The organism is Algoriphagus resistens (assembly GCF_001442615.1).
Taxonomy (GTDB): Bacteria; Bacteroidota; Bacteroidia; order Cytophagales; family Cyclobacteriaceae; genus Algoriphagus; species Algoriphagus resistens.
In genome coordinates, this window is sequence record NZ_LMXN01000006.1 from 230,686 (window position 1) to 346,028 (window position 115,343).

At 42.4% G+C, this 115,343-nt stretch carries 101 protein-coding genes (2 of these 101 only partly in view); 60 read left to right on the top strand and 41 right to left on the bottom strand.

Annotation, left to right across the window (positions count from 1 at the left end; genetic code table 11):
* Window positions 1–484 carry the 5' portion of an ABC transporter permease gene (locus tag AS141_RS13110; RefSeq protein WP_057938110.1) on the bottom strand. 734 nt of this gene lie to the left of the window's left edge, so the window shows 484 of its 1,218 coding nt (coding positions 1–484); its start codon is at window positions 482–484; the stop codon falls past the left edge of the window.
* A gap of 39 nt (window positions 485–523) precedes the next feature.
* Here AS141_RS13110 and AS141_RS13115 point away from each other — a divergent pair, with 39 nt between their 5' ends.
* The 7 genes from AS141_RS13115 (at window position 524) to AS141_RS13145 (ending at window position 8,042) form a co-directional block, all read left to right on the top strand.
* Window positions 524–1,711 carry an exo-beta-N-acetylmuramidase NamZ family protein gene (locus tag AS141_RS13115; RefSeq protein WP_057938111.1) on the top strand — a complete coding sequence of 396 codons (1,188 nt, stop codon included), beginning with the start codon at window positions 524–526 and terminating at the stop codon, window positions 1,709–1,711.
* Window positions 1,712–1,764: 53 nt separating this feature from the next.
* Entirely contained in the window at window positions 1,765–2,691 is a 927-nt protein-coding gene (gene fmt / locus AS141_RS13120; RefSeq protein WP_057938112.1) for a methionyl-tRNA formyltransferase, read from the top strand.
* A 339-nt stretch (window positions 2,692–3,030) separates the two neighbouring features.
* Window positions 3,031–3,960 carry a DUF4412 domain-containing protein gene (locus AS141_RS13125; RefSeq protein WP_057938113.1) on the top strand — a complete coding sequence of 310 codons (930 nt, stop codon included), beginning with the start codon at window positions 3,031–3,033 and terminating at the stop codon, window positions 3,958–3,960.
* 63 nt (window positions 3,961–4,023) lie between these two features.
* Entirely contained in the window at window positions 4,024–4,527 is a 504-nt protein-coding gene (locus tag AS141_RS13130; protein WP_057938114.1) for a dihydrofolate reductase, read from the top strand.
* Window positions 4,524–5,309, top strand: a complete 786-nt coding sequence (locus tag AS141_RS13135) for an SDR family oxidoreductase (RefSeq protein WP_057938115.1) — start codon at window positions 4,524–4,526, stop codon at window positions 5,307–5,309. The genes AS141_RS13130 and AS141_RS13135 overlap by 4 nt, the downstream gene beginning before the upstream one ends.
* Before the next feature lie 94 nt (window positions 5,310–5,403).
* On the top strand, window positions 5,404–6,654 hold the full coding sequence (locus AS141_RS13140) for a competence/damage-inducible protein A (protein ID WP_057938116.1): 1,251 nt from the start codon (window positions 5,404–5,406) through the stop codon (window positions 6,652–6,654).
* Between the two features lie 95 nt (window positions 6,655–6,749).
* Window positions 6,750–8,042: a dihydrolipoamide acetyltransferase family protein gene (locus AS141_RS13145; RefSeq protein ID WP_057938117.1), complete on the top strand. Its 1,293-nt coding sequence runs from the start codon at window positions 6,750–6,752 to the stop codon at window positions 8,040–8,042.
* Window positions 8,043–8,078: 36 nt separating this feature from the next.
* On the opposite strand, the gene AS141_RS13150 is transcribed toward AS141_RS13145, so the two are convergent.
* The 5 genes from AS141_RS13150 to AS141_RS13170 all read right to left on the bottom strand — a co-directional run bounded on the left by AS141_RS13150 (window position 8,079) and on the right by AS141_RS13170 (window position 16,061).
* Window positions 8,079–10,940 (bottom strand): PAS domain-containing hybrid sensor histidine kinase/response regulator, encoded by a 2,862-nt coding sequence (locus AS141_RS13150; RefSeq protein WP_057938118.1) that lies wholly within the window; start codon window positions 10,938–10,940, stop codon window positions 8,079–8,081.
* Window positions 10,940–11,944 carry a PDC sensor domain-containing protein gene (locus AS141_RS13155; RefSeq protein ID WP_057938119.1) on the bottom strand — a complete coding sequence of 335 codons (1,005 nt, stop codon included), beginning with the start codon at window positions 11,942–11,944 and terminating at the stop codon, window positions 10,940–10,942. The genes AS141_RS13150 and AS141_RS13155 overlap by 1 nt, the downstream gene beginning before the upstream one ends.
* Before the next feature lie 22 nt (window positions 11,945–11,966).
* A complete protein-coding gene (locus AS141_RS13160) occupies window positions 11,967–12,206 on the bottom strand; it encodes a hypothetical protein (RefSeq protein ID WP_057938120.1) in 240 nt (79 codons plus the stop codon).
* Window positions 12,203–12,619 (bottom strand): OsmC family protein, encoded by a 417-nt coding sequence (locus tag AS141_RS13165; protein ID WP_057938121.1) that lies wholly within the window; start codon window positions 12,617–12,619, stop codon window positions 12,203–12,205. The genes AS141_RS13160 and AS141_RS13165 overlap by 4 nt, the downstream gene beginning before the upstream one ends.
* A 64-nt stretch (window positions 12,620–12,683) precedes the next feature.
* Window positions 12,684–16,061 carry a methylmalonyl-CoA mutase family protein gene (locus tag AS141_RS13170; protein WP_057938122.1) on the bottom strand — a complete coding sequence of 1,126 codons (3,378 nt, stop codon included), beginning with the start codon at window positions 16,059–16,061 and terminating at the stop codon, window positions 12,684–12,686.
* A 241-nt stretch (window positions 16,062–16,302) separates the two neighbouring features.
* On the opposite strand from AS141_RS13170, the gene AS141_RS13175 reads away from it, so the two are divergent.
* The 5 genes from AS141_RS13175 (at window position 16,303) to AS141_RS13195 (ending at window position 21,570) form a co-directional block, all read left to right on the top strand.
* Window positions 16,303–17,595 carry an acetyl-CoA hydrolase/transferase family protein gene (locus tag AS141_RS13175; RefSeq protein ID WP_057938123.1) on the top strand — a complete coding sequence of 431 codons (1,293 nt, stop codon included), beginning with the start codon at window positions 16,303–16,305 and terminating at the stop codon, window positions 17,593–17,595.
* A gap of 439 nt (window positions 17,596–18,034) precedes the next feature.
* Window positions 18,035–18,205, top strand: a complete 171-nt coding sequence (locus AS141_RS26590; RefSeq protein WP_157243470.1) for a hypothetical protein — start codon at window positions 18,035–18,037, stop codon at window positions 18,203–18,205.
* Window positions 18,206–18,344: 139 nt separating this feature from the next.
* Window positions 18,345–19,067, top strand: a complete 723-nt coding sequence (locus AS141_RS13185; RefSeq protein ID WP_057938125.1) for a DUF6088 family protein — start codon at window positions 18,345–18,347, stop codon at window positions 19,065–19,067.
* Window positions 19,068–19,370: 303 nt separating this feature from the next.
* Window positions 19,371–20,717: a sugar porter family MFS transporter gene (locus AS141_RS13190; protein WP_057938126.1), complete on the top strand. Its 1,347-nt coding sequence runs from the start codon at window positions 19,371–19,373 to the stop codon at window positions 20,715–20,717.
* Window positions 20,707–21,570: a PfkB family carbohydrate kinase gene (locus AS141_RS13195; protein WP_057938127.1), complete on the top strand. Its 864-nt coding sequence runs from the start codon at window positions 20,707–20,709 to the stop codon at window positions 21,568–21,570. The genes AS141_RS13190 and AS141_RS13195 overlap by 11 nt, the downstream gene beginning before the upstream one ends.
* A gap of 79 nt (window positions 21,571–21,649) precedes the next feature.
* Here AS141_RS13195 and AS141_RS13200 read toward each other — a convergent pair whose 3' ends face one another.
* The 7 genes from AS141_RS13200 to rsmA all read right to left on the bottom strand — a co-directional run bounded on the left by AS141_RS13200 (window position 21,650) and on the right by rsmA (window position 27,547).
* The gene (locus AS141_RS13200) at window positions 21,650–22,042 is read right to left on the bottom strand and encodes an HIT family protein (protein ID WP_057938220.1); all 393 of its coding nucleotides are present in this window, start codon (window positions 22,040–22,042) and stop codon (window positions 21,650–21,652) included.
* A gap of 42 nt (window positions 22,043–22,084) precedes the next feature.
* Window positions 22,085–22,558: a transcription elongation factor GreA gene (greA, locus tag AS141_RS13205; RefSeq protein WP_057938128.1), complete on the bottom strand. Its 474-nt coding sequence runs from the start codon at window positions 22,556–22,558 to the stop codon at window positions 22,085–22,087.
* Between the two features lie 230 nt (window positions 22,559–22,788).
* A complete protein-coding gene (locus tag AS141_RS13210) occupies window positions 22,789–23,499 on the bottom strand; it encodes a DUF421 domain-containing protein (protein WP_057938129.1) in 711 nt (236 codons plus the stop codon).
* Between the two features lie 193 nt (window positions 23,500–23,692).
* Entirely contained in the window at window positions 23,693–24,076 is a 384-nt protein-coding gene (locus AS141_RS13215) for a hypothetical protein (protein WP_057938130.1), read from the bottom strand.
* Between the two features lie 384 nt (window positions 24,077–24,460).
* Window positions 24,461–25,396, bottom strand: coding sequence for a 2-hydroxyacid dehydrogenase (locus tag AS141_RS13220; RefSeq protein ID WP_057938131.1), 936 nt, complete (start codon window positions 25,394–25,396; stop codon window positions 24,461–24,463).
* 11 nt (window positions 25,397–25,407) lie between these two features.
* Entirely contained in the window at window positions 25,408–26,775 is a 1,368-nt protein-coding gene (gene mgtE, locus AS141_RS13225; RefSeq protein WP_057938132.1) for a magnesium transporter, read from the bottom strand.
* Entirely contained in the window at window positions 26,762–27,547 is a 786-nt protein-coding gene (rsmA, locus tag AS141_RS13230) for a 16S rRNA (adenine(1518)-N(6)/adenine(1519)-N(6))-dimethyltransferase RsmA (protein ID WP_057938133.1), read from the bottom strand. Before rsmA ends, mgtE begins: the two co-directional genes overlap by 14 nt.
* A gap of 121 nt (window positions 27,548–27,668) precedes the next feature.
* On the opposite strand from rsmA, the gene pdxA reads away from it, so the two are divergent.
* The 10 genes from pdxA (at window position 27,669) to AS141_RS13280 (ending at window position 40,069) form a co-directional block, all read left to right on the top strand.
* A complete protein-coding gene (gene pdxA, locus AS141_RS13235) occupies window positions 27,669–28,691 on the top strand; it encodes a 4-hydroxythreonine-4-phosphate dehydrogenase PdxA (protein ID WP_057938134.1) in 1,023 nt (340 codons plus the stop codon).
* 239 nt (window positions 28,692–28,930) lie between these two features.
* Complete coding sequence (locus tag AS141_RS13240; protein WP_057938135.1) at window positions 28,931–29,503, top strand: YceD family protein; 573 nt, start codon at window positions 28,931–28,933, stop codon at window positions 29,501–29,503.
* Window positions 29,504–29,521: 18 nt separating this feature from the next.
* Window positions 29,522–29,713 carry a 50S ribosomal protein L32 gene (rpmF, locus tag AS141_RS13245; protein ID WP_057938136.1) on the top strand — a complete coding sequence of 64 codons (192 nt, stop codon included), beginning with the start codon at window positions 29,522–29,524 and terminating at the stop codon, window positions 29,711–29,713.
* 231 nt (window positions 29,714–29,944) lie between these two features.
* Window positions 29,945–30,943 carry a beta-ketoacyl-ACP synthase III gene (locus AS141_RS13250; protein WP_057938137.1) on the top strand — a complete coding sequence of 333 codons (999 nt, stop codon included), beginning with the start codon at window positions 29,945–29,947 and terminating at the stop codon, window positions 30,941–30,943.
* A 28-nt stretch (window positions 30,944–30,971) separates the two neighbouring features.
* Window positions 30,972–31,535, top strand: a complete 564-nt coding sequence (gene efp / locus AS141_RS13255) for an elongation factor P (RefSeq protein WP_057938138.1) — start codon at window positions 30,972–30,974, stop codon at window positions 31,533–31,535.
* 98 nt (window positions 31,536–31,633) lie between these two features.
* Window positions 31,634–32,107, top strand: a complete 474-nt coding sequence (gene accB / locus AS141_RS13260; protein WP_057938139.1) for an acetyl-CoA carboxylase biotin carboxyl carrier protein — start codon at window positions 31,634–31,636, stop codon at window positions 32,105–32,107.
* Window positions 32,108–32,131: 24 nt separating this feature from the next.
* Window positions 32,132–33,481, top strand: coding sequence for an acetyl-CoA carboxylase biotin carboxylase subunit (gene accC, locus AS141_RS13265; protein ID WP_057938140.1), 1,350 nt, complete (start codon window positions 32,132–32,134; stop codon window positions 33,479–33,481).
* Between the two features lie 682 nt (window positions 33,482–34,163).
* Window positions 34,164–36,476, top strand: coding sequence for a PSD1 and planctomycete cytochrome C domain-containing protein (locus AS141_RS13270; protein WP_057938141.1), 2,313 nt, complete (start codon window positions 34,164–34,166; stop codon window positions 36,474–36,476).
* Window position 36,477: 1 nt separating this feature from the next.
* Window positions 36,478–37,932 carry a DUF1501 domain-containing protein gene (locus AS141_RS13275; RefSeq protein WP_057938142.1) on the top strand — a complete coding sequence of 485 codons (1,455 nt, stop codon included), beginning with the start codon at window positions 36,478–36,480 and terminating at the stop codon, window positions 37,930–37,932.
* Between the two features lie 7 nt (window positions 37,933–37,939).
* Window positions 37,940–40,069, top strand: coding sequence for a c-type cytochrome domain-containing protein (locus AS141_RS13280; RefSeq protein ID WP_057938143.1), 2,130 nt, complete (start codon window positions 37,940–37,942; stop codon window positions 40,067–40,069).
* Between the two features lie 9 nt (window positions 40,070–40,078).
* Here the strand turns inward: AS141_RS13280 and AS141_RS13285 are convergent, their stop codons facing one another.
* The gene (locus AS141_RS13285; protein WP_057938144.1) at window positions 40,079–40,963 is read right to left on the bottom strand and encodes a PPK2 family polyphosphate kinase; all 885 of its coding nucleotides are present in this window, start codon (window positions 40,961–40,963) and stop codon (window positions 40,079–40,081) included.
* Window positions 40,964–41,082: 119 nt separating this feature from the next.
* Between AS141_RS13285 and AS141_RS13290 the strand changes: the two genes are divergently transcribed.
* From AS141_RS13290 to AS141_RS13305, 4 genes are all read left to right on the top strand, one after another.
* Window positions 41,083–42,204 carry an acyltransferase family protein gene (locus tag AS141_RS13290; protein WP_057938145.1) on the top strand — a complete coding sequence of 374 codons (1,122 nt, stop codon included), beginning with the start codon at window positions 41,083–41,085 and terminating at the stop codon, window positions 42,202–42,204.
* A 78-nt stretch (window positions 42,205–42,282) separates the two neighbouring features.
* On the top strand, window positions 42,283–43,284 hold the full coding sequence (locus tag AS141_RS13295) for an endonuclease/exonuclease/phosphatase family protein (RefSeq protein WP_057938146.1): 1,002 nt from the start codon (window positions 42,283–42,285) through the stop codon (window positions 43,282–43,284).
* Window positions 43,285–43,290: 6 nt separating this feature from the next.
* Window positions 43,291–43,845: a DUF5655 domain-containing protein gene (locus AS141_RS13300; protein WP_057938147.1), complete on the top strand. Its 555-nt coding sequence runs from the start codon at window positions 43,291–43,293 to the stop codon at window positions 43,843–43,845.
* A 101-nt stretch (window positions 43,846–43,946) separates the two neighbouring features.
* Complete coding sequence (locus AS141_RS13305) at window positions 43,947–46,232, top strand: S9 family peptidase (protein WP_057938148.1); 2,286 nt, start codon at window positions 43,947–43,949, stop codon at window positions 46,230–46,232.
* Between the two features lie 363 nt (window positions 46,233–46,595).
* On the opposite strand, the gene AS141_RS13310 is transcribed toward AS141_RS13305, so the two are convergent.
* From AS141_RS13310 to AS141_RS13320, 3 genes are all read right to left on the bottom strand, one after another.
* A complete protein-coding gene (locus AS141_RS13310) occupies window positions 46,596–48,701 on the bottom strand; it encodes a plastocyanin/azurin family copper-binding protein (RefSeq protein WP_082632291.1) in 2,106 nt (701 codons plus the stop codon).
* Window positions 48,702–48,716: 15 nt separating this feature from the next.
* On the bottom strand, window positions 48,717–50,594 hold the full coding sequence (locus AS141_RS13315; RefSeq protein WP_082632292.1) for a 3-keto-disaccharide hydrolase: 1,878 nt from the start codon (window positions 50,592–50,594) through the stop codon (window positions 48,717–48,719).
* Between the two features lie 229 nt (window positions 50,595–50,823).
* On the bottom strand, window positions 50,824–51,723 hold the full coding sequence (locus AS141_RS13320; RefSeq protein WP_057938150.1) for a DUF3078 domain-containing protein: 900 nt from the start codon (window positions 51,721–51,723) through the stop codon (window positions 50,824–50,826).
* Window positions 51,724–51,771: 48 nt separating this feature from the next.
* On the opposite strand from AS141_RS13320, the gene AS141_RS13325 reads away from it, so the two are divergent.
* The 4 genes from AS141_RS13325 to AS141_RS13340 all read left to right on the top strand — a co-directional run bounded on the left by AS141_RS13325 (window position 51,772) and on the right by AS141_RS13340 (window position 55,064).
* Window positions 51,772–52,047, top strand: a complete 276-nt coding sequence (locus tag AS141_RS13325; RefSeq protein WP_057938222.1) for a YidH family protein — start codon at window positions 51,772–51,774, stop codon at window positions 52,045–52,047.
* A 3-nt stretch (window positions 52,048–52,050) separates the two neighbouring features.
* Window positions 52,051–53,832: an SLC13 family permease gene (locus AS141_RS13330; RefSeq protein WP_057938151.1), complete on the top strand. Its 1,782-nt coding sequence runs from the start codon at window positions 52,051–52,053 to the stop codon at window positions 53,830–53,832.
* An 88-nt stretch (window positions 53,833–53,920) separates the two neighbouring features.
* Window positions 53,921–54,133, top strand: coding sequence for a hypothetical protein (locus AS141_RS13335; protein ID WP_057938152.1), 213 nt, complete (start codon window positions 53,921–53,923; stop codon window positions 54,131–54,133).
* Between the two features lie 40 nt (window positions 54,134–54,173).
* Window positions 54,174–55,064, top strand: a complete 891-nt coding sequence (locus AS141_RS13340; RefSeq protein ID WP_057938223.1) for a Ppx/GppA phosphatase family protein — start codon at window positions 54,174–54,176, stop codon at window positions 55,062–55,064.
* A 16-nt stretch (window positions 55,065–55,080) separates the two neighbouring features.
* Here AS141_RS13340 and ppk1 read toward each other — a convergent pair whose 3' ends face one another.
* The 5 genes from ppk1 to AS141_RS13365 form a co-directional block, all read right to left on the bottom strand.
* On the bottom strand, window positions 55,081–57,204 hold the full coding sequence (gene ppk1 / locus AS141_RS13345) for a polyphosphate kinase 1 (RefSeq protein WP_057938153.1): 2,124 nt from the start codon (window positions 57,202–57,204) through the stop codon (window positions 55,081–55,083).
* Between the two features lie 108 nt (window positions 57,205–57,312).
* Window positions 57,313–59,271, bottom strand: a complete 1,959-nt coding sequence (gene gyrB, locus AS141_RS13350) for a DNA topoisomerase (ATP-hydrolyzing) subunit B (RefSeq protein WP_057938154.1) — start codon at window positions 59,269–59,271, stop codon at window positions 57,313–57,315.
* A 168-nt stretch (window positions 59,272–59,439) separates the two neighbouring features.
* Window positions 59,440–59,826 carry a CoA-binding protein gene (locus AS141_RS13355; RefSeq protein WP_232424908.1) on the bottom strand — a complete coding sequence of 129 codons (387 nt, stop codon included), beginning with the start codon at window positions 59,824–59,826 and terminating at the stop codon, window positions 59,440–59,442.
* Entirely contained in the window at window positions 59,804–60,772 is a 969-nt protein-coding gene (locus tag AS141_RS13360) for a GNAT family N-acetyltransferase (RefSeq protein ID WP_057938155.1), read from the bottom strand. Before AS141_RS13360 ends, AS141_RS13355 begins: the two co-directional genes overlap by 23 nt.
* On the bottom strand, window positions 60,769–61,587 hold the full coding sequence (locus AS141_RS13365; RefSeq protein WP_057938156.1) for a 1-acyl-sn-glycerol-3-phosphate acyltransferase: 819 nt from the start codon (window positions 61,585–61,587) through the stop codon (window positions 60,769–60,771). Before AS141_RS13365 ends, AS141_RS13360 begins: the two co-directional genes overlap by 4 nt.
* Before the next feature lie 599 nt (window positions 61,588–62,186).
* On the opposite strand from AS141_RS13365, the gene AS141_RS13370 reads away from it, so the two are divergent.
* The 3 genes from AS141_RS13370 (at window position 62,187) to msrB (ending at window position 64,777) form a co-directional block, all read left to right on the top strand.
* Window positions 62,187–63,083 carry a class I SAM-dependent methyltransferase gene (locus tag AS141_RS13370; protein ID WP_057938157.1) on the top strand — a complete coding sequence of 299 codons (897 nt, stop codon included), beginning with the start codon at window positions 62,187–62,189 and terminating at the stop codon, window positions 63,081–63,083.
* A 14-nt stretch (window positions 63,084–63,097) separates the two neighbouring features.
* Entirely contained in the window at window positions 63,098–64,288 is a 1,191-nt protein-coding gene (locus AS141_RS13375) for an aspartate aminotransferase family protein (RefSeq protein ID WP_057938158.1), read from the top strand.
* 69 nt (window positions 64,289–64,357) lie between these two features.
* Window positions 64,358–64,777: a peptide-methionine (R)-S-oxide reductase MsrB gene (msrB, locus tag AS141_RS13380; protein ID WP_057938159.1), complete on the top strand. Its 420-nt coding sequence runs from the start codon at window positions 64,358–64,360 to the stop codon at window positions 64,775–64,777.
* A 145-nt stretch (window positions 64,778–64,922) separates the two neighbouring features.
* Here the strand turns inward: msrB and AS141_RS13385 are convergent, their stop codons facing one another.
* The 4 genes from AS141_RS13385 to AS141_RS13400 all read right to left on the bottom strand — a co-directional run bounded on the left by AS141_RS13385 (window position 64,923) and on the right by AS141_RS13400 (window position 68,890).
* The gene (locus AS141_RS13385; RefSeq protein WP_057938160.1) at window positions 64,923–65,690 is read right to left on the bottom strand and encodes a 3-keto-disaccharide hydrolase; all 768 of its coding nucleotides are present in this window, start codon (window positions 65,688–65,690) and stop codon (window positions 64,923–64,925) included.
* Between the two features lie 224 nt (window positions 65,691–65,914).
* A complete protein-coding gene (locus AS141_RS13390; protein WP_157243471.1) occupies window positions 65,915–66,340 on the bottom strand; it encodes a hypothetical protein in 426 nt (141 codons plus the stop codon).
* A 789-nt stretch (window positions 66,341–67,129) separates the two neighbouring features.
* Window positions 67,130–67,750, bottom strand: coding sequence for a sugar transferase (locus tag AS141_RS13395; protein WP_317043040.1), 621 nt, complete (start codon window positions 67,748–67,750; stop codon window positions 67,130–67,132).
* A complete protein-coding gene (locus tag AS141_RS13400) occupies window positions 67,751–68,890 on the bottom strand; it encodes an aminotransferase class I/II-fold pyridoxal phosphate-dependent enzyme (protein WP_057938162.1) in 1,140 nt (379 codons plus the stop codon).
* Window positions 68,891–69,500: 610 nt separating this feature from the next.
* Here AS141_RS13400 and AS141_RS13405 point away from each other — a divergent pair.
* The 11 genes from AS141_RS13405 (at window position 69,501) to AS141_RS13455 (ending at window position 78,378) form a co-directional block, all read left to right on the top strand.
* Complete coding sequence (locus tag AS141_RS13405) at window positions 69,501–70,541, top strand: S66 peptidase family protein (RefSeq protein ID WP_057938163.1); 1,041 nt, start codon at window positions 69,501–69,503, stop codon at window positions 70,539–70,541.
* 13 nt (window positions 70,542–70,554) lie between these two features.
* On the top strand, window positions 70,555–71,283 hold the full coding sequence (locus AS141_RS13410; RefSeq protein WP_082632293.1) for an SGNH/GDSL hydrolase family protein: 729 nt from the start codon (window positions 70,555–70,557) through the stop codon (window positions 71,281–71,283).
* Window positions 71,284–71,369: 86 nt separating this feature from the next.
* Window positions 71,370–71,672: a nucleotidyltransferase domain-containing protein gene (locus tag AS141_RS13415; RefSeq protein WP_057938164.1), complete on the top strand. Its 303-nt coding sequence runs from the start codon at window positions 71,370–71,372 to the stop codon at window positions 71,670–71,672.
* Window positions 71,673–71,825: 153 nt separating this feature from the next.
* Complete coding sequence (locus AS141_RS27085; protein ID WP_232424917.1) at window positions 71,826–71,909, top strand: hypothetical protein; 84 nt, start codon at window positions 71,826–71,828, stop codon at window positions 71,907–71,909.
* 207 nt (window positions 71,910–72,116) lie between these two features.
* Window positions 72,117–72,800, top strand: a complete 684-nt coding sequence (locus AS141_RS13425) for a DUF4377 domain-containing protein (RefSeq protein WP_057938165.1) — start codon at window positions 72,117–72,119, stop codon at window positions 72,798–72,800.
* 8 nt (window positions 72,801–72,808) lie between these two features.
* Complete coding sequence (locus tag AS141_RS13430) at window positions 72,809–73,420, top strand: fumarylacetoacetate hydrolase family protein (protein ID WP_057938166.1); 612 nt, start codon at window positions 72,809–72,811, stop codon at window positions 73,418–73,420.
* A gap of 37 nt (window positions 73,421–73,457) precedes the next feature.
* Window positions 73,458–75,281, top strand: coding sequence for a M23 family metallopeptidase (locus AS141_RS13435; protein ID WP_057938167.1), 1,824 nt, complete (start codon window positions 73,458–73,460; stop codon window positions 75,279–75,281).
* A 25-nt stretch (window positions 75,282–75,306) separates the two neighbouring features.
* Window positions 75,307–75,756, top strand: a complete 450-nt coding sequence (gene bcp / locus AS141_RS13440) for a thioredoxin-dependent thiol peroxidase (RefSeq protein ID WP_057938168.1) — start codon at window positions 75,307–75,309, stop codon at window positions 75,754–75,756.
* Between the two features lie 11 nt (window positions 75,757–75,767).
* Window positions 75,768–76,619, top strand: coding sequence for a transketolase (locus tag AS141_RS13445; protein WP_057938169.1), 852 nt, complete (start codon window positions 75,768–75,770; stop codon window positions 76,617–76,619).
* 36 nt (window positions 76,620–76,655) lie between these two features.
* A complete protein-coding gene (locus AS141_RS13450; protein ID WP_057938170.1) occupies window positions 76,656–77,624 on the top strand; it encodes a transketolase family protein in 969 nt (322 codons plus the stop codon).
* Between the two features lie 214 nt (window positions 77,625–77,838).
* On the top strand, window positions 77,839–78,378 hold the full coding sequence (locus AS141_RS13455) for a GNAT family N-acetyltransferase (RefSeq protein ID WP_057938171.1): 540 nt from the start codon (window positions 77,839–77,841) through the stop codon (window positions 78,376–78,378).
* Between the two features lie 291 nt (window positions 78,379–78,669).
* Here the strand turns inward: AS141_RS13455 and AS141_RS13460 are convergent, their stop codons facing one another.
* Both AS141_RS13460 and AS141_RS13465 read right to left on the bottom strand, forming a co-directional pair.
* Entirely contained in the window at window positions 78,670–84,039 is a 5,370-nt protein-coding gene (locus tag AS141_RS13460; protein ID WP_057938172.1) for a CHAT domain-containing protein, read from the bottom strand.
* Window positions 84,040–84,470: 431 nt separating this feature from the next.
* Window positions 84,471–87,737: a S41 family peptidase gene (locus AS141_RS13465; protein ID WP_057938173.1), complete on the bottom strand. Its 3,267-nt coding sequence runs from the start codon at window positions 87,735–87,737 to the stop codon at window positions 84,471–84,473.
* A 344-nt stretch (window positions 87,738–88,081) separates the two neighbouring features.
* Here AS141_RS13465 and AS141_RS13470 point away from each other — a divergent pair, with 344 nt between their 5' ends.
* Window positions 88,082–88,768, top strand: coding sequence for a CAP domain-containing protein (locus AS141_RS13470; protein WP_157243472.1), 687 nt, complete (start codon window positions 88,082–88,084; stop codon window positions 88,766–88,768).
* Between the two features lie 452 nt (window positions 88,769–89,220).
* Here the strand turns inward: AS141_RS13470 and AS141_RS13480 are convergent, their stop codons facing one another.
* Window positions 89,221–89,658 carry a hypothetical protein gene (locus tag AS141_RS13480; protein ID WP_157243473.1) on the bottom strand — a complete coding sequence of 146 codons (438 nt, stop codon included), beginning with the start codon at window positions 89,656–89,658 and terminating at the stop codon, window positions 89,221–89,223.
* 901 nt (window positions 89,659–90,559) lie between these two features.
* On the opposite strand from AS141_RS13480, the gene AS141_RS13490 reads away from it, so the two are divergent.
* Both AS141_RS13490 and AS141_RS13495 read left to right on the top strand, forming a co-directional pair.
* On the top strand, window positions 90,560–91,057 hold the full coding sequence (locus tag AS141_RS13490) for a DUF937 domain-containing protein (RefSeq protein ID WP_057938178.1): 498 nt from the start codon (window positions 90,560–90,562) through the stop codon (window positions 91,055–91,057).
* A gap of 61 nt (window positions 91,058–91,118) precedes the next feature.
* On the top strand, window positions 91,119–91,523 hold the full coding sequence (locus AS141_RS13495) for a hypothetical protein (protein ID WP_057938179.1): 405 nt from the start codon (window positions 91,119–91,121) through the stop codon (window positions 91,521–91,523).
* An 82-nt stretch (window positions 91,524–91,605) separates the two neighbouring features.
* Here AS141_RS13495 and AS141_RS13500 read toward each other — a convergent pair whose 3' ends face one another.
* Window positions 91,606–92,397 carry a M48 family metallopeptidase gene (locus AS141_RS13500; RefSeq protein WP_057938227.1) on the bottom strand — a complete coding sequence of 264 codons (792 nt, stop codon included), beginning with the start codon at window positions 92,395–92,397 and terminating at the stop codon, window positions 91,606–91,608.
* 263 nt (window positions 92,398–92,660) lie between these two features.
* On the opposite strand from AS141_RS13500, the gene AS141_RS13505 reads away from it, so the two are divergent.
* The gene (locus AS141_RS13505; protein ID WP_232424909.1) at window positions 92,661–93,077 is read left to right on the top strand and encodes a DUF4442 domain-containing protein; all 417 of its coding nucleotides are present in this window, start codon (window positions 92,661–92,663) and stop codon (window positions 93,075–93,077) included.
* On the opposite strand, the gene AS141_RS13510 is transcribed toward AS141_RS13505, so the two are convergent.
* Window positions 93,074–93,805, bottom strand: a complete 732-nt coding sequence (locus tag AS141_RS13510; protein ID WP_057938181.1) for a carboxypeptidase-like regulatory domain-containing protein — start codon at window positions 93,803–93,805, stop codon at window positions 93,074–93,076. The genes AS141_RS13505 and AS141_RS13510 overlap by 4 nt on opposite strands.
* A 141-nt stretch (window positions 93,806–93,946) precedes the next feature.
* Between AS141_RS13510 and AS141_RS13515 the strand changes: the two genes are divergently transcribed.
* The 3 genes from AS141_RS13515 to AS141_RS13525 all read left to right on the top strand — a co-directional run bounded on the left by AS141_RS13515 (window position 93,947) and on the right by AS141_RS13525 (window position 96,430).
* A complete protein-coding gene (locus AS141_RS13515; protein ID WP_057938182.1) occupies window positions 93,947–94,825 on the top strand; it encodes a glutamate--tRNA ligase family protein in 879 nt (292 codons plus the stop codon).
* Between the two features lie 717 nt (window positions 94,826–95,542).
* Window positions 95,543–95,749 carry a hypothetical protein gene (locus AS141_RS26595; RefSeq protein ID WP_157243474.1) on the top strand — a complete coding sequence of 69 codons (207 nt, stop codon included), beginning with the start codon at window positions 95,543–95,545 and terminating at the stop codon, window positions 95,747–95,749.
* Window positions 95,750–96,061: 312 nt separating this feature from the next.
* The gene (locus AS141_RS13525; protein ID WP_232424912.1) at window positions 96,062–96,430 is read left to right on the top strand and encodes a type II toxin-antitoxin system death-on-curing family toxin; all 369 of its coding nucleotides are present in this window, start codon (window positions 96,062–96,064) and stop codon (window positions 96,428–96,430) included.
* A gap of 356 nt (window positions 96,431–96,786) precedes the next feature.
* Here the strand turns inward: AS141_RS13525 and AS141_RS13530 are convergent, their stop codons facing one another.
* The 4 genes from AS141_RS13530 to AS141_RS13545 all read right to left on the bottom strand — a co-directional run bounded on the left by AS141_RS13530 (window position 96,787) and on the right by AS141_RS13545 (window position 100,385).
* Window positions 96,787–98,283 (bottom strand): S10 family peptidase, encoded by a 1,497-nt coding sequence (locus AS141_RS13530; protein ID WP_057938185.1) that lies wholly within the window; start codon window positions 98,281–98,283, stop codon window positions 96,787–96,789.
* An 88-nt stretch (window positions 98,284–98,371) separates the two neighbouring features.
* Entirely contained in the window at window positions 98,372–99,073 is a 702-nt protein-coding gene (locus AS141_RS13535; RefSeq protein ID WP_082632294.1) for a potassium channel family protein, read from the bottom strand.
* Window positions 99,073–99,867: a PhzF family phenazine biosynthesis protein gene (locus tag AS141_RS13540; RefSeq protein WP_057938186.1), complete on the bottom strand. Its 795-nt coding sequence runs from the start codon at window positions 99,865–99,867 to the stop codon at window positions 99,073–99,075. Before AS141_RS13540 ends, AS141_RS13535 begins: the two co-directional genes overlap by 1 nt.
* Before the next feature lie 2 nt (window positions 99,868–99,869).
* A complete protein-coding gene (locus AS141_RS13545) occupies window positions 99,870–100,385 on the bottom strand; it encodes a DinB family protein (protein WP_057938187.1) in 516 nt (171 codons plus the stop codon).
* Window positions 100,386–100,453: 68 nt separating this feature from the next.
* Between AS141_RS13545 and AS141_RS13550 the strand changes: the two genes are divergently transcribed.
* The 4 genes from AS141_RS13550 (at window position 100,454) to AS141_RS13565 (ending at window position 104,969) form a co-directional block, all read left to right on the top strand.
* Window positions 100,454–101,800, top strand: a complete 1,347-nt coding sequence (locus tag AS141_RS13550) for a M28 family metallopeptidase (RefSeq protein WP_057938188.1) — start codon at window positions 100,454–100,456, stop codon at window positions 101,798–101,800.
* Window positions 101,801–101,899: 99 nt separating this feature from the next.
* Window positions 101,900–102,442, top strand: a complete 543-nt coding sequence (locus tag AS141_RS13555; RefSeq protein WP_057938189.1) for a ferritin — start codon at window positions 101,900–101,902, stop codon at window positions 102,440–102,442.
* A gap of 345 nt (window positions 102,443–102,787) precedes the next feature.
* Entirely contained in the window at window positions 102,788–103,798 is a 1,011-nt protein-coding gene (locus AS141_RS13560) for a hypothetical protein (protein ID WP_057938190.1), read from the top strand.
* 73 nt (window positions 103,799–103,871) lie between these two features.
* The gene (locus AS141_RS13565) at window positions 103,872–104,969 is read left to right on the top strand and encodes a formylglycine-generating enzyme family protein (protein ID WP_057938191.1); all 1,098 of its coding nucleotides are present in this window, start codon (window positions 103,872–103,874) and stop codon (window positions 104,967–104,969) included.
* A 221-nt stretch (window positions 104,970–105,190) separates the two neighbouring features.
* Here AS141_RS13565 and AS141_RS13570 read toward each other — a convergent pair whose 3' ends face one another.
* Complete coding sequence (locus AS141_RS13570; protein ID WP_057938192.1) at window positions 105,191–105,787, bottom strand: riboflavin synthase; 597 nt, start codon at window positions 105,785–105,787, stop codon at window positions 105,191–105,193.
* A 111-nt stretch (window positions 105,788–105,898) separates the two neighbouring features.
* Between AS141_RS13570 and AS141_RS13575 the strand changes: the two genes are divergently transcribed.
* The 5 genes from AS141_RS13575 to AS141_RS13595 all read left to right on the top strand — a co-directional run bounded on the left by AS141_RS13575 (window position 105,899) and on the right by AS141_RS13595 (window position 109,220).
* A complete protein-coding gene (locus AS141_RS13575; protein ID WP_057938193.1) occupies window positions 105,899–106,561 on the top strand; it encodes a protein-L-isoaspartate(D-aspartate) O-methyltransferase in 663 nt (220 codons plus the stop codon).
* A 132-nt stretch (window positions 106,562–106,693) separates the two neighbouring features.
* Window positions 106,694–107,212 carry an acyl-CoA thioesterase gene (locus AS141_RS13580; RefSeq protein ID WP_057938194.1) on the top strand — a complete coding sequence of 173 codons (519 nt, stop codon included), beginning with the start codon at window positions 106,694–106,696 and terminating at the stop codon, window positions 107,210–107,212.
* Between the two features lie 89 nt (window positions 107,213–107,301).
* A complete protein-coding gene (locus tag AS141_RS13585) occupies window positions 107,302–107,877 on the top strand; it encodes a hypothetical protein (protein WP_057938195.1) in 576 nt (191 codons plus the stop codon).
* Entirely contained in the window at window positions 107,877–108,194 is a 318-nt protein-coding gene (locus AS141_RS13590; protein WP_057938196.1) for a DUF3817 domain-containing protein, read from the top strand. Before AS141_RS13585 ends, AS141_RS13590 begins: the two co-directional genes overlap by 1 nt.
* A 3-nt stretch (window positions 108,195–108,197) precedes the next feature.
* A complete protein-coding gene (locus AS141_RS13595) occupies window positions 108,198–109,220 on the top strand; it encodes a hypothetical protein (RefSeq protein ID WP_057938197.1) in 1,023 nt (340 codons plus the stop codon).
* 537 nt (window positions 109,221–109,757) lie between these two features.
* Here AS141_RS13595 and AS141_RS27090 read toward each other — a convergent pair.
* The 5 genes from AS141_RS27090 to AS141_RS13615 form a co-directional block, all read right to left on the bottom strand.
* Window positions 109,758–110,309, bottom strand: coding sequence for a PDDEXK nuclease domain-containing protein (locus AS141_RS27090; protein ID WP_232424913.1), 552 nt, complete (start codon window positions 110,307–110,309; stop codon window positions 109,758–109,760).
* Between the two features lie 6 nt (window positions 110,310–110,315).
* Complete coding sequence (locus AS141_RS27095; protein WP_232424914.1) at window positions 110,316–110,741, bottom strand: DUF1016 N-terminal domain-containing protein; 426 nt, start codon at window positions 110,739–110,741, stop codon at window positions 110,316–110,318.
* A 386-nt stretch (window positions 110,742–111,127) separates the two neighbouring features.
* Window positions 111,128–111,988, bottom strand: a complete 861-nt coding sequence (gene rfbA / locus AS141_RS13605; protein WP_057938198.1) for a glucose-1-phosphate thymidylyltransferase RfbA — start codon at window positions 111,986–111,988, stop codon at window positions 111,128–111,130.
* Window positions 111,989–112,619: 631 nt separating this feature from the next.
* A complete protein-coding gene (locus AS141_RS13610) occupies window positions 112,620–113,582 on the bottom strand; it encodes a PorP/SprF family type IX secretion system membrane protein (protein ID WP_057938199.1) in 963 nt (320 codons plus the stop codon).
* A 72-nt stretch (window positions 113,583–113,654) separates the two neighbouring features.
* The coding region annotated (locus tag AS141_RS13615) for an MBG domain-containing protein (protein WP_157243476.1) crosses the window boundary (this coding region is incomplete at its 5' end): on the bottom strand, window positions 113,655–115,343 show 1,689 of its 2,553 nt. The annotated region continues 864 nt past the right edge of the window.

Consider the following 115,343-nt stretch of genomic DNA (forward strand, 5'->3'; position numbering starts at 1 on the left):
GCCTGTTCGCAATATGCTGGCTCAGTAGGATTTCATTGCTGGTTCCTTCCTCAGGAATTGTGATCATTCTGCCCTCAATCACGTACTTAGCAAATGCCAGGGAATCAAAATCCGGCCCTATTCCCTTCATTATCACTCCTTCCACTTCCTGCTCACCTTTGATCAACGCTGCTTTGTGAGCAAAGGACTGGACTTTCCTGATAAATGGAAGCTGCTTGTAGGTTTGGCTGAATTCAGAATTCTGGGAAAAAGGCGCCTCTTCAAAGGCATTGCTCATCGTAAAGCGCTGCACCTGATAGTGTCCAGTGAATCCGTAGACTTTCTCTGAGACAGTACGCTGAAATCCCCCCAACACCATGAAGGAGATTAATGATACAGCCAAACCCAAAGCGAGGCTTCCTACTGCGATTTTATGTATGGTGGCCGAAAATCCACCAGCTTTTTTAAAACTGATTCTTTTGGCGATGAAATAGGAAAGGTTCAAAGGACTGCTTTAATTTGTTCGATCAGAATGCAAAATAGCATGAAGCAAACGAAACTTTCGCCCTTTATTTACTTTTTGAGTTTAGCACTGCTAATTATCATCAATTCCTCTCACTCATGGGCACGGCAAAGCACACCCCTGCCCGGTGCTGAGCGTCCCGAACTTTACCTTGATCAGCTACAGGGAAAGAATGTAGGCATTGTCGCAAACCAAACAAGTATATTGCCCCATAGTGCCAATAAACATGTGGTCGATTTCCTTCTGGAGAAAGGTGTTAAAGTCAAAAGGGTATTTGTGCCGGAGCACGGATTCCGTGGCAGGGCTGATGCTGGTGAAAAAGTGGATAATACTGTTGATTCCAAAACAGGTCTGCCTATTATCTCCCTTTATGGAAACAACAAAAAACCAAAGCCTGATCAAATTGCAGATTTAGACATTTTAATTTTTGATTTGCAGGATGTGGGGGTGAGATTTTACACCTACATCAGCACCATGCATTACCTGATGGAAGCTGCTGCTGAAAACGGTAAAAAAGTGATCATTTTCGACCGGCCAAATCCAAATGGGAATTACATTGCAGGCCCGGTGTTGCAAAAAGGCTTTGAAAGTTTTGTGGGAATGCACCCAATTCCTGTCGTGCATGGATTGACCGTAGGAGAGCTGGCACAAATGATCAATGGGGAAAAATGGCTGAAAGGTGAATTAAGAGCGGATCTGGAAATAATTCCCGTCGCCAATTGGGATCACACTACCCCGTACAACCTGCCCGTAAAACCTTCACCAAATCTTCCGAATGATCTTTCTATCAAACTTTATCCCAGCACTTGCTTTTTCGAAGGGACTATTGTTTCACTTGGCCGTGGCACACATTTCCCTTTTCAGGTATATGGCTATCCTGACCCGAAATTCGGGAACTTCACCTTTACTCCAGTAAGCATAGACGGAATGTCAAAGAATCCTCCCCACCAGAACAAAAAATGCTTTGGAGTAGATTTGAGAGAGGAATCAATGAACCATGAGTTTACGCTAAAATATCTGCTGGATGCCTACCGAAAATCCGAAAAAGGCCAGGATTTCTTCACTGACTATTTCAATTTACTTGCCGGGACAGATCAGCTGAAAAAAATGATCATGGAAGGGAAATCAGAATCTGAAATCTCGGCGAGCTGGGAAGCTGACCTGGAAAAATATAGCTCGCTCCGAAAGAAATACCTCATCTATAATTAAGGGCAAAATCGGGTTTTGAAATTTCCGATTTTAAATCTCAAATGAGTTTGACAATGAACAAGAACCTTAGAATCATCTATATGGGCACACCGGAGTTTGCGGTGCCTGCGTTGGAAATATTAGTTGAAAATAATTGGAATATAGTGGGAGTCATCACTGCACCGGACAAGCCAAAAGGCCGTGGACAGAAACTCATCCCTTCTCCTGTGAAGCAAGCTGCTCTTAGATTGGGCCTTACTGTTCTTCAACCTACAAATCTTAAATCTGCTGAATTCCTGCAAGAGCTTCACGCCCTGAAGGCAGATTTGCAAATCGTGGTAGCTTTCCGGATGCTTCCAGAATCAGTGTGGGATATGCCACCACTGGGCACTTTCAATCTCCATGCATCGCTTTTGCCTAATTACCGTGGTGCTGCCCCGATTAACTGGGCAATCATCAATGGGGAAAAGGAAACTGGTGTAACTACCTTCTTCCTAAAACATGAAATAGATACAGGCAGCATTATCTATCAGGAAAAAGTCCCTATCCTAGAAGAAGATGATCTGGGCATTGTCTATGAAAAGTTGATGAAGGTCGGTTCGCAGCTCGTCCTCAAAACGGTTGAAGATATTGCTACAAGTAACATTCATGCGCTTCCCCAAGATGAATCCAAAGCGATTCATCATGCTCCAAAAATATTCAAGGAAACTTGCGAGATCGACTGGAACAAATCTGCAGAATCCATCCACAACCTAGTTCGGGGACTCTCTCCATACCCTGCTGCCTGGACAAGATTCGAAGAGAAAATCTGTAAAATTTACAAAACAGCTTACTTCCCTAACCAAAAAACCAAAAAACCTATCGGTGAGCTGGAAACAGATAACAAGACTTTTCTAAAAGTTCAGACAGGATATGGAGTCTTGGAAATTTTAGAGCTTCAGCTTGAGGGGAAAAAGCGAATGAAGGTAGATGAGCTGCTTAGGGGAACTAAATTTTCGTGATACCCCCGTCCGTGGCCAGATGAGGCTGTCTCAAAACTGATAAATACCACATCGAGTATCGTTCCTCCCACGTGTCGTCTATGACAGGCCTGGCTTCATGCTCACTCGATTTCATATGATTATATCTTGTCTTTTAAAGGTCATATGGAATCTCGCATGCATTATAATCATCCCCCTGTGTACCTTTTTCGACATGCTCGATTTCATCTGATTCTTATATTTCCCCAGAACAAAACGGAATCTAATTATTCTGTGCAAAATTAAATTAAATGGAAATTTCCTGTTTCGGTTGATTTTTAGGAACTTGTAAACTCATTATTAATTTTTAAATGTACAATTATGAAAAATATCACTACAAATTCGTTCTTCCTGCTTCTTTTCACTTTTATATCATTTTCTGTGGAAGCTCAATTCATCAAGAAAATCCAAAACGCAGCAAATCGAGGAATTGAGAATGCAATAGAAAAAAAGGTAGAGGCGGAAGCCTCGAAAATGACCGAGAAGCAGCTAGAGAAAATATTCTCTGACATGTATGGTGATAGCGAAGACGGTACCCCTAGCGGAATAGACATGGGCCAACTCATGAAAGGGATTGGTGAACCGGTTGATACCGAATCGGCGTATGAATTTTTTGGACACATTGAACTTGAGATGATAAGTACAGATGAGAAAGGAAAAACCAGTGACCCTGTTCTAATGAGATCTTACTTGGCAAAATCTTCCGATTACACGGGTATGGAGCTGGTAGATCCCAAAAATCCCCAAGCTTCAACGGCAATGGTCTTTGATGTAAAAAACCAGGCTTCTATAATCTTTCTTGACAATAAAGGTGAGAAGTCTAGTTTCGCCTATAAAATGGACTTGGATGCAATAGACGAGGCAGTTGAAGAGCAAATAGAGAATGACAGTGAGGAATTTGAGGTTACAATGGAAAAGACCGGTAAAACCAAAGATATCCTCGGATATGCATGTGAAGAATACCATGTAAAAAGTGAGGACGGGGAAGGGTATTATTGGATAACGGAAGAACCCATTGGAGGCTATTCCTCTTTCTGGAGCAGCAACAGTCCGATGATGACCTCAAAAGCCCAGCAAAGATATGCCAAGCATTTTAAAAATATGCCAAAGGGCAATTTTATGGAACTGACCTACAGTACAGAGGAGTCAGGGGTCATTGAAATGAAAGTGAAAGAAATAGATGAGTCCGCTCCCAAATCGCTTACGATGGCAGAATATCCTAACATTATGAATTCGAAGGAAGAGAATTAATTCTGTTCTTTTTTATTTTTTCCGGTGCCCAGGCCTGTTATCTTCAAGGCAAGAAGCATTTTCATGAAGATATCACTAATAGCAGCTCTGGCTAACAACAATGTAATCGGTCAGGATAATGACCTGGTTTGGAGATTACCTGATGATTTCAAACGATTTAAACGAATCACTTCCGGCCATTTTATCTTAATGGGAAGGAAAACTTTTGAATCATTGGGCACACCACTTCCCAACCGTACCCACATAGTAATCACCAGAAATAAGAACTACCAAGTACCTGAAGGCCATTACGTCTTTGAAAGCGTGGAAAAGGCATTTATCTTTTGTCAAAAGATGGAAGTAAGCCAGCTCTATATAATCGGCGGCGGGGAAATTTACAAACAAACGCTTCCGCTGGCAGACGAATTGCTCCTTACCCAAGTAGATGCCGCACCCGAAGGGGATACTTTTTTTCCGGAATTCAACAAGGAAAATTGGAAAGTCAATTTCTCTGAATTCCACCCCGCTGATGAGCATCATCAGTACTCCTTCACTTACCTCAACTACGAAAGAATCAACAGATCATGACTAAAAGGGTAATATGGATCACCGGTGCATCTTCAGGTATCGGCGAAGCTTCGGTTTACAAATTTGTGAAGGAAGGGTTTCAAGTCATACTTTCAGCCAGAAATCAAATCGCACTGGAAAAAGTTAAATCCTGCTGTGCATATCCAGAAAATTGTAAGGTGCTTCCTCTTGATCTAATAGATCAGGCTTCTTTTGAAGAAAAAACCATGGAAGCAATTGCAGCTTTTGGGCATGTGGATATGATCCTGCACAATGGAGGAATCAGTCAACGCTCCCTGATCCGGGAGACTCCCCTAGAAATAGACCGCAAATTAATGGAAGTAAATTTCTTTGGTACTGTGGCACTTACCAAGGCACTTCTCCCCCATTTCATAGCAAGGAAGACCGGTCATTTCGGGGTGATTTCTTCGCTGGTGGGAAAGTTCGGGTCGCCCTATCGATCGAGCTACGCAGCTGCCAAGCATGCGCTACACGGATTCTTTGAGTCGCTGAGATTGGAGCATTTCCAGGACCATATCGCAGTCACAATGATTTGCCCTGGATTCATCAAAACGGATGTATCCAAAAACGCATTGACAGCGGACGGAACTCGGCTCAATGAGATGGACAAAGCCCAGGCAAATGGAATGAGTGCAGAAGCTTGTGCAAAGGAAATCTTCAATGCACTCACTAAGAAGAAAGAAGAAGTGTATATAGGAGGAAAGGAAATTATGGGGATTTACTTAAAACGCTTTGTCCCTACAATTTTCACTAAAATACTGCGTAAATCAGAAGTACGATAAGCCTTTAGACGCACAGATGACGAAGAAGCCATCCAAGTCATCATTACCAACCTTGAGAGATTCCAAATTGCCTTAAAAAATCAATTATACACAGATGAAAGTAGTAAGAGCCGAGGTAATCGCCATTGGAGATGAATTACTCTATGGACAAATAGTAGATACAAATAGCCATTGGATCAGTCAGCAGCTGGATTTGATAGGTGTGAAAGTAGTACGTAAGACGACCATAGGTGATGATAGAAAGGACATTTTAGCCGCTTTTACATCTGCTGAGGCCAGGGCGGATATAATTTTGATTACAGGAGGACTTGGTCCCACCCAGGATGATTTGACTAAAGCGCTGATGGCGGAATACTTCGACTGTCCTGTAGTCGAAAATCCAACTGCAGTAGAAGCTGTCACTGAGTTCTTCAGGCAACGGGGAAGAGAAATCACCCCATTGAATATATTACAGGGGCATCTTCCTGCTTGCTGCACTTACGTTCCAAATGAAGTGGGGACCGCCCCGGGAATGTGGTTTGAGCGAAACGGAACCTACTGGATGTCTATGCCCGGTGTGCCGCATGAGATGAAAAAATTGATGAGGGACTTCGTCTTACCCAAGCTTCCGACACTCTTCCCTCTCCCAATTATAGTCCACCGCACAATAAAAACTGTAGGAATAGGGGAAAGCTGGTTGGCAGACCTGATTAGAGATTGGGAAAATGCGCTGCCTTCAAGTATTCGACTGGCCTATTTACCATCCTTGGGCCATGTCAAACTTCGGCTTACCGGCTTTGGAACCGACAGGACTGAAATTGAAAACGGGATAAAACAGCAGATTGATCTGGTGCTGCCAAGTATTCAAAATTACGTCTATGGTTATGATTCTGAATCATTAGAAACCGCTATAGGCAAACTTTTGGTTGCCAATAAGAAAACAGTAGCTTTAGCTGAAAGCTGTTCCGGTGGGTATATTTCCCACCTGATTACCAGTATTTCGGGTAGTAGTTCGTATTTTCAGGGAGCTGTAATTCCCTATCATAATCAATTTAAGAACGAAATTCTTCAAGTGAAGAATACTACGTTAAATTCATTTGGGGCGGTTAGCGAAGAGACAGTAAAAGAAATGGCAATTGGTGTCAGGGAATTATTCAAGGCTGATTTCGGGTTGTCAAGTAGTGGTATAGCCGGACCAACTGGGGGAAGTGAAGAAAAACCTGTGGGGACAGTCTGGATTGCTTGTGCCGGAAAAACATTCGTAGAGACGCGGAAACTTCAGTTGACACAGGACAGAATGGTCAATATTCAATTGACGGCTGTTGCAGTTTTGAACATGCTTCGAATTTGTATTTTAGAAAAATAACAAATAAAATTTCTATTAAAAGGTTTGGGATAGAGTTTTATAAAATTTAATTTTAAAACTTGTATATAAACCCAATAAATCATTAAATCATAACCATGGCGATTGTAGAAATGCTGATGCCCAAAATGGGTGAGAGTATCATAGAGGGCACGGTCCTAACCTGGCTAAAGAAAGAAGGGGATCTCATCGAACAGGATGAATCTGTATTAGAGGTAGCTACCGACAAAGTAGATACTGAGGTTCCTTCCACACATGCCGGGGTTCTAAAGCAGATTCTTGCCAAGGAAGGTGATGTAATTGCTGTCGGAGCGCCGATAGCCATTATTGAAACAGCTGCCGGTGAAAAAAATGCGGTAGTACAGACAACAGAAACTTCTAAGAAGGAAGAACTGGTGGCATCTGTTCCGGAAAATACAGCCTCAAAATTGCCTAACGCCGAAACCACTCCCGAAGCTGATAATTCGGGAGATGATAGATTCTACTCTCCTCTGGTGCAAAGTATCGCTAAAGAAGAGGGTATCTCCAAAACAGAGCTTGCGAAAGTGCCGGGAACAGGAAAAGACGCAAGGGTGACGAAGCAGGATATGTTGAATTACTTAGAATCCAGATCAACAGCTGAAAAACCAGCTAGTTCTATTCCTCCTATTTCCGCTCCCAAAGCGCAGATTAGTGTCTCCGGAGAAGATGAGATCATCGAAATGGATCGCATGCGTAAGATGATCGCACATCGCATGATCGAGTCCAAGCAGATTTCCGCCCATGTTACTTCCTTTGTTGAGGCTGACATGACAAACATTGTATTATGGCGAGAGCGAAACAAGCTTGATTACAAAGCCAAATTTGGAGAATCCATCACATACACCCCGTTCTTTATAGAGGCAGTCGCAAAAGCAATCCGTGATTTCCCAATGATCAATATCTCCGTAGACGGAGATAGAATTATCAGAAAAAAAGACATCAATGTTGGTATGGCGGTTGCCTTGCCCAGTGGGAATTTGATAGTTCCTATCATCAGGAAGGCTGATCAGCTCAATTTGGTCGGGATCTCTAAAAAAGTGAACGAGCTAGCCAATCTTGCGCGAAACAATAAATTGAATGCGGATCATTTAGCGGGTGGCACCTATACCGTTTCCAACGTAGGTTCATTTGGAAATGTGATGGGAACTCCTATCATTCCCCAGCCACAGGTGGCAATCATGGCCGTGGGGGCAATTGTGAAAAAACCTGCGGTAGTAGAAACCCCTACAGGTGATGTCATCGCAATAAGACATAAAATGTTTCTCTCACACTCCTATGACCACAGGGTAGTAGATGGCTCGTTGGGCGGAAAATTTGTCAAGCGGGTGGCTGACTATCTGGAAGCATTTGACATCAACACTCCTTTATAATCAAAAAAGCCGGTTTTGAAAACCGGCTTTTTCGGTTCAAGCGCCAGAGTTCTGTTTCAGGGAATATTCCTTTAATTTTTCAGCAAGAGCAACCAGGCGAATTGGCTTGGTGAGGTAATCATCCATCCCTGCCTCTGCTGCCTTTTTCTGATCTTCATCAAAGACATTGGCAGATAGCCCGATAATAAAAAGTCTTCCTTTCTCTCCCAACAGTCTGATCTTCTTAGCAGCTTCCAGTCCATTGAGCACCGGCATCTGGACATCCATCAGTATAATATCATACTCCTTTTTCCTAACCAAATCCAACGCTTCTTGCCCATTTCTGGCTACAGCAAAATCATAATACCCTAGTTGCTCTAGCATCAAAGTCATCAGCTCGAGATTGAGATCATTGTCTTCTGCCAATAAAATCCGGGCAGGATACTCCTGGGCCATATCATTCCAGTTTGATCGCTTAGGCAATTCGTCAGAAGAATGTTTAGACACAACCTCAGGTGCGTTCTTTAGAATAACCGAAAAGGAAAACTCCGCTCCTTTTCCGAGCTCACTTGAAATAAGCAGTTCCCCTCCCATTAATTCTACGATTTTCTTGGCAATCGCCAAGCCCAACCCAGTACCTTGATAACTCCGGCTGCTTGAACTTTCCACCTGATAAAACGGGTCGGTCAATTTAGGAATTTCTGCTGCAGGAATTCCAATTCCGCTATCCTTGACACTGCACCGCAAGAAGTTAATCTCTCCGGAAATATTTTCCATTTCAAGCTTCACCAAGACGGTCCCTCCCTTGGGCGTAAACTTCACCGCATTGCCTACAAGATTGAGAATAATCTGATTGATCTTTTCCGCATCCCCCTCCATCAACTCTTTCGTCTCCGGTGAATACAAGGTAGTAAGGTTCACACCCTTCTTCTGCGCCAGTCCATAAAAAATCTGAACCTGTTTTTCCAACTCTTCTGCCGGAGAGAAGACCACAGAATATAGGTCTATTTTCCCTGCTTCAATTTTCGAATAATCAAGGATGTCCTTGATTATATTCAATAAAGAATTGCCTGAGTTTTTGATAATTTCCAGGTACTGAAGCTGTTCAGCATCCAGTTCAGTTTGATCCAGCAAGTCAATGATTCCCAGAAGCCCATTCATAGGAGTTCTGATTTCATGGCTCATATTGGCCAAAAATTCAGACTTGGCCTTACTTGCCTGATCAGCTGCATTCATCGCTTCCACCAACCCCTTTTCCCAAATGCGCTGACTGGTGATGTCTTTGGCAATTGACATCATCCGTTTGGAATCCAACGGAAAAAAACGGACCTCAAAGTATTGACTGTCCTGGCCAATTCTAATCTTCAGATCAATGGTCTGGATCTGCCCCGTTTTTCTTGCCAGATTAAAGGCAAACTGTGTTTGCTCGCGCTGTTTTCGAGGAACCAAATCAAACACTAATTCACCGATCAAAGGCCGGTCCAATGAGTTAAGAACTTTCTGGTCCCTCGCATGGGATTCCAATACTATACCATCGTTGTCATAGGCAAAAATGATATCGGGAATATTATCTATAAGATTTTGCAGGCGTTTTCCGCTTTCGATCAACTCCTTTTTACTTTGATATTGATCAGTGATATCTGTGCATATGCCAAGTCCGCCATTGAACCTGCCCTTCTCATCAAAGAGTAACTTCTCAAAAACCCGAAGCCGAATCTGTTTGCCGTCCGGTTTTCTGAAATCATACTCCAGATCGACAAAAGATTTATTCTGACCCAATGCACTTTTCACGAGCTCTTTGATATTCAAGGCATCTTCATATTTCCCCTCACTTCTAAACGCCTCCAAAAATTCGGATTTGGGATACCCCAAGATCTCATCCACTTCATCACTTACACGGGTAATTTCTCCCTTATAATTATGAAAAAAGACAAAACCCCGAAGTTCCTTTAACAGGAGGTTTTGCTGGTCAAACAGTTCTGAAATTTCCTCGGCACTCTCCTGTAATAACTTCTGCGCTGCTAACCTGCTTTGTAAGGAAAGAGCAAAGAAAACCACAGTTCCTATAAGCAAAAGTACTAACGCTATGAATAAGAAAAGATAAGTACTATATATTCCTCCGATGATCGAATCTGACTCAATCATGAATAAGAGCGCAGCTCCTTCATAAATCTCTCCAAAGTCAAAAGGATATTGTACCAACACCCCAGACCCAGAAGCAGCCCCTTGCTCCCAATCAACATCATAGAGACCTATAACCCCAATTGAAGCATCATTTCGGATTTTCTTTAAGGATAAATTGTCAATTGACAGTTCATCTTCATTTTGCTCAAGATCCAGATTTTCCAGCTTCTCACCCAACATCAGAAATTTGCTCCCCCCTCTGTTCAGGTAATAGTGGGTTACAAAATTCTTTGTAAACTGAATAGGGTCCAAAGCAAAAGAAAGTTCGAAACCAATTTCATTCCCTTTGGTTAAGAAAAGGAAATCACGATTTCCTTTTCCAGGTACCTTTCCATAAAATTTACTTCTAATAAAGTCATTTCTTTCGGTCTTTGTCAGGTAGATAACCGAATCCTGAAGGGTCACCCAGACCGTATCTATCAAGCCAGGATAATTATTATAAACCTTTCTAACCACCTTGGTCAAATCATCCCCAAAATCATCCGCGTCTAACCCGTCATCTTCCAGATAGTCTAGCAGCCCCTTGGCGTTTTCTTCAAACCGATCAATTGCTATCTCTATTTCCGTAGCTGCAAGCTCTGATTGCTTTCTCAGAAACTCCCTTCTGGATTTGATTTCAGCATCTTTAATAGCCTTAAAAAAGCTTACGCCAAGAATAATTACAAGCACCACTAAAACACTTCCGCTGACAATCGTCAACCAATAATCCCTACGATATCCACTATCCTTTATCATCAGGATTTGAGTTTAACCTCTATTAAATACCAGTCAAGAAGTGTAAATGGAACGGCATAGGCAGCTATCGGGCTAAACTCATCTTTGAAAAAGAAATGAGATTTTCTATTTAAAAGAATGGCTTTGGCCATTTCCCGAACTTCATTATTCTTACTGTTAAACAGGTTAAAGTCCGAGATCCGAAAGTTATCCGCAAGAATTGTTTCTTTATACACATGGTTCAACAAAGGAGGGAAACTCAATGCCTCAATCGCCTTACCATTCCCTCCTACAATATCCCCTTTACTGTTTACGATTAAAAAATCCCCTTCCTTATTCTTTAAAAAACGGGTAATCAGCTCATCTACGGTAATATCAATCCCAAGGACTGCATATAATTCTCCCTGCTCAACCACCGGATGAACCAAGGAAAGAATCCATCCCCTACCTGCCGGGTCGACATAAACCTCAGGTATCCAAACCGGCCCCCGTTCAGGATTATGCTTAAAATCTCCCTCATAAAAAAAATTGAAACGCGTAAGATCAATACCGGGATCCAAAAGTGTTTTAGAGTCATACGCAGGAAAAACGCGGGACACTTGATCAACCGAATTGTAATAAACCTGTGCCAGCATACTGTGTTTTTCAAAAGTCTGATAAAACAACGAATCCATGCCATTGGTGATCAGCACATGCTGCATTGCTGAGTCATAGTCAGGTGTGGTGTTGAGTATAACCACAGAACTTAGTTTCCTGGAATCCTGGGGTGAATTCGTTGAATACCCCCCAACAAAATCATATTTATCTACCTCAACATACCTCTGCAAGCTATCCCTGTTTTCTAAAAGGAATTCAAAATGATCTTTTAGCAGAATAATTTCCCCATTAAGATTAGTAAGCTCAGATTCTATTTCCTGAACAATAGACCGGTCAAAAACCAGCTCGCTGTTTCTGCTGTTATTTGCAGCAGGTTCGCATGAAAATAAGACGATCAGTAACGGAAAAATCCAAAAGATTGATTTCATGAGGCTTAAGCTGATCGGGAAATTATAAATTTTCCACTTCAGCACGAAATGATTGTCCCATTTCCTTAAACCTTAATTTCACCTTCTCAAAAAAATCACCCGTCCAAAACCCCTTCAAATCCTCCTCATCCAAAACATCCGTTTCAGGGATTTTGAACGTCTGCTCCATGGGTCCCGACTCAAATTTGAGGATGTATTTGTTATTCCAGGAGAATACACTGATGCGTATATCCTCCTGGATAAATTCTTGTACTACTCTCATTTTCCAGTTATTACCACTGATGAAAATGTAATGTTTGACTTCAAAGACGATGCTACAGAGCAGTATTTCTCCACAGCAAGCGCGACAACTTTAGCAAACTCCTCTTCTTTGGCATCAGGAGAAGTCAGGATGAATTTCAGGTGTATATCCGTGTAAAAAGCCGGAACACCTTCATTTCTCTCCCCTTCCACTTCCACAATGAAATCTATAACGGTTTTTCGTTTCTTTTTCATCATCAAAACCGCATCCACCGAGGCACAGGATCCCAATGCCGACAACAGCATATCCATCGGAGATTGCGCTTTTTTGTCCTCTGGGTCGTACATATCAATCTGTACCACATTCCCTTGCGTGTTAACCGCTTCATACTCATGATCCGCTTTCATGCGAACCGTTACATTTCTTTTTGCCATTTTTCTTTTGATTATAATCCTCGATCGGATGATTTATTCACGCTACAAATCTCCCCATTCCAACTTACATATTTCTGCGATACTGCCCTCCCACTTCATAAAGTGCATGGGTTATCTGCCCAAGTGAACAATACTTTACAGCTTCCATTAGTTCCTCAAAAATATTCCCATTTTCAACAGACACTTTTCTAAGTGCTTGCAGATGCGTTTCAACCAAATCCGGATGCGAAGCCTTCAGCGTTTCCAACGTTTTAATCTGAGCTTCTTTTTCATCTTTCTCTGCCCTGATCACTTCCCCGGGAGTTACCGTAGGTGATCCATCCGAAGAAAGGAAAGTATTCACCCCAATAATCGGGAACTCCCCCGTATGTTTGAGCATTTCATAATGCATACTTTCCTCCTGTATTTTACCACGCTGATACATCGTCTCCATTGCTCCCAGGACGCCTCCACGCTCGGTAATCCTATCAAATTCTACATACACTGCTTCCTCTACCAAGTCTGTCAACTCCTCTATAATAAAAGAACCCTGAATAGGATTTTCATTCTTGGCAAGTCCCAATTCTTTATTGATAATCAATTGGATAGCCATAGCTCTACGAACTGATGCTTCAGTAGGTGTGGTGATTGCTTCATCGTAAGCATTGGTGTGCAGGGAATTGCAATTATCATAAATCGCATAGAGTGCTTGTAGCGTAGTTCTGATATCATTGAAATCAATCTCCTGGGCGTGGAGCGAACGGCCTGAAGTCTGTATATGATATTTTAGCATCTGCGAGCGCTCGTTTGCGCCGTATTTTAGCTTCATTGCTTTAGCCCAGATTCTTCTGGCCACTCTGCCGATTACCGCATATTCGGGATCAATCCCATTGGAAAAAAAGAAGGAAAGGTTTGGCGCAAATTGATTGATATCCATTCCTCTACTGACATAGTATTCCACATAGGTAAAGCCATTGGAAAGGGTCAAAGCCAATTGCGTAATAGGATTGGCTCCAGCTTCCGCAATATGATAACCGGAAATAGAAACAGAATAGAAATTTCGTATGTGCTGTTCGATGAAATATTGCTGCACATCTCCCATCAGTCTAAGCGAAAATTCGGTAGAGAAAATACAGGTATTCTGCGCCTGATCCTCTTTCAGGATATCCGCCTGTACGGTTCCCCTCACCCGGGCGATTGTATCGGATTTGATTTTCTGATATACCTCAGCTGGCAAAACCTGATCTCCGGTCACACCCAACAGCATCAGCCCCAGCCCATTATTCCCTTCAGGGACTTTGGCATTATAGGTTGGTCTGGCAAGGTTTTTACTTTTATAAATTTGGGCTATTTGCTTATCTATCTCCGCTTCCAGTCCATTCTCTTTAATATAAACCTCACATTGCTGATCTATCGCTGCATTTAAGAAGAATGCGGTCATTGTAGCTGCCGGACCATTAATAGTCATTGACACTGAGGTCATTGGATCCACTAGATTAAAGCCGGAGTAAAGCTTTTTGGCATCATCCAGGCAGCAAACATTCACACCGGAGTTACCGATTTTACCATAGATATCCGGCCGGTAATCGGGATCTTCGCCGTACAAAGTAACGGAGTCAAATGCTGTGGAAAGCCGTTTTGCAGCCATATCCCTGGACACATAATGAAAGCGCTTGTTTGTTCGCTCCGGACTGCCTTCTCCCGCAAACATACGGGTAGGATCCTCCCCCTCTCTTTTAAATGGAAAAACACCCGCAGTATAAGGGAATTTTCCGGGAACATTCTCCCTCAAGCCCCATTTCAAAATATCTCCCCAAGCCTCGTACTTAGGTAAGGAAACCTTCGGAATACGCGTCTCTGAAAGTGAGGTGGAGTAAGTTTTAATCCTGATCTCCTTTTCGCGTACTTTGAACACATAAAAGTCCTCAGCAAATTTGGCTGATTCGGAAGCCCATTCTTCCAGCCATTTTTTGTTTTTGGGGTCGAATTCAAGTTCTACCTGGGCATAGACTTCCTGAAGTTCCTTGACCAATCTATCCTTGTCGGCTACGCTCGTAGTTTGTATCGCTTCAATGGATTTGGTAATGCTATAGAGCTGTTGGGCGATTTCTCTTTGCTCCTCTACCCAGACATCATAATTTCGGTTGATTTCAGAGATTTCCGACAGATAGCGGGTTCTGGCCGGGGGAATAATATAAATTTTCTCTGAATTCCCCGCCGTTAACCCAAAATTGCTGTGCAGTGCTGAATGCTCCTCGGAGATCTTGGAAATCAGGGTACGGTAAAGCTGGTTCATACCCGGGTCATTAAACTGAGAGGCAATGGTGCCAAAGACAGGAAGATCCTCATCCTTGGTTTCCCATAGCTTGTGGTTACGCTTATACTGCTTTTTCACATCCCGAATGGCATCCAATGCGCCTCTTTTATCAAACTTATTCAGGGCTATCACATCAGCAAAATCCAACATATCAATCTTCTCTAATTGAGAGGCGGCCCCGTATTCAGGTGTCATCACATAAAGTGAAAGATCTGAATGCTCAATGATCTCGGTGTCAGATTGGCCAATTCCAGAAGTCTCCAAAATCACCAGATCGTAACCGGCGGCTTTCACAGTATCCACTGCGTCTTGAACATAGCGTGAAAGTGCAAGATTTGACTGGCGGGTGGCAAGAGAGCGCATATATACCCGTGGATGATGAATTGCATTCATCCGTATCCTATCTCCCAACAGTGCTCCACCTGTTTTTCGTTTAGATGGGTCAACTGATATAATAGCCAGAGTTTTATCATCAAAATCCATGATAAATCTCCGTACCAATTCATCCACCAGGGAAGACTTACCTGCTCCACCGGTTCCGGTAATACCCAGCACAGGGATCTTAGAATTCTTACTTTGTTTTCTTACTTTTTCAAGAAGCGCAGAAGAATTTTCAGGGAAATTTTCAAATGCGGAAATGGCCCTGGCGACATGCTCCTTTTTATCCACGCCTAATACAAACCCCTCAGGCAGCTCATCACCTATTGCAAAATCACATTGGCTCACCAGATCGTTTATCATTCCCTGTAAACCCATAGCGCGTCCATCATCCGGAGCGTAAATCCTGGTAATTCCGTAGTCATGAAGTTCGCGGATCTCCTCAGGAAGGATAGTCCCGCCACCTCCGCCAAAAATCTTTACATGTGCAGCACCTTTTTCGCGAAGCAAATCATACATGTATTTGAAAAACTCCACATGCCCACCCTGGTAGGAAGTGATCGCAATTGCCTGCACATCCTCTTGTATGGCACAGGCTACGATCTCCTGAACAGATCTATTATGACCTAGATGGATTACTTCACAGCCAGTAGACTGGATGATCCGGCGCATAATATTTATCGCTGCATCATGCCCGTCAAAAAGCGAAGCAGCAGTTACTATTCGAATGTGGTTTTTGGGTTTATAGCTCTCAGGAATTGTGGTCATGGAGTTGGATTGGCTTGATGTTGTATTCAAATTATTTGGCGATGGCATGCTTGGCACCTTTTTGCACAGTTCACAAATATAACATTTTAAAGGCGCTCCACTTTCGCTATTGCATGAAAAACAAAATATAATTTGGCCGGAAGATCGCTAGAATTACGACTGAACTAAACCTTTTTTCAGGGAATATTTCCGATCTTGGATGCTTTAACGTGTGTATTTTCAACTCCTTAATCTTTCCTTTATGATTACCTATGTCACCCCTGAAGTTGCCGTTTCTTCCATACAAAGCCATCAGCGGGTTTTTATACACGGAAGTGCAGCCACTCCTACTATCCTCTTATATGCGCTGGCAGCAAGAAAAGATGAGTTAAAGGAGGTAGAAATAGTCGCCATTACCACCCTTGGTGACATGCCCTTAGTATCTGATGAATGCAAAGGGAGTTTTTATATGAATTCCCTATTTGTTTCTCAAAACGTACGTGAAGCCGTCAATTCAGAGCACGGAGGTTATGTCCCTATCTTTTTAAGTGAAATAGGCAGTCTATTCAGGCAGGGTATTTTAAAAATAGATGTTGCTATTGTTCAGGTTTCTGAGCCGGATGCCCATGGATTTTGCTCGCTAGGCACTTCTGTGGACGTAGCCAAACCAGCTGTAGAAACGGCAAGGATAGTGATAGCGCAGGTCAATAGGCAAATGCCCAGAACACACGGTGACGGTCAAATCCACACCTCCAGGTTTCATGCAGCCATATATGTAGATGAGCCGCTACCAGAGGTGAATTATGCAGAAAAGATCACAGACACAGAACGGAAAATAGGAAATCATTGCGCTGCCCTGATAGAGGACAGATCTACCTTACAAATGGGGATTGGTGCCATTCCAGATGCGGTACTGGACTCGTTAAAGCAACATAAAGACCTTGGCATTCATACCGAGATGTTTTCCAATGGTATATTGGGATTGCTGAGATCTGGTGCTATTACCAACAAATACAAGAAAAAACATCCGGGGAAAATCGTTTCCGCTTTTGTCACAGGTTCCAAGGAGCTTTACGATGCTATAGATGATAATCCGGAGTTTTCCTTCCATGAGGCTGCTTATGTCAATGACACTGCTGTAATCCGCAAGAATCCAAAAGTCATCTCAATCAATAGCTGCCTGGAAATGGACCTTACCGGGCAGGTGTGTGCTGATTCTATTGCGAGCTACCAATACTCAGGCGTGGGCGGTCAAATGGACTTTATGCGCGGTGCGTCTCTTTCTGAAGGTGGCAAACCAATCATGGCCATGACCTCTACTACCCGGAAAGGCACTTCAAAAATAGTCCCGTTCTTAAAAGAAGGTGCCGGAGTGGTCACCACCCGGGCTCATATGCAATACGTGGTCACAGAATACGGTATGGTCAACCTCTATGGAAAAAACTTGCGTCAACGCGCATATGAACTGATGCGGATCGCCCATCCAGATCACAGGGAAAATCTGGAAAAAGCCATTGTAACGCGATTTGGAAGTTTCATATATCCATTCAGGTGAACTTGCCACCTAGGCTAAAGCGATTGATGGGCTTCGAGCTTCACTGGGCAACCGAAGTAGTCTTATTTGAATCCTCCGCCTTCCTAATGGAAAATCCCTGACCCAAACCTTCGTTTAAGGTATGGATACTTGCTTTTTAACCACGGGCTAATTTGTATCCTTTTTGCAAGTCCATTCCCTAATTGAATTGCATGTACAGCGTGTTCACAATGAAAAGTTGCTCATGCTTTTGGCTCAAGTCGATCTCCTTGATAGGGATAAATTAGGCATCCGAATTCAAAAAAACGGTGTAGAGCCTTTGATAGTCCAGTCGATCCATTATCTCAAGGATGGAGTAAACCATTCCCATTTAGCTGACTATTAAACGCTAAGTGCCCTATCCTTTCAACATGGGACGCTATCGCCACCAGAGCATAAAATCATCCTTGCAGGGGCATACTTGGAAGTATTTTCGAAACGCATCAAAGAAGATGATACCGAAGAGCAAATAAATGACCTTCGAAACCAGCTTGCTCCGATCAAAGTGCAGGTGAAGGGCAAAGACATTTACAATAATGCTGTTGTCGCAGAAAGAAACCTTGGCTGGTTTTTACGGCATGAGGTTGTTTAATATCAGACATCTAGTAAAAACAAACGTCAAGTTTTTTAATCAAAAAACTTGACAAACAGACCCAATCAGGTTTAATATTTGTCCAGTTTATTATTGAAAAAACTGGACAAATGCTTATCTTTGTGATAGATTTATCAGCATGAAAGTCACCGATTTAGTCGAAACCAAAATTGAACGACTGCCCAAAGGGCATGTGTTTACCTTCTCCGATGTCAGTTCGGGACAGGAAGGGAAAGAAGCTGTCATAAAAGCCCTAAACCGCATGGTGCGTGTTGGAAAGCTTGAAAAACTGGCAAAAGGCAAATTCTATAAGCCCGAAGCAACAGTTTTCGGCAAGTTACAGCCCGAGCTTAGACAAGTCGTGAAAGACCTCTTGGAAAGAGAGGGAAAGGTAATTGGCTATCTGACAGGTTTGAGTATTTACAGCCAGCTTGGCCTGACCACACAAATCAGCAACGTCATACAAATTGGAAAAAATGATATACGTCCTAAAGTAAATCGGGGACGCTATACTATTTCCTTTATCCAACAAAAGAACCCAATCACACAGGACAACATCCCATTGCTTCAAATTTTGGATGCAATCCGCTATATCAAAAAAATTCCCGATACGTCGGTAACAAGCGCATTTAAGCGCATCAGTTCAATTATCGACAGCCTTTCATTTGCCGACAAGCAAAAGGCGATGAAGCTGGCTTTAAAATACCCCCCCTCCACAAGAGCAGCCTTGGGAGCCATTTTGGATACTACTCAAAACCGCATCGATACGAGTTCTTTGCGCAAAACACTTAACCCAATCACATCCTACACCTTGGGAATTGCCGAGGAATGGCCAGTTGCCAAAAAATGGAATATCACATGAAATTGCACGAAAACAAACAACTCTTCCGACAGGCAGTCCAGTTTACTTCTCAACAAATGGGCATTCCTGAAATCTATGTGTAGAAGGACTATTGGGTAACCTTCATTCTGCATGCGATATTTTCAAGCCCTATTGATACTGAAACAGTTCTTAAAGGCGGGACATCCTGGGGAAAGCCATAGTGGACAAATTAGGAAGTTACATATACCCATTCAGATAAAAAGTATGTAAAATCCAGAAGCCCGTTTTTATTTATTCTGCTTCTCTTTAGATTAGCGAATTAATACTAACCCAAAACAGCTAATGTCTTCTAAAAAATATGCTTTTTTCCTCTCAATCACAGCCGCTCTGGGCGGCTTTTTATTTGGATTTGACACTGCTGTAATCTCAGGGGCCGAGCGGGCAATTCAGGATGTCTGGAAATTAAGTGACCTTACCCACGGGCTTGCTATTGCTATGGCACTATATGGCACTGTCATCGGTGCCTTATTCGGAGGAATCCCTTCAGATAAATTTGGACGCAAGAAAAGTCTTCTCTGGATCGGGGCACTGTATCTGATTTCTGCCGTAGGTTCGGCAATTGCTCCAGATCCCTACTCCTTTATGTTTTTTAGATTTATCGGAGGATTGGGCGTTGGTGCTTCTTCAGTAGTGGCCCCCATGTATATTTCTGAAATTGCCCCAGCCAAAAACAGAGGACTGCTTGTTGCGCTTTATCAGTTCAATATAGTCTTCGGAATCCTAATGGCCTATCTGTCCAACTACCTGATAGGCACAGCCGGAATAGCCAATGACTGGAGATGGATGCTTGGAATGGAGGCAGTTCCAGCGTTGATTTACACCCTGATGATTTTTAGGATTCCCGAGAGCCCACGCTGGCTTATTGCAAAGTTCAATGACCAGGTGAAGGCGAGAGAGATTCTCACCCGAACAGACCCTGAGGGAGTCGATGAGGCTATTCGGTTGGCGATCATTGAAGAGCAAAGCATCAAACAAAAGGGAAGCTTCTCAGCCCTATTCAGTAAAGCATTTTTATCCACCACCATGCTAGCTGTATTTATTGCCTTTTTCAACCAGGTTTCAGGTATCAATGCAATAATCTATTTTGCCCCACGCGTCTTCGAGATGGCAGGAATATCTACAGAATCTGCGCTTTTCTCTACCATTGGTATAGGTGTGGTAAATTTGTTTGCCACCTTTGTAGGCTTGTATTTAATCGATAGAATCGGCAGGAAAAAACTGATGTACATCGGCTCGCTTGGCTATATCATCTCCCTTTCGCTCATGGCATACAATTTCCTTGTAGGAGGAATTGATAATTTCTGGTTACCCCTATTTGTCTTTGCATTCATTACTTCACATGCAGTGGGACAAGGGTCTGTTATTTGGGTATTTATATCCGAAGTATTCCCCAATGAACTTCGTGCCTATGGCCAATCCATCGGCTGTTTTACCCATTGGATATTAGCCGCATTGATCGCAAATGTGTTTCCTTATTTTGCTACCCAATTTGGCCCGGGATATATTTTTGCATTCTTCGCTCTAATGATGGTTTGGCAATTGCTCTGGGTAAAATTTAAAATGCCGGAAACCAAAGGAAGATCCTTGGAAGAGATACAACAAGACTTACATAATACCAATGCAGCATAAAGTAGTCATATTCGGAGAAATGTTATGGGATTGCTTACCCTCAGGTGCTGTTCCGGGAGGGGCTCCCATGAATGTTGCCTTAAATCTTCATCAGCTAGGCTTAGAGTCAAGACTCATTTCTGCTATTGGAAATGACCAGGCTGGGCAAAAGCTCTTGGAGTTCTTAACAACATTCCAACTTCCTGTGGATCTGATTCAGGTGGATCAAGATCATGAGACTTCCAGCGTTTTGGTAAACGATACGGATCCAGAGAACATAAAGTACACAATAGTTTCTCCGGTGGCATGGGATTACATACACTGGAATGCCAGAATGGATGCCGCTGCAGCTGCTTCGGACGCATTGGTGTTTGGTACACTAGGGGTGCGGAATGCAGAGAGCCTAACCACTCTTCTCAAATTACTTCATCATAAAACCCTCCGGATATTTGATGCAAACTTTCGGCCACCATTTTATGATTTTGAGATCATAGTGACCTTATTAGGTTTTACCGACATTCTAAAAATCAATGAGGATGAGCTGGAGATTTTTGCTGACTATTTTGCTATAGACTCAAGCATAATCAGTGTATGTAATCATCTGGATACGCATTTCCCGATGGATCTTATCTGTGTCACGCAGGGCTCAAAGGGTGCCATACTTTACAAAGCAGGGAAAATAATCAGCCATGAAGGCTATAAAGTAACAGTGGCTGACAGTATCGGGGCTGGAGACGCTTTTCTCAGCGGGTTCATCAAAACCTATTTAGCGAATCAGCCACTTGACCAAGTTCTTGACTTCGCATGTAAACTAGGCGCCTTCGTAGCAGGCAAAAAAGGAGGAACACCGAGGTATGAGATCTCTGATCTATAACAAGGTAGGCACAGGTGCTGTCAGTCTCTGTTAACAAACTGACCACTGTGACTGAAGAGCTGATCACTTAGACTGAATACTAAAACCCTCCCTTAATCTTCTCAGCAATCTCTGCCAGTTCCCCGTTACCCAATTTTAGCTTTGGGCGGGTAAAATTGATGTCATCCATGGTATTCAAAGGCACGAGATGCACATGGACATGGGGGACTTCTAAACCAATCACAGCAACACCTATTCTTGTGCATTTGATTGTCCTGTCCATAGCTTTGGCTACCCGCTGGGCAAAAAGATGCAGGCCAGAAAGTGCTTCGGGCTCCAGATTAAAAATATAATCAACTTCTTGCTTAGGAACAACCAGCACATGGCCTTTTACCAAAGGCATGATGTCCAGAAAAGCAATGTAGTTTTCATCCTCAGCTACAATGTGGCCTGGAATTTCTCTATTGATGATTTTGGTGAAAATTGATGCCATAATCTGTAAAAATAAAAATCCCGGCATATACCGGGATTGAGTTTAGAATGAAATGTCCAATATTTCGAATTGAAGTGTTCCTGCAGGAGCTTTTACTTCGGCGATTTCACCTACTTTCTTTCCTACCAGGCCCTTACCAAAGGGAGAGGCAAGGGAAATCTTTCCGGCTTTCAAATCAGCCTCTTCCTCAGACACTAAGGTATAGCTCACGGTCATGCCGTTTTTCACGTTTTTGATCTTCACCGTAGTCAGGATTCCAACTTTGGAAGTATCCAGCTGTGAGCTGTCCAGAATCCGGGCATTCCCCACCACTGCTTCCAATTTTGCAATCTTAAGCTCCAAATGGCCCTGCGCATCCTTGGCTGCATCATATTCTGCATTTTCGCTTAGATCACCTTTGTCTCTAGCCTCGGCAATTTGGTTGGAAATATCAGTTCTTCCTTTCGTCTTAAGCATTTGAAGTTCGTCCTTCAACCGCTTCAAACCTTCTTCAGTATAGTATTGTATTGTTCCCATAATCTACTCTTAGTAAAAGCCACAAAAAGAAAATAACGGTCGCAAGACGGGACCGTTACCTTGTTTTTGGCTTGTATTTGAGCTACAAAGATAACAAAGCTTTGAAACAAAGCAAAACCGGATTTTTTTTCTTCTACCCTGTGGCCGATGTACCAGGGCATTCCAGAACGTGTCGCCTGCGGCGTGCCTACCTCAAGAAAGGGCCAGTTTACCCGAATTGACAACACAAGCTACCTTAATCTTGGCTCGTCGCTCGCTAGCAACCATTCATTCCCCTCACAGGTTTTGCAGGATCCCATTTCTTGAATCCCCGGCCTCAACGCTCCACAGTGCGTACAACTGTAGGTTTTTTTCATCACAAATTCCTTACAAGGAAAATTATAAATGGAAGGCAAAATAGGCAATCCCGGAATGACTTTATCGTCAGGAAAATAAAAAACACTTAGATCGCCGGAAGTCTCCAAATAAGCGAATTTCACTTGACCAAGATGAGAGACGGACTGCTGCCGGAGTTGGGAAAACAACTCATCATAAGCCAGGGATTCGTTAAGGAAATTTTTATAGATGATTTTACCATTTTCTATCAATTTCACCGGTTTCCCCTCTACAAATTCTTCCACTTTCTCAAAATGGCCTGTCAGGTAAGTGATCAATTTGTATAGACTTATAACAACAATAAAGACTAAAATAGCTGGTAGTAAAGCCACGTCTTCATAAAACATTGGATCTCCTGCCGCAGAGCCAAGTGAGATAATTATTGCCAATTCGAATACTGAAAGCTGTTTAATACCCCGCTTCCCGGATAGCCTGAGCACAATAAGTACAATAAAAAACATTACTGCAGTGCGGAGAATTACTTCTGCCAAAAATGCGTAAGGGATATCCTCGCCGATCAATAAACGTCTAACGTCAAAAAGATCCAGTGATTCTCCAGATTCCATAGTATTCTCCGAAAGTAAAACGATGGCGCCTCCTCGCGACAGTGACTTTTATATAGCCTACAGACATTTAAGTTGTAGTATCTATTTTGGGCTTACTCTGAACTTTCACTTGACCAGTTTGGTCTTTTAAATCTGAGTAAACTTTTCACAGCCATGGCCGGTCAATGGAGGCATCATCGCTTTGTTATAATTTCTAATCCGTTAATTTTATTTTCCCATTTTCATCATAAATAATAGTCTTTGACTGTTCTCCCGCACCTACAAAAGTGACTTCATAGTAGGTGATGCTCTCCTCTTCAAAAATTCGTTTTCCCGTGATTTTATCTATGGAAAGAGAATTGTCCCTTGCTATTGCGTCGAGCACAGGTGAAGGAAGTTGAACAGTATCTACCTGATCCAACGTTCCGGGAAGTATGGTACCGTCCCGCTTCACGATATTCGTATCTGCTTCATGAAGCTCTCCCCCCATTTCATTCTGTGCTTCAACACTTTCTTCATAAGCCTTCTCTGATCGCTCTTTACAGGAAACAGTAAGAATTGTCAAGGCGACTAGGCTAACTAACAAATATTTTCTCATAGGTGATTTTGTTATATGATCTCTCAATAGGGCGCGTGAGATCAGTGTCTTGAACTAGTGCATCCCAAAAATCCGCCCAATTTAAATTCACCTGACCTAGCAGGCATTTAATTTCATCATCCCCAAGATCCTGATTACAAAATAAAAATCTGGAGTAAGACTACTGGATTGTCGTATACAGAATAATTCCCTCAAAAATGTAAAGCATACATTCATAAAAATACCTACTTAAAAAAATGAATACACGGGAGCCCAACAGCGCAACGACACAATGGCACGACTACCTTCTCACTTACAATACACTCATTTTGAGCTTTTTATTTCCCAAAATGTGGTTTTCAAAAATTCGATTTTACAAATTTGACTGGTAAAAATTGAAGGGCATTAAAGATCTTTAAATTCCTTCTTGATCCTTTTCACCAAAACTTTATTAATCTTTTCATACGATTCATAAGTCCATCCAGCCACATGGGGACTAAATAAAACATTCTCACGGGCAGCGAGTTTTTCAAATTCAGCTTTTTGCTCCGGGGTAAATTTTTGGAATTTTTCATTTTCCAGCACATCCAGTAAGGCTCCCCGTAAAATACCTTCATCCAACCCTTCATTCAATGTCCTGAAATTTATGACCTCCCCCCTGGCTGTATTAATCAGCCAGAAAGGTTTAGCGAAACTTTTCAGCTCTTTCAGTGTGAAAAAATCTCTTGTCTCAGGAGTAAGCGGTACGTGTATGCTCAAAATATCTGCTTCCGCTTTCACTTTTTCCCACATCACTTCCCGCACGAAATCATCTCCAAAATCCATCTTATATTTATCGAAGGCGAGAATATCCACTTTAAAACCCCGGAGTCGCTGTGCAAAGGACTTGCCCATATTGCCATACCCCATGATGCCGACGGTTTTTCCCATCAGTTCATGGCCACGGTTTCCTTCTCTGTCCCAAATTCCCTTTCTGACTTCCTGGTCTGCTTTTCCCACCTTATTAAATAATGCCAAAAGCATCCCGATGGCATGCTCAGCCACTGCATCCCGGTTTCCTTTAGCAGCATGAAAAAGCTTAATGTCCTTTTCGGCCATGTACTCCAAATCAATCTTGTCCAGCCCAGCTCCGGCTCTACCTATAAATTTGAGGTTGGTGGCACGCCTTAGCAGATCCCGGTCCATCGGCGTTTTTGATCGGATAATGAGGCCATCAAATTCGGAGACTGTATCCAAGATTTCATCTCGGGTGATTAGCGGTGAGTATATGACCTCATGTCCTCCCTTCTGCAACATGGGTATAATACTTTCATGCATTTCGTCAATTATGAGAATCTTCATTTTTGAAGGAATTAAATATGTAATAAAGAAATGGCAACCAAAAAATAAACGGCAAGTCCAATAAGATCATTTGCAGTGGTGATAAAAGGCCCCGAGGCCAAGGCAGGGTTCACTCCAAATTTATCCAGAACAATAGGTGTGATCGTTCCCATAAATGAGGAAAGCAATACCACTGAGAATAAGGCTATAGAAACAACCAATGCGAAAGAAACCTCATTATGGTAAATCAGCACGACTACCGCAAACACAAAAGTCGCCAGGATTAGACCATTTAACAAAGCCACTAACAATACTTTGAGAAAACGCTTTGCCAATGAATCATCAAAGATTGACTTATTGGCCAAAGACTGGACTACCAGGGAAGACGACTGAATCCCCACATTACCTCCAGTGGCAGTAATCAGCGGAATAAAGAATGCCAATGCTGTCACCTTGCTTAGCCCCTCCTCAAAAAAACCGATAAACCCTGCTCCCAGCAAACCTCCACAAATCCCAATCAACAGCCAGGGAAGCCTTGCCTTGGTAAGTTTGATAACGCTATCGTATTCATCCACCGCATCAGAGATACCTGTCATCGCCTGCATATCTTCCTCAGCTTCTTCTCTGATCACATCCAGAATATCATCGACGGTGATCCTTCCCACCAGCTTGTTTTTTGCATTGACTACCGGTACAGATTCCAGATCGTACTTACGCATGATCTCAGCAACCTCCTCCTGATCCATGTGGGTAGGAACTGAGATTACTTCTTCCTCGTAGATATCTTCAATCTTCGTGTCTTCAGATGCAAGGATAATACGTTTCAGAGAGACCAGTCCCAATAATTGCTGCCGGTTGTTCACCACAAAAATGGAGAATATCTTATTTACATTTTCTGCCTGACGGCGGATCTCATTGATGGTTTGTACTACATTCCAGTTTTTATTTGCGCGGATGTATTCCTTGGCCATAATTCCTCCGGCGGTGTCTTCATCGTAGCGTAGGAGTTCGAGGATCTGGTCAGACTTGACCTTATCCTGGAAATGGCTAATGATATCTTCCCGCTCTCTTTCCAAAAAAAGATTGAGTATATCCGCGCCGTCATCGGAGTCCATCAATTCAATCAAGTTGGCCATTTCCTGGATTTCCAGTTCCTTGAGCACTCTGTGTTGATTGGTGGCTTCCAGTTCAATGATAATATCCGCAGCCAGCTGCGCATCTAATACCCGCAAAACATAGATCGCATCCTCCATCGAAAGCTCATCAAGCAGCGCAGCAATATCTGCCACATTCACTCCATCCAGAGACTCCTGAATGAAGTTCAAATCCTGTGATTCAATCGCCTGACGGAGACTTTCCAGGTATTCTTTCGAAAGTTCAAACTGCTTAATGATTTCCACGGGAAGCTTCGATTGTTTGGGTGAGAAATATGAAATCGGCGACATCCAGCTGCTCTGCCCGTAAATCCAAAATCGGATTTGAATTAAAGTCAACTGGCAGATTAAAAGGTTTAAGGCAGTTTCGCAATGTTTTGCGACGATTGCCAAATCCTGCCTTTACTACCTGTTTAAAGAGTTTTTCATTGCAATCCAGTTGTTCTGTCGCATTCCGGGTCAATCTGATTACTCCGGAATTTACTTTGGGAGGAGGGTCAAATACGTGCGGAGGAACTGTAAACAGGTATTCTATATCGTAAAAAGCCTGCAGGAGCACTGATAATATCCCATAGTCTTTGTTCCCCTTTGGCGAGGCAATCCGTTCAGCCACCTCCTTTTGAAGCATGCAAACCACTTCAGTCACCTGATTTTTTACCTCAAGCACCTTGAAGAAAATCTGCGAGGATATGTTGTAAGGGAAATTCCCTGCAATGGCAAACTTATCCTGAAGTACTTCCTCTAGGTTCATTTTCAAAAAGTCGCCTTCTATGATCTTCTCCCCTAGTTCAGGATATTTTTTATTCAAATAGGCAATAGATTCTTTATCGATATCAATCAAGAACAAATCCAGCTCCTGCTTCAAAAGAAAATCAGTAAGCACCCCCATGCCAGGACCTATCTCCAGAACTTTAGATACCTTGTCATGCCCTTTGACCGCTTGGGCGATTTGCTCAGCAATGCTCAAATCGGTCAAAAAATGCTGTCCCAAGTGTTTCTTGGCTTTGACCTTTTCCATCGGTTAGCTCAGATAAATTTTTATAAATTGCGAAACCAAAATTAAGAGAATAATTCTAAAGGACTAGCTAATACAGGCAGGCTTGACCAAACCTTAACAGCTAGACCATATTATATATTATATGCATCAACGAAAGATCAAACCCGTAATCGGAATAAGCATAGGCGACATCAATGGTATAGGCGTAGAAGTCACCATGAAAGCCTTGATGGACAATAGAACGTATAAATCATTTACCCCGCTGATCTATGCGCATGGTAAGGCGCTGACTTTCTACAGGAAACAATTGGGGTTGGAAGACTTCAATTTTGCCCAGATCAAAAGTGTAGACGAGATTCAGCATAAGCGCATCAATGTAATCAACGTGGCCGAAGAATGTCCAGAGGTGATTCCAGGAGTGGAAACTCAGGAAGCCGGGAAATTTGCGCTGGAAACCCTGAAAATGGCAGTTAATGATCTCAAAGAAGGAAAAATCCAAGCGCTGGTCACAGCTCCATTAAATAAGAATAACGTGAATTCAGAGATTCTACCCTTTGTGGGACATACGGAGTTTATTACTCAGGCCGTAGGTTCTACAGAAAGTCTGATGCTGATGGTGTCAGAGAAGCTGCGGGTGGGTTTGGTCACAGGCCATGTACCTTTGGCAAAAGTGGCTGAGAATGTCACACAGGAGCGAATTATCCAAAAAGCAAACATTCTTTTAAAAAGTCTCGAAAATGACTTTGGCATTAACAAGCCAAAAATCGCAATCTTGGGATTGAACCCACACGCAGGTGAAGATGGACTGCTGGGAGTGGAAGAAGAGGAAATTATCAAGCCGGCAATTCATGCCTTAAAGGATCAGAATAAAATGGTCTTCGGCCCCTATCCTGCCGACGGCTTTTTTGGCATGGCTCATCAGACCAAATTTGACGGTGTTCTGGCGATGTATCATGACCAAGGTTTGGTACCATTCAAATCCATGGCTTTCAGTACTGGGGTTAACTTTACTGCCGGATTACCCGTAGTAAGAACTTCGCCGGATCATGGCACTGCCTATAACATTGCAGGAAAAAATGTGGCAGACGAAGGCTCTATGAGAGCCGCTATTTTTCTGGCAGCAGACATTATTATACAACATAACCCGCAGGAATCAGAGGATTAAGAAGTAAATGAGAGGTTTATTGAAAGAAATCGGGTCTGTTAGTCAGCAGACAGTACCCAATCGGCACACCGAGGTATGATTATTTCCATTGTGGGATCTTCCCGAAATAAGTTCGGGACAGGCTATCTGGCTAATCAAAAACAAAAATAACCAGGTGAAACCAAAGATTATTTCAACATCTCTTTCTTCCTTTTATAATAATTCACTATTTTTGCGGTCTTAAATCGAGAGGAGGTATCGTGAAATTCTGGAGAACATTTGATATTGAGGTCATTAAGTTCCTCGAAGGCATCCACGAAATTGACTTTGAAATTGGAGATTCATTTTTCCAGCACTTCGAAGACAATGAACTTGTCGAAAAAGGCAATTTGACCGCACGGGTCATCATGAAAGTCGGAGCAAACGTAATTGAAATGGATTTTCATATCGCAGGCAAAGTCACGTTGACCTGCGACAGGAGTCTGGAGTCTTTTGAACATCCTCTGGATTTTCATGAAAAGATGCTTTACAAGTATGGCTCTGAAGAAAAGGAGATCGACGAAAATGTCTATATGATCACTCGGGATACACCGAAAGTGAATGTAGCCCAGTTGATTTACGAATTTATTTTATTGGCTTTGCCACTAAAGAAAATTCATCCCGATTACAGAAACGAAATGGATGATGATGAGTACGAAGGAGAAGGAATCTATGCTTATATAGATGGACAAGATTCTGATGGCTCAGGTAGCGAATCTGATTCCGACGAAGATAAAAATGAACCGGTTGATCCTAGATGGGATCTTTTAAAAAAGTTAAAAAACAAGGAATAATCATAAACCACGCATAAAATGGCACATCCTAAACGAAAAATTTCGAAAACCAGAAGAGATAAAAGAAGAACTCATTACAAGTTGGAGGCACCGGGTTTGGCAAAATGCCCTACTACAGGAGAAATGCACCTTCCACACAGAGCTTTCTGGTTGGATGGTAAGCTGTACTACAAAGGACAGGTTATCATCGAGAAAGAAATTTTGGCATAACAAGTCATCTGAACTTATTAAAAATCCATCCGCTAATTGGGGATGGATTTTTTTTGTTTTCAGCCCCAATCCGGTCAGCTTACTACCAAACCTATTACTTCCCATTAACGGATTTCTTTTGGTAGAGAATGACAATTGTAATATTTTTGCCTTCCTTACAGGATAGAACACATCCATAACATACAGTTTGGGATGATTTTGATTTGATCATCTCAGCTTAACCCCAGCATAATGGACAAACTTAGAGCCATGATCACCGGAATACAAGGTTACGTTCCGGAATACAGGTTAACTAACAAAGAACTTGAGAAGCTTGTAGAAACCAATGACGAGTGGATCGTCTCAAGAACTGGAATAAAAGAAAGAAGAATACTAAAGGGAGAAAACCAAGGTACATCTATAATGGGGGCCGAAGCTGTAAAAGGTCTTTTGGAAAAAACCGGTATTGATCCTCTGGAGGTGGATTTGATTATTTGTGCCACAGTCACTCCCGATATGCCTTTTCCAGCAACCGGAAATATCATTGCAGATATGGTAGGTGCAAAAAACAGCTACAGCTTTGATGTGGGCGCCGCATGTTCAGGTTTTTTATTTGCATTGCAGATGGGAAGCCAATTTATCCAGACAGGAACCCATAAGAAAGTAATTGTGGTCGGTGCTGATAAAATGTCTGCAATAGTCGATTATACCGATAGAGCTACGTGCATCTTATTCGGTGATGGTGCAGGAGCAGTAATGCTTGAGCCGACTACTGAAGATCTGGGTATAGTGGACGCCATTCTTAAATCTGACGGATCCGGGGCACCATACCTACATATGAAAGCCGGCGGAAGCCGCAGACCGGCCACTCATGAAACGGTAGATGCGAATGAGCATTTTGCGTATCAGGAAGGTTCTACTGTATTCAAGTTTGCGGTAACCAATATGGCCGATGTAAGTGCGGAAATTATGGAAAAAAACGGCTTGACCGGTGATGATGTCGCCTGGCTGGTTCCCCATCAGGCGAACCTGCGCATCATCAACGCTACTGCCAACCGCATGGGAATCGGATCGGATAAAGTGATGATGAATATTGAAAAGTATGGCAACACAACAGCAGCCACTATACCTCTTTGCCTTTGGGACTACGAAAGCCAATTGAAAAAGGGAGACAACTTGGTGCTCGCTGCATTTGGGGGCGGATTTACCTGGGGTTCCATTTATCTTAAATGGGGCTACGATCCAAAATAAATTTCAAGAAAATATACATTAATACTATATGGCGAGTACTGCAGATTTTAAAAACGGACTATGTTTGGTCATGAATAATGACATCTACACTATTGTAGAGTTCCAGCATGTAAAACCAGGAAAAGGTCCTGCCTTTGTCCGAACAAAAATGAAAGGAATCACTTCAGGAAAAACGCTGGATAAAACCTTCAGTGCAGGCGAGAGAGTAGAAACTGCCCGCGTAGAAAAAAGGCCACATCAGTTTCTTTATGCTGATGATATGGGTTACAACTTCATGGACACCACTTCATTTGAGCAGATTACTATTGAGGAAAAGCTGATTGAAAGAGCAAATCTTTTGAAAGACGGTCAGTTAGTGGATATTTTGATCCATGACGAAACTGAAACTCCTCTTGCAGTTGAACTTCCTCCATTTGTGGAATTGATGATTACCTACACAGAACCGGGCATCAAAGGTGATACGGCCACAAATGCTTTGAAACCTGCTACCGTAGAAACCGGTGCAACCGTGATGGTACCTTTATTCGTGGAGCAAGACATCCTGATCAAAGTAGACACCCGTGATGGTTCCTACTCCGAAAGAGTAAAATAACTTAGTTAAGCTGTGTGATTTCATTAAATTACACAGCTTAGTTCTTTTATAACCCATTTTAAAAAAACTGCCTTAGGGCACCTCTAACTAATAGACCTATGAAAGCAAAAGAGATTCAGGAGTTGATCGATTACATCTCCAATTCTGGTTTGGCGGAAGTTAAAATCAAGACTGACGAGTTTGAACTTTCTATAAAGAAATATGCAGAATCCTCTGCTCCCAGAATGGTAGAAGTTGCAGCGCCTGCCCCTCAGGCAGTCCCAGCCCCAGCGCCTTCTCCGTCAGTGCCCACAGCGGCTGCACCAGTCGCAGAAACCACCGCTTCTAATCTGGTAGAGATCAAATCACCGATGATTGGTACCTTTTACCTTACCTCAAGTCCAGATGCTGATCCGTTTGTAGCGGTAGGCGATTCTGTAAAAGCCGGTGAGACAGTTTGCATCATTGAAGCCATGAAGCTTTTCAATGAAATCGAATCCGAAATCTCCGGTAAAATCGTCAAAATCCTAGTAAGCAATTCTACACCTGTAGAATATGACCAACCTTTATTCCTGGTGGATCCAGCTGGATAATTTTTTCACTTAAAGTAAAAAGCTGTGTTTAAAAAAATACTAATCGCCAACAGAGGTGAGATTGCCCTTAGGATCATCCGTACCTGTAAGGAAATGGGGATAGAAACTGTGGCGGTATATTCCACTGCGGATAAGGATAGTTTACATGTAAGATTTGCAGATGAAGCCGTCTGTATCGGGCCCGCTCCCAGCCGCGAATCTTACCTGAACATTCCACGGATAATCGCCGCTGCAGAAATCACAAATGCCGATGCTATACACCCGGGCTACGGATTCCTTTCTGAAAATGCGGAATTTTCAAAAATCTGTGAAGAATACGGAATCAAGTTCATCGGTGCCAGCGCTGAGATGATCAATCAAATGGGTGACAAAGCCACCGCCAAAGCAACCATGAAAGCAGCTGGGGTCCCTACTATTCCAGGTTCAGAAGGGATCTTGGAATCCATGGAACAGGGAATCAAGCTGTCCAATGAAATGGGTTATCCGGTCATTCTAAAAGCAACTGCCGGAGGCGGTGGACGTGGAATGAGAATTGTGAAAGAGGAAGCTGGATTCAAAAAGGCATGGGATGATGCCAGAATGGAATCAGGAGCGGCATTTGGAAATGACGGGTTGTATCTAGAAAAATATGTAGAAGAGCCACGTCACATCGAAATTCAAATAATCGGGGATAAAACCGGAAAAGCCTGCCACCTGTCTGAGCGCGATTGTTCTATCCAGAGAAGACACCAGAAACTAGTCGAAGAAACACCTTCACCTTTCATAACAGACGAACTTCGTGAGGCAATGGGTGAAGCCGCCATCAAAGGTGCTGAAGCAATTGGCTACGAAGGCGCAGGTACAGTGGAATTCCTGGTGGATAAGCACCGCAACTTCTTCTTCATGGAAATGAACACCCGTATCCAGGTGGAGCATCCGATCACTGAAGAAGTAACCGATTTTGATCTGATCAAAGAGCAGATCAAAGTGGCGGCTGGCGAGACTATTTCCGGCAGAAACTACTACCCTAAGCTATTTGCGATGGAATGTAGAATCAATGCAGAAGATCCTGCCCATGGTTTCAGACCAAGTCCGGGTAAAATCCAGAACCTCCATATACCCGGTGGACGTGGAGTCAGAATTGATTCCCATGTATATGCCGGATACGTGATTCCTCCAAACTACGATTCTATGATTGCCAAGCTAATTGTCAGTGGCCAATCCAGAGAGGAAGTGATCGTGAGAATGAAGAGAGCCTTAGAGGAATTTGTAATCGACGGGGTGAAAACCACCATTCCTTTCCACATCGCACTTTTAGAAAACGAGCAATTCAAAGAAGGAAACTTCACTACCAAGTTCTTGGAAGATTTTGATTTCTCCGTGATAAAAGGGTAAATCTCGCATTGAGAAATTATAAAAGCCATTCCTTCTGGAATGGCTTTTTTGGTTTAAAGATCATCTGGTCCAATTTCACTGTATACATCTGTCAAAATAGCCCTCACAGCTACTATAATCACTAACCCTACCCGGGAATCCATTCCAAACTAGCTCCAACACTTTTCCGCTTGATCTTTAAAATGAATTTCATTCCGTGGATCTGGAATTTATTGGCTCTTCTGGTTTTGCCGCGCTCCCTTATAAAGCTTTCCTAGTAGAAAGCCAGGCACGAAGCCTTTATATTTTCTATATCCCATCTTATCTGTCAGTTCTGGGAGGTTATAGTGTATTCAGGCCTCAACTTGTTTGGATTTTAAAATGCTTTGCACATGAGAAACATACAAAAGAACCCCAAGGACGGAACCAACTTTTTCATTGCATGGGTAGAATAGTAGGAGTAATTACTAACCATTTATCCTGCCTTATAAAGCTACAAAAAGAATTACGTAAGCATCATTAGTTTGATACAGACAACATCTGTTATTTATAAAGTTTATAAAAGAATATTCTGTTATTATATTTTTTAAGATAAGTTTTACTCCTTTTATAAAGAAAAATAAATAAAATTGTTGCTTTCAGGATAGCTTTTGATCAAATTATCACTAGTTTATAAGTGATTTAAATGACCGTGTAACCCAAAATGATCCATTTACCTCTTAAAAGATTCCTTGCGTACTTTTGCCTGGGCTTGGCAATTTTCAGTTGCAACCCGAAGCAAAGTGGTGAAATCCAGCTTTCGGATATCGAGCAGGTGAGCTATAACTTTCATATCCGCCCTATCCTATCAGACAAATGCTTTGCGTGCCATGGCCCGGATGCCAACAAACGTGAATCCGACTTGCGCCTGGATACTGAAACCGGCGCATATGCTGCTCTGAAAGAAGATTCGAGCAAATTTGTGATCAAGCCAGGAAGCATAGAAGAATCTACCGTTTACCATAGAATAACCTCGGAAGATCCGGGAGAGCTTATGCCTCCTCCCGAATCCAACCTTGCCTTATCTGAATCAGAAATCCAACTGATCAAAAAATGGATTGAGCAAGGTGCTAAATATGAACCCCACTGGGCTTTTGTAAAAGCAGAAAAACCGAAATTACCTGAGCAAACGGATTGGACGATCAATGAAATTGACCGGTTTACACTCAAAAAAATGCAGGAGAAAGGGCTCTCTCCCAACCCGGAAGCCAAGGCACATGAATTGATCAAGCGCGCAAGCTTAGATCTTACCGGATTACCACCTAGTCCTGAGGTTTTGGATAAGTTCGGGGATTTTTCAGGCGCGTTTTCTTACGGGGATTTACTTGACGGCCTATTGGATGATCCCGGTTTTGGGGAGAAAATGGCGATTCTCTGGATGGACATTTCCCGCTACTCTGACAGCTATGGTTACCAGGATGATAATATCCGTACTCAGTGGCCGTACCGCGATTGGGTAATCCATGCTTTCAATGAAAATATGCGGTACGACCAATTTGTGACCTGGCAGCTTGCGGGAGATCTTTTGCCAGATGCCAATAAAGAACAGATTTTGGCAACCGCTTTCAACAGAAATCACAAATACACGGAAGAAGGTGGGGTAATCGATGAAGAGTATAGAATCGAATACGTCCTTGATAAGACAAATACAGTGAGCAAAGGACTTTTGGGAATCACCATGGAATGTGCTCAATGCCATGACCATAAGTATGACCCGTTCTCCCAGAAAGAGTATTATGAAATGTTCGCCTTTTTCAACAATACCCCAGAAAAGGGATATCAGGGAGATGTGTCCCAATCCAAACCGGCCAAAGCCCCCATCCTATGGGTAGATCAAGAGGATCTGTCCGGCATTATGAGTTTTATCAACTATTCAGACACCTCCAAATTGAGTATCTCAGTGATGGGGGAACTGGAGGAGCAGCGGCCGACCTATATCCTGGATCGGGGTGTTTACGATGCTCCCACAGTGGAAGTAGAGCCATCCACGCCTGCTTCTATAATGGAATTTCCGCAGCGACTGGAAAAGAACCGACTAGGCCTTGCAAAATGGATTACAGCGCGGGAAAACCCACTGACGGCAAGAGTATTTGTAAATCTGATGTGGCAAGAGATTTTCGGTCAGGGTATAGTCAAATCCGCGGGTGATTTTGGGATGCAGGGCGATCTTCCTACTCATCCTGAACTGTTGGATTGGCTGGCTGTAGACTTTATGGAGAACGGCTGGGATATCAAGCGGTTGATGAAGCAGATTCTAAGCTCTGCCACCTATAAGCAGTCGGCTGTAATTTCTGACAAACACCTTAAGACCGATCCGGACAACTTGTATTTGGCAAGGGCTCCCCGACTGCGCCTTCCTGCAGAAAACATCCAGGATCTGGTCTTAGCCAGCAGTGGGCTGCTCGTTAGAAAGCTTGGTGGGCCGAGTGTAAAACCCTACATGCCAGAAGGACTCTGGGAGGCGGCTACTTCAGGAAGGGGGGTATTGGCAACCTATATTCAGGATAAAGGTGACAAGCTTTACCGGCGGGGACTATACAATTTCATTAAACTAACAGTCCCTCCTCCCAAGGCTATCATTTTCGATTCCAGCAACCGGGATCGCTGTGAAATAGGGAGAAGCCGTACCAATACCCCACTTCAGGCATTGGTGATGATGAACGATCCCATGATCTTGGAAGCTTCACGTGTTTTGGCCAGCAAAATGTGGGATGAAAACAAGGATGAAGAGAAAGCAATCGCTACTTCCTTTAAGCGTATTGTATGCAGAGCTATGAGCGATGAAGAAAAGTCTATCCTACTCTCCTATTACGAAGATCAATTAGAAAGATTTAGCAAAAATCCGGCTCAGGTTCTCCCTACCTTACGTGTGGGTGAATTTCCACTGGAAGAAAAAAACATCAATCCGGAAACTGCAGCGCTCATGCAAGTAATCGTGAGTATTTATAATCTGGAAGAAACCATTACCAAAAGCTGATATGGAAAAGGAAATTTTAGAAGAAGGACTGAATCACAATCGCAGGAAATTTCTCTCCAGGCTTAGCCTTGGTGTGGGCAGTCTAGCACTGGGATCACTTTTGGTGCCTGATTTATTTTCTGGAAAATCAGAAGCGGAGGAAGCCATGATGAATGCACTTCCACATTTTGCCCCCAAGGCAAAAAGAGTCATTTATCTTTTTCAGAATGGAGCTCCTAGTCAGTTGGAATCATTTGATTATAAACCCCTTCTGAACAAACGAATGGGAGAAGAACTTCCTGAATCTATCCGGGGCACACAGAGACTGACAGGAATGACCGCTGGCCAATCTTCATTTCCTCTGGTAGGTTCCAATTACAAATTTGATCAGTATGGAGAATCAAGAGCCTGGATATCTGAGGTGTTTCCACATACAGCTGGAATCGTAGATGATATCTGTATTGTCAAATCCATGCATACCGATGCCATCAACCATGACCCTGCGCTGACTTTCTTCCAGACAGGGGCCCAGGTAGGAAACCGTCCCAGCATGGGCTCCTGGCTCAGCTATGGATTGGGAAGTGAAAACAGTAATCTTCCGGCATTTTCGGTTTTACTGAGCCGGGGACGTGGAAATGGGCAGGGAGTTTACTCGAAACTATGGAGCAACGGTTTCCTGGATGCCACTCATCAAGGTGTTCAGTTTTCTAATTCAGAAGATCCCGTTCTATATCTAAAAGATCCAGAATCTATGAGCCGCCCGGAAAGACGCAAGATGATAGATCAGATTGCTGCGATGAATGAGTTGAGCATGAAGCAGTTCAACGATCCGGAGATCACCGCCAAAGTAAAACAATATGAAATGGCCTATCGCATGCAAACCGCTGTACCGGAGATGACCGATGTTTCCAAAGAGCCTGAGAGTATCATCAAACTATATGGGCCAGATTGTCTGGTTCCAGGTACCTATGCTGCCAACTGCCTATTGGCAAGAAAACTCTCAGAAAGTGGTGTTCGCTTTGTCCAACTTTACCATCAAGGCTGGGATCAACATGGCAACTTACCAAATGAAATGCGGCTTCAGGCAGAAGATGTGGATCAGGCCTCGGCAGCATTGATTACGGACCTGAAGCAACGAGGCTTGCTGGACGAGACTTTGGTCATCTGGGGAGGAGAATTTGGAAGAACAAATTACTGTCAAGGGAAAATCTTAGTGGACAACTATGGGCGGGATCATCATCCACGTGCATTCTCAATCTGGATGGCAGGTGGCGGAGTAAAGTCGGGAATGGTATACGGTGAGACTGATGAATTTGGATATAACATCACCGAAAACCCTGTACATGTGCACGATTTTCAAGCCACAGTCCTGCACCTGATGGGAATTGACCATGAACGGATGACCTACAAGCACTTGGGCAGGAGATATCGCTTAACAGATGTCTCTGGTAAAGTAGTTAAAGATTTAATTGCTTAACATCCCTATGCTTAAGATTTCCTCGATTAGATCCTTTCTGGAAAGCACACTGTTTTTCTGGGTAGGTCTTACACTCATTATCACACTTGCAGGAGATTCCCTGGTCTTGCCAGATTGGTTGCAAGTAATAGGCAGAAGCCATCCCATACTTTTGCACTTTCCTATCGTATTGCTCTTGATGGGTTTGCTGTTCTTCTGGATTCCAGGGATTGACAAAAAATCTGAGATCAGAGAAATAGGAGAAATCAGTTTTCTGGCAGGTTGCAATTTTGCAGGAATAACCGTCCTGGCAGGGCTGATTCTTGCTCAGGAAGAGTATGCCGGTGAAATTCTGACCTGGCATAAATGGGGAGGTTTAGTGGTTTTCGCAGGCTGTATTCTCCTTTATTTTTTTAGGTCCCTTAACCCAAATTTCATTCGTTTATGCAGTGTGGCACTAGCACTGGCTATTATAGCCACTGGGCATTGGGGAGCTGGCTTGACGCATGGAGAAGATTTCCTCCTGGCTCCTATTCAATCAGATAACATGGAAATAATCCCATTAGCCGAAGCCGAGATTTTTGACGACGTGGTCCAACCTATTTTGCAGGCCAAATGCATCAGCTGTCATAAGGAAGGGAAAATAAAGGGGGAACTGAGAATGGATTACCTCGAAGGCTTGCAGAAAGGAGGGAAATCGGGGCCCTTTGTCGTTGCCGGGGATTTCGAGAAGTCACTCCTCACCCAGCGAATCAATCTTCCTGAGGATGACAAGAAACATATGCCTCCAAAAAACAAGGCCCAATTGACGGACGAGGAACTTTTGATCCTAAATGAATGGGTTGCCTCGGGAGCGAGTTTTGATCAAAAACTGGTAACTCTTCCTGCAAAAAATGAATTATACCAATTGGCATCGGTGAAGTTTGAAGGGAACAAAATCTATTCCTTTAAGTCGGCCGACGCAGAGGCTATTGCAAAATTAAACACGTCATTTCGATCTGTTCAGGCACTTTTCCCGGAGTCTCCCGCTTTGGATGTCTCTTACTTTGGTATCTCAGCCTTCCAGCCAAATTCACTAGCTGACCTGCAAACTATAAAAAATCAAATTGTCCGTTTTAGTATGGATAAAATGCCATTGGCAGGTATTGACCTTAGTTTCTTACGGGATTTTGCTCATCTGGAAGAACTCCATTTGAATTTTGCTGATTTGGATTCAGATCAGTTAAAAGTCATTTCTGGATTGGACAAACTTGAAATTCTTTCCCTATCGGGAAACCCTCTCAATGAAGCCTCCTTAGAAAATCTCGCTAAAATGAATTCATTGAAAAAACTTTATTTATGGCAAACGGGATTAAGCCAACAAGATCAGATGCGTATTATCAACGCGCTTCCTACCACTGAAATAGAATTTGGTTTTGACGGGAAAGGAATAATCTACGAACTGAACAGTCCGGTCATCACCCAGAAAACTTCCATTTACCAAGATAGCCTGGAGCTTAAAGTTACCCACCCAATAAAGACCGCTGAAATCCGCTATACCTTAGACGGTACAGAGCCGGACAGCATCTCAAGCCCTGTTTTTACAGCGCCGATTTTCGTGAAGAATACTGGCAAATTAATTGCAAAAGCATATGCTAAAGACTGGATAGGTTCAAAAACAACCGAAGCAATTTTTATACATTCGGGGATTAGTCCATCTGGATTCTCTCTTCTCTCTGAGCCTAATTCGAAATACAGGGCTTCTGGAGCAGCGACACTTTTTGATCTGCAAAAAGCTGAAGCTTCCAATCATGGTCAAAAATGGCTCGGGTTTCAGGATGCCCCAATGGAACTGGAGGTAAGCTTTGATGGAGAATCCAATCCAAAGGAAATATCTCTCAGTCTCCTTTATAATGAAGCCGCACATATTTTCCCTCCTGCTAAAGTTGTTATCCAGGGGTTGGAGAATGGAAAATGGAAAGTACTTGCAAGCCAAACACCTACAGTAACTGCAAAGCCATTGCCTGCCAGGTCTGAATTGCTAAACCTTGAGCTGGAAAGCACTGGCTATGAGAAGCTGAAAGTTACACTTACACCCTTGCCACATTTACCAAAATGGCATCCCAATGCAGGAAGTAAAGGTTGGGCCTTCGTGGATGAAGTGATCTTTAATGAGTAAAACGAACACTCAGCTCCCCTCCTTGCTGAGTATCTCCTTATACTTCTCAATGTGCTGTTTTACATGCTCATCAAGTTGCGGTTCATGGATATCTTTGATCTGATGCATTTTTTCTAAAATTGCTTTGGCCACCAAAACACGGGCTGCTTCCTTGTTGTCTGAAGGAATAATGTACCAAGGTGCGTGCGGTTTGGAAGTTTTGTTGATAGCTTCTTCATAGTACTTCTGGTAATCATCCCACAGCTCACGTTCTTTAAGGTCACCGGGAGAAAACTTCCAGTTATGCTTCGCTTTATTCAATCGTCTCAACAAGCGCTGACGTTGCTCTTCTTTACCCAGGTGGAGAAAAAACTTCAAAATCACCGTACCGTTTTCACTGATTTGCTTCTCAAAGTTATTGATCTGCTCAAAACGTTTTTCCCAAAATTCTTCTGTGATATCCTCTTCTGAATTTATTCCAGGGATATTTTCACCCAAAATATAGGAGGGATGTACCCGTGTGACAAGAACATTTTCATAGTGTGTGCGATTGAATACCCCATATTTTCCACGCTGGGGAAGTGCAATGATATGCCTCCAGAGGAAATCGTGCTGAAGCTCAAGTGTAGAAGGCGTTTTGAAGCTATGCACCACTACCCCACGTGGGTTAAATTCTTTGAAAACCTCCCTGATCAAACTATCCTTTCCTGCCGTATCCATTCCCTGAAGACAGATTAGCACTGAATATTTATTGTGCGCATACATAATATCCTGATGTTCACTCAGTTTCTCCCTCAACTTATTCAATTCTTTCTCTTTCTTTTTTTCTGAAGCTTCCAGGTCTATCGCTGTAGGAATAGCTTTGAGAGAAATAGAATTGGTCACTTTGAAATCATCTATAGAAATATTTTTCACGCGGTTTGGGATTTTTTGTGTGGATAAAAAGTATGTTTTTAAGTATCTAACAAGATAATATTTTATCTTAACCCAATAGAAAAACCCAATCTTTTATTACTCTTTCCCCAACTTTAAAAATGACTCAAAATTCTATTTCTCCAGGTATAAGCAATAGATACCTGGCCCTTGACGTATTGCGTGGCTTGACAGTTGCATTTATGGTTGTAGTCAATACCGCCGGAGATTGGAGTAACTTGTTTGCTCCTTTAGCACATGCTAAATGGCATGGCTTCACTCCTACAGATCTTGTTTTTCCCACGTTCCTTTTTGTAGTCGGTAATGCCATGAGTTTCTCTATGAAAAAACTTCAGCAAATGAATGCAGGAGAGTTTTTCAAAAAAGTAGGAAAAAGAACAGTTTTGATCTTTCTGATCGGCTGGCTCCTAAGTGCATTTCCATTCTATGATGTGGCAAGCATTACCGAAGTAAGACTCTTCGGGGTATTACAGCGAATCGCACTTTGCTACTTTTTCGCCTCTATTGTTCTTTATTATGGCGGGATAAAATTAGGGTGGATAGTTAGCGCTCTGTTACTCTTAGGCTATTGGGCCATCATGTATTTCTTTGGAGATGCCGGGGACCCCTACGGCCTCACTGGAAATGCTGCTATCAAACTTGATCTTGCGCTCATTGGACCGGAAAGAATGTACGGAGGCGAAGGGATTCCATTTGACCCTGAAGGGATTTTAAGCACCTTACCAGCCATCGTCAATGTAATAGCTGGTTATCTGGCAGGAAAAATGATCCAGAAAGTAGGCAATAATATGAGTGCAGTGAAAAAATTAGTGGCAGTTGGGTTGGTATTGATCATTGTGAGTTATGCCTGGGATACCTTATTCCCCATAAACAAAAAAATATGGACGAGTTCGTATGTTTTGCTTACTACCGGTATTGATCTGTTGTTACTCGCCCTACTTGTAGGAGTAATTGAAATCAAAAACTGGAAAGGATGGACGTATTTCTTCGAAGTTTTCGGAAGAAACCCGCTCATTCTTTATGTGTTAGCTGGTTTGCTGGTAACTGTATTATCACTTATACCAGTGGGCGAGACTACGCTCAAAGGCTTTATTTATACCAATTTCTTTACCAGCTGGCTGGCACCCAAAACAGCCTCATTCTTATTTGCATTTAGCTATATGCTCGTCATCTGGCTGATTGGTCTCTGGATGGATAAAAGAAAAATATACATCAAAGTGTAAATACAATGATTTGTTAACCAGATATATAGCCATAAAAATGTAACTTAAGGCTGATTTTTAACCTTAAGTTACATTTTTATGAAACTAAGAATCGGAGTTTACAATGTAGAGTGGATGCGTGATCTTTTTGATACAGAAGGAAATCCCAAAACCACTGGTAAAGAACTCACTAGAAGCCAGCAGCTCGCCGAGGTGATAAAGGAGATGAATCCGGACTTTCTAGGAATTGTAGAAGGTCCAAACACCTTGGCGGACGGATCAAAAACTGCCTCTGGGCAGATGGAAATCTGGACTCAAACCTTCATTCCAGGTTCGAACTACAAAGGAGTACATGGGTTTCCGTCTGCCGGCCAGCAGGAATTATGCGCCATTTACAATCCAGATAAAATCAATGTACTCTTTACCCCGGAAACCAAAACCGGGAAGCGGTTTGACGAACCCTTCCTTCAAGACACGACAAACCGCCTGATTAAAGAGCAATACCGACACTATAGGCCACCCCTTGAATTGAGTATTTTGGGACTTGATGATTCATTTATCACCAGGGTAATTATTGCCCATACGAAGTCAAAGGGTATTTTCGACATGGTGGACTATGCTAGATTTGAGCAAATATCTGCCCGTGACCGATTAAAGTTATTTGCAGAATGCATGTCAATCCGCGAGCGTTGCGATGAATACCTGGAAAAGGGTCAGCAAGTCATGGTGATGGGAGATATCAACGATGGGTTTGAGCTGGATTTCTACGAAAATAAATTCTCGAAAAGCGCTGTGGAAATCCTGTTGGGTGACCTCTGGAAACCTGAGTTTGTGTTGAAATCGGTTTTGCCCAAACCAAAACTAAACAGCTACGGCTACACGCCCAATTCCAGCAAATACAAAGATAGAATCACAGGCGATCAAATTAATGTCCTGATAGATCATATACTTGCAAGCCAAGGAGTAAACGTGGTGCAAGGAGCTGTTTGGAATCCCTATTTAGAAAAGGATGATACCAAAATCCAAGCTGTAGCCGACTCACTTAAAAAAGGGTCGGACCATTTTCCTATTCTTTGCGAAATAGCTATAACTAACCCCTGATAAACCATGGATCAAACCGAACAAACAATGATTGACAATCTTGGCGAAGATACAGGTAAAAGCCTGGACCTATGGATTGGGATCGTTCAGAAAGAAAATTTCAAAAAGCATGGCGAAATCGTCAAATTTCTGAAAAATGAACATTCTTTTACGCATGGTTATGCCAATCTGATCGTTCATAAAGCGTTAAAATCTGATGCAGGATCCAGTTCAAATCCAGATGAACTGATTGAAAAGCAATATAAGGGCAAGGAGCATTTTTTGCAGATTTACGAAACGCTACGTTCCAAGATCAAGGCATTTGGCGAGGACGTGGAATTTGCACCCAAGAATTCGTACGTAAGTGTGAGACGCAAAAAACAATTTGCGATGTTAATTCCCGCTACCAAATCCAGATTCGAAATCGGAATTAACCTAAAGGGCCATCCTGCTGAAGGTGTATTGGAAATCGACACAAAAACCAATGGCATGTGCAGTCATAAGATTAACCTGAAAGATGAAAATGACATTTCTCCGGAAGTGATCAATTATATCAAGGACGCATATGAAGCCGCAGGATAGCTAATACCACTCACAAAATAGGATCACTTTTGGTCAATTAGTGAAGTGTTTCTAAGGCATTTTAGGGATATCTTGATTTTCAAAGTTACACTTCCTGTTCTATGCTTAAAATCCAGATTTTCAGATCTTTCCTTCGAACGTATGTCTGCCTTCTCCTTTTATCTCTCAGCGGTCAAAATTCCTTTTCGCAAATAACCGAAGACACCTACCACAAAGCAGAATATTTTCTCAGTGACAGGATCCAGCAAGAGGTCTATCATTTGGATGTAAGCCCGAATTGGCTGGATGATAAAAAGGTTTTTTGGCATCAGAGCTACACCAAAGACGGTAAGCGGTTTTTCCTAACTGATATAGAAAAAGGACAGACCAAAGAAGCTTTTGATCATGAAAAACTCGCCGGGCTATTAGGTGAAAAAAGCGGAAAAACGATTGATTTCAAAAATCTTCCCTTCAATCGCATCCAACTCAAAGAAGACGGATCACTGGCCTTTGAATGGTTGAACAACTACTGGTCCTATAAAGACGGAAATCTGGAGTCAACCAGAGCCTCATCAGATACCAGGGACAGATCTGTGTCTATTTCCCCTAATGGCAATTGGAAAGCCTATGTAAAGAATTTTAATCTTTTCGTAGAAAATCTGGAAACAGGCGAAGAAATCCAGCTGAGCTACGATGGAAAAAAAGATTATGAATATGCTTCATTCTGGGGCTGGTCAGATATGGTTCTTGGTGAAAATGGCGAGCGGCCAGAGCACTTAAGCATCAATTGGTCACCGGATTCCAAGAAAATCCAAACCCAGATTGTGGACTTACGCCTGGCAGAAAAAATGCTGCTTTTGGACAATAGTCAAGATGATAAATTCCGTCCCCAACTAATGGGCTATTACAGGGCATCTCCCGGAGATACCACTGTGGTGATGTACACGCCTGTTTTATTTGATGTGGAAAGTCAGCAGGAGACGAAGTTTTCAGGACTCTCGCTACCGCACTTCATCGGGATGAACTTAAGCTGGGATAGTGAAAGTGAAAACCTCTATGGGATCTATTTACAAAGAGGATTCAAAAGTTTTGATCTTATCGAGCTCAATGCCGACTCCAAAGAAATCCGTAAAGTCTATACCGAATCATCCCCGACACATGTCAATAACCACACAATTTTCAGAAGGCTTGATAATGGGCAGTTCATCCTCGGCACGGAGAAATCCGGATGGAATCAGCTCTGCTTGATGGACTGGAAAACCGGGAAACTTGTGAATCGAATCACATCGGGGGAATACGTAGTCAAAAACCTGCTTTCCGTTGATGAAAAAAACAGCATTATCTATTTCGAAGCTTCTGGCAAGGAAGAAAATACAAACCCTTACTATCCATTTGTTTACAAAGTAAATTTTGATGGCACAGGACTGGAATTACTGACGCCAGAAAATGCTTTTCATTCAATCAGTTACAGCAGCGGAAGTGATTATTTCGTCGATAATTACTCTACCGTGAACCAGCCCACAGTCTCTGTGGTAAGGGAATTAAAAACAGGAAAAATCGTACATGAGATTTCCAAAGCTGACATTTCCAACCTACTCAAAAAAGGCTATCAAAGCCCCAAGCCATTCACAGCAACAGCAAAAGATGGGAAAACTACCATCTATGGAATCTATTACCTCCCAACAGACTTCAACCCAAAAAAGAAGTATCCGATCATAGATTATACCTATTCTGGCCCGCACATAGCTATTACACCAAAAACATTCCGGGCTGGACTAGTGGGCCTGCAGCAGCCGATGGCTGAATTGGGATTTGTAGTAGTGACAGTTGATGGATTAGGGACTTCAGACAGAGGAAAGGAGTTCAATGACGTTTCATACAAAAATCTCGGAGACGGTACTACCGACCATGTGCTGGCCATCAAGGAACTTGCTGCTAAAAACAAATTTATGGATGTAGAAAAAGTCGGGATATTCGGTCACTCAGCCGGTGGATATGATGCAGGCCGGGCGATGCTGCTACATCCGGATTTTTACAAAGTAGGTGTAGCCTCTGCCGGTGACCATGATCACAGAATGGAAAAAGCGTGGTGGCCGGAGATGTACATGGGGTATCCAGTCGGGGATTTCTACCATGAGCAGTCCAATGTCACAAATGCTGCAAATCTTAAAGGACATTTGCTATTGGCACACGGAGGAATAGATGAAAATGTGAACCCCTCTGCTACGTTCAAGTTCGCCGAAGCCTTGATCAGGGCAGGCAAAGACTTTGATTTATTCATCTGGCCAAGCCGGAACCACAACTTTGGCAGAACTGATGGAGACTACTTCACCAAAAAGCGCTGGGACTACTTTATTGAGCATCTTATGGGAGAAAAGCCATTGAGGCACTATCAGATTCAGAAGTGAAGAAATTCTATAAATATAATTCCAACAGGAGACTAGTTAACATGTTTTCCTTGTTGTTTCCTGGCTAAAGGTTCGGAAGGCAGGAAAATCCAAGTCTCCCGGGTTATGGGAAATCTGCTTCAGAGCAAAAATATCCTAGGCAATTTTTTGTTTCTTACCGATAGAAAAGGGAAAATATAATTTAGAAAATTACCATTTATAGTGAGGCCAGATAATTGATTGGATCAAGAGGTTACAACCATAAAAAATGCGCAGATCCAGAGATCTGCGCATTTTTACTTTTCAAATTAAAGACGAATGCAATTTAGACAAAAGCCGGATATACGCCACTTCCTACATCGTTCTTCCGACTTCCGTCCCCTTTTACTTCACCACTTTCAAAATTCCCTGCATGGTATAGAAATGCCCAGGAACTGTACATACATAAGTATATTCTCCAGGTTCGGTTGGAGCTATGAAGTAAATTGTATTTGATTCACTCGGCTGTAGCAATTTGGTGTGGAACAGCACTTTATTAGTAGTTGGAATGTAATCCTTCTGCTGGCCTTCCAGGCCCAGCTTCATGGCAGCCTCTCCTACTTCTATGGCTGTTCCCGGCATCACTATGACCAAGTTGTGCAGCATGTCATCCACATTCTGAAAAACCAGCTTCACCTTACTTCCTGCCTTCACCTGCACCTGCGCAGGATCAAATTTCAATCCCGGTTTAGTTCCCATATTGATGGTAATATCTGCTTTTCCCTCCCAGCTAGCCGGCATAGCAGTGACATGCTTTCCCATTTTTGGAGCAACAGGTTTAGCTGCATCTGACTGCTTTTTGGCTGCAGCCGCTTGAGCTTTGGTCTCTGCATCCGCCTGGGCATGGGCGGCACTGTCGGCGGCAGCTTTCATCATCTTTTCATGCTCGTGGCGGGCCTTGAACGGGGCTACATCAACTAATTCTCCGGCACCAAAATTATTGAGCGTATAGTACCCCACGTTATGGAGTAGTGGTTTTCCTTCTGTAGACTTTACACCCTCTGCTTTGATCTCGTGGATGTAACCTAACCGCAAATTCTCCACAACTAAACGGGCTTTCATTCCGTCTTCGGATACTACTACCCCAATGATCGTACAGGTTTCATTATTTATCACCGGGCTTCCATATGCTGCCTGATATTTATAGGTAAAGCCAGTCACCTGATAGTTTGAAGGATCTTCCGCCAACTCTTTATCTACAGGCTCGGTAAACTCGATCTCAAAACCGTCTGGTTTTGACTTGATCGTTTTCATCTCGAAAGGCATCCTTCCTGTCCACACCAAGCGCTGTAAACTAAATAATTCCTTTCCAGTAGATGACCAACCACGGCTCGTCATCCCTACAAACATGGATGCGTCATTTCCCCAAACCATTCGTAGAATCCCCGAAGAAAACCCTTCTCTAAAAGGAAAAACAACCCCCTGATATACACCATCGATTTTTTCAAAATCTACCCGCGCAATATTACTTTGGCCTTGATCGCCTACAAAAACCTGATTGGCAAATGGACCAAATCCACCTTTTGTATTATCATTCAAAAACCCTGAGGTAGAAATCCCTAAAATCCCATGCGGTAACCAAATAGCCGGGGCTTTCAGCCCGGGAACCCGTTTAGCCACATCATAAAAAGGCTCACCGGTATTAGGAATATCTTCTTTTCGCAAGGTCACAGGTGACCCAGGTAAATCTGACCAAGCCAAGCTCTCTGCATTACCCAGGAAATCACCTTTCTCTACGTGGGAGATTCTTCCTGAGCCAACCCAGTCGCCCTGATTCTCCGTATAAAAGAAGTCCCCTTCAGCATTCATCCCATAACCGGCCGGGGAACGCATACCGGCTGCAAAAGGGATCATTTCACCTTCCGGAGTAATTTCTAATGCCCATCCTCTCCACGGCACCAAACTCACACCATGCCCCAGGCTATTGCTCCAGCCCACGTTAAGTGTTACAAGCATATTTCCATTTGGAAGGAAAGTAGGTCCGTAAGAATATTCATGATAATTTCCTGAAAGAGGCCAGGAGTAGATTTTCTCATAGACATCCGCTTGCCCATCACCATCGGTATCCCGTAATCGGGTCAGTTCACTTCTTTGCGTCACGTAGATATCGCCATCTTTGTAGGCTAAGCCCAGAGGCTCGTGTAATCCAGTTGCAAATTTCTTATAAACCGGCTTTTCACTGCCTGAAATACCCGGACTGGAAACTATCCAAACTTCCCCTCTTCGGGTGCAAATAGCCAAACTACCGTCGGGTAAAGTTGCCATTCCTCCCACTTCCAATATCACATCTTCGGGAACCGGTAAAGAGATCAACTTGTAAAAATCATCTTCGGTCTCCGGCACCATCATCTGTGCTTTATTCTGAGCTTTTAGTTCAACTTGGCCGATAAATAGGCAAGCCATGGCAAAAGCAAATCCTTTTATACTAGTGAGTTTCTTAAGATTTTTCATGCTATTTCCTATTTACTACCAAACGATTGAATAAGTAACTACACCCACCTTGTCTTTTAACTTAACAGGCAAAACGAGTTCCTTCGATCCATCTGCTGCGTTTCTTACACTAGGCGATTCCTTCCCTTCAAATTCAATGTAATAGGACTTGTCATCAATGGCATATAGTCCATTCGGCAATCGTTCGATAGCGGATCCCTGAGCCACAAGGCAAAAGATCTGCTGAGCCTCATTATCGGTAACCATACTTAATGTATGGACTAATTTCTTCCCAGAATCTTTGGTATCAAAAGTCTCCTGAATGCTGACATCTGCCATCTTATAAGAAATAATTGGAGCACCGTCCTTTTTCAGGGAATACCCTTCGTAAGTAAAGTTTTCGATTTCCTCAGGCCAGGCCGAATCCTTTGATGCCAAAACAGCCAAGCTAGGCTTACCTCCAAATTCTATCACATTTCCCAGCGGCAACATCAGTTGGGTTTCTCCACGGCCATACCACATAGGAGTGGTTTCCACAAAATCTCCTCTCCACACACTCAAGAATTCTCCCCTACTCAAATCAATTGCATAGTTTACTCCTTCCGGTTCCCCAACAGCCACCGTATGGGTGCGCTTTTCTCCCTGATGCATAATAAATCCCCTTTGCATCTCAGCCTTTTCATTGACCTTCACAGCTATCTGACCGACTGGATCATTGGCCCGCAATGGAACATTAAGTGGTGTTTTGGCAATCCCCATTCCTTCTACAGTCAGCGTAATATCATTGCTTGGAGCATACCAATGGCCAAAAGTCTTAAAGTAATTCAATTTGAGCTGATGTACTCCTGCTGTCAATTGGGTAGAACCATTGGCTTTGCCAGTAACACCATCTACATATACGACTTCCTTTTCATCGATAAACAGTTTACCAGCTCCGTTGATCACTCCCGGTGGAGTATCGTCAGGAACCCAGGCTAGATTTAGGTTAAAAAAGTATTCTCCTGCAGCAGGAACGGTCAACGTTCCTTCTATTGTACCTGAAAACTCATTCCGGGTAGCTGGAGCCAAATGGGCCAAAACATCAATGTCCATTTTTCCTTTAGGACTAACTTTCGCAAAGTCATTGATGGTTTTAATGCTGTCGTAATAAGAAAGACTCATATCAGCGAGTGTCACTTCTTCCGGTCCATAGATTTTGTAACTGATATTACGTAGAGCTACACCACCATGGTCACCTTGGATCACCAATGGCCCTAAAGCCTGTTCATCTTCAAAAAAAGCTGCCTGTGTGGGGCCAGTCACTTCAATGTTCTTTTGGACAAGCACATCATTTTGGTGAACAGAAATAAATTTGGCATTCGAGACTTTTTTGCCTTCGGAATCGAATCGAGGTGCTCGGAACACAATTTTTAAGGATTGCCAGAGACCAGGAGCCCTACTTACATTCACCAAAGGAGGATGCCCTTCGTACCCTTCACGTCCCTTTCCTCTACTGCCGTCCCATCGTTGATAAATGCCACCTGCATCTGAAAATTTTGGATCTTGCTCAGCCCAGGAGTCAAATAACTGAACTTCATACCTTCCCTGCAGATAAATTCCTGAATTGCTTCCTTTCGGCATCATGAAATCCAATGCCAATTCAATATCTCCGTGCTCAAAAGATGTTTTGATGGGTTGGTTGCCCTCTTTCATCAGGGTATTCAGTAAAACACCAGTACCGTTTATGACTTTAGATTTTTCTCCATTAAGGTCATAGAAGACATCTTTCACGATGGTCCAATTATCCCCGGTAGCCTGGAATTCTGTAAGGTTTTGGAGAGGCAGCACTTCAAAGGGAATGGGACTCTCCTGTGCCACAGATGCTATCACCCTGAAAAACAGGCAACAACATATTAGAAATAGGTTATTATTCATTATAGGTTATATAGGTTATTACTCCCAAAGGTAGTTTACTATGTATTTTAAAAAAATAGGATTATTCAAAGCAAAAATTTAACTGATTGGATATATCCAATAAAAAAGCAGGAGAAAATCTCCTGCCCTTTATTTGAAAACTAAACCAACTATTATTTAACTACCACAATGAATTCAAAAATAATACTTTTATAATCAAATCAAAATTCCAAATAAAAATTTGTTAAGATTATTTCTCTTCTGGGAAGTTACCTCGTTTAAATGCAATTCCTAATGCTAAACCCTGGCTAAATTGGATTTTGCTGTCTTGATCCAAATCATAGATCATCAGACTTGTCAGGCTAACATTCACTAAATTAGATACTTTCGCTGTCAGACCGAAGTCCAGCCGATGGTCTATCGCATCAAAAGCAAGGGTTTCGTAGTTTGCATACATTTGATATCTCACCATTAAAGAAAGATTTTCGGATAACTGTTTGTTGTAATCAGCCATTAAGCTGAAGGCTAGCCATTCCGTTCTTACAGTTTCACCTATATCCACACCGTAGTTCTCCGGTACATTCAGGTATAAATCCGTGTCGCTCACAAAAGTCCAACGAGGTGAGAATGGAGAAAGACGCAAGCTAAACTCATCATTTGGCTTATACTCAACACCAATAGAGGTAGTTAGGTACGCCGGATTGAGAAATTTAGATATAAGAATCCTATCTGCCCCTTCCGGAAACTCATAACCCGGGGCAAACTGAGACAGGAAATTAACCGCAAAGAAATAATTCCATTTGTCATTGATCTGATACCCTACCTTAGAATCCAGGAAAATACGGTCATTAGACTTACGGCCCTCTTCATCCTTATTTTTTACCACTCCGTAAATGAAATCCATTGTATTGTCCCAAGACCATTTGTCTTTTGCATAATTTGCACGACCATTAAGGTAAATACCCAATGCTAATGAATTCACTCCACCACCTTGCCAGTTACCACTGAAAGACGCTTGATTTACATTCAAGCCACCGCCTATTTCTTTCAGCCAGTAGCTCGTGTCCTGAGGAGTTAAGACCTCTTCATCTTGGGCAAATACTTGCCCACAAAACAAAATAAAGAGGAAAAGTGTAGTAATTCTTTTCATAATTAATAGATGTTGAATTATTTCAATATAAATAAATACAATGCAAATATGGAAAATGACTTGGAAAGAGAACTAATAATTCGGGATTTTTTGGCAAGACAGCGTACAACGCTGGCAAATAATAGAACTTTATTGTCTTTTATCCGAACATCTTTGTACTTCTTGGTCTCAGGCACTGCTCTTTTTGAGGTGAAGGAATTAGATCATGTTAGAGATTTGGGGTACTTGGCATTTGGATTGAGTTTGGTATTCCTAATCTTAGGATTTGTGAATTATTTTCGGGTCAAGGAAAAACTCAAAAAAGGAAAATACCTAAAAATGTAATTAATGACATTTGAAATCTGTCTTGTTTTTTCAATTGTTGGCCTTGCCATCGTATTATTCTTCACAGAAAAGTTCACCATAGATACTGTTTCTATTGGGGTAATGGCTGCTTTTCTGCTTACTGGGATTCTGGATGTAGATGAAGGATTATCGGGGTTCTCCAATCCCGCCACTATTACAGTGGCTGCAATGTTTGTAGTATCTGCCGCTATTTTCAATACCGGGCTTTTGGACAGCTTCACGCAACGCTTAAGTGCCCAAGCTGATAAAGGCCAAACCCATCTCTTAGTTACTCTGATGCTATCGGCAGGCTTTCTTTCTGCTTTCATAAGTGACACTGCAGTGGTGGCTTTACTGATGCCCGCAGTGATACGCCTAAACCAAACAAACAATATCCCTCCTTCCAAATTGCTCATGCCCCTCTCTTTTGGTGCTTTAATGGGCGGGATTTGCACCTTACTGGGGACAAGTACCAATATTTTGGTCAGTGGGATAGCTGAAAAAGCAGGACTCCCTTCTTTTGGCGTATTTGAGATGAGCTTGATGGGATTGGTTTTTTTTGGTTCCGGTTTGCTTTACATGCTGACTATCGGAAAATGGCTTACGCCAAACAGAAAAGCGAAATCGGGTTTGGGAGAAAGTATCCAACTAGGCAATTACCTTTCCGAATTGATCATTCTGAAAGAATATGATCAGCTGAACATCCCCCTTTTCAAGCAAAAACTTTTTGAAAAGCTTGCCATAAAACCATTGCAGATCATCCGGTCAGATCGCAGAAAGATACACGTGTACCCAAACACCTCCATACAGGAAGGAGACATTATCCGAATCAACTGCGATAAAGAAACGCTGGAGAAAATCAAATCAACCCGGGGAATAGAACTGAAAGCAGACTTAAAATGGAATGAAGAGAATATAACTGATGAGGACGAAAGACTTTACGAGGCCTTAGTAACACCAAATTCATTCCTTATAAACAAAAGCATCAAAGAACTGAATTTCAAAAAACTATACAACCAGGTGTTGGTAATCGGAATCAGGCATAGATCTGATATGCTGGATTCCCTTCTTGCAAGGACCAACCTGCGCGCCGGTGATATTTTGCTCTTGCGGGCCACAGAAGAATCCATCCAAAGTGTAGAGACCAGTGACGATTTATTGCTTATCTCAGAGACGAAAAGCCACCCAATAAACAAGACAAAAAGCATATTTACGCTAGTTGTATTAGCTCTGATCATAGGTTTGGCATCCTTTGAAGTGTTTCCTATTGTAGTAACCGCAGTTGCTGGGGCCATTGCACTGATTATGCTTGGATCTCTCAGCACCGAACAGGCTTACAAAGCAATTGACTGGAAAGTCATCTTAATGCTTGCCGGTGTGCTATCCATGGGAACAGCACTTGATAAGACAGGCGGGGCAGAACTAATAGGCACTAGCATCGTGCAAAACCTAGGTCAATTTGGCCCCAGAACTGTCATGAGTGCCTTGTTCGCACTGACCTTCATTTTGACAAATGTGATGTCAAACAACGCCACTGCCGCCCTTCTCGCGCCCATAGCTATCAGCATAGCCACTGCGCTGGGTGTGGATTCAAGGCCTATGCTCATGGCCGTAACTTTTGCGGCCAGTCTGAGTTTTATGACACCTATGGGATATCAGACCAACACAATGATCTATACTCCTGGAAATTATAAATTTAGCGATTACATCAAAATAGGAACCCCTTTAAACCTGCTCCTTTGGATAGTTGCAACTATCGGAATTCCTTATTTCTTTCCTTTTTGATTTAAGGCCGCCAGACAGATGAATCTATCGGGGCTTATTGCTTTATTACATAGGACAACAGATTTCAAAACAACTTAAACTAAACGTTATGAGAATATTCAGTATAGTACTAATCGTAGCCGGAATTCTGATGCTTTTCAGCAGTAGTTTCTCTTTTACTACCAAAGAAAAAGTAATTGATGCCGGCCCGTTACAGGTAAGTGCGGATAAGAAGCGTGAAGTGAAATGGCCTACCTATGCAGGAGGAATTGTTATTGCAGCTGGGGTGGTTATGCTGGTAGTAAGCCAGAAAAAAAGGTAAATTCCTGACTTATTTTTGCCTTAACTAACCACTCTTGCTTTTGAAATTAGCCGCAGTAGATATTGGCTCCAATGCCATCAGGATGCAGATCACCAGCGTGACCCAATACGAAGGAAAAATCAGTTTTAAGAAAGTAGAATACTTACGGTTCCCTTTGCGTCTGGGTCTGGATGTTTTTAATCACCAAAAGATCTCTGACACCAACAGGAGAAAATTCATCAAATTGATGAAAGCTTTTAAGATACTTATTGATCTATATGAAGTCGATGATTACATGGCCTGCGCTACTTCAGCAATGAGGGAAAGCGTCAATGGAAAAGAAATAGTTTTTGAGGTAAAGGAAGAAATTGGCTTGAAAATCAACATTATAGATGGGAATAAGGAAGCGGAACTGATCAATAAATCCCTTAACAAGTTCTTTGACGAAAAGACCTACCTGCATATTGATGTGGGCGGGGGAAGTACAGAACTGAATATCTATAAGGACCGTGAAAAAATAGCTTCCAGATCATTTCAGATAGGCTCAGTCAGAGCGCTACAAGACCAGGTAGCTGTTCCTGTCTGGAATTCCATGGAGCGCTTTGTGCGCAAGCATTTAGAAAATTCCCATTCAGCCACTGCCATCGGAACCGGTGGAAACATTAACAAGATTTTTGAACTTTCCTTGCCCCGCAAAAATAAGCGCTACTTAGCCATTGAAAAAATCGCAGAAGTATTAAACCGCCTGGAATCGCTCACATTTGAAGAACGTGTAAATAAGCTAAACTTAAATTATGATCGCGCTGATGTGATAATTCCCGCCGGAAAGATTTATCTGCGGGTGATGCAGGCAGCAAAGTCAAAAAAAATGATTGTGCCCGACCTAGGACTGAAAGACGGTATTATTCAAGTACTCTACGAACGTAACCTTGCAAAAAAGCCCCTTTTATAGGGGCCTTTTCGTGTGTTTACTCTACCAGTTGAACCTGCATTACATTTCCTACATCCAGATTGAAAAACTCACGGTGTACATTGAATTCAGGTTCATCTCCTATCGGCTGCTTTGCTAGGTAAGTGCCGTCTTCCTGCATCACATAAGAATTTACATTGTCTTTTAAGTTATAGGCAAGAATATTCATCAATTGCTTTTCGAGCAAAGGAGACTCAACTTTAAACAGCGCCTCCAATCTTTTATCAAAACTTCTTACCATCATATCTGCACTTCCGGCGTAAGTCTTGGAATCACCATTGTTATGAAAATAGTAGATTCTGGAATGCTCCAAGAAATCCCCCACAATAGATAGTACTTCAATATTTTCGCTCAATCCTATTCTTCCTGGCCTCAGGCAGCAGATACCACGAACGATCAATTTGATTGTTACACCGGACTGTGACGCACGGTATAATGCATAGATTATCTCAGAATCTTCCAGAGAATTTACCTTAATGAAAACACCGCTAGGAAGGCCGTTTCTGGCATTTTCCGCTTCCTTCTCAATATACTCGATCAACTGGTTCCGCATGTCCCGCGGGGCTGTGATCAGGTTTTGGTATTGAGATGGCATGGAGTGGCCTGTGATTACGTTGAAAAACTCTGACACATCATTTGCCAAAACCTCATTCGTAGTCATTAAACCTATATCAGTATAAAGCCTTGCTGTATCTTCATTGTAATTGCCGGATCCCAGGTGGACATATCGCGTGATTTCTCCCCCATCCCTTCTTACAATCAAAAGAAGTTTGGTGTGGGTTTTCAAATGGGAAATCCCGTAAATCACAAAACACCCGGCTTTCTGCAGTTTCTTGGCTTCCCGGATATTGTTCTCCTCATCAAATCTGGCTTTAACTTCAAAAAGCACTGAAACATGCTTGCCATTTTCAGCAGCTTTAAGTAAAGCTTTGGTGATTCTGCTGTCCTTTGCCAATCTATAAATGGTCATTTTGATAGCCATCACATCCGGATCCTCTGATGCTTTCTCTACCAAATCCAAGATCGAATCAATATTATTGTACGGATGGTGCAGCAGTATGTCCTTCTCCTTCAATACGTCAAAAATATCAGCAATTCCTTCATCCTGATAAGAAAGCGGCTTTACAGGATCGGGAATTTGAGGCAGACGCTCCCGGAATTTCTTATTTCCTACAACCTGCCAGAGGCCGGTAAAATCCATCAGGCTGGATCTCTTTATCATAAATACAGAATCCATTTTCAGATTCCATCTTTCTAAAAGTGAATTCAACATCCATTTACTATAGCCTTCTTCTATTTCGATTTTCACCACCCGACCACTTTTTCTTTCCATCAATTTCCGCTTCACTTCTTCTAGAAAGTTAGCGTCCATATCTTCACTTTCTTCCAGCGTGAAATCACCATTTCTTGTGATTCTAAACAGACTTATACCTTCAATTTCCACATTCCTGAAAAGTGAAACAATGTTTTCCCGAATAACCTCTTCTATAGGGACAAGGAGCAGTGAATCCTCCCGTTCGATTTCAAAAAAACGGGGGATATTGGCAGGAATCTGGACAAAACTCATCTTCCGCATATCCTGTCTGTCCCCGGGACTGGTGGTCACCACACCAAATACCAACAGCTTATTCATCAGAATCGGAAATGTGCGATAACCATCGTACACCATCGGCGTGAGCATCGGGTAGATTGCTTTTACGAAGTAATCATGAACCTTCCCCTGCTCTTTCTCTGTCAGCTTGGAAATATTGCAGAGAATCACCCCCTGCTCCTGCAGCTCGGGCATTATTACTTGGGTAAAATGCTCATGTTGGGCAGAATGAAAAGCATGGCTTTCATTCATCAACTTCGCCTTGAAAGGCTCTTCTCTAAGCCCGGAATAATCAACCCGCTCCTTATCGTAATCCAGGTAATTATACAATGATCCAACCCGGATCATAAAAAACTCATCCAGATTAGAGGCTGTAATAGCAAGAAATTTAAGTTTTTCAAAAACACTGCGATGCGCTTTCTTAGACTGATCCAAGACACGCTCATTAAACTTTAACCAACTTAAATCCCTGCTTACCAGGTCACTCTGTTGTATAATCGTATCATATTTTTCTACAACTGCCAGTTTCATTGCATTCAAAGTTAATAATAAGAGAGCAAGTTAAGCTTTGCTTACTTATTTTGGGTTTATCATTGTGTTATCAATTAAAAAAGGGGCTGAAAAGCCCCTTTTGAATGATCAGGTATCGATTTTTGCGTATTTCGCATTTTTCTCGATAAAATCTCTTCTTGGGGCTACTTCATCTCCCATGAGCACGCTGAAGAGATGATCTGCTTCGGCGGCTGATTCAATATTTACCTGTTTTATCGTACGCACATTTGGGTCCATGGTGGTCGTCCATAGTTGTTCCGGATTCATTTCACCAAGTCCTTTGTAGCGTTGGATGCCTACACTATCTTCTTTGCCATCCTTAGCCATTTCAGCGGTAAGAATCTTACGTTCCTCTTCTGTCCAACAATATCTCTCATCTTTTCCTCTTTTCAATAAATATAAAGGAGGCAAAGCAATATACACATAGCCATTTTCAATCAATGTCCTCATGTACCTAAAAAACAAAGTAAGAATCAACGTACGTATGTGGGAACCATCAATATCAGCATCCGTCATGATGATGATTTTGTGATAGCGAAGTCCTGTAAGATCCAACTCCTTATCATCATTCACTGTACCGAATTTAACTCCAAGCGCAGTCAGGATGTTTTTAATCTCTTCGTTATCGTAGATTTTATGCTCATGTGCTTTTTCTACATTAAGAATTTTACCTTTCAAAGGTAAAATTGCCTGGAAGTCTCGGTCCCTCCCCTGTTTGGCAGACCCACCTGCCGAGTCCCCTTCCACAAGGTACAATTCACAGACAGTAGGATCGCTGTTTGCACAATCGGCTAGCTTGCCCGGTAGACCTCCGCCTCCCAGCACATTTTTACGCTGCACCATTTCCCGTGCCTTTCTTGCCGCGTGTCTGGCCTGTGCCGCCAAGATCACCTTGCCAACTATAATTTTAGCTTCCTTAGGATGCTCTTCCAACCAAATTTGTAAGGCTTCCGAAACAGCACTATCTACCGCACCCACTACATCGGAGTTGCCCAATTTAGTTTTTGTCTGACCCTCAAATTGAGGTTCAGCTACCTTAACGGAAATTACCGCAGTAAGGCCTTCACGGAAATCATCGCCGGAAACTTCCATCTTCAGCTTATCCAGCATACCGGATTTGTCCGCGTAAGATTTCAATGTCCTGGTCAATGCTCTTCTAAATCCTGAAACGTGACTACCACCTTCATACGTATTGATCGTGTTCACGTAGGAAACCACATTTTCAGAATAGGAACTATTATAGTTCATAGCTACCTGGACAGGCACACCATTCTTTTCTGTATCAATAGAAATCGGTGTGTCGATGATTTTCTCACGGCTCACATCCAAGTACTGGACAAACTCAACCAATCCACCCTCTGAAAAGAATTCGTCGGATTTCACAGATCCATCATCCTCGGTCTCTCTCAGGTCAGTGAGGAAAATCCGGATCCCTGCATTCAAAAACGACATTTCACGAAGCCTGTTTGCGATCGTCTCGTATTTGAATTCGGTAATGGCAAAAATACTGTCATCAGGCTTGAAATGAATGGTTGTACCTCGACGGTCCGTAGTGCCAATCTGCCTGGCAGGATACTGAGGTACCCCTATCTTAAATTCCTGCTCTGTGATAACACCATTTCGATAAACCGTAGCTTTCAGGTCAGTGGAAAGCGCATTCACACAGGAAACACCCACACCATGCAAACCGCCTGATACTTTGTAGGTATCCTTATCAAATTTGCCACCCGCATGAAGCACAGTCAACACAACTTCCAAGGCTGACTTCTTCTCCTTAGCGTGCATATCTGTTGGAATCCCACGACCGTTATCCTCTACAGTGATTGAATTATCTTCATTCACCGTAACCTTAATGGTGTCGCAATGGCCCGCAAGCGCCTCATCTATAGAGTTATCGACAACTTCCCAGATCAGGTGGTGGAGTCCTTTGACCCCAACGTCACCTATATACATAGCAGGCCTCTTACGAACTGCTTCAAGGCCTTCTAATACCTGAATATTCCCGGCACCGTATTCGCCTAGATTCTTCGCTTTTTCTTCACTCATATGTTTTGGAGAAAACCCTCAAATTGGGTCTAAGAAGGTGATTTTATGTTCTTTTTTAGCAGTCGCAAGATAGGTAAAAAAAGTGACTCTACACAGCTTTCTGTGATACTCAGTTGCACAAAAAACCAGCTAAAAACCCTATCCGCTATTGTGATGGTTTACAGAGAGTTAATACTGGTTTGTACTCAACATCACCAGCGTACAGGCCTGCACTACCTGGATACCTGCGGATTTCGCCTTTTGAAAAAACAGGGGGTTCTCGGTTCCCGGATTGAAAATGATCCTTTTAGGAGATAGGCTGATCAAATAATCAATCCATTCTTCTTGGTTTGCAGGACCGATATAAAGTGTAATTGTATGAATCTCTGGTAAATCAGGTTTACTGCGAAGATCCAGGATTTCTTTTCCAAAGACTTTACCTGATTTAATCCCAATTGGAATAAAAGGCAGAGCAGCATCAGCAAATCTTCCGGCAGCAAAATACGCATACCTGGAAGGATTCGTCGTTGCCCCTACTATCAAAGTGACTTTTTCAGACATCTCCTCTGCTTCCATAGATCTTATCCCGCTCAAATGTGTCCATATGTCTATGCTTTTTTGTTTCATAGATATCAGCTAAAGTGATCAGAATACCTGTCTCTTCCACTTCTCCAAATTCATCATTCAGCGCTGTTCCAAAAGTCATCATGGTAGGCGAAAGATTCATATACGTATTGATCAACGGTGGAATATTCTCTCCGTAAGTCCGAATCCTTCCATTTAGCAATTTATAACCTTCTTTGTATTCCAATCCCTCAAATGGGTTACCTGCCTTGGGCAGATCTGTCTCATACCCCAGCTCCAGCTCTTTCTTTGGTTTGACCAATCCATCCCTATCGGGAAAATAGTAATGCATGAACATCAACAATAAATCTCTTGCCTCTCTACTAAAGTGGGGGTACATGGTCACTTTCCCAAAGAGATACTTGACATCGGGATTCATTAAAACTACTGCTCCCAGACCGTCCCAAAGGTTGTCTAGACTGAAAATTCCCTTCCGGTTATCAAATGCAGGTTGGTATTTGGGCTGTACAAACGAGCGTCCCAGCTCTATTGTAAAGGGAATATAATCCTGGACAAACCGATCTGAAAAATCAAATAAATGGGTCGTAGAAAGATTTAGAGAACCGTCCTCTTGGACTGAATTTTTACAATTGATCAATCGATAACCAGCTACTATTTCCTCATCTACCGGGTTCCAGGTCACCAGTTGCTCGTAGCAATTTTCACAGATATCATTCTCATCCAGATCCAGCTCTAACCCCGTCCCCCCTCCGGCGTTCCTAAATGTAAGTTCTCTCAATCTCCCAATCTCCCGAACGACATTCGGAGAATTATGAAAATTAACCAAATAAACCAGGTTGTCCCCATTGTTGGTATATCGTAAAAATCGATCCGGAACCAATTCAGCTTTTAACAGCTCTTTATCAATTGCCGGAATTATGTCTGCTTCTTTATTCATTCTTTTTTACCAAGTTCATAAACTATTCCCTTAATATGTTCCGCCCATTCCCCATCTGATTTTGAGGAATTTAGGCTTTCAACGGGAATCAGCTCACCTACGGTGATTACTACTTTTTGCCCTCTTTGCTTGTAGAGCTCATCTGCCAAATAGAACATCTCAATATTAGCCTGGATACCTATTTTCTTTCTCCAATGTGCCAAATTGTAAAAAAATTTAGAGTTTTTCCCGCCAATAAAACAAGGTAAGATATCTTTTTTGAATTTCTTGGCTTTAGTGACGAAGCTCTTTTTCCATGGCAAATCTCTGATTCCATCCTCACTTTTTCGGGAAACCAAGCCTGCCGGAAAAATCATAACCGCATAGGATCCCGCATATGCCTCATCAATCGCCGCCCAAGTGCCCAAAGAGTTTTTGCCATGTTTGTTGATAGGAATGAAAAGCGGAGAGAAATTTTTGAACTGCATCAAAAGATCATTGACCAAAAACCTCATGTCACTTCTTACCTTGCCTATAGCCTGCATCAGGGCAATCCCATCTATTCCTCCCAGTGGGTGGTTGGCAGCAATGATTATTCCCCCTGTTTTTGGAATCCGCTCTACTCCTTCCAAAACGATGTCAATCTCAAGCTCATCTATCAATGCATCCACGAATTCCAACCCTGACAGGTGTTGAATTTTCCCCACCACCTCATTCATCCATTCCTCATGGGTCACGCGTTTGATGTAGCTTAATACAAACCCGGGCATCCAGTTAAGAAGTTGCGGATTCTTGGATTTTATGGCCTTTTCTATGTCAATAATTTTCTCAGGCATGCTGAATTTCGGGTGGACAATTTAAGGTTGATCACCAGGTGAAGCAGGTGTTCCTTTTCCAAAATAAAGCTAAAAGTACAAAAAAACAGGTTTTTGGAAGGAATAGCTGGCATAGATCTAAGTAGTCCACTGAAAACCAACATACTTATTTTACTAAATTGATAATATGCTTTAAAGAACCGGTGCCAATTAGTGTCTGGATTTGAATTTTCCGCTTAAACTATTGCTTTTCCCATCCTAAATTTTATGCGTATGCCTTTACATGTTTACCCGTGAAACTGTAGGTATGGGTGAGAAAAATGTCATCTTCTCAAAATAGCTTGACATAAGTAGCTCAGTGTCCACGCTCAACTGACCTTCTTAATAGCAACAAACCCCAAGGGTTGTAACTTTTCATACCCCTTGAGAGTGCCTGGTTGAGCAGAGAAAAATAAGTATTCCAGCCACGAAAGGGACTAAATTAGATCCAAACAGAATTCCAATAGGTGCATTTACGCGGATATACATCAAATTTCAACCAGAATTTCTAAAACGGAAAATCACCTCCCCGGTTCGTTTCTCATTAATTCCCTATTTTTGCCCTTACTAATAGTATACTTATGAGCGAATCCATCCTATCACTTTGCCCTGGACCATGGCAGGATTATGAACTTATTGACACTGGAGGATTTGAAAAATTGGAAAGGTTTGGTGAATTCATTCTTAGCAGACCCGAGCCTCAGGCGATCTGGGACAAAACGCTCCCTGAAAGTGAATGGCAAAATCTGGCACACGCACATTTTGCCAAAGAAAAAAGCAATCCTGAAAAGGGTAAATGGGAACAGCTAAAGAAGATGCCACATAATTGGGCGATAGCTTATTCGAACGCGGAAGGACTAAACCTGAAATTAAATCTTGCGCAGACTTCCTTCAAACATATCGGACTTTTCCCTGAGCAGGCTGTAAACTGGGATTACCTATACAAAACTATCAAGCGTTCACCGGTGGCAAAGCCAAAAGTTCTGAATCTTTTTGCCTATACTGGTGCTGCAAGTGTGGCCGCGAAAGCTGCCGGAGCTGATGTGACCCACCTTGATTCGGTAAAGCAGGTGGTAACTTGGTCAAGGCACAACATGGAATCCTCTGGCCAATCTGACATCAGATGGATGGTGGATGATGCAATGAAATTCATCAAGCGTGAAGCCAGACGTGGAAATACATACAATGGTATTATCCTGGATCCTCCCGCGTATGGTCGTGGTCCAGACGGGGAAAAGTGGGTCCTGGAAGAGCAGATCAATGAAATGCTGAAAGTGTGCGCGGAAATCCTAGACCCCAAAGACCATTTTCTTCTTCTCAACATGTACTCGCTGAGCTTCTCCTCGCTCATTGCTGCAAACCTGATCAACACCACTTTTAAAAATGTACAGAACGCAGAACATGGCGAACTTTACCTTCAGGACAACCAAAGTAAAAAACTCCCACTTGGAATATTCTTCAGATTTTCAAGTTTTTGATTTAAACACCGACAATGAATAACCGTCAGCTTTTTCTCCAACATTTAGCTCAAACTACAGATTTCCCTTTGATGATAGAAGTGGAAAAAGCGGAGGGAATCTATCTTTACGGTCCGAAAGGAGAGAAATACATCGATCTGATCTCGGGAATCGGAGTGAGTAATGTAGGCCATAGACATCCAAAGGTCTTGAATGCTATTCAAGGGCAACTGGATAAATACCTTCATCTGATGGTCTATGGAGAATACGTCCAAAGTCCACAGGCCCGGTTAGCCAAAGCAATTTGCGATACATTACCTGAATCACTTGACAATGCTTACTTAGTAAACAGTGGCAGTGAAGCTGTAGAAGGTGCATTAAAACTAGCTAAAAGATATACCGGAAAACCAAACTTGGTTTCATGCGTGAATGCATATCACGGAAGCTCACATGGAGCTTTGAGTGTCGGTGGAAATGAGATTTTCAAACAAGCCTATCGTCCATTACTGCCGGGAGTGAGTCATATCATGTATGGGGAGTTTTCAGACTTGGCAACTATCAATTCAGCTACTGCAGCTATACTAATCGAGACCATACAGGGCGAAGCTGGAATACGTGTTGCCACAAAGGAATATTTCCAGGCTTTGCGCAAGCGGTGCGACGAAACCGGAACGCTGTTGATTTTGGACGAGGTCCAGTGTGGATTTGGACGGACAGGGAAATTCTGGGCATTCGAGCATTTTGGAATTGTTCCGGATATCGTGGTGTGCGCCAAGGGAATGGGTGGAGGTATGCCAATCGGCGCATTCATCGCCAATAAAGAAGTAATGGGTGCATTCAAAAATAACCCCATTCTTGGCCACATAACCACTTTTGGGGGGCATCCTGTAAGCTCAGCAGCTTCTCTTGCCACCATACAGGTACTACAAGAAGAGAAACTGATAGAAGAAGTAGATAAAAAAGCCAATTTATTCAAAACACTTTTAGTACATCCAAAAATCAGAAGCATTAGAAATAAAGGATTGCTGATGGCCGTGGAGTTCGAATCTTTCAATGCCCTAAAGCCAATCATTGATTCAGCAATTAAACTCGGCGTGATCACAGATTGGTTTTTATTCTGCGACGATTCAATGCGGATCGCCCCTCCCCTAACGATCAGTATCGAGCAAATTCATAATGCATGCGCAGTGATTCTACAGGCTATAGAAACGGTTGATCGTAAGTAAACCTTCTCATTTTTTTGATAGTCAGAAACTTCTTTTCTTCCCATTGAGTTAAAATACAAAGTGAATTCCATGAAAAATCAAGAAAAGAAGAACTATCCTATTGAGAAATCTGAAGACGAATACCGCAAGGAACTGGATGCTGATTCCTACCGTGTATTAAGAGAAAAAGGAACTGAAAGAGCCTTCTCAGGGGAATACTATCTGAATAAGGCAACAGGAATCTATGAATGCAAAGCCTGTGGAAATGAGATTTTTCACTCTTCAAAAAAGTATGACAGCGGCTGTGGATGGCCAAGTTTCACCGAGCCGGTAAACCCAGATGCAATCGAGGTGCACATGGACTATTCACATGGTATGATCCGGGAAGAAATTTTATGCTCCAGTTGTGGCTCGCATTTGGGACATCGCTTTCCAGATGGGCCGACTGACCAAGGTGGCATCAGATATTGCATTAATTCTGTAAGCCTGGACTTTAAAAACGGTCAATAAGATTAAACCCTTGAGGTTTTGAATCCTTGGGAGGTTAGCGGCTATCTGCGGGTACGAGTTATGACTTTCAGAAGAAAGCCACTTGGATATGCGGTTCCAAGTGGCTTTTCTACACCGTAGTTCGGATTAACTTAAGGTTGAAGGATCAAAGCTCCCTGACCCAGATATTTCTGAACCTTACGGGGTTGCCATGGTCCTGAAGTTTAATCGGTAATTTTTCAGGATGTGCTTTATAGTTTGGAATCCCGATATATTCGGTAGGTCCTTTTAGGATTACATGATTTTGAACCAATACGCCATTCATCAAGACGGTCACTGTAGCAGGAGAAGTCAAAATCCCATCTTTGTTAAAACGGGGGGCTTTGAAGATGATATCATAATAATTCCATTCACCGGCCGGTCTTAACGCCATAGCCAAGGGAGGAAATTGTTTGTAGATACTACCTGCCTGTCCATTTGTATAGGTCTTGCTTTCGTAGCTGTCCAGCACCTGTACTTCGTACATCCCCATCAGGAAAAAGCCTGAGTTACCTCTGCCCTGGCCTTCACCTACTATTTCTGTAGGTGCGGACCATTCCACATGATACTGGGCATCACCAAAAGGAAGCTTAGATTGTATATCACCCTTTCCTTTGGTGACTACCAATTCCCCGTTTTCTATTGTCCATTCAGCTGCACTAGAACCATCTTTTGCACTGACAAATCCATCTAGGTTAGTTCCGTCAAAAAGCACAATTGCGTCAGAAGGAGGCGCTGTATTATTGGCTCCGGGAGTAACTTTTGGAGGAACTGGCGTGTAAAATTCTGTGGCCTCAGGCCTCATCGCCGGCGGGGTTTTCTCTTGGGCGACTGCTAAAGAACTTAAAGTCAATGCACTTGCGACAAAGGCCAGTACCGGTATTCTCTTTTTCATAGGTTTGTTATTAAGGGAAAAGAACTTAGAAGAGGGATAAATTACTCCAATTTGTGCTCAATCAAAAAACCATTGGTGGATTTTTAAACCAAAGCCAAATCCATCCATCTATTTCTGCGGTTTCTTTAGCTGTCCATACCTTGATAGTTTAGCTAAAACCTGACATGAATGCGCATCTATTCCTAACACTATAAGTCAGCAGGTATCCATCTTCTCAATTATTTTTAACGGGAATAGGATAAAGTGATTTTGCCGGACAGCTTACCCTTAGGAGTATCCAATGCTATATCTTCAGTAAGGACCAACTCCTTATCTGTAACTTTAAGCAGTTTATAAATCTCATCACCAAGCACACCTTTAGTGATCAATTGGTTTCCCTTCAGCTCCCATGTTCCTTTTCCATTATCATATTCTCCCACCAGCTTTTGGTAAGTTCCGTCTTCACTGAGAATCAATTTACTGGATAGATGCTGGGTGAGCCCTCCGTTGATTGTGACGACCACATCTTCCCCACTGGTCTTGAGAAATAAATAATCACTTCCTTTCCATGTCCCAATTAGCTTTCCCTCACTGCTTCCAGTACATGAAAACATGATAAGTAAGAGAATAAGTAAGGGAACTATTCCCCAAGTTCGGTTAACTAGTGTCATATCAAGTTGATAAAATCTGTTTAATAATATGACTTACCATCAAAAATGACAGGTACACTATAAAGTCACAATTACGAAAGAAGAACTGGATTTCCTCTAAGGAGGAATAAGTAAGGGCAAACACAGTTCACTTCAAAATCTGAATGCCTGTATTTTGACAACTTGTGACCAAGGTGTTCATGGTCACAAACTTATCTTTTTATCTAATGAACCTTTGACGAGAAAACGGTATGAAAGTGTAACGAAGAGGGAGACAAAAGTTGATTGGGCTATTTTCATAAAGGAATTGGCCGATCAGCATTACCCTGTGGCCAAATAATAAGGCTTGTGATGGATAATCTGGGTACATACAGCCTGTCGCACTATATGGATGAAGCTTTTTTGCCACGGGAGGCAACGTGCTATGGGACCGATATGAATTTATTCATACACCGAAGCATGGCAGTTGGCTGAATATGGCGGAACTAGAGATCAATGTTCAAATTGGACAATGCCTAAACAGGAAAATTGATAAGAGAGAAACAATGAAGCAGGAAATATGAGCTTGGCAGGAAGACAGAAATAACAAACAGTCAACAATAAATTGGCAGTTCACTACTGATTCGCCAAGGATAAGACTAAAAAGACTTTATCCGACAATTACTAATTGACATGACACTAGCTTTGATTTCATTTATTAAGTTGCTTTTGAGGCAGCTAGAATTATCAAGCTATAGCTCCACTTTTCAAAAGGTCTCTAATAAACCAGTCTTGTACATACATCTGAAGGAAAAACATAGATCTTAAAGACTACAGGTTTTCCTGTCTGGACCCTTCAAACTTTCCCATCGAAACATGCCCCCGTTGGGTTACCCCTTTACCTAGACATACATTGAAAAGCGTTTGAAAAAGAATCCGAATATCCAATAGGAAGTTTAAATTATCTACATACCAAACATCAAGCTTAAGCTTGGTATCCCAGGAAATAGCATTCCTACCATTAATCTGTGCCCAGCCCGTTACCCCTGGCTTTACTTCATGCCTCCTCACTTGCTCTTCAGAATAAAGTGCTAAATAGTCATCCAGCAACGGTCTCGGTCCAACAAGGCTCATATCACCTTTAAGCACATTGATTAGTTGGGGAATTTCATCTAACGAAGTCTTTCTTACCATCCTTCCGAATTCGGTAATCCGCTCTGTGTCTGACAAAAGTACCCCTTCCTCATTGACAAAGTCTGACATAGTTTTGAATTTCAAAATCTGAAAAGGGGTATTCCCTTTACCTGGCCGGGTCTGGGCATAAAAAGGATTTCCACCGTGGTGAATGCTTAAAGCAATCAGCAATACCAGGAATACCGGGAGAAGAATTATAAACATTAAAAAAGCCAGAACTAAATCTATCGCCCTTTTGAGTAAATTACGGTAAATCACTTATTTGAATGTTTTACTAAGTTCTTCTTGAATTACTGAAACAATCATCTCCTGGTCTTGCAGTGTTAAATCAACTGAACTGGGTAGGCAAAGTCCATTTTCAAATAGTTTTTCAGCCGTATTTCCACCATAATATGGAGTCATATTGAAAACAGGCTGCGTATGTAGGGGCTTCCACAGAAACCTGCTTTCAATACCCTTATTCATCAATGCTATTTTCAGTTGATTGTTAGAAAAACCTGTTTTCTCCTTATCCACCAAAATAGTGGTCAGCCAATAATTGGACAGTGAATCATTGGACTCACTCTGAAATTCAATTCCAGGGAAATTTTTTAGTAATTTCCGATACCTCTGATTTACAAGTCTTCTACTTTTTATGCAGCTATCCAATTGTTCAAGCTGGGCAAGTCCTACCGCTGCGGACAGGTTATTCATTTTATAATTATAACCGATTTCCAGGTGATGGTAGAAAGGCAAGTCCTCTCTGGCCTGAGTGGACAGATGCCTTGCATGCTGTATGAATGAAGTATCGTTCGAAACCAAGGCTCCACCACCACCAGAAGTAATAATCTTATTTCCATTAAAGGAAAAAACACCAATTCGTCCAAAAGTCCCGCAATACCTTCCCTGGTATTTGCTACCTATGGCCTCTGCCGCATCTTCCAGAACCGGAATATTGTATTTCACAGATAATTCTACTATCTCCTTCATCTTGGCTGGCATTCCAAACAAATGTACTATTACTATAGCTTTTGGCTTTTTGCCTTTCGCCATCCTGCTAAGAATCGTGTCCTCAAGAAGCTCCGGGCAAATATTCCATGTATCTTTTTCACTGTCTACAAAAATCGGATTCGCTCCCAGGTATACGATTGGGTTAGCTGACGCACAAAAAGTAAAGGACTGACAAATCACTTCATCATCAGGTCCTACACCCAAAAGCACCATCCCAAGATGTAAAGCAGAGGTCCCTGAATTAAGCGCGACGGCTTCGTGCGTCTTTAGCCGCTTTGAAAGCTTATTTTCAAAACGATTGATAAATTGACCGAAAGCGGCAATATGTCCAGAGTTTAACGCTTGCTGAGCATATAAACTTTCGTTACCGTTAAGCACGGGAAATGAAAGGGGAATCTTAAAGACCATTCAATATTTTAACTAAGGCAGTCAAAATATAGTGTAAAAAATCAAACTGCAATATCAAAAACAATAATTCCTTATGCTCCCAAGACTTTTAACTGAACAAAGGATAACGATCAATTAACCCGGCCACCTTACTAACCTGATTTATCCGGAAGGATATCAACGCATTATTTTAAACACAAACAACTACTAAACAGATCCTTATAAAAAACTCCTAGTTCGCATTCATACACTAATTTCACCTGCATACACTAAACAATAAATCTGAGAGTAAATTTTCTGTCCGCTCTCTGTCTGTTGTGTAATTCGTCTTTGTGGCTGTTTCAATACCTTGATTAAGATACTTGGTCCATAACCTCCTCAAACAGCTATGTAATTAGTCTTCAAGAAACGACTTAAAATCCTGCAATTAAAATGAAAGGCTTGGGCTAGCAGGTAAAAATTCTCTTTCCCCGTCAGCCTGGCCAAAAATCCTGAGGTATCCCATTTTCTTTTCCCCGATTTTAGGTTGTTCTTTTGTGGGAGGATCACAAAACACCCGGGGTTTTGGAAACCTTATCCGTTAAAATTAAAAAAGCCTTATTTTCACAACTCAGAAATAATACCCTCACCGATGCAAAAACGCGCTTTCCTTAAATCCCTTGGACTTCTTACCGCTTCTTTCCCTTTACTATCCTGGGATTCAGCCCATCCAGCTTATGACCCTAAAGTTCTTTTGCCGGAGGCGATCAAAAAGGGAGATACAGTGGGCTTGATTTCCCCATCAGCGGCTACAGCAGATAGAATGCAGTTCACCTATGCCAAAGAGGCTTTGGAAGCCTTGGGATTCAATGTGAGACTGGGTAAAAACCTCATGAATCGCCGGGGGCATCTTGCAGGAACAGATAACGAACGGGCCGGGGATCTAAATGAGATGTTTAAAGATAAAAATGTGAAAGCAATCGTAAGTATCCGCGGTGGTTCGGGCGCTGCAAGGATTTTGCCTCTGATTGACTATAAGGCAATCTCCAAAAACCCAAAACCACTTTTAGGATATTCCGATATCACAGCTTTGCATTGTGCGATTCAGGCGAAAACCGGGTTGATTACTTTCCATGGCCCGATGGGTTCAGGGAGTTGGAACAGCTTCAATGTGGATCAATTTGAAAAAGTGTTTATTAAGCGGGAAAAAGTCACCTATCAGAATGTACACTCCGAAAGTGATGACCTGGTCGTTAAATCAAACCGAATTCAAACACTTAAAGGTGGAAAGGCTGAGGGGAAGATCCTGGGAGGAAATTTAACCGTTTTGACAGCAATCTCAGGTTCTCCTTATTATCCGGATTTCAAAGATGCCATTCTTTTTATAGAAGATGTGGGAGAAGATCCTTACAAAATGGACCGAATGATGAGCACGCTAAAACTCAACGGAACATTGGATCATATCAAAGGTTTTATCTTCGGGCAATGTTCTGACTGCGAGCCAGGCAGTGGATATGGTTCTCTTACTTTGGACCAGGTACTCGATGACTACGTACTTCCTTTGGGTATCCCCGCATACTCTGGCGCGATGATTGGACATATTTCCAAGCAATTTATCATTCCTGTAGGTGCGAAAGTTGGCATGGATGCGGACAAAGGAACCATTTCGCTGCTAGAGCCCGTATTTCAATGATAAATGATTCCTAATGAAATTCACACTTCTCCTATTTGCTATTTTAGGAACCCTTTCCTGCAACAGTTCAAAGAATATGCTTCCAGACGATACAGATTTACCTATGACAGAGAACCCGACCGATACTTCCGCCCAACTCACCTATTTAGCTCTTGGTGACAGCTACACTATCGGCGAAGGTGTAAGCGATGTCGGACGATATCCGAACCAATTGGTTGCACTATTAAATACCGGAACAGAGAAATCATGGGCTGCTCCAAAAGTAATTGCCCAAACTGGCTGGACAGTAGATGAACTGGATAAAGGAATCGACAGAGCAGACATAGAAGGAAATACGTATGATCTGGTGACCCTTTCAATCGGGGTAAATAACCAATACAGGGGACTTCCTATTGCTATATTTGAAGAGGAATTTGAAAACATGCTACTACGGGCGATCAGCTTTGCTGCTATCAATGCTGACCACGTGGTTGTATTATCAATTCCGGATTGGGGAGTCACTCCTTTTGCTGTGCAAAGTGGCAGAGATATAAGCAAGATTGCCGATGAGATCGATGCATATAATCGTGTTAAAGCAGAACTATGTAAAAGACATGGGGTGACATACATAGATATCACAACTCAATACAGAAGCTTAGGTGCCCAGGCAGATATGCTTGCTGCCGATGGATTGCATCCTAGCGCCAAAATGTATGGTCTTTGGGCTGAAAAACTATTTCAACAGGTTAACATGATTTATTAGATCCGTTAAGTCTAACTGCAAGCCGGCAGAAGTAAGAAGACAGACAATCGAAGCCTTGCCTGATAAACACGTTAAATTATATTGATATGAAACTATCTGAAAAAAACATAAACCGAATAAAGAAACTTTGTAAGAAATACAAGGTTAAGACATTTTCGGCATTTGGTTCTGTGGCTCGTGACGATTTTAACGATGATTCTGATATTGACTTTGTTGTAGGTTTTGAAGAAACCGACCCTTTCAAATACTCAGATTTATATTTTCAACTTAAAGAGAATTTAGAAAATTTACTTCATCGACATATTGACTTAATCGAAGAACGTGGAATAAAAAATCAAATTTTTAGAAAAGAGCTGGATAGCATTAAAATTCTGATTTATGGACAATAGAATGAGTGCTTAGTTGGAAGATATTATTAAATCTATTGACGAAATATTTGAGTTTCTTCCCGAAAAAAGAGATTTCTTTGAATACCTAAAAGACTTAAAAACCAAAAAGCAGTTGAAAGAAATATTGAAATAATCGAAGAAGCAATTAACCGAATAGTTAAACATAAAGACTCCGATTTTAAGATAAACAACGCACAAAAGATAATTGGGACTCGAAATAGAATTGCTCACGAATAGGATAGCATTTCTGACGAGGTTATTTGGACGATAATAATACGAGAGCTACCTGAATTGAAAAAAGAAATCCAAAGCATAGTGGAAAAGCACTAGCCACAGTCAAGTAACCTGAAGTGATGAAATCGAGCATGTCGAAAACGACACACACCGGGATGATTATAATGCATGCGAGATTCCATATAGCATTTGAAAAACTAGTATAAAAAGATGAAAATTATCCTATTTCTACTTATCAGTACCCTATTTGGGGTAATAGCCTGCGAGAAGCAAGCTGATAAAACCACACAAACCTGGTGGATCAATTCTGCTAAAATGGACTGTACCGGGGTTGCTCCCATGTCCTGTCTGCAAATACAAAAAGGATCTGAGATCGATCCCAAAGGCTGGGAATTTTTCTACAGTGCTATCCAGGGTTTTGACTATGAGCCGGGAAATATCTACCAGATCACTGTAAAGGTCATAGAAAAAGAGATTCCCCTCCCTGCAGATGCTTCTTCTCAAAATTATGAACTGGTAGAAATCCTCAGTAAAAAACCGGATCCTGCCTTGCGGTTGACTAATAGCTGGAAACTCTTAAAAGTGGGTGATATCGAAAATCCAACCGGGTTTAAAAACAAAGAAGCATTGATATTTGAGTTTGATGCCTCAAGAAGAACCTATGTCGGAAATATGGGATGTAATTCTGTCCGCGGCGAAATCAAGGAAAACAACGGTGAAAAATTACTGCTTGGATCCGGAGCAGCTACGATGATGGCCTGCCCTGATATGGCTGCAGAGCAGGCAATCTCTAAAGCTCTGCTGGATACACGAGGATATAAACTGGAAAACAACCAACTTTACTTTCTGAATGAAGGCGGGGAAACCTTGATGGTTTTCCAGGCTGTAGATTAAGGTTACCTATGAAAATTATTTGCATTGGCCGTAATTACGCGGCACATATTGAGGAACTGAAAAATGAAACCCCGGGAAATCCGGTAGTATTTCTTAAACCCGATACGGCGCTGTTAAAAGACGGTGCTCCATTTTTCTATCCTGATTTTTCCCAGAACATCCATCATGAAGCAGAGTTGGTGCTGAAAATTTCCAAGCAGGGAAAATACATACAGAAACAATTTGCACACCGGTATTTTGATGAGATAGGAATCGGGATAGATTTTACTGCCCGTGACCTTCAGGATCAATGCAAGGCCAAGGGATTACCTTGGGAAATAGCCAAGGGATTCAATGGTGCTGCTCCCATTGGAAAGTTCAAATCAGTAGAAGATTTTGAAGATCAGAAAAACATAGATTTTCACCTGACTATCAATGGAGAAACCCGCCAAAAAGGCAACACGTCACTGATGCTTTTTGATTTTGGGGATATCATAGCCTATGTTTCCCAATTTTTCATGCTAAAAACAGGAGACCTCATCTACACCGGCACACCTGCCGGCGTGGGGCCTGTACAGATCGGGGACAAATTGGAAGGATTTATAGGTACGGAAAAGTTATTGGATTTTGAAGTTAACTAAGTTAAGCTACGCATTCCTTTTTCTTGGATTTATTAATATGTTAGAGTCAACTGCCCAGGTAGTAGATAAAGGCTATTTCAAGAACCCTATCAATCCAGGAACCAGAAATTATCTATCGGGAAATTTTGCTGAATTGAGACCCAATCACTTCCATACGGGTTTGGATTTTAAAACCGGGGGTCAGGAAGGGGTCCCTGTTTTGGCAGCGGCAGACGGCTGGGTACACCGGATCAAAATCTCCTCATTTGGCTATGGAAATGTTATCTACCTAAAACATCCAAATGGTAAAATCACGCTTTACGGTCACTTGCGCAATTTCAATAAGGAGCTCAGTGACTACATGCGCAAGAAAATGTATGCTGCTAAAGCCAATGAACTGGAAGTCTATCTTGAGCAGGGAGAGATCCCCGTAAAACAGGGCCAACGGATCGCCGATAGCGGAAATACCGGGGGTTCGGGAGGACCACACCTGCATTTTGAGATCCGGGATAGCTTGGACCGGGCGATGGATCCACTCTTATTTGGATTCTCCGAAATCATCGATAATACACCTCCGGTTCCCCAAAGCATAGCCATTGTTCCCTTGGATATAGATTCCCGCGTGAATGGGAAATTTGCCCGACTAGAAGTCACTCCAGTAGCAAGCGGATCAACTTATCGCCTTCCAAATGATATCAAAATCACTGGAAAAGTAGGTATAGAAATCCGAAGCTTCGATCAACTCGACGGAGCTAGCAATAGAAATGGTTTTCCTACTTTTGAACTGTTGGATGAAAAAGGGACGCTTTTCAACCTCACCGTGGATAAGGTTAATTTCAACTATTCCCGACAATTTCTCCAGCATACCTATCAAAATCGCTATACCAGGCTTTATTACCAGAAGAACTTGAAGTTTGAATTTATCAGTCCTAAATCAGACACAACTGGCCACTTGCAACTAGAACCTGGCATAAAAAAAGCGTTCAGGCTAAAGTTACGGGACGCCTATGGAAATGAGCGACAGGTTAGTTTTACGCTACAAGGCCAGGATTTGGAAACCGTGGTAAATGATGGGACTGCACCGGCCAAAGCGTCTTTGGAATACATCAATAACATTTTGAAAATCAAGGCTCCCGTTACACCAAAAGGAGGCTTGGCAAAGTTTTATCTGGGAGCAAATCAATTTGAAATGCTCCCCGCCTATCAGGATACCGATAGCCGTACGTATCTCTGGGACTTGGATTTTGGTATTCCTGAGGAAATTGACATCTGCTCGGAGGTGGTGATCCCAGAGATCAATGCACTTATTCCTGCGGGAAAAGAGATCTCCTATTCCGAGAGAAACCTGCAAATGAATTTCAACCACGAAACTGTGCTGGATGATTTATTCCTGAGAGTTTCGCAGTCTGGATCTGCGGTAAGCCCACATTTGAATGTGAACAGTAACCGGGAATTTCTTTGGAATGCAATGAATATACGTTGGAATTTGCCTGACTATTCCGGAAACAAGGCACGGTCCCATGCTTATTATACCTCGGGTGGGGCTAAATCTTTTTTGGGAGGAACATGGGAGGGGAACACCCTGGATTTCGGATCCAGATACCTGGGGGAAATCTCCATTTTGCAAGACGACATCAAGCCCACCATTAAGGTTATCCGCGTCAATTCATCGGAAATCCGTTTTGTAATCCGGGATGAGCTCTCCGGCATCGACAGCTATGAAGCCTTTGTAGATGGCAAATGGGTACTGATGAGGTATGAATACAAACAAGCCGTGATTTGGTCCGAAAAACTAACAAATGAACCGTTCAAAGGAGAAGTTTTGCTAAAAGTTACCGATAAAGCTGGCAATACTGCTGAATGGAAAGGAACGATTGGTTAAATTAGGCGCCCTAAACAACTAGCATATGCAATTAAAAGAAGGCCAAATGGCCCCGGATTTTGAAGCGAATATTGAAACAGGAGAAACGATCAAGCTTTCCGACTATCGAGGGAAAAAGGTGGTCCTCTATTTTTACCCTAAAGATGCCACACCGGGATGTACTGCCCAGGCATGCAATCTGAGAGATAACTACGAAGAGTTGCAGAAAGCAGGCTATGTGGTTTTTGGGATCAGTTCAGATGCGGAGAAATCTCATTTGAAGTTTAAAGAAAAGCAAGCCTTGCCTTTTTCTTTGATTGCTGATACTGACCTGAAAGTCCATGAAGCCTACGGCACCTGGCAAGAAAAAAATACGTTTGGCAAAACCTACATGGGAACCGTCCGAACCACTTTTGTAATAGATGAAGAGGGAATAATCTCCGAAATCATAGAAAAAGTAAACACTAAAGATCATACAGCTCAAATACTCAAATAAACCTATTAAACATGGAAAAAAAATCAATAGAACAACTCGAGCAAATCGCCTCGCAGGTACGTAGAGATTGCCTCCGTATGGTGCATGCTGTCCAGTCCGGGCACCCGGGGGCATCACTGGGGTGTACTGAGTTTTTTACAGCTCTGTACTTTGACCAGCTCAATCACGATCCTAATTTCAATATGGAAGGAAAAGGCGAAGATCTCTTCTTCCTTTCCAACGGCCATATTTCACCGGTATGGTATTCGGTGCTTTCCAGATCAGGCTATTTTTCCCCTGAGGAAATGAATACGTTCAGAAAGCTGAATTCCAGGCTTCAAGGTCACCCTGCGACCGAGGAAGGGCTTCCAGGAATCAGAATCGCTTCAGGTTCATTGGGACAGGGATTATCTGTGGCAATCGGTGCGGCACAGGCAAAGAAAATCGATGGCGACAAAAGCACCGTGTATGTGCTGATGGGCGATGGTGAGCAGGAAGAAGGCCAAATCTGGGAAGCTGCAATGTATGCAGCACACTGGAAAGTGGACAATCTGATCGCTACAATAGATCTTAACAGACAGCAGATCGACGGTGCAACTAAGGACATCATGAATTTGATCGATCTGAGAGCAAAATATGAATCTTTCGGCTGGGAAGTAAATGATATCTTTCAGGGCAATGACATGAAGTCTGTGGTAGAAGGCCTTGAAAAAGCAAAAGGGCTGAGTCGTCAGGGAAAACCTGTATTGAACCTACTTCATACAGAAATGGGCTTTGGCGTTGACTTCATGGTGGGTACGCACAAGTGGCATGGCATAGCGCCAAGTGACGAGCAACTCGCAGAAGCTTTAGGACAACTTCCGGAAACTCTTGGCGATTATTGATCAGGGGATTTTTAGACTATTCAACGAAAAGAAAACATGGAAAAGACATTGGATTTAAAATTCAACTATACAGAAAAAAAAGATACACGCTCAGGCTTCGGTGACGGCTTCCTTGAGGCTGGACGCAGAAATCCAAATGTGGTGGGACTTTGTGCGGATTTGATCGGTTCATTGAAAATGGGTGCGTTCCAGAAGGAATTTCCTGAAAGATTCTTTCAGACCGGTATCGCTGAGGCAAATATGATGGGCATTGCCGCGGGTATGACCATCAACGGTAAGATCCCTTTCACAGGTACTTTCGCCAACTTCTCAACAGGCCGTGTGTACGATCAGATACGTCAGTCAATTGCCTATTCTGGCAAAAACGTGAAAATCTGTGCCTCCCACGCTGGTTTGACCCTGGGAGAAGACGGTGCTACCCACCAGATTCTGGAAGATGTGGGCATGATGAAAATGCTTCCGCACATGACCGTGATCAATCCTTGTGATTATAACCAGACTAAAGCAGCTACCATCGCGATCGCTGATTACGAAGGACCTGTTTACCTGAGGTTTGGACGTCCATCCTGGCCTATTTTCACTGATCCTGCCCAGAAGTTTGAAATCGGGAAAGCCTGGAAAATGATCGAGGGCACCGATGTGACTATCTTCGCTACCGGGCACTTGGTGTGGGAAGCTGTAGTGGCAGAAGCAATGCTTAGATCAGAAGGCATTTCTGCCGAGGTGATCAATATCCATACAATTAAGCCGCTGGACCAGGAAGCAATCCTTGATTCTGTTGCTAAAACAGGCTGCGCAGTGACTGCCGAAGAACATCAGTACAATGGCGGTCTTGGTGATAGTGTTGCTCAGACACTTGCCCGACATAATCCTGCTCCAGTGGAGTATGTAGGTGTAAATGACAGCTTTGGCGAGTCGGGGACACCTACTCAGTTACTGGATAAATACGGACTTGATGCCGCCAATATCGTAGCTGCTGCCAAGAAAGTATTGGCTAGAAAATAATAAGATCCCCTTCTACTGAAGGTCCATTAAACCACTTAATCCACAGCCATCTAATGGCTGTGGATTTTACTTTCATCACCCTGATGTAAACACATCAAAAATCTCCTCATTTTTATTTTGGCAAGACAATTGAAATACATTTCTTTGAGTAAGAATCAACAAAGATTTCTCATCCAAAATTGCCGTTTATTCTCACTCACCCTCGCCTATTTCAATGATTAAGCTTACTGACGATATTAGTATCCAGAAACTCACTTTCTCTGATCAACCGGAGTTGCTTGAGTTGATGCGTGAAATTTACATTCCCTCTTACCAGCATATTTGGTCTGATACAGGCGAATGGTACTTGGAGCAGATGTATAACCCTGAAGCTTTTCGCCAAGACCTCGAAGACCCTAAAAGCCATTATTATTTTGTGCTTTATGAGGGGTGGAAAATAGGGATTTTGAAGTATAGCTATCCAGAATCCCCTGCGTTGATTGACTTTCCCAATTCCCTAAAGCTACACCGCATTTATATCAGCAAGGAATATCAAGGTAAAGGGATCGCAGCCCGCATCATGAAAATGGTAGAGTCCGTAGCACGAGAGCGGAATCTCAACTATATGTGGCTCGAAGTAATGGACACCCAGCTGCAAGCGCAGAAATTCTATAGAAAAATGGGGTTTGAGTGGTTATTTACCTATCATTTGGATTACAAAAAGCTTCTCCCTAAATACCGTGGAATTCAGATTTTGAGAAAGTCCTTAACTTGATCTTCATGTAAGATTGGTCAAATGACTGCCATTACAGCTCTCCAAATACCATTGGAATAAGGTATTTTAGAAAATGGCCTGTATGCTAAACCCACCCTTTATCCATTGATAGCAGGCATGCCATTTTCTTCATTGGTCATCTGTTTTTCTGATGACCATACCAAAGGCAAACACAACCAAACTAAACCTTTTTCATATGATTATAATTTGTCTTTTAAGGGCCATATGGAATCTCGCATGCATTATAATCATCCCAGTGTGTGACTCTTGAGTCATGCTCGATTTCACCTATTAAAGAGCTTCTTCCAGTTTTTTCTTAATTTCATTAAAATCCGCTTTCATTTTAGCTTCAGAATTAATTTTCTCTAAAACTGAACTGATTATCTCAAAATGCTCCAGTTCAGCTATCTTCTGGCCTTTATTACCGGCCAGCTTCCATAGCTTAAGGTACTCATTAATGATATCTTCTTTTTTAGCCTCGGAAATCCCTATAAGGAATTGCGCTAACATAATATTTGCAAAATGGGCCATTTTCCAAAAATCATCAGAGGTTGACTCACTTCCTTCTAATTCATTATAGATTCTTTGAATTGCCTTCCTAGCCTCCAGATCAATATTCTTCAGTCCACTTTTGTCCTGCAGTAAAAGATGTAGCCTGGTAAGGGTCAGCCAATTTGTAAGCGGATAGGCATCATTATAGTCAGAGAACTGACTTGCCTGCTTATACGCATGGATAGCTTCTGATAGCGCTTTCATCAAATCTTCAACCGGGGCATCCCGGAGAATATGCATTTTCCGTTTGTTTGCACTGCCAATCAAACTCCATCTTTCGGCACTTTCGCCAAAATGCTTTGCTAATCCTTCAAGATCTACGATGACTTTATCAATCTTTTTGACAGCTTCTTTCAGGCCGATTTTCTTCAACCCATATTGCTGCAAAGAAAGCTTGGCAAGAGTATTACAATACCTTTCAAAACTTTTAATAGTAAATGCTGACTTTTTGGATTTCAGTAATTGTTCGTAGCAAGTACATGATTTCTCATATTCCTGCAAGCCAGCATATATATTGGCTGATAGCTCGTAGATATTGTCCGTGAGCATAGCTCTACTTTTCATTTTCTCAAAAACAGAATCAAGCCTGTCCAGTACTCCATCATGGTTATATTCATTGGAGCCCATAGACTCAAGCGTATTCTGCAACTCAATTTCTACTTCTTCGCAAACCAGCAACTCATCATCATTCCTGCTCCAAGCGCCTTCTTCGGACAGCTTATAAAAGGGATCTCCGTAACATTGAAAAGCTCCCCAAGTATTGGTTCTACGGCCATATTCCTTATAAATGACTTTCCTGGCGCGCTTGACAGCCTCTCCAAATCCCAAGCCTTCAAACATATTCTCATAGAACTGTTTGGAAAACTCCAAAGCAGCCGCATCATCCACAGCCCATCCTGCCACCACTACTGCTCTTGCGCCATTGTTGATAAGCTGGGTCCCAATGTTTGCAGCAAATTTATTTCTATACTGACTTCTCTCTTCGGATCCCCTATCCACCAGTCCCAGGTAGCAGCAGTTCACAAAAACCAATTCCGCCGAGGAGCTCATCCCTGCAATCTGCGCTGGGGTTAAGAAAGTATCGTTTCCGATTACCATTCCCGTAGCGCGATTGGGGCCATATTTGAAGACTCCGTGCCCAGCGAGATGTATGATTTTATGATTTCTGGAAAAAAGCTTGAGAATAATATCGGACGCAGTGCTGCTGATTAAGCGCTGAATCTGATAGTTGTTTTTCTTAAGAATATCAACGACGGCCTCAGCTTCCCGTTTGGCACCTGGAAGCTGGGGAAAAAACTTATCAAGAATAGGATCTCCAACCACTAAGGCTGATTTTTCCGTTACTCTCGCAATTTTTTTACGGGATTGCATAGTGGTCAACTGACGGATCATGCCTGTATGCACACAAAGCGGAACTGCATCCAAATCTTCCTGAATCATTTCCCAAGGATATTCTGCTGATGCCAGATCTAATATCCAAGACACATTATTCAGTCGCTTCACTTCCTCTTTAAACTCATAGGGTATCAATAGCTCAAACATAGTTTTGGCTATCTCAGGAGAATATTGGTTTTCCAATGTCATTCTCTTAAGCAAGAGTGCTAAAGTTTTATCATTTGCCGGCATAAATTCCACCTTCTCACTCGCACCGTTTGAAGCAATAGACATCCGAATTGCTTCCTCCACTTCTTCTATATCTTTGATTTTTAATTCATGGCTTACACTTATTCTGGTCCACCAGTCCTGAGTATTCTCATAAGGGATTCTCCAGCGTCTTCCCAGTTTATAGTTTAGCCCCTTCTCCTTGAAAGCTACATTAAACTCCTTGCTATCATCAACCTCCAATCGCTTGATAGTTTTCAAAATGGATAAGGCTTTATCATTGAATATTTCAATAATCTCTATCTCTTCTATGCCTTTTATCTTTCCTTTATAAGCTGACTGGATATTTTTATTTGCTTTCTGTACGCCAAGAATAATCGCACGAATAGAACTCTCTGTGGAAAGTCCGCCATAAGCATTTGCTATAGCAATCACTGAAATACCTGAAGTTGGAACGCCCGTCCCATCTAGTTGAACCTTTGTATTTCCTTTTTTAATGGTCAAATATCTGGCTACGCCTTTTTCTACGGAATTCATCAGAGCAAATCCTGATAGTTCCCCAGGAACACCCAATCCTATAATCAATCCTCCCTTAAAAGATGATTTTGTGAAATTTTCATTTAAAACAATTTGATTGCTCCCTATAGGACCTGGGTACAAACCTAAGCCGTGTAATCTCGCCAGTTCTCCATCCAGTTGACGGTCAATCGCAAGCTCAGTGGTAAGGATTGCATCAAATTCAAAATGTCCCGCAAGCACAGGATATTTTGCATATTTCAGATCTCCATGGCTTACAGTTACTAAAATAGGTTTCTCTTCGTGCCATTTTTCCTCTTCCTCTTCTATTCCCAAAATTGTATGCAGGACCTTTTCCTCGCTAATATCAAAGATCTCGGTCTCTGATGGAACAAAATCTTTTTCTTCTCCCCGGGTCTTAGGAAGGCTGTTTTGCAGCCTTTTGGTAGTTCCATAGTTCAGCAAATCCTCAATAGCGGCAAATAGTTTTGTGTCTTTAGAAAGTGAACCATGGGTCACATTGGCATAATACACTTGATTTTTGTCATGGATATCCTTTGGAATGCCAGAAACCCAGGTGACACTTTCGTCCCCCGCATTGGTTGCATAAAACACCAATTCTCCATCTTCTATGGCCAGGTTGGAGATGGTAAAGCTTTTCTTTCCACTTTGTCCGGCGATGTAGGTGATATTTGAATAATCGATATTGTCCACAGTGTTGAGCACTTTCTCCTGATGCGCTGCAAATTCATTCAGCACTTCCTGCGAAGGAATTGGCCAGGAAACATCTCCGGCGGCAGCCCGCATTTTCTCCCATAATTTTCTATCGGAGAAATCATGCTTACTGTTGTTGCTCATCGGCAACAGGTTAAGAATTCCAGGAAAATTGCAGAATACTTCCAAAAGCTGCTTGGTAGAATGCCTGATATCTATTTTCCCCAACAACTTGATCAGACTGTCCTTACCAAACAGCACATAGGGAATGCGATAAGAACCTCCTAATGGGGACCCCAAAAACACCGCCCTGAACCCTGCCGAAGTGTTGAGTTTTTGCCAGGTACCTGGGTGATAAACAATAAAATCACGTACCAAAACTCCTCCCATACTGTGGGCCACTATTTTAATAGGCTGGTTGTATCCAAGTAGTTTTTCTACCGTATTCCTAAACTCCTCGGCCGTTTCCTTAAGAGGAATTCTCCAGTCAAACTGAAAAGTAACGATGTCGTAACTCCTGGACAATTGATCTCCCAGCTTTCCATACGAAGTTTTTATCAAAGAATGGGCAGTAAGTGTCCCGGGGGATCCTCCTTGGTAAGCGAGCCCAGTCAACTCCCCTTTCAGGAAACGCCAATAATTAATCCAAAGCAGTTCGTCGTTAGCCCCTGCTTTACCCGGATCACCTATATTAGACCCCATGATTCCCGGAATCAACAGGAGAATCGGGCGACTTTTGCTTATTGTATCACGTTTATAGCAACCAGACTCTATTCCTAGAATTCCCCTTTCCGAATCAACTAATTTCAGATCAAAATTCTCAGGGATCCTCCCTACTTCAGCCGACAGCCCCGCAAGCACTGCTTTCAAGGTATCTGCATTGGAGAAATATTTGAAGTGATTGATTGTACCGCTTTTCTCTATATATACCGCAACGTTACCCGGAGCACGTCTTGCTCCCCATTTCATACTTTCCGTATCCACAACCAGGTCATTTCTCTTCATAAAGAACAGCTTGCCCAATATCACCACGAGCGTCTTGAAACTTAGGCTCAGCTCACTGCTTCCCCCCACCACAAAAAGTGGAAAATTGACTTCAATAGCAGACGCCTGATAATTCATCGCTTTGATGAATGGCGATTTCGGGTTCATCGCTTCCAGGCCGGGCAGGACATCCACATCATCTTTGCAGGCCACCGCTTCCATTATAAATTCCTTGAAGATTACAAAAATAGGATTCCCCACATGACCCACCGCCAGGCCTACCAGATTGAACGTGACATTCAGAAAAATATTCAGGCGATTGGATGCCAGCGTAGTTCCATTGGCCGGGCTGGCTACACGAACCATAGACCTTATTTTGATCTCTTTTGCCTCAAGGGCATCTGCAATCTCTTTGATGGCGTTCAGGTCATCCTCCCTCTCATGCTTCTGCAAGAGTGCCTGCTCCTGCTCATCAAATCCCCTTTTGTCAGTAGAAAATCTAGCCAATAAATCTGCCAACAGTCCACCGCGTGATTGGCTTAGCAGATCCAGTTCTATCCCGGAAGGGAGCGCTTTGATCAAGTGGAGAATATTCCGTAAAGGGCTTGCGGTAAGAGATCTATGTTGATAGGCCAACAAATGCCCCTTCGTATATTTATCCATTAAAACCTTCCACTCGTTGGACTCCTTCAGATCACCAAAGGAGCTTACTGTAGAAGACGCTGTTCCGTGCAATAACAGTAAGTACCGGCTTTTAACGTCCAAATTCGCTTCACCGCTGTTCTCCTTAAAACTCAGGGTACTGAGTTCTATATCAGGGGAACAAGCTGCCAATACCCCAAACTCAACCGCTTTGAAATCTTCTCCGGTGAAAGCCAGTTGTTTGTCCTCTAGTTTTCTGGCCATTTCCCTCATCTTGGGCTTAATGATTTTCTTTTTCACGAAGATTTTAACCAGCTTGATCCCTATCTTCTTGAATATTCCTCTATCCCGTTCATCAGATTCCAGCTCATCTGGCAGGTAGAGCTCATCACCATCCGCAGAGCGTTTGGTTTCCTTCGGAAAAAGTGCGGTGACTGTCTCACTATCTCCCAGCCATACTGTGTTGTCTTCAAATTGAAACTCAATGATTTTGTCATCATCAAGTTCAAGCGTTTGCTCCGGAACATCTCCCCTGGTAGGGCTTTCCACCGTGTAGGCCTGATCCAGTTGATAGAGTTCAAATCCCGAGTCATCCCCGATGTGAAATGAAGAATGATCCTGTCCTTTAAGCTTGATTTTCAAAATAGCCATAGCTAAAAATTATTAGGTTAATAGTAAAATATCCTTTCAATACTAGGAGGCAATACGTGTGAGGTATTTAGCCCAATCGGTAAGCTAGAGATGAGAAAAAATCATCTTTGGTTTTCAAAAACTGATTGAACTACCTGACTAAAAATAAAGTCATTTCAATCTGAAAACTTTATACAATGTAAAATTTATTGGCTAAAAAATAAATCATAAACACCAAATAATCCGATGCTTACTACAAAAAACACGGAACAATAATTAGTTGATGAAACATCATGACCAACTGATTTCCTGCTTTAGTATAACCACCGCTCCCTACTAAGTGACCATCAAAAAAGCTCCCTTTGGCATATGAATTCCAAAGGGAGCTTAGTTTAGTTTGTTGCAGTATTTACCAGTTAGAAAAAGGAGGTCTATCTAACGATCATCCTTCTTTAGTTCCTTTTCTCGTATGCCGGTCTTTCCGGTACTTTAAAGCGATCAGTGCTATTCAATAAACGCAGTACTTCTTTGATCGCTGCTTCAAGTTGGGCATCTGTGCCTTTTGCCAGACTTTCAAAGTCTTCCACCACTTCGATATCCGGGTCTACTCCATGCCCTTCTTTAAACCAAGTCCCATCAGGATCATACATTCTGAAGGTCGGGACAGTCACAGAACCTCCGTCTATCAACCCGGGCGCACCTGAAATACCTATCAGACCGCCCCAGGTGCGTGTGCCGATTAAAGGGCCAATCTCGCGCTTTCGGAAGTAATCAGGAAAGGCATCACCCCCTGAACCTGAAAAACCATTAATCAGCATCACTTTTGGACCGAAATTTCCGGATGGAGGCCAAGCCCAGTCTTGTCCGTCACGCACTGCCCAAAAAGCCAGAGGCTTTCGGTCCAGCAGTTCAACGAACCGGTCCGGAATCTGGCCACCGTTGTTAAAGCGCTCATCGATGATCAGCCCTTCTTTTTCTATCTGCCCATAGAATTGGCGAAAAAGCTCATTCTGGCCGTCTACTCCTGTACTGGGCACAAATATATATCCTATTTTTCCATCGGTAGCTTCTTCTACCCGAGTGCGGAAATCGTTGATCCAAGCAAGGTTCCGTAGTCTTGCTTCGGAGCCAAGAGGTTCTACTAATACTGTTTTCGCGCCTGTCATTGAGGCCGAGCTGTTCACAGTAAGCTGTACCGTCTTGCCTGCAAGTCCCTGCAATGCAGCGAAGATAGATTTACCCGTGTCAATAGGCTGACCATTGATTGCAAGAATATAATCTCCCTCTTTCACGTCCACGCCAGGTTTGAGAAGAGGAGAGCGAACCTCTACATCCCAGGGAGCGCCCTGAATTATCTTTTCAATTTTATAAGCACCGTTCTCTAATTTGAAGTTGGCACCCAGATACCCGACGGACATAGTTGGTCCGGAGTCCAGATCTCCTCCACCATTGTACGTATGGGAAGCGTTCAGCTCAGCGATCAGATCTCCCAAAATGATATTCACGTCTCTCCTTGAACCTGCCTGGGCAACTAAAGCGCCATAACGCCTTCGCATCTCCTCCCAGTCCACCCCATGCATAGTGGGGTCATAGAAATAATCACGCTCAAATCTCCATACATCATTGAAAATCTGCTTCCACTCTTCAGCAGGAATTACTGTCATCTGCATATCCCCCAGCGGGACAGTCTCCTCGATCTTCTGATCTGGAGAAGGGTCAATTACGGCTAGTTTTCCATTGGAGTATACCATCACTTTCTTGCGGTCCGCAGAAAGCGAAAAACCACCTACTCCTTCAATCACTGTCTTGGATTCTTTCTCCTCCAGATCAAACAATTCCAGACTACTCTTCGAATCTTCACCCGAACCGGTATTTGGATGGCGAACATAAAGAAGTTTGCCTTCCAGGGAAGCCAGTCCACCTATGTTTCCATTGGATATCTCCAGCATTTCAATTCTGTTTTCGAAGGAAGAAGTTTCAAAGGCCACTTCCTTTGGTTCCTCTTTATCCTCATTCTTATCAGCCTTCTTATCAGCCTTCTTCTCCTCATCTTCTTCCTCCTTAGATTTCTCTTCTACTTTGATCTCATCGTTTTTCAGTGAAATCAGTGAAGGGACCGACGGATTCAAAGTACCTACAGCTACCCCGGTGGTATTGGCGTAGATGAATGTATTGTCGATATCAGAATATTGAGGATCAAAATTCCGGTTGGTCGTGAAGAAAAGATACTTTCCATCTTCGCTGAACGTAGGAGTTTGGTCAGCATAGAATCCAGAGGTGAGCTGAGAAACCTTGTTCGATTGGGTGTCAAAAATATAAAGCGCTGAAGTAGCACGGTTGCTTTTCGAAAGACTATAAGAAATGTATCTACTATCCGGTGACCAACTCACTGCAAACCCCTGTAGGTTGCCTTCAAACATAAATTTTCCATTATCTATGATTTTTACCTCACCCGAGCCCGCATCTATAAGCATTATTTCCATAGCCTGATTGACACTCACAATCTTTTTGCTATCCGGAGACCAATGGATATTATATCCATAACCGTTTTTGAATTTGGTGAGTGTTCTTGGTTGGGCCCCTTCCTCCAGGCTTTTACTGGTGAGTTGGTATTCCCCCGTGGCATCTGACCAATAAGCTATCTTTTTCCCATCTGGGGCTATTTCCGGATAGCGCTCCGCTACCCCTGAGGTGTTGGTGAGGTTGGTCACGAATCCGTTTTTCGCCGGTAAATTGAAAATCTCACCCCGGGCATTGGCAATGACGCGATTTCCGTCAGGAGAAATACTTGCCGACATCAGGTCAGACTCAACGCTGACAATCTTAGGGATCATAGCCTTCTGGTCGGAAATAATCTCTATTTCCACGCGTTTGGACTCTAAAGAAACAATATCATACAGATAGAGGCTTCCTCCTGCTTCAAAGACTATTTCTTTGTCACTATTGGAGGGAAAAGTGATATCAAAATCCTTGAATTCAGTTAACTGGATGTTCTGCTTAGTTTTTAGATCATATTTCCAAAGATTATTGCGCTTCTCTGGTCCATTGTCCGACATATAAAAAACCGCATCTCCTATCCACATTGGAAGTTCATCATTTGCAGTATTGTTGGTGATATTTTCCGTTTTATATCCTGTTAGGTCAAAAAGCAGGATATCAGGCGCTGTCCCCCCTCTATAGCGCTTCCAATTTCGATTTACCCGGCTACGGTCAGTATAAGCAAATCTCTTCCCGTCTGGAGAATAAGAGGCGAATTCCCCATAGGGTACCGGTAATTTAGCAGGAAGTCCTCCACTTACTGAAATTGTATAAAACTGCGAAAATCTTTCTTTCCCACTTTCTCGGCCAGAAGTAAAAAGCACCGATTTACCATCTGGGGTCCAGCCTTGCACATAATCAGGCATTCCATGATAAGTCAGGCGGGTGGGAACACCTCCCGCAGTAGGCATTACATAGACATCGTAATTCCCATTGTAGTTGGCCGAAAAAGCAATCTGCTTACCATCTGGAGAAAATCTCGGATACATCTCTGCCCCGGCAGGCGAAGTAAGCCGCTGGGCCACTCCGCCCTGCTTTGGAACTACCCAGATATCATCTCCATACGTAAAAGTAATCTGTGTCTCCGACACATCCGGTAATTGCATCAGCCGGGCATCAGTCTGCGCCTGGCTCAATAAAGGGGCTGTCAAAATCGACAAACCTAAGATGAATTTTCTCATAGTAAATTAATAATTGGATTCAATACGGTTAAGTTAGAAACTAAGAATAAAACTGTTGAAATCCCAGATCAAAGACCTAAAGACATAAGTTCAATAGTGAATAGACAAGTCATGTGGGCTGGTAAATTTCTTTTACCCTGAAAAAATAGTACCATCACACGCGGATCCAATTTAAGTGATTGATTCTAAGTATGCTAAAAATTCATCTTCAAATCCAACTGTAATGAAACCGTACAATTTCCGTTCGGTTTCACTAAAATCAAATTCAAGGTCATAAAATATTTTGGACGGTTTTTCGTCATTTGAACATAGCAATTTCAACCTAAAATAAAGCTATCAGCAAATTGACTTTACGAATCCTCCCTGTTCTCCTGTTTTTATTCCCCAATACGTTGTTTGGGCAGACATGGATCATCTCAGATTACCAGCGATTTACTCCTCAGGAGTTCTTCCAATTAGCCGCAGTCAACCAAACGATCAATTACAAAAAAATGGACCGGGGGCTGCTGCAGGCTGCAATGTTCTTTGTAACCAATGAAGAGCGTATCAAACATGGGCTCCCTCCTTTCGAGCATTCTGGCCTGATCGAAAAAATTGCCTCCGAGCATGCCCAGGACATGGTCGATTATCATTTTTATTCGCATGTAAGCAGAGTGAAAAGCAAACAGACCATTGGAGATCGCTTTGCCAAAGAAGGACTTAACCTGATGTCAATCGGAGAAAACATCAGTTCAAGTATCGGTCTGCAATATCAAGAAGGCAGGCAGATCAACATTCCCAGAACTGGCGGCATGTACACCTATGCCAGCTCCAGTCGGGAAGTAATCTTACCGCATACCTATCTCAGCTATGCACAGGAGGTGGTGAAATTGTGGATGAACTCACCTTCCCATCGCAAGAGTATTCTGAATCCCCATTTTGTAAAGTTGGGATGTGGAGCAAGTGTCTTCGGCAACAGAGAATTTCATAATATACCTTACCTCATAGGTGTGCAGAATTTCGGCGGAAAAGATGCCTTGCAGCATCAGTAAATCCGTACTGTCTGTTCCAAAAATAGAAATTCATTGAATGCGAATAGTTTCTTTTGGCTTACCTAAGCTATTTTTTGCAAATCCAATCCCTATAAATGTCTCTACGTAATCCTTCCACCTGAATTAGGTCTCTCGTTTCACTTATTACGTTTTTTATGATTATCAGCCCCCAGGCCAAAACCATAAAAAAGTAAGAGGCATAGATCAGCCACATATACAGGTTTGGAATATACAAGGAGAGTTCCGGAGCCAGCTTCCAAAAAAACACACTTTAAACAGCAAGGGAGGAATAAACAAGCCTCCCCTTTACTATTCATCTTGTTTTGGCTCCTCCTAGGAAAGTAGACCGGGAGCCCGAGTCATTTGTCCTAGCCCGTAGCAAATAACCTCACTTTACTCAGGAGAAAAAACACTTTAAAAGGAGCGCAATGTTACTTTATACTTAATGAAAACTAGTTAAGTTCAAAACTCACGCCTCCCTGGGTATCATATTCCTGTTCCTTTCCGATAGAAAGCATCCAGCGGTCATAAGTGGCCTTAGATAGCCACTGAACCTGAAAATCATCAGTCAATCCAGGATCAGACGCAGCTGCTTGAGCCAATGTGTGTGCTTTTCTGTAAAGTGAACTATCCTTTTTTGGATTGTGATGTAAAACAAAAGCTGCATAAAACTTATCTCTGCTTTTTTCTATTTGACCCGATTTGCTATAACCCAATACCTGGTTCAGCCGAATACTGTCCCGCTCCCTCATTTGGGTGTGGAAAGCACCAATAAAAAACTTCAGGTTCATGCGGTCTGCTTGGTCCATCCTATGGGCATACTCCAAATCCTGTGAAACATTCCCGGTGGTTATTCGCGGTTCTTCCAAAGGAGCTAAAAGTCCGGTCACCAGTCCAATCAGGATTACTCAGTAAAGCGAAAGGAATATGAAACCATTTCCCTTGAATGCTATTTCTAATCCACCTGATTATTCCCGCAATAAACAGGTAGCATAAAATCAATCCCAACATTGCCAACAACACAAATGAGAAGAGCGGATACTGATATGAAAGATATCCTACGACGAGTATTCCGGTCAAATAAGCTACAATTTTTACCATAGGTCTATTCTTGTTTAAATTCTGGATGTTTGGGGGTCTTCATGGTTTTTCAATTAAATCCCCCTCTCTTCAATAATGTACGTTCCCGTACGGCAGGTGAACATTTCTGTACAGGTTTTCGGCCCTTGTAATTACCCATCATAACTTGAATTCATCTCCCTAGGCTGCATTGCACGGCAAATTGAAGCGATTCACTTCTATGCCATCCCTACTCCTGGTAATAGCTAAAGTAAACTGGCCAAGAACAGTACCACTTGTAGGATTGGACTATCACTGCAGTATATATCATGATTCTTCCTGATTAATCAATTACTAAAAGCTATTCATATGAAAACTTCTAATCCCAAGGTCCCACTACTTATGATCTTTTACCCATTCCTGCATTTGGGTATGTCCAAAAATCAGCGTGCAGCATAAATGCAAGGGTTCAATCGATCGGAGCTGAGATAAATCAAGCTTATTTTTCTGGTAAGCTTGGTGCCAGTGATTGGAAAAGTTTCCAATCGAGCAAAGGAAAAATAGATTGGTACAAACCAATAGCACCAAGCGGCCAAATTATCAATAGAAATAATAGAATGTAGCTATTAGCTTCGTTGCTGATGACAAGATTTTCTTTTTATGATTATTTCAAAATATCGTTGGAATCTCATTCCAATTTGAGGAAATTGAATCAACCAAATTTTTGAAATCATGTTAGATCAATTATTAAAGCTAGCGGAAGGACCGCTTCAAGAAATGCTCGAAGGAATGAATCAGGATAAATCTGGGGCTCTGGCAATTAAGGATTCTCTGGAGACAAGTTTACAAAAACGTGTTGCTGCCGGAGATACCTCTGCCCTACAGGAAATGTTTTCCGGAAAAGAAACCTCCCCAGGCGCTCCGGAGATCAACAGCCTTCAGGGTGATGTATCCGATAATCTGATGGACAAACTGGGGATCAGCAAGGAGCAAGCTATGGGGATAGCAGCAGCTGCGCTTCCCATGATTATGAATTTCTTCAACAAGCGGGTAAATGACGCTCCCCAGGATAACAATGATATCATGTCCTCCATTGTTTCTTCACTTCAGGGTGGTCAGGGAAAAGTGGGTACCGCAGACCTACTCGGCTCACTCATGGGTAATGGCGGAGGAAATGGAGGAATGGATTTAGGCGGTCTGATGAACATGGGCAAAGGATTATTCAAATGATCCAGGGAAAATCCCATGCATAACACAAAATTGATTGACTATACCTACTAATTCTTCCATTATGAACAAATTGAAATTTATTCTGGGCTTCGCCCTGTTGTTTGCCCTGGCATCCGCTGCCGATGCCCAGGTAGTCAAGCCCAACAAAATGAATATTCCTGAAATGGATCTTTCTACCCAGTTATCAGGAATCCTTAATAATACGGATGGACTTGATTTAACTGCTGATCAAAAAGATAAGTTGATGATGAACAACTCCAGCTTCGTAGATCAGCTAATGGACATCAGCAAAAGTGATAAATCCGATGATGATAAAAAAACCGCTTTTTTAGGATTGAAAAATAACAGAACACAGTTTCTGACCTCTTTATTGGGTAATGAGCTATTTAAAAAGTATTCAGGTAAAATTTTGAAATCCATTAAGCCACTCAAAAGTAAGCTAGGGCTCGCGGCTTTGGCATTCTAAACGAAAAAGGAGCAACCCAATTAAAAAAGCCGCAGAGATTAAGATTTCTGCGGCTTTGATATTTTATTGAAAGATTGGCTATCTATTCCTTATAAAAAGCCAGTGCCTCAGGCATAAGTTTATTCAATTTGTCGATTCTGGTCTGGGAGGCAGGGTGAGTAGAAAGAAACTCCGGTGGTGCTGCCCCATTTTCTTTCTCCAGCATCCGTTGCCAAAAGATCGGTGCTTCCCGAGGGTCATATCCTGCGATAGCCATGAAAGTCAACCCCATTTCATCTGCTTCCAGTTCATGCTTTCTTGAAAAACTAAGCATTCCCAATTCGCTTCCTATACCTACAGACTGTAAAAAAAGGTTTTGAGTCAACGTTGGGTTTTGGCCTATTGCAGCAGAGAGCGCGCTTACCCCCATATTTGCAGCCATACCATTTGACATCCGCTCAGCAGAATGCGATGCCACTGCATGTGCAATCTCATGCCCCATTACCACGGCTATACCAGTTTCTGTCTGTGTCAACGGCATGATACCTGTATAAAACGCAACTTTACCGCCCGGCATACACCAAGCGTTTACCTGATCACTTTGCAGCAAGTTAAACTCCCATGCAAATGAATCCGCCAGTTCCTTATACCCTTTAGAAATCAAATAATTTTCAACTGCCTCAGCCATACGTTTCCCCACTTTGAGGACTTTTTGCCCATCTGCAGTATTTGTTACTACCTTATCTTCTTTAAGGACTTCAGCATACTGTTCATTTACCAAAGGTTGTATTTCATCATTGGATACCAATGCAAGCTGGCTTCTCCCGGTCAACGGAACTTTGGCACAGGAATAAACTATGAGCCCTGCACAAAACAATAGTACTATCTTTTTCATATGATTTTTATTTAATTTTCTAAGGCCATATGGAATCTCGTATGCATTATAATCTTTCCGGTGTGTGAGACTTGAGTCATACTCGATTTCAAGTTGGCTGTTTTTTGTTCTTTCTCCCAAATTAAATACCAGAAAGCAAATTTTACTACTTTAAGCTTTCAATCAGTCGAACTATGGCTCCCAAAGAAACTCAAATCCCCTTAAAATCAGCAGCTTTAGCTTATCAAAAAAAGATGTGCAATCCGTTTTATTTTTGGTTAGCCATGTTACTTAAACTCCCTTCGGCTGTTTTTTGGAGCTTTAAACTCAAAACTCTGGACACAGAAAAATGTGTGGTAACCATTCCCTATTCCTGGAGAACCCAGAATCCATTTAAGTCAATCTATTTCGCCGCATTGGCTGGGGCGGCCGAACTAAGCACCGGAGCCTTATGTCAGCTGGTAATTAGCGGCCTGGGAAAATTTTCCATGTTGGTAGTTGACTTTAGGGCTGAGTATTTCAAAAAAGCAAACCAGACGATAACATTCACCTGTGGACAGGGACTGGAATTAGCTGGGATGCTTGAATCATTAAACCCCGAGGGCACTGGCAAGCTGACCATGGTTTCCAGCGGAAAAAACCCGCAGGGTGAAGAAGTAGCACGGTTCTATGTGACTTGGTCTTTCAAGAGAAAAGCCTAATTGGACCAACGGCTTTCTCTATCAATAAACTCATTCAGGGTAGCAAAAACCCGATCCTGACTCCAATCCAAGAATTCATGATAAGCATTTCCTTCATTGAAGCGAATGATCATTCTATCCCAATCTGAGCGATCCAGTTGATATTTTACCATCAGGTTCTGACGGACAGAATCTGATTCAATCACAGCATAATACCCTTCTCTCCTTCGCATCCATTCTTGCTTTTTCTGGTATTCCCGTTCTTGTCTGGCTCTTTTAGTCAGAGAAGACAATACGCCGGCAATAGCCACTCCTCCATTTGGAGAATCAAGGTATCCGGCGCTGATCCCGCCCTTTTTGGAAGGTAATTTCTCTTCATCAGGGTCTATCAAGACCAGCTTACCATCTTTGAAGCGAAACGCATACGGCTCAGACTTCACCTCAAAGGTGGGCAATAGCCTAGCCCTATCCTGAACCTGGACCATGAGAAAAGTCTCCTCTCCGAGTGGGATTCTTTGCTCGATAAATCCCGGAAAAGAAACCTGCAGGGTATCGCCAATTTTTCCCTTGACAGAAAAGTACCCACGGATATTGGTGATGTCTGAGCTTTCAGAGCCAACAACTTTTACATTAACGCCCTCCAAATAGGTTTTATCCGTGGCATCAAGCACATTGCCAGAATAGGATACCTGAGCCAAAAGCGCTGGTAGAAACGTAAAATATACAAAGGCTAGTATCCTCAATTTCATAAAGTCCAAAAATAGGAAGGCTTTCCACAGCTATTAATACTCAATAAGTTAAAGAAGCTTAATTAGGAACAGTACTGATTTATATACCCGGAGGTAATTTCCAATAGCCCCAGATCACACGAAACCGTTTATTTTTGCACAATGGATTTCAAGCTTACACGATTTGCCCCCACCCCCAGTGGATTTTTGCATCTGGGAAATCTTTACTCTTTTTTGGTTACGAAAATCCTTGCCGAAAAGACCGGAGCAAAAATTCTATTAAGGATAGACGACTTAGATCGCGATCGGTACAGAACAGCGTATGTGCAGGATATTTTCGATACGCTGGACTTCATGGAAATCGGGTATGATCTTGGGCCAAAAAACGTTCAGGAATTCGAACAAGAATGGTCTCAGATCCATAGAATGGATGCTTACCTGGAAGCATTAGAGCAAATCAGAGAAAGGAGATTGGTCTTTGCCTGTGATTGCAGCCGTAAGAAAATCCAGCAGATGGATTCTTCCGGCTATTATCTGGGGCATTGTCAGGTTAGAAATATTCCACTTGAAAGAAGCGAAACCTGCTGGCGCATGGATACATTCGACGCTGATTTTATCAAAGTTAAAACCTATTTAGAAGGAGTGAAATCCTATACACTTCCTGAAGACTCAGCCTTTTTCATAGTCAGAAAAAAAGACAGGCTTCCCGCATATCAGTTAACATCAGTAATAGACGATGTGCATTACGGAGTAGATCTGATAGTGAGGGGAAATGATCTCCTGGGATCAACCTTGGATCAGCAAATAGTAGCCAAGCGACTTGACCTCGCCCAGTTCCAAGAGGCTACATTCTACCATCATACACTTTTGAAAGGCCCACAAAACAAAAAGCTATCAAAATCCGAGGGAGCCACTTCTGTTCAATTTTTAAGAAAAGAAGGGAAAAAACCGTCCGATGTCTATCAGCTCTTGGGTGAGAGGCTGTTTCTAAAGGATCCAATTTCCGATTTCCAATCTTTCAGGGCGCATCTTTCGCTTTAAAACGAAATTGTCCCTGAAGAGCATCCATCATTGGTTCAACCAATAAGGCGGAATTCCAGGCAGACGATACGGGAAGTGTACGTTGGCTTTGCTTTACCCTGATTGGAATCAACTGGAAGTACAAACAGGAGATTGACATCAACCGGGTTTGAGCTCAGGCATAAATCCTTTACAAAAGCGGTTTTGAATACAATATGACTGCTGAGGAGATCACGGAAAACGAACTGGCCAATACGAAATAAGGAAGATGAATTCATGACTCCGTCCGATATCCAGTAGGCCAATCAAATTAGCATTCTCAAATATCTCTCAGCAATTAGCACCCAACCAGCGAAAAATCTCAGAAGCTATTCCATAAACTACACTCCTTTCTGGGAAGAAAAAAACGCCTTCATTCAAAGTAAATCATAGAAGCAATCTTTGGATCGACTTCGGGAACGACGATACATGTACAGATGAAGAACAGGGTAAAGACCCACGAATCATAAAGGAATTGATGGATCAGGTCTATCAGTTCAGCCGGATGTATCGGAAATATGTAAGGCATAAAAACCTTCCAGTCACAATCAAATATCCGGAAATGGTTACCGAAATGTTCCCTTATTTTGATGGAAATGAAATCCCTGATTTCGGAAAAGACTAACTTTGGTTTTTGTAATCATCTGAACAAATGCTCGTGATCTCACGTTTAGCAGACACGTGAGGAGTGGCAAGTTCTTGTTTCAAATTACTTTTTTGCCTTTCTTAGCAAAAGAATATAAGACAATGGCAATTGCAATTAAAAGTATACCGACTTTAAAGAATGATGCAGCCAAAGCATTTGTTCAAAATGCGGAAGCCGCTGCATCAAAGAGAGCTACTGTAAATTTCAGTAGGCAAGTTGCATCTACCCGCACTATTCTCAAGAAGGCGAAAATGAAGTAACCCTGCTTTTTTTTGGGGGTTTCTTGAAGACAATTGCACATTTGCCGTATTATCAAAAGACTTATTAGAATCATGCAATCCATTTGATTGCGGTCATGGAGATTTAAATGATTTCTTCGCGAATGATTCTCAAAACTATTCATGTTAGCTCTTAGGTAAATCCTATTGTTTCCTATTAGATAAGAATCCTCTTGAAATCGTTTGCTTTCACTGCTAGATGATTATGATCATGAGAACCTGGACAAAAATAGCTTAAGTAAAAGAAAAGCAACCTACCCTGAATTATCAGAATATCAGGAGGTAATAAAATCCATGAGATCAGATTTTGAATCTGGTGTATTTGGAAAAGAAAAAGATAGACGCTTTGAAAGTTCAATAGCACGAATCAGCAAAGGATTCGGTGAATTAGACTTCTATCCTATCCTGGAAGAAAAAGCAACTACCCTATTCTATCTCATTGCCAAAAATCATGGTTTTGTCGATAGCAATAAACGAATTACTGCTGCTTGCTTTCTCCTCTTTTTTAAGTCGAATGATCTATTGAATAGCAGTGAAGGAATTTCGGTCATCAGCAATGATGCATTGGCCAGCTTGACACTATTTATTGCATCTAGCAAGCCAGAAGAAATGGATATGGTAAAGAAATTGGTGATTAGTGGGTTAAATAGAAATCGAATTTGATTGGACTTTTTACATTCCAAAGGTTCTTAAACCCTAGCCGTGATCGTGACATCAATACAGATAAAGTGAATCAATAATTCTCGTGAAGAATCGTATATTAATGGGGAGAACACGGGAGAAATCAGGGAGATTATAAATAATATCAATAGATATTGTCAAGAATTGACATAATAGGCCTTGTGAAATTCTTTTGTGTACAACTTGTGTACAGCCGAAACCTATATAGATATTGAATATCAAATAGTTAACACTTACTGATCGGGTATTATTATCCCGATCAGCGATATGACGAATCTTACAAGGCAACTGCTACCCCTAGCTGCTACTTGCTCGGGGCATCAGTGCGGATAATCGTATCAATTATACTTTGCCGGCATATCAGGGGCGACCATGGAGTTCCTGATAAATTCGCGGATATCCTCATTAGAGGTCTCCAGATCCTCTGCTCTCAGGTACATCATATGACCGCTTCTATAGCCTTTCCAGGAAATCCTATCTGCCATCCTACCTGCAGCATCGATTTGCCAAAGGTTATATTTTGCATTAAAGAAGTCTGTTCCCCCATCGTAATAACCCGACTGGACCATCAGGTGCAAATAAGGATTTTGGCGCATTGCATCACCCAAATCATAACCTGTACGTTCATTGGAACGATCCCAAGGATGTACCGGCCCGAATAAATTATAGGTCAGGTCAGTTTTAAAGTTGAGCTTTTCCCTCACATAAACCTGGAAGGATGGGGCAAATGCATGGTTCCAAGAAGATAAAGCCGGGTCAAAATCGGGACGCGAACCGGTACCTGCATTGTCAAAACCTTTATATCTACTATCCAATCTCCCGATCGTCATCCCTTGGTCTCTAAGCAGTTCCTTCCAAAAGAAATTAGTAGGGACTAATAGATTATGCTCAAGCACCACTTCTTTGCTTAGCCCCGAATACAAGGCATATTTTGTAGCAATGGCATCTCGCTCGGAAGCAGGCAGAATCCCGCCCTTTACTACGGCAGGTATCAATTCATTAATGGTAAAAGCTTCTACTTCGGGCAACAACCCCTCCAGATCCCGGCTTTGCAAAGACGCGTCCAACGCGTTGTGATACCAAGCAGTTGCTGCATAATATGGTAGGTAATTGGAAGTATGTATAGGTGTGCCACGCTCGATTCCCAATTCAGTCGGGGAAACCATGATGACACCGTTAAAATACATCCAATGGGCACTTTGAAGCTGGGCCACCAAGCCTGCAACCCTGGTAGTTCCATAACTTTCTCCGATCAAATACTTGGGTGAGGCCCATCGGTTTTGGCGGGTCACAAACGTATTCACCCAATCCGCCAGATACCTGATGTCGGAGTTTATTCCGAAGAAGGTAGAGCGGTCAACCTCTTCATCTACAATTCTGGAATAGCCCGTGTTCACTGGATCTATGTAAACAATGTCCGCCACATCAAGGATGGAGTGGGGATTTGACTTTACGCCGTAAGGTTGAAGCGGATAGCCTTCTTCGTCTATATTGAGAACAACTGGACCGGTATAAGCGATATGCATCCAGATAGAAGCTGAGCCAGGACCACCATTGAATGAAATAACCAAAGGACGTGTAGTCTTGTCTGAGATGTCAGTCCTCTCATAGTAGGTGTAAAACAAGGAAGCTATAGGCTTTCCCTTTTCATTCCACACCGGCTGGGTGCCGGCAGTTGCTTTGTAGGGCACTTTCTTGCCTTTTATCGTAGATTCATGTGTAGTTACTACAGCAGATTCTACTTCGATTTGTCTTTCTGTGCCTGGCTTTTCTGTCTGGGCGGCAAGTGAACCTATGGTTAAGAACAGTAATAAAGTAAAAGTTAACTTTCTCATAAAGTATAGGGATATAATTAAACGGTTATGGAAACTACTAATAGTAACTAGAAACCTAAAAAAAATTACACCGGTGGGGACAAATCCCTTAGACTTTGCTTGCTGAAACAAGCCTGGCGATCACGACTGCAGGATAAAGAATTCCTATCGTGGAAAGAAAAACAGACAGCATCTTAGCCATGACCTGAATGGGATACAGATCCCCAAAGCCAACCGTAGTAAGCGATACTAAACTAAAATAGATATACAGGGCAAAATCCTTATCGATTCCTTCCAATACCACCTCTCCCCCTATTCCTGACCCTGTGGTCAAATAGATGATTTCAAAGAGAAAGGCACCTAGAATCGCTACAAGCAGGTAAACATTAATTGCTCCGATCACCCGATAAATGTTCACTTCGTGATCCCTAAACAACAACCTGATATTCAGAAATATAAACACCAGCATATTAAAAACACCTACAATACGCTCTGCCAGATAAAACTCAAAATCGTAGGAAGAAAAACGTAGAAATCTTAGCCCCAACTGGGTCATAAAAAGCACCGTGGTCAGCACTACCAAAACTTTAAATCTCGAAGACCAAATTCCGGTAAAGAATAAAAATAAGAAGACAGTATTAACAAAAACTGCATGTACATGGCCATATTCAATCAAAATTGGCAGTACAAATACCGTAAACAGTAAGATCAGTAGTAGCACCCCAAAACTTGCATCAGTCAACCAATAGGCTGTAAAGGAATTGAATGCGTGTTTTACCTGTCTCCCCTTTTTATCTACAAATTGATTCATCAAAATTCAATTTCACCGACCAACACGTTGACAGCTTTCCCCCTGATTATTACACGGTCTTCTCTTTTCTCTAAGTGCAGTTCTCCTCCCCGTTTACTTGCCTGAAAAGCTTTGAGCTTCTCCTTTCCGGATCGCTGAAACCAGTAATCCATCAAAGCACAATGTGCGAACCCAGTAACAGGATCCTCATCTATTCCTGTATTCGGCCCAAAGAAACGACTATAAATATCGAATGAAGCCTTTCCTTCGGCAGTAATAATAATTCCTACTTCGCTATACTTTTTAACAACAGAAAAGTCCGGTTCACATGATTCAATCGCATGCGCATCCTGCAACTCAAAAATCCAATTCCCTTTTAACCTGGCTGAATGATGAATTTTCGCACCAAAGAATTCGTCTTTGAAAAATGGATGTCTCCCGGAAACAGTAGGAATCAACGGAAAATCCATTTCAATCCAATCCGCATCACTTTTCACCAGAAGTTCACCGCTTCTTGTTTGAAATCGGATGATATCTCCTGGTTTTACCCAGGCCGACTTTACCATCCAAAAGGCTGAAGCCAGTGTGGCATGTCCGCAAAGATCAATTTCAACAGTTGGCGTAAACCAGCGCAAGCTATATGATCCGGGTTCAGAAGTTTTCTTCACAAAAGCGGTTTCGCTAAGATTCATTTCCATCGCTATGGTTTGCATCTGGAAATCTGACAGCTCCTGATCCAATAAGCAAACAGCTGCAGGGTTTCCTGAAAATGCCTTACTGGTAAATGCATCTATGGTTGCTATAGCTAGTTTCATGGTCAATAGCGTTCTTTAAGTATATTCATGTGATGGGTGAAATGCCCCGGAATAATCCAGAATAAGGCTCTAGGAGTGATCGGATTTCCATTTGCGTGGCCTACAAAATCCATTGACTCTTCAGGCATGATTCGCATCATTGTGAGCAAAGCTTTACGTTGAGCCTGAAAATCTTCCAGCAGGCGTTCTATCGGCACATTGCCAAATCTCGCATTGAGCACATAAGGATCCTGATCAAAGCCCGGCAGGGTAGCCTGTTCTCCGCGGGCAAAACATAGCGCTCTGAATGTCATGATTCTTTCAGTATCTGTTACATGCCCAAGTACTTCCTTTGGGGTCCACTTTCCTTTGGCATAGGGTCTTTCTGCCCATTCAGCATCTTTTTGCTGAAATAGATTCACTAAAGATTCCACTTGATTTTGAATCTGCTCTTCATAGTTATTTCCTGAAACAAGCGTAAGGTAGGTAGAGAAAAAGGCCGAATAATCACCTTCTCTGGGTTGGTCAAGGGTTTTCATGTAAAATTACTTTGGTTAAAGTATTAATGGAATAAATTTAAGTCATAAGAACAAACCACCTCAACATCATGAATAAAAATTTACTCTTTCTCTTTCTAGCGCTATGCAGTCACCTTGCCGCTTCGCAAACAACAGTTATCAGAGACCCGGAAATTGCCGGGATGATAGCTGAAATATCGTCTGATTCGCTCGAACATCATGTAAGAACATTGGCCTCCTTCAATTCCAGACATACGCTTAATACAAATGAAGAAAATGGAATGCCTGCTGCGCAGCGCTACGTGCTCTCCAAGTTCAACCATTTTGCCAAGCAAGCTGGGGGAAGAATGACTGCTGAAATAGATAAGTTCACTATTCCCGCTGATAATAGAAGGATAACAGCAGACTCACCGGGAGCAAATGTGATGGCCACGCTCAAAGGTACTGATCCCGCTGACGACCGGATTTTTATCATTTCGGCCCATATGGATTCCCGCAATAAGGATGTAATGGATGCGGAAGGAAGCGCACCAGGCGCCAACGACGACGGGAGCGGAACAGCCGCAGTCATCGAATTAGCCCGCATCATGGCCTCTCATGAGTTTTCGGCGACTATTCTGTTTGTAGCCTTTACCGGTGAAGAGCAAGGGCTGAAAGGTGCTACCTATTTGGCTGATAAAGCAAAAACAGAAGGCTGGAATATTGCAGCGGTTTTGAACAACGATATTGTGGGAAACAGCAGCTCTTCAGAAACCCTGATCAAAGATAATCTTAAGATGCGTGTCTTTTCTGAGACAATCCCAGCTGTTGAGACGGAGCAAGAAGCCAATATCCGTCGCTACACCAATGCTGACAATGACAGTAAATCCAGGCAATTGGCCCGATATATAAAGGAACTCGGCGAGCGATATGTGGATCAGTTTGAAGTGAAATTGATTTATCGCTCAGATAGATTTCTGAGGGGCGGAGATCAGACTCCTTTTGCAAGAAACGGTATGAGGGCGGTCAGAATCTCTGAAATGAATGAAAACTTTATCCATCAGCACGAAAATGTACGGGTGGAAGACGGTATTCAATATGGTGATCTTCCCGAGTTCATGGACTTTGAATACCTGAGAAAGGTTTCCGCTGTGAATCTGGCTTCGCTTGCCTCTCTGGCCAATTCTGCAGATCAACCCCAGGAGGTCAGAATAGATGTACGTGGCTTAAGCAATAAATCCATTTTACTATGGAGCGCTCCGAAGACGGGAAAAGTAAAAGGCTATTATGTCTTAATGAGAGAAACTTCCTCAGCAATGTGGGAACGTAAGTTTTGGACTACCGAAACCACACTTACGTTGCCTTATTCCAAAGACAATTACTTCTTTGCCGTCCAATCTGTCTCTGAATCAGGGGCTGAAAGCCTTCCTGTCTTCCCTGCCCCACTTTCCAGATAGCCACAGTTCTTAATTAAATCAATTCCAAATTCTCCGAAAAGCAGTGCGTGTTGGAACTCCAATGATTATATTTAGTTACTTATTTCAAATACTATACTTATGAAAGCTAAAGAAATCGTAACGCTACAGCGTTCTTTACTTATCGATACAGAGAAGCTGCTCAACAAACAGGTAGAGATGGAAGGTACATCTTCCGCTTATTATCTGTCCATGGCTTCCTGGTGTCATATGATGGGCTATGAGAATTCTGCCAAATACCTTTATACCCATGCAGACGAAGAGCGTATGCATATGATGAAGATATTCCAGTATATCAATGAGGCAGGCGGGCATGCCATTCAGCCAGAAATCACCGGTATCAGACACAATTTCAATTCTTTAAGAGAGATTTTTGAATTGATACTTGAGCATGAAATCAATGTTACCAGATCCATTAATAACATTGTGGATCATGCCTTTTCCAAAAAAGACTTTGCGACGTTCAGCTTTATGCAATGGTATGTTACCGAGCAAAGAGAAGAGGAAACTATGTCCAGAAGAGCGCTCGAACTTTTCGATATTATCGGCGAAGAAGGGGTTGGCCTTTGGACAATCGATCAGGAACTTGGCAAGCTGCACGCCGCAGCCCATCCGACAGCTTAATGCTAAAGCGGCCTTCGGGCCGCTTTTTTTATGTCAAAGTCCATTTTTGACCACAAGGGTAGGGATACAAAGGGTACAGTTTACTAGCCTATTCCTTCACCAGATTTCTCCGCAGCATTAGAATCCGGAGTGCATTTTTCCTTTCACCTCAATTTGTGAAATTCTAATTCGTGAAGATTTTTCCTGAATCACTGAATTTTCTAAAAATCACCTTCAGTTAAAAATATAGGTGTTTTTTATACCCTTGAACAGCAATTTTTATTAAGTGATTGGTTTTTTCTTACTCATCTTTAGTATATATTAATGTAGATTTATTTCCCCACTCCCTTAATCATCTTTATTGCCATGAGTTTCAATAAGAGCCAAGCGGCATTTTTCCAGACGCTCAAATTATCATTGCCCAGCTATACTTCATTGGTTGATGAGATCGCTGAAATTTTAGAAATAAGTATTGATAGTGCCTATAGAAGAATTCGTGGAGAAAAACTACTGGATTTCGGTGAATTAGAAATTCTTTGCAATCGGTTCAATACCTCAGTAGACACTTTCTTTAATCTAAGTTCAAACAGGGTCTTCTTTCAGGGAAATCAAAATAACTACCAAGAAAATGGTTTCATGAAATGGATGGAAGATGTATACGCACAACTAAATCTAGTCAATAGCTTTTCTAAAAAACATATCTATTGGCTGGTGAAGGATATGCCTCCATTCCATCATTATTATCATAAGGAATTGGCTGCCTTTAAGTTCTTTTTCTGGAGAAAATCCATCTTGTTTAACGAAAGTCTGAAAGACACCAAATATTCCATCAAGGACAACTCCTACGATCAATTTGCTGAAATAACCGAGAAAATCCTCAAGGCTTACCATAAGATTCCAACTACAGAAATATGGAATATTGAAGGCATCAACATTACCTTACGGCAGATTGAGCTGTATCATGAAATGGGTATTATGACTTCGACAGAAGACACCATTTTTCTATATAACTGTATGCTGGAAGTGATAGATAATCTGGAAAAAATGGCGGAAAAAGGCAAAAAAATCCTGCCCTCGCATCCAGAAATTGAAGGAGCGGAATATACCTTTTTTGTAAATGAGTTTATCATCGGGGATAATACGTTTTTTGCCACAATGGATGAACGAAAAGTCACCTACCTCAACCACAGCGTTATTTATTTCCATGGCACTTCTGACCCCTCCTTCAATGAGGCCATGTTTAGAAACTTAGAAAACCTGATAAAGAAATCTACTCAAATCAGCCTCGTGGGTGAAAAAGAGCGTAAGCAATTCTTTAATAAATTGCGTAAAAAAGTAGTGGAACGACTAACTGCAACCGCAGAAAAAGAAGAGTAGGTAGATCATTTCAGTAGTTTCCCTTCACAAAAAGGAAAGAATCCACTACTTTGAATGCTCAAGTATGACAATTATGAACATTAAAATTCAATATAGCATAGCTACCGCAGTCTTGGTCGGATTTTCATTGTTCTCCTGTCAGGAGAAAGCTTCCGACAAGATGATCGACGAGGATAAAATGGTTATAGCCAATATGCCTGAGCCTGCCAAAAAAGTAGAAGGAATGGTCTGGATTCCAGGAGGGGAATTTGTCATGGGAACCAATGAAGTAGAAGCCTATTCTGCCGAAAAACCAGCTGTAAATCTTGCAGTAAAAGGTTTTTGGATGGACACTCATGAAGTCACCAATGCAGAGTACCAGAAATTTGTAGAGGAAACAGGCTATGTAACTTTGGCAGAGAAAAAACCTGAATGGGAGGACCTTAAGAAACAACTTCCTCCCGATACACCAAAGCCAGATGAGGCACTTTTAGTTGCAGGATCAATGGTTTTCAGCCCTCCTCCCTATCCTGTTCCCACCCAGGATATATCACTCTGGTGGGTTTGGGTAGAAGGCGCAAACTGGAAAAACCCAGAAGGACCAGATTCAGATTTGAAAGGAAAGGAAAACCATCCGGTGGTCCATATCGCGTATGAAGATGCTAAGGCCTACGCGGATTGGGCCGGAAAACGTCTACCAACCGAAAACGAGTGGGAGTTTGCTGCTCGCGGAGGGGCTCAGGGCAAGCGCTTTGCATGGGGAGACGAGTTGACCCCGAATGGCCAGTATTTGGCGAATACGTTCCAGGGAAATTTCCCTAACGACAACCAAAAACTGGATGGGTTTGAGGGTTCTTCGCCAGTCAAATCTTTTGCTCCCAATACCTTTGGACTTTATGATATGATTGGAAATGTATGGGAATTGACCGACGATTGGTATGATGCACTCAAATATGCGCGACTGGCGGGACAAGCCCCTAAACTGGATGCCGATATGAAGCAATGCTACAACCCGGACAATCCGTATGCGATGGAGCGGGTGATCAAAGGAGGATCTTTCCTATGTGCGGATAATTACTGCGTGAATTATAGGCCATCTGCACGCCAGGGCCAGGCTTTTGACAGTGGTACTTCCAATGTGGGTTTCAGATTGGTAAAAGACGCTGAAGAAAAGACCGTCAGCATGAACTAGAAAGTAACCTATTGGAAAATTCCAGTTAAGCTTTTAATTGCATTTCTTCCCATAATACAGCGTTGTTCAGAAAATCTTTGTGATTCCCGTTTTTAGAAAGATTTGACAAGTGCCCAAAAGTTAAATCGACCAATTGAGAACATGGAAGCAACTCCAATGAGCCAATAAACCGAATACCTATGAACTTTACGTTTTCCTTTGTGAGCTCTGGGTTAAAAAGATCAAGATAAATCGTATCCCTTGGTAATCCGCTGAATATATTTGCCCAGAATATCAAATTCCAGGTTGACAAGATCCCCAGCTGCAAGCTGATGAAAATTGGTATGTTCAAATGTGTACGGGATAATAGCCACGGAGAAGGCCCCTGGTCTCGAGTTGAAGCAAGTCAGGCTAGTGCCATTGATAGTGATTGAGCCCTTTTCTACCGTTACATTTCCAGGTTTCTGATCAAACTCCACATCAAAAACCCAAGAGCCATTCTGATCGGCAATACTTTTTACTTTTCCCACCTGATCCACATGTCCCTGTACAATATGCCCATCAAAGCGACCGTCCGCAGGCATACAGCGCTCCAAATTGACCCTCTTGCCCACTTTCCATTGGGATAGGTTAGTTTTCTGAATGGTTTCATCTATGGCCGTAACCCGGTAAGACTCCGGTGTAGTCTGCACCACGGTCAGGCAAACGCCATCATGAGCTAAAGACTGATCGATTTTCAATTCTGACGAAAGCGAAGAATCTATATCAAAATGGACATTGCTGGCTTCATATGTTATATTTCGGATGGTGCCAAATGCTTCTATAATTCCTGTGAACATGGAGGTGAATTTAACTTTCAAAGATTCAATGACTAAGCAATAAATGCCGGATTCAAGTTCAAATTAAGCCAAATATTCTTTTATCTTCGACCGCAGAACCATAAAAAAACCATGCCTCTACTCAAACTCGAAGACACATATTTACACAAAGGAAAACGGAGAGCCCTAGTGTCTTTGCTGCGGGAAAAAGGAATAAAAAGTGAGCGGGTCCTTCAGGCTATCAATACCTTACCTCGACATTTTTTCTTTGATTCGGCACTGATTTCCCATGCTTATGAAGATAAAGCCTTCCCCATTGGTGAGGGCCAGACTATTTCCCAGCCTTATACTGTTGCCTTCCAGACCGAACTTTTGGAGATTAAGGAAGGAGATAGAATATTAGAAATTGGCACGGGTTCCGGATACCAGGGAAGCATTTTACACCTACTTGGAGCAGAGGTATTTACGATAGAATATCAGAAAAAATTATTTGAAGGAACCAAGAAGTTCTTAACAAGATTAGGAATAGAAATGCATCTTTTCTATGGTGATGGAACCGGTGGACTTCCTGCTTATGCTCCATATGACAAAATAATTGTCACAGCCGGGGCTCCCATAGTACCTGAAGCTTTAATCCAGCAATTAAAAATCGGAGGTATACTTGTAATCCCGGTAGGCGATAAACGCAGGCAGACCATGCTGAAAATCACAAAAAAATCTAATACAAAGGTAGATCGGGAAGAATATGAAGGCTTTGCTTTTGTACCCCTTTTGGGAAAAGACGGCTGGAGGTAGCGTGGTATAAGCTTTGTGCTTATAAATGTATAATATATAGAAATTCAGAATTTATCAGAATAATATTCTGATAAATTATCCCATAAATTTTTCAGAGAAATTTTATTTGTATTTTTGTTAAAATTTAGATTTATGAGCGCCAAGAAATTTGCAAAAGAGTCCGCAGTAATCATGACTGAAATGGTTCTTCCCAATGATACCAATACGTTAAACAACCTTATGGGCGGAAAGCTGATGCACTGGATGGACGTGGTGGCTGCCATAGCTGCCCAGAAGCACTCCAACAGCATCGTGGTGACTGCCTCTGCGGATAACATTTCCTTCCAGGAGCCCATCGCCCTTGGTAATGTGGTCACACTGAAGGCTCAGGTTACCCGGGCATTTAATTCTTCCATGGAGGTATTCATAGAAGTGACTGCCGAAGATATTCCTGCAAATAAAAAGATCATGACGCATAGGGCATTTTTCACCTTTGTGGCCGTAAATGAGAACAATAAACCTTCCAGAATCCCTGAATTGGTCCCAGAAACCCCTGAGGAAATAGAAAACTACCAAGGTGCCCTGAGAAGAAGACAACTGAGACTGGTCTTGGCAAAAAGAATGAAACCGGAAGAGGCAGTAGAACTTAAATCCATTTTCAATTTGGATTGATTTGATTAAAACACATTAAAATACGGGGGGCGATCGAGATATTACCCCTCTTTTTTTGTGTTAAGGTGATTTTTGAGCAATTTCCCGACATGGAAAATATGAGCATTCACGAGCTCCAGCATATCATCACCGAAGAGCTTTTCTTCTTTGAAAAAGAACCTAAAACCGAAAGGACCAAACAGGAAATTAATCCTTCTGTTGGGAATGAAAAGCCAAAGACTCTTCCGAAAACAGTGCATATAGAAGTGGCTACGCCCCCCAAGGAAGAGTTGAAACCAGAGCCGTTAAAAGTCCGGGGAAATTTCGAAAAAGGCATATTGGTGCTTCATGAAGAAATTGCATTAAGTGCTGAAGTGATGGACATGTTGGTAAAAATGATCAATGCCGTAGGCCGTTCGATGAATGAGGTAGGCCTGCTTTCCTCAGCGGAGCTGGAAGGAAGAAGTCTGGCAGAACTTTATGACTTAAATGCGCATATAGTACTTAAGTTTGGGCGTGTAAAACATCCCATCAATGCCCTTCCTGCGTCAGACTACCAGGTGCATATGGAAAAGGAAACCGAATACCTTTTTGCAGATGCACTCAGTATAATTGCCGAAGACAAAGCCCTCAAGGGAAAGCTTTGGAACACATTAAAAGTACTCTTTAACCTAGCTAAAAAATAATGAGCCTCACACCGCAACAGCACACTTGGGCAAAACGATTTCGATGGATTTCCCTTCTGGAAGGCACCTCTTTCTTAGTCCTCCTACTTATCGCCATGCCTCTCAAATACATGTGGGATTCCCCCTTGGCTGTAAAGTATGTAGGCTGGGCCCACGGCATACTTTTCATCATCTACGTTTACACTGTATTCCCTACAGCCCATAAACTGAAGTGGAATTTCAGTAGGACTTTGTTTGCACTTATTGCTTCAGTATTGCCGTTTGGACCGTTTATCTTTGATAGAAATCTAAAGAAAAGTCAGCAGGTGGATTTATAAATAATGGCACTGATCAGCAAAAAGAAGCGGATTTACCCCATCAGCCACGGGCTGAGACGCTACCTGATTAAGTATTCCCGCGAGGTGGACATCCCCATCCATTATCATGAACTGCTTCGGTATTCGAGTTCCATTGCCCTTTACGATTCTAAAGAACAGGATACACTATGGGAGACGGTCTTCTACGACCAATCCGATCGCGAAGAGATTCATCTGAATGTCAAAAAAATCTATGCTTTGCTGAAAGCCGGTGGAGACATGTCCGTAATGGAGCATCTATATGTGGACAGAATCGACCTTTGTGTGTATGGAAACACGCAGCCATTCCGGGTACGCATAGTGAACAGAATCAATGATAATTTTGACTATTTCTACATCAAAAATGCCGATGCATCAAGAGTTTACGGCTTGGAGTTGGAACATTTGCTTTCACCGAATAGAATTTCATATCTGGTCCATCAGAATACCCTTATAGAAGAGCATATTGCTGGAATTCCAGGAGATAAATTTATGCGGGCACACATGCAGGACCCGCATCTAAACCCGATACGGCTGGCCAAAGAATTCGTCAAATTCAACGAGCGCTGCTTTGTAAGATTACTTGGGGATATGCACTCCTCCAATTTTGTGATTGATGTCACTCCCGATTTTGAAGAGACACACTATAGAATCCGGGCGATTGACTTTGACCAGCAATCCTATGAGGGAAAAAAATCAATTTATTTGCCTCAATATTTCAAAGAAAACAATGCGTTGATTCAATTGGGCATGAAGTATATCACGCCTGAATCTATGGTGCAATACCAGAAAGAAGAACGTGCATTGATCGCCACACGGCTCAAATCTTCCCGTCAAGGCATTTTTGATATCTTGCGCTCAATGGAAAATGACACCATCTCCTTACCGGAAAATATAGCATCCTTAAGAGCAGAATTAGCAAAACATTATTCAAATGATAAGTTCCTGGAATGCACCAATATGGGGCAAATTATGAAAAAAAGCCTTGAAGAGCTGATCAAGAAATAGAATTATGTGGTTATATGATGCCAGTTGCTCACCAGGTCACCTGCATGTAAGGTGAAGGTTGAATTTTTTCCTGTCCTTTTATCTTGGCCCCCTCCAGAGGCAAAGGTTTAAAATGAGTAGAAAATGCCGGATTAGGAAAGATGGGCAACTCCCCCTTCTAGCAGGAATAGATCAAAATAGTACAGCTAACTGCAAGCGAGCGAGGAGGATTTTGAGAAGATTGTATTGTGGTAAGATTAGGCTTGAAGGAGATGTGGGAATTAAGGATTTAAAATGATTTATACCCAATTTCTGTAGAAACGAAGCATGTTAAAGGCATGGCAGATTTATAGCCTGCGGTTTCAACCCTAGGTTGAACGTGAGCATATGACATGGCCAGCAGATTTTAAAGCAGTTAACAACCCCACGAAACCACAGCAAGATAAAGCTCTGAAGTATAGCCTTCTACAGAACCTGCTGGTCTGCTCAGGGAATTTATAGGATTTGGGGATGGGCGGTGGCGTAGTTCGATATGTTGTTTAGGCACTTAACCAGGTTCTATTCATCGCCGGGTTCGTAGGAAAATAATTCGTGTAGCTTTTGTTGCAAAAGTTTCTTATTTGGAAGTTGGGTTTTATACTCTGAAACCATCGTCGGAGAAAGGCTTCTGCTTAACGCATATTCAACAATTTCATTATCCTTATCTTTGCACAACAAAACTCCAATACTGGGATTTTCATTTGCTCTTCGCACATCCCGGTCTAATGCTTCCAGATAAAAATTCAATTGCCCTATGTGCTCAGGCTTAAACTTGTCTGCCTTAAGTTCGAATGCCACCAAACACTGCTGTCCCCTGTGGTAAAAAAGCAGATCCATAAAAAAGTCACTGCTCCCCACTTGTATTTTGTATTCTTCCTCTATAAACAGAAAATCTTTACCAAGTTCGAGTATGAATTTTTTCATTTCTCTCACAAGTCCCTTTTGTAATTCACCTTCACCGTGTGGTTCAGGTAAACTCAGAAATTCAAATACATAGGAGTCTTTAAACGTATTGGTCAGGTCTCGATCAGTTTCTCTCAACGCTGTCGAGAGTTTTGTATTTCCGATCATAGTTCTTTAGAAGAGGCTGGCGGAAATTTGTCGGTCAAGTTCTCTCTTGCTATAACTTTCCTGTTTCGCAAGTTTTAGATAGAACTCCCTCTCTTCACTGGTTTTGCATCTTGAAAATATTGCCAGATTATGAGACCAACTGATTTCTCTCACCAGTGGTGAGAGTTTTGGGAAAGCCTTATAAGTCTCGTAAAACTGTTGTATCCTCCAGATGTTCTTGTCGGAGAATCCTTTAATATCAGGTTCGTTTTGTTGGATATAGTTGGCCAATTCCGTGACTACTGAATCACCCCATTCAGAATTTTCAAGTTTTTTACAAATATGCTGGCCGATGTTCCAGTAGAGATTGATAAGCTCGGCATTAACGGCTCTAAATGCATTCGTGCGAGACTTCTTTATAAGTTGGATTATGTCCGAAAAGCGTTTGTCCATAAAGGCTCTGAAGGAGTAAAAGCTTATGCAATAAAAGGAATAAAATGACTCTTTCCCACAATGCCTATTGATTTTCGACAGTACATGTCAATAAATCAAATACTTACAAAAAACAACAGGTACTTCCCCGAGGAATACATACACTTTAGTATAATTCAGTCGCTTCCAAAGCACCTTCTGCCCCTCAGCTAAAATTAGTACAAGGGCACTAAGTCTAACATAAACCCTTATTTATTTTGTCTTTATTTTAATATTTCGTAGACAATTTCAACCTAACAGATACTTTTTATTTTAGAATGAAAACCTTTTAAAACAATATATGAATAGCCATCAGGAAATTTTTCAACATGACACTCCCATTTGATCTACGTTCTTTAGACACTGCCTTATTTGACTAATTTCCTCAAGTAGCCTCCATAGCCGCTTTTCCCTAATTTATCGGCAGCCTGCAACAGTTTTTCTTCCCCTATAAATCCTGCTCTGAAAGCTATTTCTTCAATACAGCCAATTTTCAACCCTTGCCGCTCTTCTATTACTTCCACAAATTGCGCTGCCTGCAAAAGGGACTGATGCGTGCCTGTATCCAGCCAAGCTGTTCCTCTGTTGAGAATGGCCACCTGTAATTCTCCCAATTTCAAATATTCGTTATTGATATCCGTGATTTCGAGTTCGCCACGTGGACTTGGTTCAATTTTTTTAGCAATCTCCACTACCCTATTGTCGTAAAAATAAAGTCCCGGTACTGCGAAGTTGGATTTTGGCTTTTGCGGCTTTTCCTCAATGCTTATTGCTTTTTGGTTTTCATCGAATTCCACCACTCCATAGCGCTCCGGATCATTCACATGGTAGGCAAATACTACCCCGCCTTCTGTATCTGTATGTTCTTGCAAAGTCCTATGCAGACCTGATCCATAGAAAATATTATCCCCCAGAATTAAAGCAACTTTATCCTTTCCAATAAATTTTTCTCCTATTATAAATGCCTGAGCCAAACCGTCCGGACTTGGCTGCACTGCATATTCAAACGAACACCCTACTTGGGATCCATCTCCTAAAAGCCGCTGAAATGCTTCACTGTCTTCTGGTGTAGTAATGATCAAAACCTCAGTGATCCCTGCCATCATCAAAACAGAAAGTGGATAATAGATCATTGGTTTATCATATACCGGCATTAGCTGCTTACTTACTGATATTGTCAACGGGTAAAGGCGAGTACCGGATCCGCCGGCCAAAATAATTCCCTTCATATAATTCGTTTTACTTGTTTAGTTTATCAAATCCCTACTTCCATTTCCAAAAATGAATCCACTTTTAACCAGTGAGAAACCCAAACCATGAAAGATGGGGCAATGCCAGTGGTTAAAAATGGGCAGATTAATGAGAATTTGAAGTAGATTAAGGTTTAAAGCTACTGAAAGAGCAACTATTAAAAAAATAATATATGAAATCGAGCCTGCCTGAAAAAAAGAAACTGAAATGAAAGCCGAAGGCTTATATACGCGCAAAAGCCCATTTCGATTTCACTTAATTAGCCAGTTATGAGTTATAGGATAGCCTTTGCTGTAGTGTTGACTACTCTTCCTAATAATCCAAGGCTAGCCAAATGTTTGGCCAGCCTTGGATTATTGATTGAAACATTGAACAAATGTGGTTTAATTAATTTCGGCTCATTTTACTGGAATTAGATTTGGTTCAAACCTGTCCCACCCGTGGAGAGAATGGCCAAATTTGAACTTCTAGCTTCAACTCAGTGTGCGTATGTGTAGTTAAGCTGATACACATATTTTACTAATAAGATAAACGAGGCACCCTATTGAAAACAATCATTTCCATTCTTGTTCTTTTTTGACAAATTAATCTCTGTAAACCCATGTATTTCTACCACATCACCACCTCCTGGGATTCTGTCCTTACATTATCACGGAAAAGGCTGAATACAGCCGTGAACTCATGGGTATTACCCGGCAGGTTGTAACTGGTCGCATTGGGGAATTCGTACAGGTAGCCTATCCTCAGGCGCTTGGTCACTATGCCCAGTTGGCCGCTGGTTGCATAGTCTATTCTATGCCCAATCCCAAACCAGAGCCGATCCATCAGCAAAGCCTTGATGTTAAATTCGATGTTGTCATCCTGATCCTTCTGCGTACTGTACATACCGTTCACAATCACCGCTACGTTCGCACTTACCGCACTCCTGTACCCTGCCTGGATGATGGAGCTTGCCGGATAGGCATTCATGAATTCATCACCTGAGGTGATTTTGCCCCCATTTACCCTGTGTATGCCATACGAGAAATAGTAGTTCGCATGGGTCAGCGCTATCCCAAGGTTGAAGTCAATGACATTCATATTAGAAAACTGCCCCACATACTGTCCCAGGGTAGGATCGTTCTGTTCCTCTGTGGTCAAGGAATTACCGTCCAGTCGGATGCTCTGGTAGTTCAGTCCTGCTCCCAATCTCAGATTGTGTCTTTCAGTCAGCCTGATCCTGCTGGCATAGCCCAAGGTCAGTTCGGTTTCCCTGAACGCACCATAGGTATCATAAAGAAGATTGACAGAAACTGCATTCTTACCCATCAGAGCTGGGTCCTCCTCCCCCGCTAATTCTCCGAAATCAAGCTCCGTACTGAAAAAGTATGTTTTGGGAGCTCCATCCACCCCTGACCACTGGTTACGCACAAAGCCCCTAAACGTAGAGCCTTCGTATCCCGTAAGTCCAGGATTGTAATAGCTCTGAAAGAAATCAAAGTTAGAAATATATTTCCTTGACTGTGAATATCCGGAAGTCATGGATCCAATAACCAGTACTGCGGATAGGATGTATTTAATGTATTGTCTCATCTGAAAATTAGTATAAATCCAAAAAAAGGGAAACCGATGGTTTGCAATCGGCTCCCCAATTTAATCTGATGCTTATTCTTTGAGCAGGTTCAGCATGCCACGCCTTACCTCGCCTGTCTCTCCTACCTCAATCACGTACAGGTAAGCCCCAACTGGCATCTCTTTGTCGTTAAATAGCCCATCCCATCTTACATCTGGGTTTTCCGTGTAGAACATCCTTTCCCCGCCTACGGCAAAGACAGATATTCTTACTCCGGAATAATAGCGAAGTGCAGGCATACCCCAGGTGTCATTGATTCCATCCCCGTTTGGTGTGAAGGTGTTTGCTACTTCCAATTGCTCCAGCGGGGTCCTCTCACGGATAATGCTAAAGGTTTTCTCCAGAACATTACCTGCTCTATCTGTTACTTTCAGTGCTATGATAAAGTCTGTTCTACCTTCTGCCTGCTCGGCACTGCTCCAGAACAGGATTCCTTCAAGTACTTCGAAATATTGATTATCCTGTATCCCTTCCGGAAGACTGAGTGTATGCTCATCATCTGTAGGATCGATCACCGTAAAGGCTCCTATCTCCTGGAAGAATTGATCAGGTACTGCAACAAAACTGTTTTGGCTCAGTGTCACATCTTCCGGTGCAGGCTTGGAAAGAACAGTGATCTCCAGGGATGGCTGTATTCCTGAAGGATTGAACAGGCCTGGAGAAATAACTGCCGATCCGGTGTAAACTGAACTTGTGGACACCCTCGGCTCATAGCCTGCCAAATCCCAGACAACCGGGAGATTGATGAATGCGCCCTGTGCGGTGATTGCCACAACTTCGGTAGGTACTTTTAGCTCAGCTGCTTCCGTTCCCCAGACCGTTTCCAAAGTTTGGGATACAAACTCTATAACAGCTCTGTCCTCAACATAATCTGGTATTCCGTCTCCGTCTTCATCCAAGAAGTCTTCAGGATCTGTTGGGTCAGTGTCCTCCTGCTCCTCTACATAATCAGGTACATCATCTCCATCTGTATCCATATAATCTCCGGGATCCATTGGATCGGTACCATGTTGTTCTTCTACATAATCAGGTACATCGTCCCCGTCCCTATCCAGGTAATCATCAGGATCATCCGGGTCGGTTCCCTGATCCTCTTCCACAGGATCCGGTACGCCGTCCCCATCACTGTCAGCATTGGCCGGTTCAGTGACCATAAAGTCTGCCTCGATAAGGACTACTGTATAATTACTGCCTGCACTTAAGCTTCCCTGATTGATGGTATAGCTGCCTACTTCTTCTCCTTCTTCTCGACCCAATGATCCACTGATGATAGTTTCATCATCTCCACCCACAAAGCCGGAGACTGAATAGCTCAATACAGGATCTGCACTACCGGCTTCTTTGCTTTGACCTGGGTCTGCTGTTACCGTCAAAGTCGCCGGGGTGATTACCATCTTGGCAGTAAGAACAAGCTCGACATGGTTACCTCCCGAGATTGTAGCAGTTACTTCCTGCGTACCCACATCCGTTCTGCTATTGTTGGTATAGGTGACCGAAGTGCCATCAGGCAGGGTTCCAGTAATCGTAAGGGATTTGGCAGTACCGTCAAAGACAAAGCTGCCGTCATCAAACGTGATTCCTGAAATAGCTGCCGGGGTGACCGTCAGATCTGCTGTCAACACCAAGGTGGTGAAATTGCTACCTGAAATGGTCGCTGTCACTTCCTGGGTTCCCACATCCGTTCTGCTGTTGTTGGTATAAGCTACCGAAGTACCGTCAGG

What these genes read in the sequence shown, in the direction of transcription:
- AS141_RS13115 (WP_057938111.1), top strand. Translation starts at nt 524, where the DNA reads ATGAAGCAAACGAAACTTTCGCCCTTTATTTACTTTTTGAGTTTAGCA.
- fmt (WP_057938112.1), top strand. Translation starts at nt 1,765, where the DNA reads ATGAACAAGAACCTTAGAATCATCTATATGGGCACACCGGAGTTTGCG.
- AS141_RS13125 (WP_057938113.1), top strand. Translation starts at nt 3,031, where the DNA reads ATGAAAAATATCACTACAAATTCGTTCTTCCTGCTTCTTTTCACTTTT.
- AS141_RS13130 (WP_057938114.1), top strand. Translation starts at nt 4,024, where the DNA reads ATGAAGATATCACTAATAGCAGCTCTGGCTAACAACAATGTAATCGGT.
- AS141_RS13135 (WP_057938115.1), top strand. Translation starts at nt 4,524, where the DNA reads ATGACTAAAAGGGTAATATGGATCACCGGTGCATCTTCAGGTATCGGC.
- AS141_RS13140 (WP_057938116.1), top strand. Translation starts at nt 5,404, where the DNA reads ATGAAAGTAGTAAGAGCCGAGGTAATCGCCATTGGAGATGAATTACTC.
- AS141_RS13145 (WP_057938117.1), top strand. Translation starts at nt 6,750, where the DNA reads ATGGCGATTGTAGAAATGCTGATGCCCAAAATGGGTGAGAGTATCATA.
- AS141_RS13150 (WP_057938118.1), bottom strand. Translation starts at nt 10,940, where the DNA reads ATGATAAAGGATAGTGGATATCGTAGGGATTATTGGTTGACGATTGTC.
- AS141_RS13155 (WP_057938119.1), bottom strand. Translation starts at nt 11,944, where the DNA reads ATGAAATCAATCTTTTGGATTTTTCCGTTACTGATCGTCTTATTTTCA.
- AS141_RS13160 (WP_057938120.1), bottom strand. Translation starts at nt 12,206, where the DNA reads ATGAGAGTAGTACAAGAATTTATCCAGGAGGATATACGCATCAGTGTA.
- AS141_RS13165 (WP_057938121.1), bottom strand. Translation starts at nt 12,619, where the DNA reads ATGGCAAAAAGAAATGTAACGGTTCGCATGAAAGCGGATCATGAGTAT.
- AS141_RS13170 (WP_057938122.1), bottom strand. Translation starts at nt 16,061, where the DNA reads ATGACCACAATTCCTGAGAGCTATAAACCCAAAAACCACATTCGAATA.
- AS141_RS13175 (WP_057938123.1), top strand. Translation starts at nt 16,303, where the DNA reads ATGATTACCTATGTCACCCCTGAAGTTGCCGTTTCTTCCATACAAAGC.
- AS141_RS13185 (WP_057938125.1), top strand. Translation starts at nt 18,345, where the DNA reads ATGAAAGTCACCGATTTAGTCGAAACCAAAATTGAACGACTGCCCAAA.
- AS141_RS13190 (WP_057938126.1), top strand. Translation starts at nt 19,371, where the DNA reads ATGTCTTCTAAAAAATATGCTTTTTTCCTCTCAATCACAGCCGCTCTG.
- AS141_RS13195 (WP_057938127.1), top strand. Translation starts at nt 20,707, where the DNA reads ATGCAGCATAAAGTAGTCATATTCGGAGAAATGTTATGGGATTGCTTA.
- AS141_RS13200 (WP_057938220.1), bottom strand. Translation starts at nt 22,042, where the DNA reads ATGGCATCAATTTTCACCAAAATCATCAATAGAGAAATTCCAGGCCAC.
- greA (WP_057938128.1), bottom strand. Translation starts at nt 22,558, where the DNA reads ATGGGAACAATACAATACTATACTGAAGAAGGTTTGAAGCGGTTGAAG.
- AS141_RS13210 (WP_057938129.1), bottom strand. Translation starts at nt 23,499, where the DNA reads ATGGAATCTGGAGAATCACTGGATCTTTTTGACGTTAGACGTTTATTG.
- AS141_RS13215 (WP_057938130.1), bottom strand. Translation starts at nt 24,076, where the DNA reads ATGAGAAAATATTTGTTAGTTAGCCTAGTCGCCTTGACAATTCTTACT.
- AS141_RS13220 (WP_057938131.1), bottom strand. Translation starts at nt 25,396, where the DNA reads ATGAAGATTCTCATAATTGACGAAATGCATGAAAGTATTATACCCATG.
- rsmA (WP_057938133.1), bottom strand. Translation starts at nt 27,547, where the DNA reads ATGGAAAAGGTCAAAGCCAAGAAACACTTGGGACAGCATTTTTTGACC.
- pdxA (WP_057938134.1), top strand. Translation starts at nt 27,669, where the DNA reads ATGCATCAACGAAAGATCAAACCCGTAATCGGAATAAGCATAGGCGAC.
- rpmF (WP_057938136.1), top strand. Translation starts at nt 29,522, where the DNA reads ATGGCACATCCTAAACGAAAAATTTCGAAAACCAGAAGAGATAAAAGA.
- AS141_RS13250 (WP_057938137.1), top strand. Translation starts at nt 29,945, where the DNA reads ATGGACAAACTTAGAGCCATGATCACCGGAATACAAGGTTACGTTCCG.
- efp (WP_057938138.1), top strand. Translation starts at nt 30,972, where the DNA reads ATGGCGAGTACTGCAGATTTTAAAAACGGACTATGTTTGGTCATGAAT.
- accB (WP_057938139.1), top strand. Translation starts at nt 31,634, where the DNA reads ATGAAAGCAAAAGAGATTCAGGAGTTGATCGATTACATCTCCAATTCT.
- AS141_RS13270 (WP_057938141.1), top strand. Translation starts at nt 34,164, where the DNA reads ATGATCCATTTACCTCTTAAAAGATTCCTTGCGTACTTTTGCCTGGGC.
- AS141_RS13275 (WP_057938142.1), top strand. Translation starts at nt 36,478, where the DNA reads ATGGAAAAGGAAATTTTAGAAGAAGGACTGAATCACAATCGCAGGAAA.
- AS141_RS13280 (WP_057938143.1), top strand. Translation starts at nt 37,940, where the DNA reads ATGCTTAAGATTTCCTCGATTAGATCCTTTCTGGAAAGCACACTGTTT.
- AS141_RS13290 (WP_057938145.1), top strand. Translation starts at nt 41,083, where the DNA reads ATGACTCAAAATTCTATTTCTCCAGGTATAAGCAATAGATACCTGGCC.
- AS141_RS13295 (WP_057938146.1), top strand. Translation starts at nt 42,283, where the DNA reads ATGAAACTAAGAATCGGAGTTTACAATGTAGAGTGGATGCGTGATCTT.
- AS141_RS13300 (WP_057938147.1), top strand. Translation starts at nt 43,291, where the DNA reads ATGGATCAAACCGAACAAACAATGATTGACAATCTTGGCGAAGATACA.
- AS141_RS13305 (WP_057938148.1), top strand. Translation starts at nt 43,947, where the DNA reads ATGCTTAAAATCCAGATTTTCAGATCTTTCCTTCGAACGTATGTCTGC.
- AS141_RS13310 (WP_082632291.1), bottom strand. Translation starts at nt 48,701, where the DNA reads ATGAAAAATCTTAAGAAACTCACTAGTATAAAAGGATTTGCTTTTGCC.
- AS141_RS13315 (WP_082632292.1), bottom strand. Translation starts at nt 50,594, where the DNA reads ATGAATAATAACCTATTTCTAATATGTTGTTGCCTGTTTTTCAGGGTG.
- AS141_RS13320 (WP_057938150.1), bottom strand. Translation starts at nt 51,723, where the DNA reads ATGAAAAGAATTACTACACTTTTCCTCTTTATTTTGTTTTGTGGGCAA.
- AS141_RS13325 (WP_057938222.1), top strand. Translation starts at nt 51,772, where the DNA reads ATGGAAAATGACTTGGAAAGAGAACTAATAATTCGGGATTTTTTGGCA.
- AS141_RS13330 (WP_057938151.1), top strand. Translation starts at nt 52,051, where the DNA reads ATGACATTTGAAATCTGTCTTGTTTTTTCAATTGTTGGCCTTGCCATC.
- AS141_RS13335 (WP_057938152.1), top strand. Translation starts at nt 53,921, where the DNA reads ATGAGAATATTCAGTATAGTACTAATCGTAGCCGGAATTCTGATGCTT.
- ppk1 (WP_057938153.1), bottom strand. Translation starts at nt 57,204, where the DNA reads ATGAAACTGGCAGTTGTAGAAAAATATGATACGATTATACAACAGAGT.
- gyrB (WP_057938154.1), bottom strand. Translation starts at nt 59,271, where the DNA reads ATGAGTGAAGAAAAAGCGAAGAATCTAGGCGAATACGGTGCCGGGAAT.
- AS141_RS13355 (WP_232424908.1), bottom strand. Translation starts at nt 59,826, where the DNA reads ATGGAAGCAGAGGAGATGTCTGAAAAAGTCACTTTGATAGTAGGGGCA.
- AS141_RS13360 (WP_057938155.1), bottom strand. Translation starts at nt 60,772, where the DNA reads ATGAATAAAGAAGCAGACATAATTCCGGCAATTGATAAAGAGCTGTTA.
- AS141_RS13365 (WP_057938156.1), bottom strand. Translation starts at nt 61,587, where the DNA reads ATGCCTGAGAAAATTATTGACATAGAAAAGGCCATAAAATCCAAGAAT.
- AS141_RS13370 (WP_057938157.1), top strand. Translation starts at nt 62,187, where the DNA reads ATGAGCGAATCCATCCTATCACTTTGCCCTGGACCATGGCAGGATTAT.
- AS141_RS13375 (WP_057938158.1), top strand. Translation starts at nt 63,098, where the DNA reads ATGAATAACCGTCAGCTTTTTCTCCAACATTTAGCTCAAACTACAGAT.
- msrB (WP_057938159.1), top strand. Translation starts at nt 64,358, where the DNA reads ATGAAAAATCAAGAAAAGAAGAACTATCCTATTGAGAAATCTGAAGAC.
- AS141_RS13385 (WP_057938160.1), bottom strand. Translation starts at nt 65,690, where the DNA reads ATGAAAAAGAGAATACCGGTACTGGCCTTTGTCGCAAGTGCATTGACT.
- AS141_RS13390 (WP_157243471.1), bottom strand. Translation starts at nt 66,340, where the DNA reads ATGACACTAGTTAACCGAACTTGGGGAATAGTTCCCTTACTTATTCTC.
- AS141_RS13400 (WP_057938162.1), bottom strand. Translation starts at nt 68,890, where the DNA reads ATGGTCTTTAAGATTCCCCTTTCATTTCCCGTGCTTAACGGTAACGAA.
- AS141_RS13405 (WP_057938163.1), top strand. Translation starts at nt 69,501, where the DNA reads ATGCAAAAACGCGCTTTCCTTAAATCCCTTGGACTTCTTACCGCTTCT.
- AS141_RS13410 (WP_082632293.1), top strand. Translation starts at nt 70,555, where the DNA reads ATGAAATTCACACTTCTCCTATTTGCTATTTTAGGAACCCTTTCCTGC.
- AS141_RS13415 (WP_057938164.1), top strand. Translation starts at nt 71,370, where the DNA reads ATGAAACTATCTGAAAAAAACATAAACCGAATAAAGAAACTTTGTAAG.
- AS141_RS13425 (WP_057938165.1), top strand. Translation starts at nt 72,117, where the DNA reads ATGAAAATTATCCTATTTCTACTTATCAGTACCCTATTTGGGGTAATA.
- AS141_RS13430 (WP_057938166.1), top strand. Translation starts at nt 72,809, where the DNA reads ATGAAAATTATTTGCATTGGCCGTAATTACGCGGCACATATTGAGGAA.
- AS141_RS13435 (WP_057938167.1), top strand. Translation starts at nt 73,458, where the DNA reads ATGTTAGAGTCAACTGCCCAGGTAGTAGATAAAGGCTATTTCAAGAAC.
- bcp (WP_057938168.1), top strand. Translation starts at nt 75,307, where the DNA reads ATGCAATTAAAAGAAGGCCAAATGGCCCCGGATTTTGAAGCGAATATT.
- AS141_RS13445 (WP_057938169.1), top strand. Translation starts at nt 75,768, where the DNA reads ATGGAAAAAAAATCAATAGAACAACTCGAGCAAATCGCCTCGCAGGTA.
- AS141_RS13450 (WP_057938170.1), top strand. Translation starts at nt 76,656, where the DNA reads ATGGAAAAGACATTGGATTTAAAATTCAACTATACAGAAAAAAAAGAT.
- AS141_RS13455 (WP_057938171.1), top strand. Translation starts at nt 77,839, where the DNA reads ATGATTAAGCTTACTGACGATATTAGTATCCAGAAACTCACTTTCTCT.
- AS141_RS13460 (WP_057938172.1), bottom strand. Translation starts at nt 84,039, where the DNA reads ATGGCTATTTTGAAAATCAAGCTTAAAGGACAGGATCATTCTTCATTT.
- AS141_RS13465 (WP_057938173.1), bottom strand. Translation starts at nt 87,737, where the DNA reads ATGAGAAAATTCATCTTAGGTTTGTCGATTTTGACAGCCCCTTTATTG.
- AS141_RS13490 (WP_057938178.1), top strand. Translation starts at nt 90,560, where the DNA reads ATGTTAGATCAATTATTAAAGCTAGCGGAAGGACCGCTTCAAGAAATG.
- AS141_RS13495 (WP_057938179.1), top strand. Translation starts at nt 91,119, where the DNA reads ATGAACAAATTGAAATTTATTCTGGGCTTCGCCCTGTTGTTTGCCCTG.
- AS141_RS13500 (WP_057938227.1), bottom strand. Translation starts at nt 92,397, where the DNA reads ATGAAAAAGATAGTACTATTGTTTTGTGCAGGGCTCATAGTTTATTCC.
- AS141_RS13505 (WP_232424909.1), top strand. Translation starts at nt 92,661, where the DNA reads ATGTTACTTAAACTCCCTTCGGCTGTTTTTTGGAGCTTTAAACTCAAA.
- AS141_RS13510 (WP_057938181.1), bottom strand. Translation starts at nt 93,805, where the DNA reads ATGAAATTGAGGATACTAGCCTTTGTATATTTTACGTTTCTACCAGCG.
- AS141_RS13515 (WP_057938182.1), top strand. Translation starts at nt 93,947, where the DNA reads ATGGATTTCAAGCTTACACGATTTGCCCCCACCCCCAGTGGATTTTTG.
- AS141_RS13525 (WP_232424912.1), top strand. Translation starts at nt 96,062, where the DNA reads ATGAGATCAGATTTTGAATCTGGTGTATTTGGAAAAGAAAAAGATAGA.
- AS141_RS13530 (WP_057938185.1), bottom strand. Translation starts at nt 98,283, where the DNA reads ATGAGAAAGTTAACTTTTACTTTATTACTGTTCTTAACCATAGGTTCA.
- AS141_RS13535 (WP_082632294.1), bottom strand. Translation starts at nt 99,073, where the DNA reads ATGAATCAATTTGTAGATAAAAAGGGGAGACAGGTAAAACACGCATTC.
- AS141_RS13540 (WP_057938186.1), bottom strand. Translation starts at nt 99,867, where the DNA reads ATGAAACTAGCTATAGCAACCATAGATGCATTTACCAGTAAGGCATTT.
- AS141_RS13545 (WP_057938187.1), bottom strand. Translation starts at nt 100,385, where the DNA reads ATGAAAACCCTTGACCAACCCAGAGAAGGTGATTATTCGGCCTTTTTC.
- AS141_RS13550 (WP_057938188.1), top strand. Translation starts at nt 100,454, where the DNA reads ATGAATAAAAATTTACTCTTTCTCTTTCTAGCGCTATGCAGTCACCTT.
- AS141_RS13555 (WP_057938189.1), top strand. Translation starts at nt 101,900, where the DNA reads ATGAAAGCTAAAGAAATCGTAACGCTACAGCGTTCTTTACTTATCGAT.
- AS141_RS13560 (WP_057938190.1), top strand. Translation starts at nt 102,788, where the DNA reads ATGAGTTTCAATAAGAGCCAAGCGGCATTTTTCCAGACGCTCAAATTA.
- AS141_RS13565 (WP_057938191.1), top strand. Translation starts at nt 103,872, where the DNA reads ATGAACATTAAAATTCAATATAGCATAGCTACCGCAGTCTTGGTCGGA.
- AS141_RS13570 (WP_057938192.1), bottom strand. Translation starts at nt 105,787, where the DNA reads ATGTTCACAGGAATTATAGAAGCATTTGGCACCATCCGAAATATAACA.
- AS141_RS13575 (WP_057938193.1), top strand. Translation starts at nt 105,899, where the DNA reads ATGCCTCTACTCAAACTCGAAGACACATATTTACACAAAGGAAAACGG.
- AS141_RS13580 (WP_057938194.1), top strand. Translation starts at nt 106,694, where the DNA reads ATGAGCGCCAAGAAATTTGCAAAAGAGTCCGCAGTAATCATGACTGAA.
- AS141_RS13585 (WP_057938195.1), top strand. Translation starts at nt 107,302, where the DNA reads ATGGAAAATATGAGCATTCACGAGCTCCAGCATATCATCACCGAAGAG.
- AS141_RS13590 (WP_057938196.1), top strand. Translation starts at nt 107,877, where the DNA reads ATGAGCCTCACACCGCAACAGCACACTTGGGCAAAACGATTTCGATGG.
- AS141_RS13595 (WP_057938197.1), top strand. Translation starts at nt 108,198, where the DNA reads ATGGCACTGATCAGCAAAAAGAAGCGGATTTACCCCATCAGCCACGGG.
- AS141_RS27090 (WP_232424913.1), bottom strand. Translation starts at nt 110,309, where the DNA reads ATGATCGGAAATACAAAACTCTCGACAGCGTTGAGAGAAACTGATCGA.
- AS141_RS27095 (WP_232424914.1), bottom strand. Translation starts at nt 110,741, where the DNA reads ATGGACAAACGCTTTTCGGACATAATCCAACTTATAAAGAAGTCTCGC.
- rfbA (WP_057938198.1), bottom strand. Translation starts at nt 111,988, where the DNA reads ATGAAGGGAATTATTTTGGCCGGCGGATCCGGTACTCGCCTTTACCCG.
- AS141_RS13610 (WP_057938199.1), bottom strand. Translation starts at nt 113,582, where the DNA reads ATGAGACAATACATTAAATACATCCTATCCGCAGTACTGGTTATTGGA.